Origin of the sequence: Aquabacterium sp. A7-Y (genome assembly GCF_026153205.1) — a bacterium.
Taxonomy (GTDB): domain Bacteria; phylum Pseudomonadota; class Gammaproteobacteria; order Burkholderiales; family Burkholderiaceae_C; genus Caldimonas.
On sequence record NZ_JAPFBW010000027.1, the window covers coordinates 1 to 98,616 of the forward strand.

The window sequence follows — 98,616 nt, forward strand, 5'->3', positions numbered from 1 at the left end:
GAAGCGCCCGTGAGGGGGGAGGGAGGCAGCCCGCTCCCATGTTTCAATCCACGCCCGCCATCACTGACGGGCGAAGCGCAGGTTGTTGCTCTCCGTGCCAGGCAGGGAGAGGTTTCAATCCACGCCCGCCATCACTGACGGGCGAAGCACGGACGAATAGCTGTAGGTGGCAGCGCTCTGCAGTTTCAATCCACGCCCGCCATCACTGACGGGCGAAGCCACCCCCGGCGACGCCAGCCGCGACGGGTTGATCTTGTTTCAATCCACGCCCGCCATCACTGACGGGCGAAGCTGGCACAGCACCAAGGCGGCGAAGCGCCAGGAAGTGTTTCAATCCACGCCCGCCATCACTGACGGGCGAAGCATCAGCGACACGCCAGTGCCGCCGCGCGACATGTGGTTTCAATCCACGCCCGCCATCACTGACGGGCGAAGCCCGGCGTGCCAAGAACAGATTGCCGCCTTCGAGCAGTTTCAATCCACGCCCGCCATCACTGACGGGCGAAGCCCTTCCTTTGCAGCTGCTGATGCCCCTAGGAGATTTATCGCGTTTTGCGCGAACCCCTTCACCAGGAAAGCAGTGCACCGGTGGGTGGTATCGATTCAAGCGAAATTAACCTTCTAAATCAACACCTTACTCGACGCGCGAACCGCACAGGGGCAAGGCAGTCACTAGAGGTTCGCGTGATCCCGCAATGGTACCGGCACGGGAGGCACTCATCACACGACGAGCGGCCCTTCAAAGTCGGTCGATTTGAACGTCCCGTATTCGCGGACCGCATATCCGCGCGTCTCGGGCAGGCGATACAAACGCAGGCAGTCCTGCGCCGCGTCAATCTCGGCAAGCAGCGCTCGTTCCAGCGCTTCGAACTCTGCCAAGTCCACCTGACATTCGAACACTGACTTCTGAACACGCTGACCCACACCCTCGCAGACCCGGGCGACTCGCCTCAACCGGCGGCGTCCGGCCTTTGCTTCAGTGCTGACGTCGTAGCAGACGATGACGAGCATTGGCGCACCCCCGTGTCACTTGAGGACGAAAGGTACATAGCCCGGATCCTCGCCTCGAATCGCACGGGCCATCAGGCGAGCTTGAACCAGGGGCAGCGCGCCCAGCGGGACAGTCTGGGCCAGGAGCGGGTGGGTCAACTCCTCCCGCTTGCGTTCCTGGTACGCCACCAACAGCGTCTTGCGACCGCCAGGCTCCAGCGAAACGCCTGCGCCTTCCCGGACGGCAAAGTCGCTGGCCTGAAGCTGGCCACGGTTGATGAGCGTCAATGCCATACGGTCGGCCAGCGGGCGGAACTCCTCCATCAGGTCCAGCGCCAATGCCGCCCTCCCCGGCCTTAACGCGTGCAGAAACCCGACCTGAGGATCGAGGCCGACGGTCTCCAAAGCGGATCGGCAGTCGTTCATCCACAGTGCATAGAGGAAGGACAGCAATGCATTCAACCGGTCGCGAGGAGGTCGGCGGCTACGGCCGTCCATCTGGAAGACTTGGCGGTGTTCTGCGCGAACGATGAGATTGAGTCCGACGAAGTACTGCCTCGCAGCTTCGCCTTCCAGTCCACGCAACACGTCGAGATCGCCCGCCGCGGGCAGGCCGCGCAACGTGGCAGCAAGGTCGTCCGCCAGCCTGCCGAGCCGTATCGACTCGTCGGCCGACTTGGCCTCGCGCGCGCCCCGCAGAAGCACCTGTCGTGCGTTCTTGACCTTGCCGGCGACGATGGAGCGCGCCGTCTCCAGAGCAAAGGTGCTGTCGCCAGCCTGACGGTACTGTGCCTGTCGAAGCAGCACGTTGCCGGAAACCGCGCCTTCGATCCGAGCTTTGAAGCGGCCGTTCTCGTTCAGCAACACCAGCGCGATACCTTCGTCGGCCAGCCTGTGCATCAAGGGAGTAGAAATCCCAATATGCCCATAGCACACGACGGCGTGAAGGTGATGCAGCGGCACTCTCAGTCGTGTCTCGCGTTCGACGTCCACGCGAAGCGTATCGTTGTCGAGCCGCAGGTAGCTCTCGGGGGTCGTCACGTAGAGCGTGTTGAGCAATTGCATCCCGGGCTCTCCCACGTCAAGCGTCCGGATCGAACAAGGCTTCCCTGGCGTCACGCCAACGAATGTCCGCGAGCTCAGGCTGGCACCGCTCGTGCAACGAGCAGTGCCGGCAGCGTTTGCTCCTCATGCCGGAGGGCAGCGCGGGGGGCAAGCGTCGCGAGCCGAGCATCTCGCGGACCGCCTGTGCCGTGGCCTCCACGGCAGCGCGCAGCGCAGCGGAGATGGTGACGGCGCGCCGGCGCCTGGAACTGGCGTAGTAGATCGCGCCCTCGCCGATCAGGTGACCCGTCATCTCTTCAAGGCACAGCGCCTGCGCGGCAAGCTGCAGCTCGTCGCACGCGGCAACGCCCGCCGCCTTGTCGCGGCTGCCATGCTTGTACTCGACCGGATAGGGTGCGCCGTCGGGGCCAAACTCCACCACATCGCACTTGCCGATCAAGCCTATGCGTTCACTCCACACGGGCAGGGCTCGCTCGACGCGCCTTCCCTTGACTGTCTCGACGCCAGGCTGATCGACCATGGTGTGCACGGCCTGACCACGCAGCGTGTGCACGTTGTCGTCGAACGCTTGCTCCAGGTGGATCAGCCCGCACTGTCGAGGGCAATAGCACCAATGCTGCAGGGCCGAGAGTGGGAGGAAGTCGGGCTCCTGCGGCATCCCGTCACCTCAACCTACACGCCGGATCAGCTCGACGCCCGGCGGGAGCTGCCCGGTCTCGATGTTTACCAGGTAGTCTCCGAAGGAGCGTGCCACGTCGACACCCTCTTTGCGCTGAGCGCTGACCCGCTCGAACAAGGCATGCGCATGAGCGTTGCCCAACTCGCTGTCGTGCTTGAACACATAGAGACCGCGGGTCGACATCTCGCCGCGGGCGGCAGAGCGGTCGTGCTCGAACATCTGTGCCAGCGCCGTGAAGAAGAGCTCGAGATCGTCCTCCGAGAAGCCGGTTTGCTTCGCCAAAAATGCCGAGATGAAGCCATGCACGCGATAGAGGCCGTAGGGCACGGTGTGCTTGCGGCCCATCGTGCGGTTGTCACCGTCCTGTTTCTCGGCTTCCGCTTCGGTCGCGACCGCCATGCGGGTGATGGAGTGCTCCGACGCGACGATCGGGTCGATGGACCGGGAAAACGTGAGTTGGACCGGCCCGCGGACCTGGCCGCAGTTCACGCCGGTGGACATCACGGCACCGAAGGTGCGCACATCGAAGAAGTTCCCGCAGATCCACTGGCGGGCCTTGTCGACGCTGTCGGCGCTGCCCTTGCGCTTTTTCTTTCCCTCCTTGCCGTCGTCTGCGAGCTCGTCCTCGGCGCCGATTGCACGGTAGGCAGCCCGATGGGTTTTTTCCAGGACCGCTTTCTCCTTGATATAGATGTCGTACGGCGGTTGAGCGCCCTTGACCAGCTGCACGAAGTTGCGCACCTTGCGCTTGAGCGAGACGTCCGTGACGAGCCCGTGGCCGGTCTCGGCGTCGACGCGCGGCAGGTTGCCGGCGTCGGGGTCACCGTTAGGGTTGCCGTCCCTCACGTCGAACAGCAAAACGAAGTCATAGCGGTGGGAAATCGGGGCGTTGCTGGACACGGTCAGTCCTCCTCGGTATCGGTGGCAGTTGGGTCGCGACCTTCTGCCTTGCGTGCATAAAAGGCCTGGCGCTGGTGGTAGTAGCCAAGCGCAAAACGCGCTTGGTCCTGGAGCGACAGCTGCCGGGGGAAGCCGGCCAGCGGGGCGAGAATCTCGCCGATCAGCCGCTCGAAATAGCTGACGGGCCCATCGTTGAGCTTCTTCAGGTGAGCATTCTTCAGACGCAGCAGCGTTGTGAACACGGCCACCGGCGTGGTGGAGGCGGCGCCGTAGTAGCGGTCGCGGATGGTGGAGTTGATACCGGGCTGTGCCGCTTCCTGCACGCGCTCCAACACGGCGAAAAGCCGTCCGAGTCGATAGGCCGGGTTGTCTTGCTCCATGTCGAGGCTCTCCTTGAAGAATGCATGGTCGTGCGCGAGGTGGGGATGCGAACGCCGGTACTCGCGGTTCAGCCAGGCCTTGATCACCGCGGCGCGCAGATAGGGCACGTTCTGCTCAGCCTTGCAGCGGGTCACCGCGGCGTTCAGCAGCGCCGAGGGGTAGGGCAGGCCTTCGAGAATGGCGCGCATCCATTCGCCGGCCAGGCGGGCAGGCACGTTGTCGAGCTTGCCCTGCAGGGCGAGCGATGACAGCAGGCGCAGCAGCGATGGCGCGGGCGGATCGCCGTCGTATCGGCGAACGACCCTCAGGTCACTGAAGTGCTGGAGGATGCGCGGGGCGAGGTCTTTCAGCGGTGCGCGCAGCCAGAAGCGGATGCTGATGCGGGCGGCGTTGGGTGCGAGCCCCAGCACAAAAAACTCGGTGTGGAGATCCTCGGCCGGCACTTGCCCGCTGCGCAGCGACTGGTACAGGGCCTGCACGGCGCGAGAGTTGCAGTCCGGATCGTCCTTGCGTGGCTCTCCGAAAAAATCGGCCAGCGTGAACTCCGAGTCGAAGCGCGAGGGGCCGTCGGCCCAGAAGACCGTTGACGAGTCGCCCACCTGCACCCGGTTGCGCGATCCCTTGTCGAGCAGATGGTTGAGTGCGGTCGTATAGGCGAACTCCGCGCGTTTGCCGATGGGCGCGTTAGCGCCTTGCGATTTGCCGTAGGAGTTGAACGCGTCGAGGTTGAACGAGACGATGTTGGCGCCTGAGCTCTGGGCACCCCACACGTTTTTGATGGCGGTGTGCAGGCGCTGGATCGGCGCTTCCTGGCCCTCGACAAGACAGAAGCCAGGGGTTTCCTCACCTGCCGCGGCGGGCTGGGCCGCCTCCACAATCGCCTGGCGCTGGCAGACGAGGCCGGTGTCACCAGCCAGTTGGAAGCTCATCACGGGGTTCGTCTCGACGATCTCCTTCCACACCGGGCTGCACTCCAAGGCCGTCAGATCGGGCGTTCCCCCGGGCCTGTCGTCCCCGATATGCAGAAAGGCCTTCACCGCACGCAACCCCTCATCGTCCTGGGCAGACGCGGGCAAAGCCGCCAGACGCGCCCGAAAATGCGCGTGCTGCTCTCCCACCCGCTCGGGATTGTGGCGGGTGTCCACGCCCAGCACATATTCCGCGCTGTCCCACAAAAGATTGGCGGCGATGGCGGAGGTTTTCTTGACCCCCTGAGGAACCAGAAAGGACCGCGCCCTCAGCTTCTTCCCGTCCGGCACGCGCGTGTCGTGCAGCTGCACGACACGGCCGTCCGGGCTGAGCTCGATGACGAAGGGAATCTGCTTGTCCTCCAGGCCGAACGAGGGCAGGCGCTGCGCGGCGTCGATGTCTGTGGTCTTGCGCTGGTAATACCGGACCAGTTCGCGCAGGATCATCGTGCGACCTCCCGGGCGTTCAGCCTCGGCACCTCAATGACGCCATCCGTCATCTGGGCCCGGAAGAAGTGCGGCTGCGGATCGGCGGGGTTGCCGAAGTCGAGGTCATGCAGCATCCAGCCGAGGTCCCGGGTTTCCCGGATGGGCGCCGGCTCGCCACTGAGCGTCTCGAGACGCCGCACACGGGCGGCAAACTCTCGGCATCCCAGGTAGGGCTGATTCACGCACTGCCCCTTGTCAGCACGCCGCTCGAACATCTCACGATATTTCATCGGCGGCATTGGGTCGCGCCGGTCATCGCGGACCTCCAGGTCGGCATGCACTCGATATGCGACATCACGCAGGAAGAGCCCCGCGCGCTGCTGGCGCTCGTCTTCGATGTACAGCGCCAAGTCGCCTTCGCCGGCCGTCATGGCCTGCTGCGCATTGCGGACCGAGACCACCGCCCCTACTTCGTTGCGCCTCAGGTTGATCCAGCGGATGGGCCGCAGCACCTCGATACGGCGCACGTGCCAGCGGATGGCGGGTTTCCAGAGAATGGTCTCGAACACGGCGCGGGCCGACGAGGGGGTGATGACGTCGTAGGAAACACGCTCGACCTTCATCTCCGGTCGGGTGAAACAGGCGAAGTCGCCCGAGATCTCGAGACAGTACGATTTCATGGGGTGGAGGTCTCCGAGATTCGTTTCATTGCACGAGGCTTTCTGCCGCCAGCGGGGCGCCTTTTGGCAGCAACCCGAATCGGCTGTCGTACAAGAGTTCGTTCATCAGCAGGAACAGCCCAGGCGACACCTCCTTCACGTCGCCTGCCTCCTGCCACTGCCGCACCAGTTGCAGTCGTGCCGAGACCGTGTAGCGCTGCACCGCGCGCAGCAGCCACCGGTCGGTTCGGCCGGCCTCCAGCGCCTCCAGCACCGGTTCAATCCCAAGCTGCGCGGTCGCGACGCGGTGGTAGGGGACGACCACGGTGGCCAGGTCCTGATCGTCGACAAGCCGGAACTTCTCGGCCGCGGTGCGGAAGTCGAACTGCAATCGGTGGGCCTCACGGTGCAGGTGATCGACGATGCCCCTGGCGTCCAGGCTCTGGAACTGGGCGTAGTAGTGGCGGAAGTACTCGGTGAACGTCTCGGGGGACAGCACGCTTCCGGCGTCAGTGCAGCACCCGAGCCCGGCAAGCACACTGCGTGCGGCCTGGGCGCCGAACTTCACCGAGCCCAAGGGCTGGGGGATGTCCCTGACGAAAACGACCACCTCGCCTCTGTCCAGTCGACCTTCGCGATTGCAGCGGCCGGCAGCCTGAGCGATGGAATCCAATCCACAGAACGCCCGGTAGACCACCGGGAAGTCGAGATCGACGCCAGCCTCTACCAGCTGAGTGCTGACCACGTGCAGTGGCACAGGCGCGCCGTCCTGGCGCGACTGAAGGCGCGCCCGGATCTGGTCGATGACGTCCTTCCGGTGCGCGCCGCACATGGCCGCCGATAGATGCAGGGTGTTGGGGTCGTGAGCCTGTAAGGCTTGCGTCAAAGCATGGGCGTCGCTACGCGTGTTGACGATCGCCAGCACAGAGTCTCGGCTCGCCAGCTCCGCCACGAGCGTCGACCATTTCGTCGGCGTGTCCCAGTCTTCGGGCCACCGGATGTTCACGCGCTGAAGCACGGCGAACAGCGCGGCCGGGTTGTCGATGATCTCGACAGGATCGGGAAGGCCGCGCAGGCTGCGACGGGCGTCGAATTCTGACCGGGAGGTCAATGCCGGCTGGGTGGCCGTGCACAGCAGCAGGGTGACGCCGTAGTCGGCGACGAGCACGTGCAAGGCATCCAGGATGGGCTGGAGAAACTCCGGAGGCAGTAGCTGCGCTTCGTCGAGGACGATCACACTGCCGGCAAGGTTGTGCAGCTTGCGACAGCGGCTGGGACGCGCCGCGAAGAGCGATTCGAACAACTGCACATTGGTGGTGACCACCAGCGGCGCGTCCCAGTTTTCACACGCGAGGCGGCTGTGGGCGGTTTCAGGCCGGGCGCCGGTGTCGGCCTGGCTGTGATGCTCGATCACGGCATCTTGGCCCAGCGCCGAGAAGACATTGCGGAACTCGTTGGCCGTTTGCTCGATGATGCTGGTGTAGGGAATGGCATAGACGACCCGGCGCTTGCCATGCGCCATTGCGTGCCGCAACGCGAAGGCCAGCGAGGACAGCGTCTTGCCCCCGCCGGTCGGCACGGTCAGCGAGAAGACGCCCGGCGGCAGCACGGCCTTCTCTCGGCACAGCTGCAGCACTCGGGCGCGTGCCTGCATGACCGGTTCTTGGCCGCGGCCGGCGCGAGCCACCGCGTCAACCTTCTCGGCCAGAAAAGCATCTAGCTGGGCAAGATAGTCGGCCAGCGGCCGGCTCTGCGGGCGCGCCGCTGCGTGCCGCTCATCCATGAACGCCTCGGTGTCGAGGAAGTCCGCGTCCACCAGCGTCGAGAACAGCATACGCACCCACAGCGATAGAGCCAGTGGCCGCGCTGACCGGATGCCGGGCACACGCGCGAGGGCCGCTTGCGGGTCAAACCCGGGGCTGGGGTTCAGCAGTTCGGGAGCGTTCCGGCTGCAGACAGCGAGAGCTTCTTCATACTCGGTCTCGCTATCCGGCCGTCCTATCCCCAGCAGGCGGGCGGCCAGTCCGTGGTGGATCCCGGGATGCCAGTCGGCCAAGCCTGCATGATGGCCAGCGATCACGTAGGCCAGCGGTCGGGCCGCGAATGCACCAGCGGCCCCCCACCGGCTCTCGAACAGGCGCAGCGCGTGCAAGGCGCCGGCCGCGGAGTGCGTCTTGCTGGCGCCCGCCACGCGGCCTTCAATGTGCGCGTCGGGATCCGCGCTCTCGCGGAGATAGGTCTGGAACCCCGGGCGGTATTTGCCGAGGTCATGCCACCGGCCTGCCAGTTCGGCCCAGCCGCTTGAATGCCAAGCGGCTGCGGCCTTGGATGCGATGTGCCCGACGGCCTGCAAATGGTCCGAGAGCAGGTGCCATGCAGCCGCTCCGTCCTCGCTCCTCTTGCAATGGGCAGCGGGAAGCTCGCCGACGCATGGCGGCGGGTGAGAGGAAACGCTCGCACAGGGCCCGATGGCCGGCTCTGCCGACGTCCCTGTCGCAGGCGTGCCGATCACTCTCCGATGGCTTGTGAGTTTTTGTTAGAGAACAGCTTACGAAATTTTGATTCCTTTGTCTCTATATGCACCCAGGGCTTCCCCGGCTCTCCGGACACCCTCCGCAAATACGATAGACGCGTTCAAGCTCCACTGACCTTGAAGAGCCGCTCGGCGTGTGACGAGTGTCTCCCGCGCGAGTACCATTCCGAAATCACGCGAACCTCCAGTGACTGGCTTGCTCCTGTGCGGTTCGCGCGTCGCGTAAGCCGTTGACTTCGAAGGCAAATTTCGCTTTGACCAATGCTGCCCCTCAATGCACCGCTTTCCTAGTGACGGGGTTCGCGCGAAACGCGATAAATCTCCTGGGGGCACCAGCGGTTGTAAAGGAAGGGCTTCGCCCGCTAGCGATGGCGGGCGTGGATTGAAACCAGATCGAGAGCCGGGCGCAGATGTCGATGCTCGCGCTTCGCCCGCTAGCGATGGCGGGCGTGGATTGAAACTCTGATTGCGTCTAGGCGGCAACGCCACCTGATCAACGAGGTACGCAAGCGGGCCCAGTCCGCGGATCACAAAGCAGCCGCCGCCGCCCAGTGTCTTGGAACGACGGATCGGGTGTGCAACGATGACGCCGAGGCGGTGCAGCTGTTCAACCTGGTCGTACAGACTGTTCGGATCCTCGTCAGGCAGGAACCGGTAGGGCGGAATTGGCCCCGGGGCGGCTTGCTGGGCTTCACGGATGGCGACAACGATGCGCCGGGCAAGTGCAAGATCAAGAAGTAATCGCCCCCTTCAGAAAATCGGCTACGTGGCTCTCTTCGAGACCTTGGACGACCAGAAGTTGGCCATCACGGCGGTACGCCACCAGCACCAGGACGATTTCCACAGAAGCGGCCGGCGGCGCCCCTCGCCTTGTCCGCGGCGTCGAAATTTGCTGGACAACGGCGCTCGGCTCTCCTGGCAGGTGGTGACACGTCGCTGCCAGTGGGCACTAACACGGTGCTTATACTCTGTAGTGCAGTAAAGACCCGTCCGAACGGGCGGCTCATCCAGCGCAACAGGGAGAAACAACAAATGAGTGGCATCGCCACCGTTTCACCGGTCGACATTGGGGACTCGGAGCTGATCTTCGACGATCTGGAGACCAAGCAAATTCTGAAGTTCTTCTGGCCGCACCGCGCCAGCCGGATCGATCTCATGGAAGTCTCGACCGAGGTCCGCCGCTTCGCACAGACCCTCCTCATTGCGGCGATCGACGCTTCCTATGCCATGGGCTATATCGAATCCCTCTTCCGAACGGTGGCGAAGCCGGCCGGCTTGGGCAAGATGGGGCTGAAACTAGCGCGCCGGTACGTCCGACACTGGTGGAAGCACGCGACCCTTAAAGATCTGCAGGACGTGCGCATCTACGAGAGCGTTCGGTCCCGCCTGGCCGTGAATTTCAAAACTGACATGGACATGTTGCTGACCGACCAGAGCCTGGCGCGGCGGCTCTCGCCGTTCCAGATGGCATCCACCGCCTCCCCCTTCGCCTGGAGCTGACCGATGGCATCGAGAGCGCTGAAGATCGGCCTGGTTGTCGTAGCCGTTGCCGTCGTCGCACCGGCCGCCTGGGTGGTCAGCAAGCTGAAAGCGAGCGATTCACTTTGGTTGCTGGCGTGCATTCAGTCCGAGAAGGCCCCGGTCGCATGGGTGTGTCGCCAAGGTCTCTACAGCTTCCATCCGTCGCCAGAGGAGGTCAAGTCGCTTTCCGCTGAGGCGGCCATGGTGCATGCAGCTTCGTTGAAGGACGAGGCGGAGGCCCGGCGCCTGGTTCTGCATTGGAAGGACGCCGGCGTCGACATCAATGCCACGGACGAGCGCACACCCGTGAAATGGACCGCCTTGCACTCTGCCGCGCTCGATTTGAACCCCAAGGCCGTGCGATTGCTGCTCGAAAACGGTGCCAAGGTCGACGCCCGCGACGCGAAAGGCCGGACGCCGGCCGACCTCGCACGGCTGACGAACGCGAAGTTCAAGGGCGAGGAAGCTCAGTTCGCAGAGGTGATCCGGCTGCTGGAGGCGACGCAGACGAGCTCGCGGTGATGCCCGCTGGGCCGCGGCGGCCTGGTGCTACCGATTGAAGCCGCTTGCTCTAGGCGAGCCTGCGTGTGCTCCACGCTTCGCCCGCTAGCGATGGCGGGCGTGGATTGAAACCACACATCCAGGCGCCGTTCCACCGGGCTGATGGCTTCGCTCGCCAGCGATGCGGGCGTGAATTGAAACAACTCGGTCATGAGCAGGCGCCCTGCCTGGCGTGCTTCGCCCGCCGGCGATGGCAGGTGTCCATTGAAAGCGCTCTGCTCGGTCGCGGCGCTCAAGAAGGCCGTGATCGAGCAGGCACTGGACCGCGTTCAGCGGCCCTGAACAAGCCCGGCAGCTTGACACGCATCGCTTCCGCAACGGCTGCAGCGGTGTCCAACGCAGGAGCGGTTTCCCCAACTCGATGAGACGGATGTCATTCCGGTGAAGATCAGCCGCCTCTGCCAGCTTCTCTTGAGCGAGCTGTCGGCACTTGCGCTCATCTCACATGACCCGGCCAAACGCCGTCATCAAATCCATACGCTTTGCAGCCAGGAACGGGTCGCGATCGCGTTGCGGCACTCGGCATCGAAGCGATCAAGCAGGGATTCACTTCACAGCCAAAGCAGGACCAGCGTGGCCATCGCCCGTCGTTCCGACGAAAGGCATTTGCAGGCGACGTGCGGTAGCGGCCGATCGGGCGGCCCGCTCGACAATCTCTGCAACCCCCTGTTTCGTTTGGCACGCCGGCACGGCGTGCCTGTCCGTCCCCGCTGAAGGAGGCACCCCATGGCCACTGCATTCGACGTCGCGCGCTACATCCTCGAACAGCGTGGCGCCATGCCGGCGATGAAGGTGCAGAAACTGGTTTATTACGCCCAGGCCTGGGCCCTCGTCTGGGACGGCGGGCCGCTGTTCGCCGAACCCATCGAAGCCTGGGCCAACGGTCCGGTCTGCCGGGAGCTCTACGAGGCCCACAAAGGCCGTGTCACGCTGAGCCCGATGGACTTCGCCGAGTGCCCGCGGGAGCGTCTCAGCGAAGGGCAGCGCGTCGCGATCGACGCGGTGCTGGCCGTCTATGGGGACAAGTCGGCGCAGTGGCTCAGCGAGCAGACCTTGGGCGAGACCCCGTGGCAGCATGCGCGCGCCCGCCTGATGCGGCGCGAAGGCCTGTCCGGCGAAATCAGCGTGAAGGCGATGGCCGACTACTACGCCTCCACCCTCAAGCAGATCGAAGCGGCCGAACCCACCCGGGAAACCGACTTCGTCGGCCTCTACGCCTACTGATGGCCGGCCGGCTGAGCGCCTGCCGTTTCAGCCCTTTGCCGCTGCGCCGCCCTTCAGCCGCTCGATCAGCGGCCCCAGGGTCGGCGCCTGCACCAGCAGGCTGAACAGCACCACGGCATAGGCCGCACTGATCAGCATCGAGCGTCCCTCCATCTGAGGCAGCGACAAGGCCAGCGCGATCGAGATGCCGCCGCGCAGCCCGCCCCAGGTCAGCACCTTCACCGCATGCGGCTCGCTGCCGCCCTCCACCCGCGACAGGCCCAGCGACACCACCACGCTCATCCAGCGCGCGAACAGCACCACCGGGATGGCGATCGCCGAGGCGACGATGTTCTCCAGTCCGAAGGACAGGGCCAGGATCATCATGCCGATGAGCCCGAACAGCACCAGGTTGAGGATCTCGTCGAGCAGGGTCCAGAAGGAAAACAGGTGCTCCCGCGTCGCCTCGCTCATCGGCCGCACGGCCCCCTTGTTGCCGACCATCAGGCCGGCCACCACCACGGTCAGCGGCGCCGACACGTGCAGTGCTTCGGCCAGCGCATAGCCGCCCACGGCCGCCGCCAGCGTCGCGAGGATTTCCACCAGGTAGCTGTGCACTTCGCGCAGCAGTGCGACCACCCCCCAGCCGATCACCAGCCCCAGCCCGATGCCGCCGGCCACTTCCTTGAGCAGCAGCATCGCCGTGCCGCCGACGGTCGGCGAGCCTTTGCCGCTCGCCAGCCCCAGCAGCAGCAGGAAGGCCACGACCGCGGTGCCGTCGTTGAACAGGCTCTCTCCGGTGATCTTCAGTTCCACGTTCTTGGGGGCGCCGGCCTTCTTCAGGATGCCCAGCACGGCGATCGGATCGGTCGGCGAGATCAGCGCGCCGAACACCAGGCAGTGCAGCAGCGGCACCTCCTGCCCCACCAGCCGCAGGCCGTAGTGCAGGCCATACCCCACCACCAGCGTGGACGACACGACCCCCAGGGTGGCGAGCAGGAAGATGGGAAGCAGCCGCGTCTTCAGCTCCGAGAAGTTGACATGCAGGCTGCCGGCGAACAGCAGCAAGCCCAGCAGGCCGTGGAAGACCACCTCCGAGAAGTCGATGTGCTGGACGAATTTCTGCGCCTGCGCCACCGCACCGGACTCGTTGAAGCCGAAGGCCAGCAGCACCAGCGAGGCAACCAGCCCGACGACAGTGGTGCCCAGGGTGTCCGGCAGCCGGATGAAACGGTGGTTGATGTAGCCGAACACAGCCACGGCGGTGAGCACCGCCCCCGACACCTGGAAAAGAGTCATTGTTCTACTGAAGTGGAAAGGTTCTTGTGACGTTCCCATCCCGCTGCGGCGAGCGCCCGAGTGTAGCGGCAGTGACACCGCCACGCCCTCGCCTCACCCGGGGCGTGTGCCTTCCCCGGTGCGCCGCCTCCCCCGCGCTTCAGCTTCCGGCGCGCCGGGCCGCGGCCTGGGCCACCACCTCACCGAGCTGAGCCACCTCCACCGGCTTGGTCAGGTGGGCGTCAAAGCCCAGCGCGGTGGTCTTCTCGCGGTCGCCCGGCTGCCCGTAGCCGGTCATCGCGGCGATGTAGAGCGGCGGCTGCGTCGGCCGCTCGCGCAGGCGCCGCACCACCGAGAAGCCGTTGCTGCCCGGCATGTTGAGGTCCAGCAGCACCACCTCGGGCTGGAACTCCGCCACCTGGCGCAGCGCCTCCTCGCCGTCGTAGGCGGCGCGCGCCACATGCCCGAGCAGGGTCAGCACGTGCACCATGGTGTCGGCGGAGTCGACGTTGTCGTCCACCACCAGCGCGCGCACCACCGGGCCGCCCAGCGTGCTTCCGGCTGCAGCCACCGGGCCCCGTTCGCCCTCGTCGGCGCGCTCGAGGCAAGGCAGCCGGACGGTGAAGGTGCTGCCCTGGCCGACGCCGCCGCTCTCGGCCGAGACCACCCCCCCATGCATCTCCACCAGTGTGCGGGCCAAGGTCAGGCCGATGCCCAGGCCGCTTTCGGCCGGCGCCGCGTCGTTGCCCTGGACAAACAGGTCGAACACCTTCTCCAGCGCGTTGGCCGCGATGCCGCGGCCGTTGTCCGACACCGTCGTCGTCACCGTGGCACCGTCCCGGCAGACCTGCAGCCGGATCGTGCCGCCGTCGTCGGTGTACTTCGCGGCATTGGTCAGCAGGTTCTGCACCACCTGCACCAGCCGGGTGGCATCGCCGATCAGGTCCACCGGCTCCGGCGGCAGTTCGACCGAAAGGCTGTGGCCGCGGCTTTCGACCAGCGGCAGCACGGTCTCGATGCTGCGCTCGACCACGTCGCGGTAGTCGATGCGCTCGCGCTTGAGGCTCATCTTGCCGGTCGCGATGCGTCCGACGTCGAGCAGGTCGTCGACCAGCCGCGTCAGGTAGGTGAGCTGACGGTCGATGATGTCGCGGCAGGTGCGCAGCCGGGGCGACTGCATGGCCTCCAGCTGCATGATGCTGACCGCATTGCGGATCGGGGCCAGCGGGTTGCGCAGCTCGTGCGCCAGCATCGCGAGGAACTCGCTCATGCGGCGGCTGGATTTCTCCAGGTCCTTGAGACGGCGCCGCTCGCTCATGTCGCGCGTCACCTGCGCAAAACCGCGCAGCCGGCCGTCGCTCTCGTAGACCGGCGTCGTGATCACGTGGGCCCAGAACACACCGCCGCCGCGCCGGATGCGCCAGCCCTCGTCCTCGGCCCGGCCCTGCTGCAGCGCGCGCGCCAGCTCCCGCACGGGCTTGGCCGCCTGGGTGTCCTGGGCGGTGTAGAACAGCGAGAAGTGGCGCCCCAGGATCTCCGCGCCGGAGTGGCCGGTGATGGCGGTCGCGCCGGCGTTCCAGCTTTCGATATGGCCCTGCGGGTCGAGCATCACGATGGCGTAGTCCTGCACGCCCTCGGCCAGCAAGCGGAAGCGCTCCTCGCTGCGTCGCAGCTCTTCCTCCTGCAGCCGGCGCGCAGTGAGGTCACGCGTCACCTTGGCGTAACCCCAGAGGTGGCCCCTCTCGTCGAACAGCGCGGTGATGATCACGCTGGCCCAGAAGCGGCTGCCGTCCTTGCGCACGCGCCAGCCCTCGTCCTCGAAGCGGCCGCGCTCGCGCGCCATGCGCAGCTCCTCGGTCGGCCAGCCGACTTCGATCGCCGCAGGCGGGTAGAACACCGTGAAAGGCCGGCCGATGATCTCCTCCTCGGCATAGCCCTTGATCTTGCGCGCCCCGGCGTTCCAGCTCCGCACCACCCCGTTTTCGTCGAGCATGAAGATGGCGTAGTCCTCGATGGCCGCCACCAGCGCCCGGTAGCGGGCCTCGCTCTGCAACGGTGTGGACTCGATCCCCGAGCCGGGCTCACTGTTGATCTGCACCGTGTTTTCCTTCCTGTTGCGCCGGCGTCGGCCCCTGCTTTTCTGCTGCGCAGCCCGGCCGGGTGGCCGCGCCGCGGCACTGCCGCTGTCCGAGGCGCCATTGTGTGTCGGCTTTCCGCCACGCAGCCCCGGGGGGCCCGGCGTCCGTCAAATCAACTTCAGATCGGCATGAATTCCGCACGATTCACTGGAAATCGACGCCAAGGCACATTGTTTGCTGCCGTCCTGTGGCCCCCCTCACTGCCACAACGCGGACACACGATGGGTGACACGGTCAGCGATTTTCTGCTCAAGCGGCTGCATGCCTGGGGCGTGCGCCGCATCTTCGGCTATCCGGGCGACGGGATCAACGGCATCGTCGGCGCCCTGGGGCGGGTGCAGAAACAAGGGCTGGACCTCGAGTTCGTGCAGTCCCGGCATGAAGAACTTTCCGCCTTCATGGCCTGTGCGCACGCCAAGTTTACCGGCGAGGTGGGCGTCTGCCTGGCCACCTCGGGCCCGGGCGCCATCCACCTGCTCAACGGGCTCTACGACGCCCGGCTCGACCACCAGCCGGTGCTGGCCATCGTCGGCCAGCAGGCCCGCTCGGCCCTGGGGGGAGACTATCAGCAGGAAGTGGATCTGGTCTCGCTTTTCAAGGATGTGGCACACGAATTCGTGCAGATGGCAACGACGCCGGCGCAGGTGCGCCACCTGGTCGACCGCGCGGTGCGCATCGCGCGCGAACAGCGCACGGTCACCTGCATCGTGCTGCCCAGCGACCTGCAGGAACTCGATGCGGTGCCGGTGCCGCCGCGCCGCCACGGCACGGTGCACAGCGGCATCGACCGGCCCTCGGGTCATGTGCTGCCCTCGCCTGCCGAGCTGGGGCGCGCCGCGGACGTGCTCAATGCCGGCGAGAAGGTCGCGATGCTGGTGGGCGCGGGCGCGCTGCACGCGACCGACGAGATCGTCGCGGTGGCCGAGACCCTGGGCGCCGGTGTCGCCAAGGCCTTGCTCGGCAAGGCGGCGGTGCCGGACGAGCTGCCTTTCGTGACCGGCGCGATCGGCCTGCTCGGCAGCGGCCCCAGCTGGCACCTGATGAACGAGTGCGACACCTTGCTGATGGTGGGCTCGGCCTTTCCCTATTCCGAGTTCCTGCCGGAGGAAGGCCAGGCGCGCGGGGTGCAGATCGACATCGACGGCCGCATGCTCAACCTGCGCTACCCGATGGAAGTCGGCCTGATCGGCGACAGCCGGGCCACCTTGCAGGCGCTGCTGCCGCTGCTGCAGCGCAAGACCGGGCGGCGCTGGCGCGAGCGGATCGAGCAGCAGGTCGAGCGTTGGTGGCGTGTGCTGGAGGCGCGCGCGATGGCCGAAGCCCACCCGGTGAACCCGCAGCGGGTGTTCTGGGAGTTGTCGCCGCGGCTGCCGGACCACTGCATCGTCTGCTGCGATTCGGGCTCCGCGACCCACTGGTACGCGCGCGACCTGAAGCTGCGACGCGGCATGATGGCCTCGCTGTCGGGCGGCCTGGCGACCATGGGCGCGGCCCTGCCCTACGCGATCGCGGCCAAGCTCGCCCACCCGGGCCGCCACGTGATCGCGCTGCTCGGCGACGGGGCGATGCAGATGAATGGCCTCAACGCGCTGATCACGCTGGCCCGCCTGTGGCGCGACTGGCCCGATGCGCGGCTGACCGTGATGGTGCTCAACAACCGCGACCTCAACCTGGTAAGCTGGGAGCAGCGCGCCACCGCCGGGGTGCCGAGGTACGAGCCGTCCCAGGCGCTGCCCGACTTCCCCTATGCCGAGTACGCGCGGCTGCTCGGGCTGGAGGGGGTGCGGGTGGAGCGGCCCGAGGACGTCGGCCCGGCCTGGGACACCGCCCTGTCGGCCAAGCTGCCGACGCTGCTGGAGATGGTGACCGACCCTGACGTGCCGCCGCTGCCGCCCCACCTGACCAGGGAGCAGGCCAAGGCCTACCTGTCGGCGCTGTGGCAGCGCGACCCGGACGGCCTGGCGACGGTCAAGGCCAGCGCCCGGCAGTGGTGGGCCAGCGTGTTCCCCGGAAGCAAGAGCTAGCTAGTCCACTGAACCAGGGAAATGGCCCCCTCGCCGGGAAGGCTCAGGCCGCGCAGGTCCTGTTTTTCCCCGTGCGCTTGGCCTCGTAGAGCGCCTCGTCGGCGCGGTCCAGGGTTTCCTCCAGACGCTCGCCCTCGCGGTAGAGCGTGACGCCGGCCGAGAAGGTGACGAAGACCTGCTTCTGCTCGTGCATGAAAAAGTTTGCCGTCAAGGTGCGCTGCAGGCGGGTCAGCACCACGCAGGCCTCCTCGGCGGTGGTCTCGGGCAGCAGCACGACGAACTCCTCGCCGCCGTAGCGTGCCACGGTGTCCATCGGCCGCAGCGCCTGCTTGACGTTCTGGGCCAGGAACTTGAGCGCCTGGTCGCCGGTCTGGTGGCCCAGGGTGTCGTTGAGCTTCTTGAAGTTGTCGATGTCCAGCAGGCCGACCGAGAGCTCGCGGCCGGAGCGCTGCATGCGCGCGTATTCGGTCTCGAAGGCCTGGATCAGGCCGCGCCGGTTGGCGATCTCGGTGAGCTGGTCGGTCGAGACCTCGGTCGACAGGCGCTGCAGCTCGGCTTCGAGCTCGCGCACGCGCTCCTGCAAGCCGGTTGCCTCGGCGTGCTCGGACTGCAAGCGCTGCTGGGTCTCGCCGACCCGGCTCTGCACCGACTTGGTCTCCTCGACCAGGTCCTTGACCACCCCGGCCAGGCTTTCCAGCGAGTCGGCCTGCTCGATCACCTCGGCATAGCGGCCCATGCTGTCGTGGAAGCGGCCGGTCTGAGCGCTCAGCTCGGCGATCTCCTGCAACATGCTGTTGATGACCTGCTTGAGGACGTCGCGGGCCTGGTTGCGCTGGTTCTTCAGGATGTGCTGCTGCATGCGCGAGGCGTGCAGCAGGTGGCTGACCGAGCGCACGGTGCGCGCCGTCAGGCCTTCCTGCAGCTTGGCCTGCATGGCCTGGCACTGGCCCTGCACCCAGCTGCCGTCCTCCGACAGCTCGGCCAGCCCGCCCGTCAGCTCGCCGCACAGACCGTGCAGTTGCTCCGCCAGGTGCTGGCGATGCTCCAGCAGGCGCTGGGCGTCTGCAGCCCATCCGCGCCAGTCCTCGGCCAGCTCCTCGTCGGCCTCGCTCTCGAGCGCCGGCAGCAGTTCCTCCAGGCGCGACTTGAGGCGCAGGCAGCGCGGGTCGTCGCTGGGCAGCGCCGGTGCGAAGGCGTTCGACAGCTCGCGCACCACCGCCTGCCAGCGCTCGGGCAGCGGCTCGTCGGCCAGCGCTTCGAGCACCCCGGCCGGCGCCACGGCTGCCGCGGGCAACACTGCAGCCACCGGCTGCGCGCTGGCGGCCGCTGCCGCCTCGGTCGCCTCCGCCGGGGTGTCCTGCACCGCCGCCTCGTCCAAGGTGTCGCTGTCCCAGCTGCTCGCCAGCTGGCCCAGGCGCTGCTGCAGGCGCTGTGCGTCGCTGCGGCTGCCGTCCAGCACCCGTTGCAGGCTGTCCTTCTTGCGGCCGCTGGTCCACTGGCGTCCGCCCCGTTCCACCCCCTTGACCAGGCGTCCGATCAGCGCCGCCCAGGCCTCGCCCTCGGCCGCCGCCTGGTCCTCGCGCACGCCCGACAGCATCTTCTCGGCCTGCTCCCAGCGGCCCTGCTGCACCGCTTCGAGCAGGCGCGGGGCCGCGGCGCCGGTCGCACCGGCGAGGCGCTCGAACAGGCGCAACGCTGCCGCAGGCGGTGCGGCCTCGGACAACGGCGGCTCGCCGGACTCGGCACGGTAGGCGCGCTGGTAGTTCTCGGGCGTCGGCTCCAAGCGCTCCTGCGCCAGGCGGCGCAGCGCCGCCTTGGCCAGCTGGGCGGGCGGGACGGCCGCGCCGCTCAGCGGCGCAGGCAGGGTGGCGCCGGCGGCACGGCCGGCAAGGGGGGAAGTCGCATCCATCGCTCAGGCTCTCGTGGGGGACGCTTTCACAACACGCTTCTGGCCCGTCCTGCCGGGCCCGGCGGGTCGGCCTCGGTAGCGCCGGGCGTGCCGGCCGCACTGATCAGCACCGGCTGGCGCAGCAGCTCCTCGATCTCGCCGGGCGGCAGCGGCTTGCTGAACAGGAAGCCCTGCATGATGGTGCAACCCAGCCGGTTCAGCACATCCATCTGCAGCTCGGTTTCCACGCCCTCGGCAATCACGCGCAGCCCCAGCGAGCGGGCCAGCGCGATGATCGCGGTGACCACCGCCGAGCTCTCGGGCTTGGCGCCCAGGTCGCGCACGAAGGAGCGGTCGATCTTCACCTCGCTGATCGGCAGGGTGGTCAGGTAGGCCAGCGAGGAATAGCCGGTGCCGAAGTCGTCGATCGAGATCGCCACGCCGATGCCGTTGAGCCGGGTCAGCGCGGGGATGACGTTCTGCAGGTCCTTCATCAGGCCGGTCTCGGTGATCTCCAGCTGCAGGCAGCGCGGGTCGACGTGCTGCTCCTGCACGCCGGCCTGGATGCGCTCGACGAGGTCGCTGCGCTGGAACATGCGGCTGGGCAGGTTGACGGCGATCGCGGCGTCGAAGCCGAAGGCGCGCTGCCACAGCCTCGCCTGGCGGGTGGCCTCGCGGATGGCCCAGTAACTCATCGGGATGATCAGGCCGGTTTCCTCGGCCAGCGGGATGAATTCGCCCGGCGGCACCAGCTGGCTGCCTCGCTTCCAGCGCATCAGCGCCTCGGCGCCGACATAACGCCCGGTGCGCACATCGATCTTGGGCTGGTAGTGCAGCACCAGCTCCTCGCGCTCCAGCGCCTTGTGCAGCGCGCTCTCCAGCTCCAGCTTCTCGCGCCCCTTGCCGGCCAGCTGCGGGGTGTAAGCCGAGGCGGCATTGCGACCCTGGGCCTTGGCCGAATACATCGCGACGTCGGAGTTGCGCAGCAGGTCGGCCACGGTCTGGCCGTCCCTCGGGTAGAGCGCGATGCCGACGCTGGCGGTCACGAAACACTCCTGCCCGCCCACCAGCACCGGCTCGCGCAGCGCTTCCAGGATGCGCGAGGCGACCCGCTCGGCGTCGCGTTCGTCGCCCACCTCGGACAGCAGCGCGACGAACTCGTCGCCGCCCAGCCGGCCGACCGCCTCCAGCGTGCGGTGGGCGCGCGAGGTCACGCTGTCGAAGGTGGCATCGATCACCTGGTCGGAGTGGCGCACGCAGCCGCGCAGGCGGCGCGCCACCTCGACCAGCAGCTCGTCGCCGGCGGCATGGCCCAGCGTGTCGTTGATGATCTTGAAGCGGTCCAGGTCGATCAGCAGCAGCCCGACCTGGTGGCCCAGGCTGCGGGCGTGGTCGATCGCGCGTTCGGCGCGCCAGATCAGCTGGCGGCGGTTGGGCAGCCCGGCCAGCGAATCGAAATTGGCGAGGTGCTTGATCTTGTCCTCGGCGATGCGCCGGTCGGTCACGTCCTGCACGATGCCGTTGTAGGCCAGCACGCCGCCGTGCTCGTCGAACTCGGGTTCGGCCTCCAGGTGCAGCACCCGGTGGCGCCCGTCGAGCAGGTGCACCGGCACGTCGGTGCACAGCACGGTGTAGTGGCGCAGCACCTCGCGCAGGATGGCGAAAAACGCCGCCCGCTCGTTTTTCGGGATCATGCGCAGCACGGTGTGCACGCTCAGGTGGTCCCCCGGGCCGAGGCCAAAGACACGCAGGCCTTCGGAGGAGAAGAGCAGCTCGTTGCAACCGGGCCGCCAGTCGAAGCTGCCCATGCGGGCCAGGTCCTGGGCGCGCGCCAGCTGGGCCTTGCTGCGCTCCAGCTCCTGCCGGGTGCGCGAGGAGCGCAGCAGGTAGCGCAAGCGCCCGGCCAGCAGGCTCCACTGGTTGGACTTGACGAAAAAGTCGGTCGCTCCGGCCTCGTAGGCCCGGTTGATCGAGGCCTCGTCGTCCAGGCCGGTCAGCATCAGCACCGGCGTCGAGTAGAAGCCGGCCATGTCGCGGATGCGCCGGCAGGTCGCGAAGCCGTCCAGGCCCGGCATGATGGCGTCGAGCACGATCATGTCCGGCGACCAGTCCCCCAGGATCTTCAGGGCCTCCTCGCCGCTGTGCGCCTCGGTGATCGAGAAGCCGCGCTCGCGCAGCGCGATCGAGGTCAGCAGCAGGTTCACCTCGTCGTCGTCGACGAGCAGCACGGTGGTCTGCCCGAGGTCGGCGTCGCGGATTGCGGAAACATTCATCAGTCGGTTCCCAGCAAGGCTTTGAGGCTGGCCAGCACACGCTCGGCCTCGCGCTGTACCGCGCTCACCTGCTCATCGAAGGGGCCGGCCTCGCCGCCCCGGATGCGGGCCTCGAGGTCGGCGCACAGGCTCGAGAGCTGGAGCGCACCGACGCTGGCGCTGGACGACTTCAGCGTGTGGGCCGCGAAGCGGATGGCGGCGCTGTCGTTGGCGTCGCGCGCCTCGCCCATCTGGGGCACCAGCTTGAGCAGGGAATTCTGGAAGGTGCGGAACAGGCGCTCCAGCAGCCGGCTCTGGCCTTGCGGATCGAGTTCCCGCAGTCGTGCCACGGCCTCGGCGTCGAATACCTGGGGGTCCGGTGTGAACATGGTCGGCTCCATCTGGGCGCGCAGCTCGCTCGGGCGGCTCTCATTGTCGTCTCCGGCATTCGGCGCGCCTGCCGGCGACCCGGGGTCGGCCTGCAGCCAGCGCGTGAGCACGGCGAGCAACTGGTTCTGGCGGAATGGCTTGGACAGATAGTCATCGAAACCCAGCGCGAGGAACCGCTCTTCATCCCCGCCGAGGGCGTTGGCGGTGACGGCCAGCACGGGCGTGTCGGGCGGCGTCTTGAAGTCGAAGCGCTCGCTGGGTCCGCGCCGGAACCAGCGCAGCGTCTCGACCCCGTCCATGCCCGGCATCTGGATATCCATCAACACCAAATCGAATCGATGTTCGCACAACGCGCCCAAGCCCTCCAGCCCGGAGTGCGCGATGCGGGTGCGGCAGCCCAGGCGGTTCAGCATCTGGTGCATCACTTCCTGGTTGACGCGGTTGTCCTCGATCACCAGCACCTCGCGGTCGAACACCGGAAGCGGCTGCTCACGCTCGCGCGCCGGCCCGATGCCCAGCCCCAGGATGGCCTGGCGCAACTCGACCTTGCGCACCGGCTTGGAGACGAAGCGGTGGAAGCCGGCGTCGTGCGCCACCCGCACGTCATCGGGGCTGGACACCGAAGACAGCAGCATCAGCTTCAGCGGCCCCAGCCCGGGCTCCTCACGCAGTGCCTGCGCAAACTGCACGCCGTTCATGCGCGGCATCGCCATGTCGACCAGGGCCAGATCGAAGCGCTGGCCCGCGTCGCGCTCCTGCCGCAGCAGCTCGAGCGCCTCCTGCCCGTCGGTCGCGAGCGCCACCCGCATGCCCCAGGCGCCCAGCAGGTTCTCCAGCACGGTGCGATTGGTCTCGTGGTCTTCCACCACCAGCACACGCAATGCCGGCATCTCCAGCGCGTCCAGCGCGCCGGTGTCGCTCGACGCGACGACCTCGCCCAGCGGCAGCCGCAGGCGGAACTGCGAGCCCAGCCCCGGTACGCTATGCACCGAAATAGTGCCACCCATCAGCTCGGCGAGCTGGCGCGAGATCGCCAGACCCAGCCCGGTGCCGCCGTAGCGCCGCGCCATGCCACCGTGCAGTTGCGTGAAGGCATGAAAGAGTTGCGGCAGCACTTCAGGGGCGATGCCGATGCCGGTGTCCTGCACCGTGAAGTCGACCCACTGCTTGCCGGGCAGCAGCTCGCCGTCGCCGCGCCGCACGTCGACCACCACCTCGCCGCGCTCGGTGAACTTGATCGCGTTGGCCACCAGGTTGGTGAGCACCTGGCGCAGCCGCAGCGGGTCGCCATGCATCAGGGCCGGCAGCCCCGGCTGCTCACGGAAGTTGATCTCCAGCGATTTTTCATGCGCACGCGGCGCCATCAGCTCCAGCGTGTCTTCGACCACGGCGCGCAGCGAAAAGTCAGTGGGCGCCAGCTCCAACTTGCCGGCTTCGATCTTGGAAAAATCGAGTATGTCGTTGATGATTTCAAGCAGGCTTTCCCCGGAACGGTAGACGGCGTGCGCGAAGCGTCGCTGCTTGTCGTTCAGGGTCGTGCCCAGCAGCAACTCCGTCATCCCGAGGATACCGTTCATCGGCGTGCGGATCTCGTGGCTCATGTTCGCCATGAACTGGCTCTTGGCCCGGCTCGCCGCCGCGGCCGCGTCGTGAGCGCGCTGCAGTTCCTGCTCGCGCTCGTGCTCGACGGTGATGTCGGTGCACAAGCCATAAACGCGGATCTCGCCCGAGGCCAGGCGCTGCGAGCGGGTGCGGGTGCGCAGCCAGCGCAGGCCGCGGGTCGGGTGCAGCAACCGGTGCACCCGGTCCACCGGCTGCAGCTGGCGCTCCAGCGCCTCGCGCTCCTGGATCAGACCGCGGTCCTCCACCGGCACGTTCTCCAGGTAGCGCTGCGGATCGCGGGCGTGCTCCTCGGGCGTCACGCCCCAGAAGTCGTACAGCCGGCGGCTCACATACAGGAAGCGGGTCCGCTCGGGGTTGGCGATGAACAGGTGGTCGTCGACCGCATCGGCGAACTCGTTGAAGCGGGCCTCGGACTCGACCAGCGCGCCCTCGGCCCGGCGGCGCTCGGTCAGATCGCGCGCCAGCACGATCAGCGCCCGCGGCGAGCCGTCGGGATGGCGCAGCGCCAGGTAGCGCATGTTGAGATACCGCTCGCCCAGACGGGTCGGCCAGAGGAATTCGTCCTCCACCGACTCCACCCCTTCCAGCGCCTTGCGCACCGAGGGCCCGACCAGCGCGCTGGCGTGGCGGCCGTAAGCCTGCAGCGGCGGGCGGCCGATCAGCTCCTCGCGCCGGACTTCGAACTCCTGCTCGGCGTGGCGGTTGACCGACAGCACATGCAGTTGGTGCGGGTCGACCACAAAAAGGCTGACCGGCAGATGCTCGATCAGCTGGTTCAGTCGCTCGCGCTCACGTTCCAGCTGCTCGGCGCGCTCCTGGCGCTCGGTGATGTCGCTCAGCACGCCCAGGAACACGAACCGGCTGCCCTGCTGGTCGTGCACGAAGGTGGCCTCGATCTCGGCCCAGTACAGCTCGTGGCCGCCGCCTGCGAGGCTGCGGCGGGCCTGGAACTCCAGGCGGAAACTTTCCTGCTCGTGGAGCGCCTCGCGCAATGCCGCCGCCGACCCCGGTGATGCGAAGGCCTCGTCCATCAGGTCCCGGCCGTCGCGTCCGAGCAGGCGCTCGCGGCTCAGGCCGGTGATGCGGCTGAAGGCCTCGTTGACCCACTCGATGTAGCCCTCGCGGTCGGCGATCACGACGCCGCTGGCGATGTGGTCGGCCACCATCGCCAGGCGCCTCGACCGCTCGCCGTTCTGCAGCATGCCGAAGTAGGCCGTCTCGCGCCGCGCCCGCAGCGACAGCTGCGCCATCGCGATCGACAGCAGGCGCCGGCCCTCGCCCTGCAGCACGCAGGACGGCGGGTCGTACCACTCGATCAGCGCGACCGGGGTTTCGTCGGCCCAGACCGGCAGGGCCAGCGCCGACCGGGTACCGCGCGGGCGCAGGCCCGCCGCGCTGCCGGCCAGCCGCGCAGCGTTCTCGCACATCACCAGCTGGTGGCTCGCCACGGCCTCGCCCGAGAGCCCGTCGTCGTGGTGCACGGTGTTCAGCAGGTCGAGGTCGACCCGGCCTTCGCGCCCCCCGTCGCGCTCGTCCCAGGGAAACACCAGGCCGGCCTGGCCGTCCCAGTCTTCCACCCGCAACACCGCCCAGCCGGAAGCACCGAGATGGTCGGCGAGGATACGACCCACCGCCTCCAGCGCGGCGCCAAGCTGGCGCGCCGACTGCACCGCCGTGACGACCGCTTCGATGGCGGCCAGCTGACGCTCCAGCGGCACCGCGTCCTCGCCGTGCGTCGACCCGGTCGCGGCCGGCTGTGCGGTGCCGCCCGCGCGCCCTCCGGCACGCCAGGCGAGCAGCAGCGCGGCCGCGCCCGGCACGAGCGAGGCGATGGCGCCGGCCGGCGCCGTGCTCAGCACGGCGCCGATCCAGCCCGCCAGGCCGAGCAGGGCGACGGCCGCCAGGCGTATCGTGGTGGTGCGATTCATCGAATGCTGTCCGCCCGCGCTCCGCGAGCCGGCTGGACGCCGGCTCCTCCTGGTCCCGCGGGATTCGTCATGCCTGTTTTCGACCGCAATGGCGGCGACTTGAGCGGCGCGCCCGGATCGAGCCCCTGGGCCCGCCCGACCGGCGCGCAAATGGCGGCACTGCGTGCGAATCGCACGATCGAAAGTGCAGGGACGCTCCTTACAATCGGCGCGATGGATCGATCCCTTGCCTCCGAGGAGACATCTCAAGGCAAACGCCTGCTGCTGGCCGCGGGCACCGGGGGCGGACTCACCCTGGCGTGGGTGGCATTGGGCCTTCCCGGCCTGTCCTGGCTCAACGAGGCCGGCAGCCCCCTGTCCGGCACCCCGGCGCTGTGGCTGGTCTGGATCTTTTTCGTCGGACTGGCACTGATGCTGGGCCTGGCCTGGTGGTTCGGCCGCCGTCTCGACGCGCTGTCCGAGGCCTGCCGTCAGGCCCAGGCCCACCGCGCCGCGCTGCAGCAGCTGCTGCCCGACTGGTATTGGGAAACCGACGCCGAGCACCGCCTCACGCTGCTGCGCCCGCCGCCCGGCGCACCGGCGCGCGACTGGCAGTTCGAAGCCCGCCTGGGCCGGCCGTTGTGGGACGACTTCGGCAGCGAGCCGGGGCTCTGGAGCGCACACCGCCAGATGCTGGAGGCCCGCGAACCCTTCACCGGCCTGCCGGCCCACCGCCGCGAGGGCAACGGCCATGCCGACCTGTGGCTGCTGCGCGGCGTGCCGCGCTTCGACGCGCAGGGCCGCTTCGCCGGCTACCGCGGCGCGGCACGCGACGTGTCGGCGCGCGCCGAGCTGCAGTTCGACCGCCAGATCGGCCTGCACCTGCTGGACACCGTGCCCGACGCGGTGCTGCTGGCCGAGGCGGTGCCGGGCGAGGCGGGCCAGCCCGACCGCTACGTGATCCGCCACTGCAATGAACCCGCGGCCCGCCACATCGGCGAGCCGGTCGCGCGCCTGAAGGGCCGCGAGGTGCTGGCCGAGCTGCGGCGCGCCCCCGGCTGGCCGCTCGCCCCGGTGCTGGCGCGCCTGGGCCTGCCGGCCGAGGAAGCGCCCGCGCGGGCCGCCGGCGCCGCCTGGAGCGCCCAGGTCGACCGTTTTGCTTTCGAGCACGGCGGCACCCGCCGCGACGCCCTGCTGCTGGTGTTCACACCCGCAGCGGCCGACAACGACGAGGCCGCGCAGCAGGAACGCGAGGCGGTGGAGCGTGAGCTGCAGTCCTTCAGCTACACGGTGTCGCACGACCTGCGCGCGCCGATCCGGGTGGTCGAAGGTTTCACCAAGATCCTCAAGGAAGACTACGGCCGCACGCTCGACCGCATCGGCAACGACCACCTCGACCGGGTGCTCGGCGCCGCCGCCCGCATGAACGGCATGATCGACGCACTGCTGGCGCTGTCGCAGCTCTCGGCCAAGCCGCTGCAGCAGCAGCCGGTCAACCTGACGCAGCTGGCCACCTACATCGTCGACGACCTGCGCCGCCAGTCGCCGGAGCGCAAGGTCGAGGTGCGCATCGAGCCCGGCATGACGGCCCAGGGCGACCCGACCCTGCTGCGGGTGGCGCTCGACAACCTGCTCGGCAACGCCTGGAAATACAGCGGCAAGCGCGACCAGGCGGTGATCGAGTTCGACAGCGTCGCCGAGGACGGCCGCACGGTCTACCGGGTGCGCGACAACGGTGCCGGCTTCGACATGCGCTTCGCCGACCGGCTGTTCGGGGTATTCCAGCGCCTGCACGGCGCGAGCGACTTCCAAGGCACCGGCGTGGGCTTGGCGACGGTACAGCGTATCGTGCGCCGCCACGGCGGGCAGATCTGGGCGGAGTCCGAAGTCGGTCAGGGCGCCAGCTTCTTTTTCACGCTGGGCGAGGGCAGGCGCCCGCGCTGAAGGAAACGCCCGCGCACCGGGCGCGGTGGTGTCACGGGCCTCAGCCCATGCCGCCCGGCCCGCTCAGCACTTCGAGGGCATCGACGAAACGCCGGCTCTGGGCCTCCAGGCTCAGGCCTTCCTGGCGCGCCAGCGCCTGCAGGCGCTGCAGGGCCTGGCGGCGCGACAGCGAAAAGCGGTGCATCGCGATGCCGACCGCGATCGCCACCACCTGCTGCAGCGCCGCCTCGTCTGCGGCAGCCGGCGGCGCGGCGGCTGCGGCCCCCTGCGCCTCGCGGCTGGCGAAGGCAGCGGCCACCGCCGGCACGATCTGCCGGATGTCGAGCGGCTTGACCAGGTAGGCGGTGGCGCCCAGCTCCTTGACCTTGGCGACGGTCTCGTCGTCGGAGAAGGCCGACAGGAACATGAAGGGAATCTGCAGGTGGTCGCGCAGGTAAGCGGCCACGTCGAAGCCGCTTTTGCCTTCCATGCGGATGTCCAGCAGCGCGAGCGCCGGGCGGTGTTCGCGCGCGAGCAGGATGGCGTCGTCGCCGTTGTCGGCGTCGACGACCTCGTAGCCGGCCTGCGACAGGCCGTGCGTCAGGGTCGCCAGCACCAGCCGGTCGTCGTCCACCACCAGGATCTTGCCGTTTCCAGACACGATGCTCGCTCGTCGTGATTGCCGTTGACTACGTCCTGATTGTGGCTGAAAACCCGCCCGCTTCCGCGGCGACCGGCCGGGCGGGCTCCTGCTTCGACGGGCGGTCGGTCAGCGCGCCGGCAGCCGCTGCACCCCGGGCGGCGTGAGCTGCACGCAGGCCACCACCTGATCGCCCTGGTTCTCCAGCGTCAGCCGGGCGCTGCGGCGCGGCAGCAGCGCCCGGACCAGCCCCAGCCCCGAGACCCCGCCCGGAAACCGTGCCAGGCTGAAGTCGGGAGCCAAGCGGCCGGGGTTGGCCACCTCGATGCGCACACCGTCCTCGGTGCAGTGCAGCCGGCACGCCACCTCGCCGGAGGCGGAATGCTTGAGCGCGTTCGTGAGCAGCTCGTTCAGGGTCAGCGCGATCGGGATCGACTCCGCCTCGGGCAGGCCCCAGGCCCCGGCCGACTCGCCCTCGACGCGCAGCACGATGGGCCGGTCGAAGGTCTTCTGCACCGAGCCCGTGATCGCGTCCACCACACGCTGCAGCGGCAGCGGCCCCACCGCGCCCACCTGCAGGCCGTAGACATGGGCGATGGCCTGCACCTGGCCTGCCACCTCGTGGATCGCGCCGGCCATCTCGGGCTTGCGCATCGCGATCTGCTGCAGCAGCCCGGCCACGCCCTGCAGGTTGTTCTTGATGCGGTGGTGGACTTCCTTGACCAGCAGGTCGCGCTGGGCGATGGCTGCCTCCAGTCGCGCCTCCTCGGCGGCCCGCTGCTCGGTGACGTTGGCGGCAACGAACAGCAGCTGGTCGGGCGCCTCGCCAGCCCGGGCCAGTGGCAGGTAGCGGGCGTCCCAGATGGAGTGCTCGCCATTGACGCAGATGCGGTAGTCGCGCTGCGTCACGCCGTGGCTGGTCAGCGCCGCTTCCATGTCGGCACGCACCGAGGCCGCCATCTCGGGGCCATGCACTTCCTCGACACTGCTGCCGATCAAGGTCTCGGGCGTGCGGCCGAACAGCCCGGCAGCGATCGGGTTGGCCTGCAGGATGCGCAGGCTGCGCGCGTCGCGCAGGGTGATGGCCAGCGGCGCCAGGTCGATCAGCCGGGTCAGCGAGGCTTGCGCCTCGGCGATGCGCTGCTCGGCCTGGCGGCGGCTGTCGATGTCCAGCAGCGCATAGGTGATCTCGCGTCCGCTGGAGCGGGTGCCGGTCAGCACGGCATTGCCGACCACCCAGAAGTGGCGCCCGTCGCGCGCCAGCACCCGGCATTCGAAGGTGTTGGACGGCCCCTCCTCGAGGCGCTCGGTGGAACGCCGGAAGGGGTGATCGGGGTCGTCCGAGGCCACCACGCTGATGGGCTGGCCGGCGAAGTCGGCCAGGTCTCCGGCGAACATGCGCCGGGCCGAGCGATTCATCCACTCGATGCCACGCGGCCCGACCGTGACGATGCCGACCAGCACCGAGTCGAGGATGGCGCGGGTGCGCTCCACCTGGTTGGCGAGCGCATGCTCGGCGCGCCGGCGGGCATCCACATTGACATAGGAGGCGATGATCGCGGTGTCCGGCTCCTCGCCCTCCACCAGTCGCTTGTGAACCTGTACCCAGCACAGCGAACCGTCCTTGCGACGCAGGCGCCGCTCGCCGGCCCAGCGCCCCTCGCGCTGCAGCGCTTCGCCGGCGCGCGCCTGCACGCCGCGGTACTCGGCCTCGTCCGGGAACAGCCAACGTTCGTCCATCGCCGCCAGCTCCTGCGGGCCGTAGCCGGTGAGGATGGAGAAGCCCTCGCTGGCGCGCTGCACCCGCCCGCCGCGAAAAAACACGATGCCGACGTCCGAGAGGCTGAACATCAGCTCGCGGTCGTGCGCCAGCGCCGCCAGCTCGGCCTGCTGGGCCTTGAGGCGAGTGATGTCGGACAGCACCGCGATCGACTCGATCTCGCCGCCACTGCTCTCCATGCGGCGCATCGACAGCGCACACCAGCGCGGCGGGCCGAGCCGCTGCGGGATCTCCAGCTCGGTCTCGTAGAGGCCGGCCTCGGCGAGCACCTCACGGGCTTCCCGCAGCGCCTGGCGCGCCGCCTCGGTGTCGGGAAACAGCTCCGGCAAGCTGCGGCCCTGGGCCGCCTCGGGCGCCAGCGCGAGCATGTGCTCGAACTGGCGGTTGTGGCGCAGCAGGGTGTCGCCGCGCAGGTAGGCAATGCCGGTCGAGGTGCTCTCCAGGATGGTGGTCAGCTCGTGCAGCAGGCGCTCGCTGCGCTGCTGGGCGAGGTGCTGGTCGGTGACGTCCAGGGTCAGCACCGAGGTGCTGCGCTTGCCTGAGCTGAGCGTGCGCGGCTCGACGCGCGTCTGCAGCCAGCGCAGCCCCAGTTCCGGATGCTCGATGGCATAACGCGCGTCGGCGCGCTCGCCGTGGCGCACCGCGCGCTGCACCAGGTCGAAGTCGGCCAGCGTCTCCGGGCGCACGAGTTCACGGCTGATGGCCTTGAGCTCGCTGGACATCAGGCCGCCGCCCTGCGGGGTCCCGCCGGCGAACTGGAAGCGGCCGGTGCCCTGGTCGAAGGTGGCGAGGCCGGCCTGTGCGGTCTCGGCCAGTGCGCCCAGCTGCGAACGCGCCATGTCCCGCTCGTCCTCGGCGGTGCGATCCTCGATCACCACCATGAAGCGGCGCTGTCCCTGGCGCTCCTCCAGGCAGCGCACCACGGCGTGCAGCGCACGCTCCTCGCCGTCGACGTCGACGCGGCCGTTGCGGTGCAGCGGCCTGTCGCCCGGCCGCAGCGCGTCGAGCGGCCCCCCCACATGCCAGCCCAGCAGGGATTGCAAGCTGGCCTGCGCGTTCACCAGCTGCTCCGGCACCGGGCCGATCAACTGGGGCAGCGCCGGGTTGCTTCGCACCACACGGCCGTCCGCGTCGAACAGCAGCATGCCGACGGTGGTCATGTCGAACCACTGGTCGAGCTCGTGCACCGAGCGGTCGGCCCGCTCGCGCGCGGTGTGCTCGGCGGTGCAGTCGTAGAGCACCGACAAGGCCAGGGGATGGCCCTCGCCGTCGAGCACGCGGCAGTGCGCGGCACGGTACCAGCGGGTGTGGCCGGCCGCATCCTTGAAGCGGCGCACGCTCATCGCCGCGGCCGCGTCGTGCTCGACGTCGTTGCGCAGATCGCCCCGCAAGCCCTGCTGGAAGGCCCGGTCGTCCGGGTGGAACAGCGCCATCGGGTCCAAACCGATCAACTGCTCGCGGCGGTAGCCGCAGTAGTCGAGGAAGGCGTGGTTGACGTCGATGATGCGGAACTCGGCGTCCTGGAGCACGACGGGAAAGGGCGACTCCCAGAACATGCGGCGCAGTTCGCGCAGCGCGCTGTCGTCCCGGCCTTCACGGACCGGCGCAGCGGCAGGCACGGGCGGAACCGGGCGGCGCGCGCCGGGCAGCGGATCCAGGCCGAGCACCCAGTGCCCGCTGTCTTCGGGCGCGAGCACCAGGCGTACCGGGCCTACGCCCGCCAGCAGCACGCGCGGCCCGGTCAGCAGCACCTCCGCCGCTGCCGGCTGGCGTGCCGCCTGGCGCAGCTGGCCCATCGCCCACTGCACCGCGGACAAGCCGAGTGCGGCGACCAGCGTCGAGAGCGTCGCGCCGGGCTCGGCCTTGAGCAGGGACCGCGCCACGCCGTTGACCGCCAGGATGCGCCCCGAGCCGTCGACCCGCAGGGCGGCTGCCTCCGGCGGGGCGGCCGAGTCGGCGCCGCGGGGATCGGCGGCACGGGATGAGCCTTGCTGCACGCTCATGGTCGGGAAGGTGGTGTTCGTCCGGATGCAGCGAGTGTAGGCCGACTCCGGTACGGCACGGCGAAGCGGCGCGCCGCCTGCCCCGGGGCCGCGCCTACTCCAGCTGGCTGGCGGTCGTCAGGGTGCCCAGCACGGCCCGGTTGGTCTCCTCCAGCGACATCAGCAGGTGCTCGGCGTGTTCGTTGATGACCGGGGCGGTCTCGGTTTCCACCGCCTTGGCGAGCTCCAGGTAGGGCTGGTAGGGACCGGTGTTGTCCGCCAGAGCCTGGTAGACCCGCTCGGGCACGGGGATGGTCTTGAGCAGCTCATCGAACGGCTTTTCGAACAGCTGGTCGAGCAGCGAGAAGACGCCGCAGATGAACACCTCGCTGCGCATCTCCTCGTCGCCCGAGTTGGCCACCAGCTGCTCCATGAAGATGCCGCGCCGTACCGAGGCGAACATCAGCGGGCGCATGTTGGCGTCCTTGCTGGCGGTCGCCAGCAGCAGCGCCAGCCAGCGCTTCAGGCGCTTGTAGCCGAGCAGCATGATGGCGTGGCGGAAGGAGCTGATCTCCACCGACAGGCCGAAGGCCGGCGAGTTGATGTAGCGCATCAGCTGGAAGGCCAGCGTCGGGTCGCGCTTGAGCACGGCTTCGAGCTTGTCGATGTCCTCGGCGGCGTCGACGCGGCGGATCAGCTCGACCAGCACCGCCATGTCGGGCTGGCCGGCCTTGGCGGTCGAGGTCGAGATCGCGTTCTCGATCGGCCAGCCCAGGATGGCCAGCGCACCGCGCGTGAAGCTGGCTTCCATCTCGGCCACCGTGCGCACGCCGCTCTGGATGAAGCCGATGTTGCGCACCACACCGGGCTCGAGCTGGCCGGCCGCCTCGTTCTTGCGACGGTCGTCCTGCAGGTCGATGATGGAGTACTTGAAGCAGGGCAGCAGCTCGGGCGGCAGGCTGGAGGCGGGCCGGCCATGCAGCAGCAGGGTATTGCCCTGCGCGCGCAGTTGCTGGATCACCGGGGCGTTCTCCGGGTCGCAGGCGATGAAGGAGGGCAGCTCGACCATCACGTTGGGCAGCGGCTTGGCCCGCATCAGGTCGTTCAGCAGGTTCTCGCTCATGATGTTGAGCGAGACGCGCGCGCCCCCCTCGGGCCACACCAGCGCGATCGCCTGCAACAGTTCGTCGGCCTTCAGGGCGCTGCCGGGGCGCAGCGCCGAGACCGTCAGGCGGGTTGCGACGACGGTCCGGTTGCGGTCCACCATCGGCGAATAACTGAGCGCGATGTGGCGTAGAACGTCGATATCCATGGAAAAAACCAGCAGTGAGTCGGCGCAGCCTCAGCGGATGTAGTCGAACAGCGACATGCGCTGTACCTTCGCGTAGGTCTGCAAGGCGGCATCGTAGCCGTTTTGCTTCTCCTGGAACTTGGAAATCGCCTCGACGAGGTCCAAATCTTCCGCATTAGTGCGATCTGTCTGCGCGTTCAGCTTCGACGCGGCCAGCCGGTCCTCGACCTTGTCGATGCGGTTGAGCGTGTCGCCCACCGAGCTGCGCACGCCCTGCATGCGCGAGAGCACCGAATCCAGGTCGCGCAGCCCGTTGCTGACGCCCTGCGGGACATTGCCGCCGCTCTTCAGCGCGGCGATGGCCGAGTCGAGCGCCTCGAAGACGCTCAGGGTGGGCTCGCTGGGCACGATCTCGAAACGGTCGCCGGCGGCAGGCGCCCCGTCGATCACGAAGGACATGCCGTCGATCTCGATCGGCTGGCCGGCCCGGAACTCGACGTTGGTCAAGCCGGTCGGCGCGCCGTTGCGCGTCACGGTGTATTGCGTCACGCCGCCGGCTACGCTGATGTCGATGGCGTAGTCCGCGCCAGTGAGCGCGGCCGGGTTGCGGATCTGGCCGGCGTCGATCCAGCCCTTGCCGGTATTGGCCGCCACGTCCCGTGTCTCGAACACGCCGTTGCCGGTCATCGCGGTCATCCAGGCGGTGTTGCCGTCGACGCTGACGGGCAGGCTTTCGCCCGAGGCCACCGCGACCTCGCCGGCGGTGCCGTTGTAGATCACCGTGGCGCCGCTTTCGAGGAAGGGCTTGGACGGCGAGCCCTGGCCGGCGAACAGGTAGGACCCGGCACCGTCGTCGCGGTTGGCGACCTGCAGCAGCTGCTGGCGGTACTGCTGCAGCTGCGTCACCAGGGTGTCCTGCTCGGACTGGGTGTAGGCGCTGTTGCCGGCGTTGACCAGGCTGTCGCGGGCCGACTGCAGTACGCCGACCGCGTCGCCCAGCGCGCTTTCGGACAGCCGCATCGCGTTGCGGCTGGCCTCGACCGCGCGCTGCGCGACGACCGCGCGCTCTTCCTGGGCCAGGGCGCGCTCGGCGCGGGCGGCCGAGGTCGGGTCGTCGCTGCCGCGCATCACCCGCTTGCCGCTGGTGAGGCGCACCTGGGCATCGGACAGGTCGCTCTGGCGCTGTTGCAGGTTGGCGACCGAGGCATCGTAGGTCTGGGCGGTGGAGACTCTCATCTAGGGACCTTCTCGGTGGGCATCAGCCGGCGGTCTGCAGCAGCGTGTCGAACACCGACTGCGCGATCTGCAGCACCTTGGCCGCGGCCTGGTAGCTCTGCTGGAACTGGATCAGCCGGGCGGCTTCCTCGTCGAGGTTGACGCCCGAGAGGTTGTTGCGTGCGGCCAGCGCGTCCTGCGCGATGGTGGCCGACATCTGGCTGGCCGCCTCGGCGCCCTGCACCCGCACCCCGATGTCACCGACCGCGTTGGCATAGGCGTCGGTGAAAGTGGTGCCCGCCACCATCTTCTCGTCGCGCAGCGCCAGCATCGCCAGCGCATTGCCGTTGTTGGTCGCGGGTGGCACCACCGGGCGGATCTCGATGATGTCGCCGGCCGCCGGCGCACCGGTCAGCCTCAGTTCCCAGCCGTTCATGCTGATGGGCTGACCGGGCACGATGGGCAGGCTGGTGACGCCGCCGTCGGTGCTGTAGGTGGTCGGCGACGGAAAGGTGATGGTGACGGCCGCACCCAGCGAGGGGTGGGCCTCCTTGGGGCTAAGGCTGCCAACGCCCATCGTGCCGCGGTTGCCGGTGCCCACCACGCCGACCACCCGCGAGGCCGCCGCGATGTCGCGCGGATCGGTGCTGGCGATCTTCACGTCGATGGCGGCCAGCCGGGTCGGCTGCAGCAGGAAGCGGTCGCCGGCATTGGCGCCGGCGCCGGGCACGAAGGTCAGGCCGTCGCGCTCGGTGCCCGGGGTGTAGGGCCAGCTGGCGCCGTCGCTCAGCCGGGTCATCTGCCAGGCCGCGCCGTCGTAGCGCATCTCGTAGTCGCTCGCCTGCAGCGCGGTCGCGTCGGTGATGTTGAGCGTGGGCGAGGCGCTGCCGGTATTGTTGGCATTGGGCAGCAGCCGCGAGCTGCCGGTCTCCAGCAGCGGCCCGCCGGCGCCGCCGAGCTGGTTGACACCCAAGGCCTGTTGCTCGTTGATGCGGGTCGCCAGAACGGTCGCCATGCGGCCGACCTCGTTGAAGGCCGCCGTCAGGTCCTTGCGCTGGTAGCGCAGCATGCCGGCAATCGAGCCGCCACTGAGCGCGTCCTCGGGGATGGGGCGCACGACACCCGCTTCCCTGATGCCCAGCGTGACGATGCTGCTGTCGAAGGCGTCGGGCGTCGCGTCGAGCTTGAGCGCGTCATTGCCGAGCACCAGGCGCTGACCGCCGCCGATGAACAGGCCGACGGTGCCGTCGTCGGCCGGGATCTGGGTCACGGCGACATATTTGCCCAGCTCGTTGATCAGTTGCTCGCGCTGGTCGAGCAGGTCGTTGGGCGCGTGGCCCAGGCCCTTGACGCGCGCCACCTGCTGGTTCAGGTCGGCGATGCGCTGGGCCAGCTCGTTGGCCGCCGTCACCTGGGTCTTGATGTCCTGCGTCACGCCGGTCTGCAGGCTGGCGAGCTGGCCGGCCACGGTGCGGAAGCGCGAAGCGAGCTCCTCGGTGTTGGACAGCACCACCTGGCGCGCCGAGGCGTCCGAGGGTGCGCTGGCGACGTCGGTGAAGGAGTTCAGCAGCTTGCCGGCCGAATAGCCGAGGCCGGCCTCGCCGAGCCTGAAGACATTCTCCAGCCGTTGCAGCTGCTCCAGCCGCGCGGCATCGGCCGACGCGGCGGCACCGGTGGTGGCGACCTCGGTGCTGAGGAACTCGTTGTGGGCCCGGCTGACCGTCGTCAGGTTGACGCCCTTGCCGAAAAATCCCGCGCCGGTGTACTGACCACCGGCGGTTTCCAGCTGCACCGTCTGGCGCGAATAGCCGGCGGTGTTCGCGTTGGAGATGTTGGCGGCGGTGGTGTTGAGCTGGGCCTGCGACGCGAACATCGCGCGAGTCCCGAGGCTGATCAGTCCGGACATCGCTCGCTCCTCAGGTCGCTGCGCGCTGCAGGCGCAGCGTCGTGTTGATGATGCGCGTCAGCTTGTCCGCGTACGCCGGGTCGGTGGCGTAGCCGGCCTTCTGCAGGCCTTGCGCGAAGCCTTGTGCCGTCTGGCCTTCACGCATCACGCCGGCATAGCGGTCGTTGTTCTTGAGCAGCCGGGCGTAGTCGCGGAAGGCGTCCTCGGCCGTGTCGTAGGCGCGGAACTTGGCGACCACCTTGCGCGGCTGGCCGTTGACGTATTCGGTGGTCGTGACCTCGGCGACCTTGCCCTTCCAGCTGCCGGTGGCCTTGATGCCGAACAGGTTGTGCGAGGGGCTGCCGTCGGCCATGCGGATGTCGCGCCTGCCCCAGCCCGACTCGTGCGCGGCCTGGGCCAGCACGAACTCGGCCGGGATGCCGGTCTCCTGCGAAGCGGCCTGGGCGGCGTTCCAGTTCTCGCGCAGGAAGTCGCCCTGGGCGCCGCTGGCCTTGGGGATGGCGACCGACTTGGGCAGGCCCTGCAGCGCGGCGGGCAGCCGCCGCTGGGTCACCTCGGCGCTGGTGGTGGCTTCGGGGCCGCCCATGTGGCGCGAGAGCTGGCGCGCGATCACGTCGGCCAGCCCGCCGGGCAGGCCGCTCATCTTCGTCGCGTACTGCGTGTCCAGCATCTCGGTGCCCATGTCCGAGCCTTCGTTGTCCAGCATGCCCGACTTCATCGTCGAGTCGCGCATGGTTTTCATCAACTGCTGCATGAAAACCGCCTCGAACTGCTTGGCGGCTTCCTTGATCGCCGCCTTGGGGTCCTTGGACGAGACGCTCTTCAGCGCGTCCAGCGAGCGGCTGTCGCTCGCCAGGCCCTGGGTCGGCACACGGACGGAATCGACGGACATGTCAGATGACCTCGAGTTCGGCCTGCAGCGCGCCGGCGGCCTTCATGGCCTGCAGGATGGCCAGCAGGTCCTGGGGGGTCGCGCCCAGCGAATTGAGCGCCTTGACCACGTCGGTGAGCTTGGTGCCGGCGGGCATGCTGACCAGCGAGCCTGCGCCCTGGCTGACCTGGATGTCGGCCTTCTCGCCGACCACCGTCTGGCCGCCGCTGAGCGGCCCCGGCTGGCTGACCACCGGGGTGGAGCTGATGCTGACCGAGAGGTTGCCGTGCGCCACCGCACAAGCACCCAGGGTGACCGCCTGGTTCATCACGATGGAGCCGGTGCGGGCGTTCAGTACCACCTTGGCCGAGGGGATCGCGACGTCGATCGGCAGGTTCTCGATGTCGGCCAGGAAGGCGACCCGCTCGCCGGCGGCCAGCGGCATGCGGACCCGCACCACGCGGCCGTCGAGCGCCTCCGCGGCGCCGGGGCCCTTGGCGCGGTTGATCGCGTCGGCGACCTGCCGGGCGGTGTTGAAGTCGGCGGCGTTGAGGTCGAGCTGCAGGAACTCGCCCTGGTGCAGCGAGGTGGCGACCGCGCGTTCGACCGAGGCGCCGCCCGGGATGCGGCCGGCGCTCAGGTGGTTGATCTGGACCTTGGAGCCGCCGGCGGCCGCGCCGGCGCCGCCGACGATCACATTGCCCTGGGCCAGCGCGTAGATCTGGCCGTCGGCGCCCTTGAGCGGCGTGGCGATCAGCGTGCCGCCACGCAGCGACTTGGCATTGCCCATCGACGAGACGTTGATGTCGATGGCCTGGCCGGGCTGGGCGAAGGCGGGCAGCTGGGCCGTCACCATCACCGCGGCGACGTTCTTGAGCTGCATGTTGGTGCCGGGCGGCACCGTCACGCCCATCTGCTGCAGCATCGCCAGCGTGCTCTGGGCGGTGAAGGGCGTCTGGGTGGTCTGGTCACCGGTGCCGTCGAGGCCCACCACCAGGCCGTAGCCGATCAGCTGGTTGCTGCGCACGCCCTGCACCGCGGCGACTTCCTTGATGCGCAGCGCCTCGGCCGACATCGGCAGCGCGAGCATCGCGGCGCCCGCGGCGCTCACCAGAAATTTGAGGATCGTGTTCATCGGCCATCTTCCCGCTTACTTGAGGGAAGTTTGGCCGACCTTACAGTGGCAGAACGTTCAAAAAGAACCGTCCCAGCCAGCCAATTCCCTGCGCTTCGGCCTGCTGGCCCCGGCCCTTGTACTGGAGACGGGCGTCGGCGATCTGCGAGGAGGCCACGCTGTTGCCGGACTGGATCGCACGCGGGTCGATGCGCCCCGAGAAGCGCATGATCTCGACGTTCTTGTTCAGGCCGATCTGCTTCTCGCCGGCGATCACCAGGTGGCCGTTGGGCAGCACCTCGATCACGGTGGCGGTGATGGTGCCCGTGAAATTGTTGGTGCTTTCGGTGCCGCCCTTGCCGGCGAAGGTGTTGCTGCCGCTGGCGTCGGCGCTGGCGCGGTTGAAGGAATTGGGGCTCAGGAAGGGCAAGGCGGTGATGCCGGCCTCGACGCTGCCCTGCTTGTCCACCGTGGTGGAGGACTTCTGGCTGGCCTGCACCCGCTCCACGATGTTGACCGTGATGCTGTCGCCCACCACGCGGGCGCGGTGGTCCTCGAACAGCGGACGGTAGCCGGCGGCCTGGAAGATCGAGCCGTTGGCGGGCGCGGGCGCGGCGGCGACCGCCACCGGCGCGGGCCGCGCGGTGGTCGGCTGGACCACCTCGACCTTGGGATCCATGCTGGCGCAGCCGGTCGCCAGCACGGCAACGGCCAGGGCGGCAGGGCGGAGGGCGGTGTACATCTTCATCACCTGCTTCACAGCTGCGTCAGGCGCTGCAACATCTGGTCCGAGGTCTGGATGGCCTTGGAGTTGAGCTCGTAGGCGCGCTGGGTCTGGATCATGCCGACCAGCTCCTCGACCACATTGACGTTGGAGGTCTCCAGGAAACCCTGCTGCAGCGTGCCCAGGCCGTCCATGCTGGGTGCGCCGGCCTGCGGGTTGCCCGAGGCGGCGGTCTCGACAAAAACGTTCTGGCCGCGCGGCTCCAGGCCGCCCGGGTTGACGAAGCTGGCCAGCTGCAGGTTGCCCAGCACGACCGGCTGGGCCGAGCCCTGCACGGTGGCGCTGACGGTGCCGTCCGGGGCCACCGTGATGGTCTGCGTGTTGGGCGGGATGGTGATGCCCGGCGCGACCGCGTAGCCGTTGTTGGTGACCAGCTGGCCGTTGGCGTCGGTCTTGAAGGAGCCGTCGCGGCTGTAGCCGGTGGTGCCGTCGGGCAGCTGGACCTGGAAGAAGCCATTGCCGTTGATCGCCACGTCCAGCGGATTGCCCGACTGCTGCAGGTTGCCCTGCGTGAAGCTGCGGGCGGTGGCGACCGCGCGGGTGCCGAGGCCGACCTGCAGGCCGGTGGGCAGCGTGGTCTGCTCGCTGGAGTTGGCCCCGCTCTGGCGCAGGTTCTGGTACATCAGGTCCTCGAACTGGGCCGAGGCGCGTTTGTAGCCGGTGGTCGCGACGTTGGCGAGATTGTGCGAGGTATGGTCCAGCTGGACCTGCTGGGCTTCCATGCCGGTCTTGGAGATCCACAGGGAACGCATCATGTCGGGTACCTCTTAACTTCCAATCAGCCGCCGGTGGCCGAGAGCAGCTTGGCGGCTGCCTGCTCGTCGCGCTCGGCGGTCTGCAACATCTTCATCTGGGCCTCGAACTGCCGCGCCGCGGCGATCATCGAAACCATGGTTTCGACCGCGCTGACGTTGGAGCCCTCCAGGGCCCCGTCCTGCAGCCGGGCGTTGGGGTCGGCCGGCAGCGGGTCGCCTTCGGCGCTGCGGAACAGTGCATCGGCGCCGCGTTGCAGCGGCGCCTCGGGCGTCACCATCTTGAGGCGGCCCAGCGGCGTGAGCGGGCCATTGCCCACCTTGGCGCCCACCGTGCCGTCGGGCGCGATCGACACCTGGGCGTTCTGCGGCACCTGGATCGGGCCGCCGTCGCCGAGGGCCGGCAGGCCGTTGTGCGTCATCAGCGTGCCGTCGGCGCTCACCGTCAGCGCGCCGTTGCGGGTGTAGGCCTCGGTGCCGTCCAGGGCCTGCACCGCGAGCCAGGCATTGCCTTGCATCGCGACGTCCAGCGGCCGGCCGGTGTTCTGCTGGCTGCCCGGCGCAGCGTCGTAGCCGGTGGTGGTCTCCAGTGCGTAGACCCGGGTGCTGGCGCCGTCGCCGCGCACCGGCACGGCCCGGAAGGCCTGCAGTTCGGCGCGGAAGCCGGTGGTGGACACGTTGGCCAGGTTGTTGGCCAGCGTCTCCTGCCTCTGCATCGTGGCCTTGGCCCCCGACATCGAGAGATAGATCATCCGGTCCATCGTGTCTCCTCAGGTCTCGCGGTCGCGTGCGGCATCAGCGCAGGCTGACCAGCGTCTGCAGCACCTGGTCCTGCGTCTTGATGGTCTGTGCATTGGCCTGGTAGGAGCGCTGGGCGGTGATCATGTTGACCAGCTCGGCCGTGAGGTCGACGTTGGACTCCTCCAGGGCGCCGGCCTGCAGCACACCCATGCTGCCCGAACCCGGCACGCTGAGCGTGGGGTCGCCCGAGGCGTAGGTGGCCGCCCAGGCGTTGCCGCCCAGCGGCTGCAGGCCTTGCGCATTGCGGAAGGTCGCCAGCTCGAGCTGCGCCGCCGGCTTGGACTGGCCGTTGGAGAAGCGCGCCATCACGATGCCGCTGTCGTCGATGGTCACGCCCACCAGCGCGCCGGCGGCGTAGCCGTTCTGCGTCAGGTTGGTGACGCCGAAGGCGGTGCCGTACTGGGTCGAGCTGCGCATGTCCAAGGTCAGGCCCGGGATCTCCAGAGTGGTGCTGCCGTCGGCCTTGGTGGTCGCGGGCACGGTCAGCGGGATCATGCCGTTGCCGGAGGTGCCGCCGCCGTTCATGAAGTACTGGATCGAGCCGGCCGGCGCCACCGGGTTGCCGCCGCTGTCGGGTGGGAAGGAGATGGTCGCGATGGGCTGCGGCGTCGTCGCGTCGCCGACCAGCGTGTTGCCGTTGGCGGTCGCGAAGACGTTCCAGGCGTCCGCCGCCGACTTCTGGAAGTAATAGGTCAGCGCAACGTCCTGGCCCTTGGCGTCGTAGACGGTCACCGAGGTGGCGTTGTTGTAGGTCAGCGGATCGGTGAAGTTGATGCTGCCCAGCACCGGGGCGGTGACACCGGCACGCGAGTCCAGGTTGAACTCGAGGTTGATGTTGTTGGTGGCCTGCGGGTCGATGCCGGCGGTCGGCAGCTGCAGCGGCCGGGCCTGCTGCGGCGCGATCAGGCCGTTGTTGTCGGCCATGTAGCCCAGCAGGGCCTGGTTCTGGTTGTTGACGATGTAGCCGGCGCGGTCCAGCTTGAACTGGCCGTTGCGCGAGTACATCGGAGGGCTGGCGACGGTGGGCGGCGCGGTCGGCGGGGCGTTGGGGTCGCGGTAGATGTCGGCCACCTGGAAGAAGCCGGCGCCGTTGATCGCCAGATCGAGCGAGTTTTCCGTGGTGGTGATGTTGCCCTGCGTGAACTGCTGCGCCACCGAGGCCAGGTTCACGCCGATGCCGATGCTGTTGGCGCCCGCGCCGTTCATCGCGCTGGCGTACATGTCGGCGAATTCCGCCCGCGCCGACTTGGCGCCGTAGGTGCCCGCATTGGCGACGTTGTTGCCGATGACGTCGAGGTTTTTGCTCGACGCGTTCAGGCCGGAGAGACCCTGTTGAAAGCCCATGGTGGTGTTCCTTGTCTGGACGGATGCGGGGACGGAATCAGTGGCTGACGACGCCGGCGACCTTGCCGTAGGCCACCGTCGTGCCATTCGTGAGGTCGAGCTCGACCCCTTGCGCGGTGGTGCTCACCGCGCCGACGGTCTCGCGGCTGTAGGAGGTGGCGGGCACGGCGCTGCCGCCGGAGCTGGCGCTGACCTTGAAACGGACCGCGGTCTGGTCGGTGCCGTCCTCGGGCGCCCACAGGAAGTGGTGCCGGCCGGCGTTCATCGCGCCCAGTTCTACCGTGTCGATCACCTGGCCGGCGGCGTCGGTGACCTCCACCGTCACGCGGCTGGCCTTGCCCGCGAGCTCGAAGGCGGCGCGGCCCTCGTCGTCGGCGATCGCCATCGTGTTGCCCTCGATCAAGACGTCGCGGCCGATCAGCGAGGCGGCCTGCATGGCCTGGCCTTGCGTGAAGGAGGCGCCCATGGTGGCGAGGCTGCTGTTGAGCTTCTCGATGCCGCTGACGGTCTGGATCTGCGCCATCTGGCTGGTCACCTGGGCGTTGTCCATCGGGTTCAGCGGGTCCTGGTTCTGCATCTGCGTGACCAGCAGCTTGAGAAAACGGTCCTGCGCCGAGGGGTCCTGGGCCGGCGTGCTCGTGCTGCCGTAGAGGCTGTTCGCGTTGGTGGTCGTGTTGCTGACGGAGCTGGTCATGGCGGCCTACTTCTGCAAAGGATTACTGGCCCAGCTGCAGCGTCTTCTGCAGCAGCGACTTGGCCGTGTTCATGACTTCGACGTTGTTCTGGTAGGAGCGCGAGGCCGAGATCATGTTGACCATCTCTTCCACCGCATTGACGTTGCTGTAGGTCACATACCCCTGGGCATCGGCTTGCGGGTGCTTGGGATCGTGCACGCGGCGCCCGGGGGTCTGGTCCTCGGTCACCTGGTTGACCTTGACGCCGGCCGCGCCGGTCTCGCCCATCAGCACCGTCTGGAACACCACCTGGCGCGCCTTGTAGGCCTGGCCGTCGGGGCCGGCCACCGTGTCGGCGTTGGCAAGGTTGCTGGCCACCACGTTGAGCCGCTGCGACTGCGAGCTGACCGCGCTGCCGGAAATATTGAAGACCTTGAACATCGACATGGCGACTTCCTTCTAGGGGCCGGGTCGCGGCCTCACTGGCCGGTGATGGCGGACAACATGGTTTTCACGCTGCCGTTGATGAAGCGCAGCGTCGCTTCGTAGCGCACCGAGTTGTCGGCGAAGTTGGCGCGCTCGCGGTCCATGTCGACGGTGTTGCTGTCGAGATTGGTCTGCGAAGCCAGCGCGTAGTTCAGCTCCACCGGGGCACGGCCGTTGACGGTATTGCCGATGTGCCCGGCCGAGGTGGTGGCCACCACCTTCGCGCTGGCGACCGCGCCGCCCGCGCTTTGCGCCCGGGTGGCCGCCTGCAGCTGCTTGGCGAAATCCATGTCCCGCGCGACATAGCCCGGCGTATCCGCATTGGCGATGTTGCTCGCGATCAGACGCTGCCGCTCGGAGCGCAGCACCAGGGCTTCGGCCTGGAAGTTGAGCGTGCTGGTGAGTCGGTCGAGCATGGGGACCCCTTGTAGTGCTTGCCGGCCTGCCGCTGTCCTGCGACTTCGGGGCGCGGCTGTCGATGTGAGGCATTGTCTGGATCCGCCCGAAGAACATGAGCCCGAATAGCAGGCAAAAAGCGATTCAATTCGCCGCCTGGCGCAGCCGGCACCTTCTCTACAGTGACGATCCGTCACACGCTGTTGCTCCCACTGCATGGAACCCTCCGCCTTCCGTACCGCCTGCCGCCTCGGCCTCGTGCCGGCGCTGCTGGGCGCGGCACTGGCGGGGGCCCGGGCAGACGAGGGAGCAAGGGATATCGGGGCCGCGCTGCGCGAGTTGGCGCAAGCTCATGCCCGAGAAAAGACAACGGCCGCAGCGGGATCTCCCGCGCCGCGTTTCACCCGAGTCGAGGTGAACGTGGGCGAGCTGGACAGCCGGCTCAAGCTGGCTCCCTGCACCCGCATGGAGCCCTATCTGCCGGCTGGCCTCAGGCCCTGGGGCCGCACCCGCATCGGGGTGCGCTGCCTGGAGGGGCCGACGCGCTGGAACGTGTTCCTGCCGGTAACGGTGCGCGTCTTCGCCGAGGCCTGGGTGGCCCGCAGCCCGCTGGCGGCGGGCGCCATCCTCCAGCCCGACGACCTGCAGCGGGGCGAAGCCGACCTCGCCGCGTCCTTGTCCCCGACGGTGACCGATGCGGCTGCCGTCGTCGGCCGTGCCCTGGCCCGCCCCCTGAATGAGGGGGAGGCCCTCAAGCTCAGCGATTTACGGCCGAAACTCTGGTTTGCCCCCGGAGACACCGTGAAGGTGGTGGCTATCGGCGCCGGCTTCACGGTACATGGTGAAGGCCGCGCGATGTCACCCGGTCTCGAGGGCCAGCCCGTTCGCATCCGCACTGACAGCGGCCGTATCATCACGGGCTTTGCGAGCGCCGAGCGCACGGTCGAGGTCCCCCTGTGACAGAAAAAAATCAGGGTCAGGCCTAAAGTCCGGCGCGTCGTTGACGAAATACCGTCCATGGAGGACGCGAGATCGTCCCCCCCGGTCAAGGAGAAGGTCATGAAAATCGGCAACCACACTGAAACGCCCTCGGTCGCGCTGTCAACCGGCACGGGCCCGCGCGCAACAGGCGTGGACGCTGCTGCCACCGCAGCCGCGGCCGTCAAGGCCTCGGCGGCCCAGCCCGCAGAGGCCAGTGAAAGCGCCACGGTGAAGCTGTCCAGCACCGCCACCAGCCTGATGTCCAGCAGCGCCGAGTTCGACGCCGAAAAGGTCGCGGCGATGAAGGCCGCGATTGCCAACGGCACCTTCCGGGTCAATCCGGAAGCCATTGCCGACAAGCTGATCGCCAACGCTCGCGAAGTGCTCGACCGCACCTCGCACTGAACCCCCGGCTGCCCGACAGCCGGCCCCGCCCCGACTCCCTGACCCTCGACCTGCGTCATGTTGGCCCCCCAAGCGACTGATCGTGAGCTGGAACCTGTCGTCCAGGCCGTGGAGGCACGCCTCCACGCGCTCGGGCTCGCCCTGCTGGCGCGCGACAGCGCCGCGGTGGAGCAGAGCGCCTCGGAATTGCACCGGGCCCTGACGCATGCCGTCGACACCTTCCGGCTTGCGGCACGTAACGGCGCCATCCCGCCGGCGCTGCGCCAGCGCCTGGTCAGTGCCACCGGCCAGGTGGCGGCCCAGCGCGAAAGCCTGGCCCGTGCGACCGCCGCGCTCGACCGCGCGATGGACGTCCTGATGCCGCGCCCGCAAGAGGTCGTCTACGGCGGCCAGCCCGGCAGCTCGACCTACGGCAGCGGCCCGCGCGGCCGCGCCATCAGCGCCTGAATCGGCACTTCCGCAAGCGGCCGAGCCCGCGCCCGACGCTGCCGCCGCCTCCCGCCCCTGCCCCTGCCCTCTTCAACCGGACATGAAAACGGCCGCTTCGAGCGGCCGTTCTGTCTTGGAGCGAAGGAGCTTGGCGCTGATCAACCCGCTTCGGCGGGGCGCCGGCGCCGTGCCTGCCAGCCCAGCACCGCGATGCCGGCCAGGAACAGCGCGACGGTTTCGGGTTCGGGGGCGGGCGACAGCAGCAGGGTGTGGCCATCGGTCGAGAAGGCCAGGATCAGGCCCTGGTCGTTGATCGCCCGGGCGGTCTGCAGTTCAAAGCGGTCGTCCAGCAGGAGGCCGTTGATGAAGGTCTTCTCGCCGTTCTCCCACAGGAAGGCGCCCTTGCCCACCGTCAGGCCGACCACCTGGCCCAGGTTGTTGATGCCCTCGCCATAACTGGTCGCGGCGGCGTTCCCGGCATCGAGGTCGATCAGGCCGCGCTCCTTGTTCCAGATGAAGGCGTGGGCGATGTCCTCCATTTCGCAGCCCACCGGAGTGCAAACCTCGCGCTGCTCGGCGATGGCGCCGGTGCCGACCACCCAGCCCTGGCTGTTGATGCCGGCCGGGCCCGACCAGCGGCCGCCCGGCGTGCCGAGTTCGACCTTGGTGCCGTCGGCCTGGTGCACGAAGGCGCCCGGGGGCACCGAGTCGCTGTTGTAGCCGGCAATGGAGCCGCCATCGTTGATCGCGATCGGGGTGTAACCCTGGCTGCCCGGCGTGCCTTGCAGCACCGGCTTCAGCCCGCCCTGCTCGGTCCAGGTGTAGGTGCTGTTGGCAATGCCTTTAACGTCGGAGAACCCGAGCTGCAGCAGCACCGTGCCGTTGTTGTTGACGCCCACCGCCTTGCCGTAGAGGGCCGAGGCCGGCAGGTCGATCTGCCGCATGCCGCCGCTCTGGCTCCAGACGAAGGGGGTTTCGCGGCTGTCAGAGCCGGCCACCGTGCCGTAGGAATAGCCCACCACCAGACCCTTGCCCGAGATCGCCGAGGCGACCGTATCGCGGCCGGCCCCGGTGCTGATCTCCTGGAAGCCACGCGTGGCGTCCCAGACGAATCCACGGCGGCCCTCACCGGCGACATCACGCACACCCACCACCTGGCCTGCGTTGTTGAGCCCGGCCCCGGACAGCTCGCCGAGGTCGATGACCTTGTAGTGGTGGGTTTCCGCCGACCAGCTCGACGCGGCCGACAGCGCCGTGGCCGCAGCCAGCGTCAATGCGCGGGCCAGGACGAGGCCGTTTTGCGCCGGAATGAAAGATGCCTTCATCGATGCCTCCCTGTGGATCCGGTGGAGCAGCAGGCGCGTCTGAACGCCTTCACAGCAACACTACACCTTGTTGCAGATTGTCTCGCACATAAGCGAGCGCACACAACGAATGATCGGCGATCGCTTCTCGGGAGGGGAGGTCATTTCTAACAACTTCGGCCCCGATGCAACGCTCCTCCCCCCGTTCGGGGGTAGCGCCAACAAGACCACTGCCTGACGGTACACCGATTGCTATCGGGGACCGCAACGGTGTGAGGCGGTTCACGAGACACGCCGGTTTCATCGCTCGACGGCGGCCCCGATCGGACGAGTGGCTCAAGCCATCCCGGGGACGCCGGCGAAGCGGGCCGGTCCTGGCCGCCTCATGTGAAACGGGCGGCCACGCTGGGCCGCCCGTCGGGGTCTTTCAGGCTGGCGGGGGCCTCGCTGTCCGGGCCCCGGCCGCGCTCACCACTCGCGCAGCTTCACGCGCAGACGGGCGATGGACTGGCTGTGCAGCTGGCAGACACGCGACTCAGTCACGCCGAGCACGGCGGCGATTTCCTTGAGGTTCATGTCCTGCTCGTAATACATGCTCATCACGAACTGCTCGCGCTCGGGCAGCGTCTTGATGGCCTCGACCAGCGCGCCGCGCAGGCGGTAGTCGTTGAGCTGGCGCAGCGGGTCGGCGTCCTTGTCGCTGACATGGCGGTCGAGGTAGTCGTCGTCGCTGCTCTCGCTGCTCATGTCCTCGAGATAGACCAGCTGGGTGCCGCGCACCTTGTTCAGCATGTCCTGGTAATCGCTCAGGGTGACGCCCAGCTCCTGGGCGATCTCGCTTTCCTGCGGCGCGCGGCCGAGCTTCTGCTCCAGGCGGTGCACGGCCGCCTCGATGGTGCGCTGCTGCTTGCGGGTGCCGCGGCTCATCCAGTCCGCCCCGCGCAGCTCGTCCAGCATGGCGCCCCGGATGCGCTGGGTGGCGAAGGTCTCGAACTGCACGCCCTGGCCGGCGTCGAAGCGGCTCAAGGCGTCGTTCAGGCCGATCATGCCGACCTGGATCAGGTCGTCGATCTCCACATTGGCCGGCAGCTTGGCGATCATCTGGTGAGCGAGGCGGCGCACCAACGGGCTGTACTGCTTCAGCATGGCGTTGTTGTCGAGGCGGCCTTTGGCGGTGTACATGAGAGAGCGCTCCGGGTATCAGTTGAACGCGTGGATCGCAGAAACAGTGGCAGACCCTGGGACGGCGGCAGACGCGCCTCCCCAGCCCGCCGCCTCGCCGTCCTGCAGCGAGAACGGCAGGGCGTAGTGCAGCAGGTTCATCGAGAGCTGGTGCAGCGACTGCGCCAGCACATGTTCGTTGTCGTTGGCGGTGCTGGTCACCGCCACCAGGTGGGCTTCGCCGCCCAGGAAGTCGCTGACGCAGCGCACCAGGCGCAGCGCCGCCGGCGGCACGCCGATGGCCTGGGCGCCCGCGTCCATCACCACCGCGTGCTGGTGCAAGCCGCCGAACTGCGCCAGGATCTTCATCGAGGCATAGGCATGGGTCAGGCTCTGCGCGTCGTCGCCGGTGAAGATCAAGGGGCGCACCCGCTTGCCGCCGAACAGCGCGCTCAGCACGCTCGCCCCGGCATGGATGATGATGACGTCGGCCGTCGGTGCGGCCTCGCGCAGCGCCTCGAACAGCAGCGCGGCGCCGCCCTCGGTTTCGGCGAAGCAGCTCAGCGAGTCACCGGCCGCCAGCACCGAGGTGCGGGCGTCGAAGTCGTCGATCCACTGGCCCAGGTCGAGGTCACGCGCGATCGCGGTGGCGACGTCGACACCGCGCGTCTGCGGGCCGGGCACGGCATCCACCACCAGCGTGTGCAGCCCTTGCGCCGCGAGTCCCTGGCACAGCCCCTCCAGCAGCACCAGGCTGCTGGCGTTATGGGGGTTGGCGGCCACCGGCAGCAGGTGCACGGTGTGGTGGGCGAACAGCCGGCGCAGGCCGTGGGCCTGGTCGAAGCCGCGCTCAAGCATGGGCACCCCCGGCATGGGCAGCGCCGCGCTGCGGCGGCGCAGTGAAGACGAGGTTGACGTCGTCGCTGTCGAGGCGATAGGCGGAGCTGCCGCCACCGCGCAGCGCGCGGTGCACCAGGGCGCTGGCGGACATGCGGTGCCAGTCTTCCGGCACCCGCTGGCCGTTGGCGACGCCCAGCACCTTGAGCTTGTGGCGGATCATCGCGTCCAGCGCCGGGCCCAGCTTGACGGCTTCGTCGAGCTTGGACAGCACCACACCCTTGCACTGTTGGGCGCGGTAGGCCAGCAGCACGTCCTCGATGGTTTCGCCCTGGGCGGCGGAGTTGACGACCAGCAGGCGCTGGATGCTGCGGTGGCCCACCATCTCCAGCAGCTCCTGGGTGCGGCTGTCACGCTGGGCGATGCCGGCGGTATCGATCAGGACCATCTTCTTGGCCGACAGCAGGTCCAGCAGGTCTTCCAGCGCCGGGCGGTCGTGGGCGGTGTGTACCGCCACGCCGATGATGCGGCCATAGGCGCGCAGCTGCTCGTGGGCGGCCACGCGGTAGGCATCCAGCGTGATCAGGCCGAGGTTGGAGGCGCCATACTTGGCCGCGAAGGCGGCGGCCAGCTTGGCCGTCGTGGTGGTTTTGCCGACGCCGGTGGAGCCGACCATCGCGTAGACGCCGCCCTGATCTTCCAGGGCCGCCTCGGCTTCGCCGGTCAGCAGGTTGCGTTGCAGCACGCTCGCGACCCAGGCGTCCAGGTCGCCGACCTCGGCCGGGGTGCCGGCCGCCAGCTTGCGGATCAGCGCCGGCGAAAAGCCGCAATCCAGCAGCTTCTGCGTCAGCTTGGCCTGGTGCGGGTTGCGCTGCAGCTTCTCCATGAAGGCCAGGGCGCCAAAGCGCTCCTCGATCAGGCCCTTCATCTGGCGCAGCTCGTTGAGCATGCTGCGCTGCTCGTGGTCGATCGCCGGGGCCATCGCCGGCATCGCGGGAACGCTCGGGGCCGCAGCGGCCCACATCGGCTCGTCGTGCAGCGAGGGCGCCGGCAGCGGCGCGGTGTCGTAGCGGGTCTCGGCTTGGGGCTGGTGGCGCGGCTGGACCGGCTCCGCCTCGGCGGCCAGGCGCTCGGCCTTGCGCAACGCGGCGCGCTCGGCCAGGCGCTGCTCCAGCGGCAGTGCCGCGGCCGGGGCGGCAGCACGCGGCTGCGCCAGCGCGGCGGCCGCCGAGGCCTCGGCGGCCTGACCTTGCAGGGCCGCCTGGCGGCGCTTGAGCATGCGCTCGCGCACATAGTCCTGGAAAGACAGCGTGCTCATCGCCAGCTTCTCGACGTCGCCGTCGACCGCGGCCGGGGCGGCCGGCGCGGCGGCACGCGGGCCGGCTGCACGCGGCGCCGGGGCGGCCGGGGCGGGACGGGCCGGAGCCGCGGCGCTGCGGGCGTCGAACTTCTCGATCGCGGCCACGCTGTCGGGTGCCATCGCGAGCACTTCGACCCCTTCGCTGCAGGGACGGGTCGACAGGATCACGGCGTCCTCGCCGAAGGCCTGGCGGACCTGCACCAGCGCGTCCCGCGAGGTGCGGGCGACAAAACGCTTGACGTTCATGCGTTGGCTCCGATGATCGAACCGATCCGGATCGTGTGGGTTTCAGGGATTTCGCTGTGGCCGAGCACGCTGAGGCGGGGCGCGGCGCGCTTGAGCAGGCGCGCCATCGGGGCGCGGATCAGGTCGGGCACCAGCAGGCAGGCGGGCACGCCCAGGTCTTCCTGCTTCTTGGAGGCCTGGGCCGCCGAGCGGGTCAGGGTCTCGGCGACGCCGGGGTCCAGCGCCGCGCCGTGCGGCGACAGCAGGGCCTGGGTCACCAGGCGCTCCAGCTCGGGCTCCATCGCGATGACGTCGAGTTCCTTGGCCGGGCCATAGATCTGCTGGACGATGGCCGGCGCCAGGCTGATGCGGATGCGCTTGGCCAGCTCGGCCGGGTCGGTGAGGGTCGCGCCGTGCTCGGCCAGCGATTCGACGATGGTGCGCATGTCGCGGATGTGGACCGATTCTTCGAGCAGCAGCTGCAGCACGCGCTGGAAGACGGCGATGCCGACCATCTTGGGCACGACGTCTTCCATCAGTTGAGGGGCCAGCTTCGTCACGTGTTCCACCAGTTGCTGCGTCTCGCTGCGGCCCAACAACTTGGCCGCGTGAACTTGCATCAAGTGTGAAAGATGGGTGGCCACCACGGTCGAGGAATCAACAACCGTAAATCCGGCCATTTGCGCGCTTTCTTTCTGGCGCTCCTCAATCCAGACGGCCGGCAGGCCGAAGGCCGGATCGGTGGTCTGGGTGCCGATCAGCGGGGTGTTGGCATGGCCCGGATTGATCGCCAGGAACATGCCGGGGAAGCACTCACCTTCGCCGATGACCGCGCCGCGCAGCGTGATGCGGTACACGCTGGGCTTGAGCTCCAGGTTGTCGCGGATGTGCACGGCCGGCGGCAGGAAACCGACGTCCTGGGCGAACTTGCGCCGTACCCCCTTGATGCGCGCCAGCAGGTCACCCTGGCGCTCCTTGTCGACCAGCTGGATCAGGCGGTAACCCACTTCCAGGCCCAGCACGTCCACCGGCTGCAGGTCGTCCCAGCTCGCCTCGGCGTTGGGATTGTTGGCCGCCGACGAGGGCGGCGGCGCGAGCGCGGCCTCGGCCTTGGCCTTCTCGGCGCGCTTGTTCATCCACCAGGCGCCATAGCCGAAGCCGGCCGCGATCGCGAGGAAGGTCAGGTGGGGCATGCCGGGGATCACGCCCAGGAAGCCGATGATGCCGCCGGTCAGGCCCAGCGCACGCGGCGTGTTGAACAGCTGCCGCATGATCTGGCTGCCGATGTCCTGCTCCTTGCCGACGCGCGAGACCACCATGGCCGAGGCGATCGAGATCAGCAGGCCGGGGATCTGCGCCACCAGCGCGTCGCCGACGGCCAGCAGGATGTAGCTGTCGGCCGCCTGCCCGATCGACAGGCCGTGCTGCACCATGCCGATGATCAGCCCGCCGACGATGTTGATGACCAGGATCATGATGCCGGCCACCGCGTCGCCGCGCACGAACTTGGAGGCACCGTCCATGGAGCCGAAGAACTCCGCCTCGTCGCCCACCTCGGCGCGCCGGCGCTTGGCTTCCTTCTCGTCGATCAGGCCGGCGTTGAGATCGGCGTCGATCGCCATCTGCTTGCCGGGCATCGCGTCCAGCGTGAAGCGCGCGCTCACCTCGGCGATGCGCTCGGCACCCTTGGTGACGACCACGAAGTTGATCACCACCAGGATCGCGAACACGATCAGGCCGACCGCGAAGTTGCCGCCGATGAGGAAGTGGCCGAAGGACTCGATCACCCGGCCGGCCGCGCCGGTGCCGGTGTGGCCTTCGAGCAGCACCACCCGGGTCGACGCGACGTTGAGCGACAGGCGCAGCATGGTGGTCAGCAGCAGCACCGCCGGGAAGGCCGCGAAGTCCAGCGGGCGCACCATGTAGGCCGAGACCATCATCACCATCAGCGCGACGGCGATGTTGAAGGTGAACAGCATGTCCAGCGCGAAGGGCGGCAGCGGCAGCACCATCATCGCCAGGATCAGCACCACCACCAGCGGCGCGGCGAGCGCCTTGAGCGGCAGCCCGCCGAGGACGGACTGGAGTTGGCGCAAGGTCGGGTTCATCGGTCGGACTCCTCGGTCTCGTCGTCAACGACGGTCTTGCCGTGGTGCGGGTCGAGCTCGACCGGCACGTTGAGCTCGGGCAGTGCGCCGGGCATGGTGCCCCGGCCGCTCATCGCGGCGCGCAGCTGGTAGACATAGGCCAGCACCTGGGCCACGGCGCTGTAGAGCGCCATCGGGATCTCGCCGTCCACTTCGGCATGGGCATAGAGGGCACGCGCCAGCATGGGGGCCTGCAGCACCGGCACCTTGTGGTCGCGCGCCAGGTCGCGGATCTGCATCGCGAGCAGGTCGGCGCCCTTGGCGACGACGCGCGGGGCGGCCATCTTGCCTTCCTCGTACTTGAGGGCGACGGCATAGTGGGTCGGGTTCATCACGACCAGGTCGGCGCGCGGCACCGCGGCCATCATGCGGCGGCGGGTCATCTCGCGCATGCGCGCCTTCATCTTGGCCTTGACTTCCTGGTTGCCCTCGGCCTCCTTGAACTCCTGCTTGGCTTCCTGGTGCGACATCTTCAGCTGCTTCATCAGCTTGTGACGCTGGATGGGGATGTCGATGGCGGCCACCACACCCAGCACCAGCAACATCAGCCCCAGGCCCTTGAACAGGATGCCGGCGAGGCTGGCGACGGCGGCGGGCAGCGCCATGCCGAGGGCGGCCTGGAAGGTGTCGATCTGGGAGCGCAGGTAGAACGCGCCCACGGTGCCGATCAGCAGCGCCAGGCCGCAGGCCTTGAGCGCTTCCATCAGCTGGTCCTTGCCGACCATGCGCATCAGGCCGCTGAGCGGGTTGAGCTTGGAGAACTTGGGCGCGATGGGTTTGAGGGTCCAGTTCCAGCCGCCGGAGGCGAGGTTGCCAACAATGGCGACCAGACTCATCACGGCGCCCACCGGCAGCACCACCCAGAGGTATTTCAAGGTCGCCTCGCCGAGGCGTTCGCCCATCTGGGCGCCGGAGGACACGTCCTGGAGGCCGAAACTCAGGCCGCTGGCCAGCAGCGCCTGCATCCAGCGGGCCATCCAGGGAGCGGCGACCGTCAGCACGGCGACGCCGGCACCGACGATCAGGAAATGGCCCAGCATGCGCGATCGCGCAACCTGGCCTTCCTCTCGGGCCTTGCGGATCTTTCGTTCCGAGGCTGGGAGGTTGCGGTCCTGTTGGTCTTGGTCGGCCATGGCTGGGGGTTATCGGGGTCCCGCCATTGTCGAAAAGCAGGACGATTTCTTGAGGGGGAATAGAGGGGGGAAAAGGGGGCTGTTCTACGCGGTGTCGGCAGGCTGTCCAGCCCGGGGCGGAGTCGCTGCTTCCTTCCATCGTGCAACGATGGGCGGCCGCAAAACTGTTACGCTGACACACAATCCTCCACGTCCCGGTCCCTCAACTGCACCGTAGAAAGAAACGACCATGCCCAAAGGCCAGCAACGCAGCAACAAGGAAGCCAAGAAGCCGAAAAAGGACGACTCGAAGTCCAAGCCCTTGTCATCGGCTGCCGTGATGCCTTCCATCACGACCGTGGTACCTGACCGCAGCAAGAAGAAAAAATGAGGTGGCCGGGCCAGTTCGACGGGCCCCGGCTGATCCCTTGCGCGCGAGGTATTCCCGAACCAGGCGGGTGGTCTCCCTGTCCGCTTCCGCCCTCCCAAAAAAAAAACGGGCTCTCACAAGGAGAGCCCGTAGAACGCAGCAGAACTGCGGCTTCTCAGGAGGAACTACACAACAAGCAACAACAACAATTTCCCAACGTCGTCAACGAAAAACGGCAGCGTTTCAGTGATCAATCTGCAGGCCGCCAGCGGCCTTGCCCTTGCCGGCGCGGGCCGGCGGGTTGCACATGCCGCACACGAAGTGCTTGGCAATCTCGTGCGGGTACGTGACGAAGTGGCCGCCGCACTTGGAGCACTTGGTCAAGGTCAGCATGCCGTTGTCGATGAACTTCACCAGGCGCCAGGCCCGTGTCACCGACAGCAGCGGCTCCAGCCCCTGCGCCTGGGTCTGCTCCAGGTACAGCCGGTAGGCCTTGATGATGGTGTCGACCTCGTCGATCTCCGCCACCTTGTTCAGGTACTCGTGGATGTTCAGGAACAGCGAGGCATGGATGTTCGGCTGCCAGGTCATGAACCAGTCGGTGGAGAACGGCAGCTGGCCCTTCGACGGCGACTTGCCCGACACCTCCTTGTACAGGCGCAGCAGGCGCTCGTAGGACATGTCGGTCTCGGACTCCAGCACCTGCAGGCGGGCACCCAGCTGGATCAGCGTGACGGCACGTTCGATCTGCTTGGCTTCGGTCAGGATGCTCTTGCTACGCATGGGCGGGGTCCGTATCTGGATAAAAAGGGCCAACAGGAACTGGATCGAATCAGGCGCGGGACTCAGGCCGCTTCCTGGTGCCGGCCGGCCAGCACGATGGCGGCATGCAGGCGCGAGGTGGCGTCGTTCGCGGCCGCCTTGCCGTGGTTGCTCAAGAGGCCCCAGACCAGTTCGTCATCGAACCGGAAGCGACACAGCAAGGTGTTGCCCGAGGCGATCTTCATCATCTGCGCGGGGCTCAGCACCGCCAGCAGGTCGGCGGTGTCTTCCGACACGCCCAGGCGGTAGAGGGCCTGTTCGCGGTCGCTACGGATCAGGTTCTGCGCCAGCATCAGGTAGGACAGGTTGGCTTCGCGGATCTCGCTGAGGATCTGGTCGGTGGTGGTGGTCATCGTGAACTCCTCGTCGTCTGTCCTGAACTGCTGGAACTGGGGTGCAAACCGGGGCTTGCTCGATGGAATGAATTCTGGCGGCCGCACCTCGAGCGAAACATCAGGCCGCTTCTGTGTGCCGCGTCGCCCCGCCCCATCCCCGCTGTCAGGCGACTTCCTACACGGCGGCGGCAAGCACCCCGCTTTTCCGCCTCAGGTCGGCCCGCCCGGTGCCGGGGCCAACCCCCCTGGAGACGGCCACCTGCGCCAATTCGGGGGCAAAAGCGGCGCTGATCGGCGCTTCACCGCAGCCGACGCTTTCGATAATCGGCGTCAACACCCTCCCCAAGGCCCGCCCCGATGAACCGCCCCCTCGTCAGCTTCTGCGTCCCCACCTACAACCGCAGCCGGTATCTCGAATCGCTGCTGGACATGCTGGTGACCCAGCTGGCGGAATTCCCCTATTCGTATGAGGTGTTCGTCTCCGACAATGCCTCGACCGACACCACGCCCGAAGTGGTCGAGTCGTTCCGCGAACGCTTGCCGATCCGCTACACCCGCCACGACGAGAACCGTGGCGGCCCCGCCAACTGGCAACACGTGATGTCGCAGGCACGCGGCACCTACCTGATCTATCTGGCCGACGACGATGCGCTGCTCGGTGACCGGGTCGCGGACGTCATCGCGCGCCTGGAGCAAAACCCCGACGTCGGCATCGCCTATGCGCCGTGGATGCTCTACGACCTCGTTGCCGGCGAGCCCAAAGGGCAGTTCTACCGTCAGGACCGCGACTTGCGCATCGAGCGCGGCGACCAGCGGGCACTGCTCGACGCTTTGCTGCGCCACGCCGTGTTCCCCGAGATCTACGTGTGTCGCCGCGAGCTGCTGGCCCAGGTGAAGCCGCGCATCCATGAGCAGGCTTTCTATGCCTTCGTGCATGCGTCCGAGTTCCTCGAACGCGCCGGCGTGCTGCTACTGAAAGACCCGTTCTACGTCTCGATCACGCGCTACTTCGCCGACACGCCGCAACGCACCCAAGCCGGCGGCGAGGAAGCGGAATACGCCTGGGACCGCTACCGTGGCGGCCTCGAATACATCCTGTCGCGCGCCTGTGCGACCACCACGGCGATGGGCGACGCCGAACGCATCGGTTTTTCGCTGCGCATCCAGGACCTGATCGCGCAGCGCATCTCGGTCGCCGTGCGGCTGCGGCACCGCGGCGGCCGCAATGCGGTGGAAACCTACTACCTGGCCTCACGGCTGCGCGCCTTGGGCGCCCAGAAGCTGCTGCCGGTGCCGATGGAAACGCTGCGCGCCCGCGCCGCGATGGACTTCCTGCTGCACGACCCCGAACTCAATCGTGGCGTCGGGGCGCTCGCCTTTGCCGGCGAGGTCGAGCCGGCGCTGCGCGAGTATGTCGAGGCCCATGCGACGCGGCCGCTGCACTTCCTGGGCCGCGGGGCCCCCTTGGGCGAACTGCGCGACACGCTGGTGCTGGCGCGCGGCAGCTACACGCCCGACCTGAGCGCCGACGCCTTGCAGGCGGCGAACGTGCGGGTCGTCGCCGAAGCGGAACTGATGCAGAAGTTCCCCGGCTGACCCCAGCCCTCAGCGCACCCGCTTCAAATAGCCATCCGGCGCCACCGTGACCAGCAGTTTGGCCTGCAGGTCGGCGTCGATCTCAAAATGCGGGTCGCGTTTCAGGTACTCCCACACGGCGGTCTTCGGGTTGTTGCCGACGTCCCACGGGCGGTTCGGGTACAAGGCCGGCGGCAGGTCCTCCACCACCGTGTCGTACACCACGCAATAGCTGCCCACGCTCACCAAGCCGGCATACGCGTCCAGCTCGGCCAACACATGGTCGTGCGTGTGGTTGGAGTCGAGCACCACCATCACGCTGCGCGCGCCCTCGGCCTCGCGCTTGACCTGCGCGACGGTCTCGGGCGCAATGCTCGACCCCTCGATCAGCGTGATGCGTTTTTTCATCGGATGGGCTTCGAGCGCAGCCCGGTTGTGCGGGCGGATCTCGATGTCGATGCCCAGCACCCGGCCCTTGCCGATCAGCTCCAGCAGCGACGCGTAGTACACCAGCGAGCCGCCGTGGGCGATGCCGGTCTCGATGATCAGGTCGGGCTGCACCGACCAGATCAGCTCCTGCATCGCCATCATGTCCTGCGGGTACTGGATGATGGGCCGGCCCATCCAGCTGAAGTTGTACGAGTAGCGGTGCTTCAGCGTGTCGCGCAGCCAGATGCGCGACAGGTCCTGCATGTCGCGGTCCTGCTTCAGGCCCTCGATGTTGCGCTGCACCTCCTGACGGAACTGCTCAATGGGGTCGTCCATGTCCTGGCTTCCTTTCTTCAGAGATCGCTTTCCTCGCCAGCGGGCGGGCCGGGGAGCCGACCACCGTCGCGCCGGCCGGCACGTCGCGCGTGACGACCGCGCCAGCACCGACCACCGCGTCGGGACCGATGCGCAGGCGCGGCAAGACCACCGCGCCGGTGCCGATGAACACGCGGTCGCCCACCGTGATCTCACCGGCCAGCCGGGCGCCGGGGCCGATGTGCACGCCGTCGCCGATCTGGCAGTCATGGTCGACCGAGGCCGCGGTGTTGACGATCACGCCGCGCCCCAGCTTCGCATGGCTGCAGACGCTGGCCTGCGCCAGCACCTGGCAGCCTTGGCCGACCCAGGCATCGACCGCGACGAAGGCGGTCCGGTGCACGATGGTCGCGGCACGCAAACCAAGGTTGAGCAGCAGGTCCATCAGCGCGATGCGGTCGGCGCCATGGCCACCTCCCACGGCGACCGCGAACCACAGCGGCAGCCGCGGGCCGCGTGCCTGCAGCCATTGCTTCAGGCCGCCCTCGCCCAGCAGCACCGGCACGCCCGGCAGCGGCGGCGGCACCGGGCGGTTGTCGACCAGCGCCACCAGGCGCAGCGGCGTGCCGTGCAAGGCCTCGTCGAGCACCTTGGCCTGGCCGGTGGCGCCCCAGAACAGGATGTCCTGCTTCATCATCTCTGGTTCAGGCCCGGACATGCCGCTCCACCACCGCGCACACACGCTCGATCTCCGCCTCGCTCAGGTCGTGGTAGCTGGGCAGGTTGCACGCCCGCCCATACAGTCCGTAGCTCACGGTGTGGGCCGGGCACGGCTCGAACATCGGCAGCATGCTCAAGGGCCAGAAGAACACGCGCCCGTCGATGTGGTGCGCCTTGAAGTCGGCCAGTAAAGCCTCGCGGTCGAAGTCCACGCCTGCGTCGACGACGATGCTCGGCATCCAATAGCCGTTGACGGTGCCGTCGGGCTGCGGGTTCATCGTCAAGGGCAGCTGCGACAGCCGTTCAGCGTACGCGTGGAAGACCGCCCGCTTGGCCGCGATCAGCTCGTCGAGGCGCTCGACCTGGGCGCACCCCACGGCCGCCTGCAGATTGCTCATCTTGTACTTGAAGCCCAGCACATCGGGCCAGAACTGGCGCGGCTGCTTCGGCGAGCGGCCGTGGTTGCTGAGGCACAGCACGCGCTCGTGGAGCGCTTCGTCGTGGGTCACGAACATGCCGCCTTCGCCGGTCGTCATGGTCTTGGTGCCATGGAACGAGAAGGTGCCGAACGCGCCCATCGAGCCGGCGCAGCGCGTCAGCCAGCGCGAGCCGATCGCTTCGGCGGCGTCTTCGATGATCGGGATACCGTGCCGCTGGCCGATCGCGAGCAGCGCCGTCATGTCGCACAGGTTGCCGTACAGGTGGGTCGCGATGATGGCCTTGGTGCGTGGCGTGATCGCCGCCTCCGCCTGGACCGGGTCGATGCACCAGGTGTCGGGCAGCACGTCGACCAGCACCGGCGTGGCGCCGAGGTGGCGCACCGGCGCCACCGTCGCGATCCAGTTGATGTCGGCCAGGATCACCTCGTCGCCGGCGCCGATGCCCAGCGCCGCCAGGCCCATGTGCATCGCGCCGGTGCAGCTCGAGGTCGCGATCGCGTGCGGCACGCCCAGGTGGGCTTTGAATCCGGCTTCGAAGCGGTGGATGTACTCGTAGCAGCGCTCGCCCCAGCCGTTGCGGGCCGCATCGGTGACGTATGCGACCTCCAGCTCGGTGATCGACGGCTTGGTGTAGTGGATGCGGTTCATGTCAGCTGCAGTCGCGGCACGGCGGTCGCGACGCGACCGCCCCAGGCGCGGAGGTAGTCGAGCTGGGCGACGATTTCGGCGCGCAGATTCCAGGGCAGGATCAGCACCACGTCGGGCCGGTGCTCGCGCAAATGCGACTCGTCCACCACCGGGATGCGCGAGCCCGGCAGAAAGCGGCCCTGCTTGTGCGGCGACGCATCGACCACGTAAGGCAGCAGGTCCGGCCGCACGCCGGCGTAGTTGAGCAAGGTATTGCCCTTCGCGGCGGCGCCGTAGGCGGCGACGCGGCGCCCGGCCCGTTTCTGCTCGATCAGGAAGGCGAGCAGGTCGTTCTTGATGCGGTCGGCCTCGGCCTGCAGGCCTTGGTAGAACCCCGGCTGCATCATGCCGGCGTCGCTTTCGCACTGCAGCATCGCCGCCACCGAGGCCTCGGCCGGTCGCGCGTGGCCGCTGTGCTGGGCCCACACGCGCAGCGAGCCGCCGTGCGTGGACAGCGTCTCGACGTCCCAGACAGTGAGGCCGTGGGCCGCAAAGATGCGCTGGACGGTGTGGAAGGACAAGTACGAAAAATGCTCGTGATAGATCGTGTCGAACTGACACTGTTGCACGAGTTGCAGCAGATGTGGGAATTCGACGGTGACGCTGCCGTGCGGCGCCAACACCTCGCGCAGCCCGGCGACGAAATCGTTGATGTCGGGCACATGGGCGAGCACATTGTTGCCCAGCACCAGGTCGGCGCGTCGGCGCTCGGCGGCGAAGCGCCGCGCGAAGCTCACACCGAAAAACTCGCCTATCGTCTCGATGCCCCGGGCCCGCGCCACATCGGCGGTGCCGGCGGTGGGCTCGACCCCGACGCAAGGGATGCCGCGCTCCTGCACGTATTGCAGCAAATATCCGTCGTTCGACGCGACTTCCATCACCAGCGACTGCGGGCCCAGGCCGAGCCGCTGCGTCGCCTGCTCGACATAGGCGCGGGCGTGGGCGAGCCAGCTGCGCGAGTACGACGAGAAATAGACATAGTCGTCGGAGAACAAGGCGTCGTGGCGCTGCACCTCGTCCACCTGCACCAGGTGGCACATCGCGCAGGTGTACACCTTGAGCGGGAAGTGCAGTTCCGGCCGCACCAGGTCTTCCGGGCGCAGAAAGGCATTCGAGGGCGGCGCCGCGCCGAGGTCGATGAAGACGTCGCGCAGCGGGGCCTGGCAATGGCGGCACTTCAAGACACAGCTCCTGCATGCAACGGCCGCGACCATTCGGCGAACGACGGCAGTGCGGCATCGCGCGGCGATACCAGTGTCACCGGCAGCGGCCAGGCGATCGCGAGATCGGGGTCGTCATGGCGCACACCGGCTTCGCTGCCGCTGACGTGCGCTGCCGTGTGCTGATAGAGCAACTGCGCGTCGTCCTCCATCGCCTGGAAGCCGTGGGCGCAGCCTTCGGGAATGAACACCTGCACGCCGTTGTGCTCGGACATCTCCACCGCGTGCCAACGTCCATAGGTGGGCGAATCGGGCCGCAGGTCGACGGCGACGTCGTAGACCCGGCCGCGCAGGCAGCGGATCAACTTGGCCTCGGCGTGCGGGGCGCGCTGCAGATGCAGGCCGCGCACGGTACCGCGGCGCGCGGTGACGGAGTGGTTCACCTGGACGAAACGCAGGTCGGGCCGGATCGCCGCGCAGGCCTCGGCGCAGAACACGCGCGAGAAGCTGCCGCGCTCGTCGCGGCGCGCCAAGGTGTGCGCCACCCACATGCCGGGCAGCGGCGCCGGCCTCAGGTCCATCGTCATCGGCTCGCCCACTCCAGGCCGGCGCGGCGGGCGTCGGCCACGTACTGCTGAATATCGCGGCGGGTCGCGACCCGCCCGGTCTCGTGCCAGCCGCGGTACCACGCGGCGGTACGCGCAAGCATCGTGCCGGCCTCCCACACGGGGCGCCAGCCCAGCTGGTGTTGCGCCTTGCGGCAGTCCAGGTGCAGCAGGGCCGCCTCGTGCGGCTGCGGCCCGGTGTCGAGCCGGTGCCGCACAGCGGGCCACTCGTCTGCAAAGCGGGCCACGATCTCGCCGACACTCAAATGCCCCTGCGCCTCGGGCCCGAAGTTCCAGGCCTCGGCACAGGCGGCGGGGTCGGCCCACAGGCGCTGGCCGAGCAGCAGGTAGCCGGACAGCGGCTCCAACACATGCTGCCAGGGACGGGTGGCGCCCGGGTGGCGGATGTCGGTGATGCGGCCTTGCATCGCGGCGCGCACGAGGTCGGGGATCAGCCTGTCCTCGGACCAGTCGCCGCCGCCGATCACGTTGCCGGCGCGTGCGGTGGCCAGCGCCACCGGGTGGCCGCGGCCGTCGTCGTGGGCGAGGAAGCTGGCCCGGTAGCTCGCCGAGACGATCTCGGCGCAGGCTTTCGAGGCGCTGTAGGGGTCGTGGCCGCCCAAGGCGTCGGTCTCGCGGTAGGCCCGCCCGGTGTCGAGGTTCTGGTAGCACTTGTCGGTCGTCGCGTTCACGACGACACGCACGCTGGGCATCGCCCTCACGGCCTCGAGCAGGTTCACCAGCCCCATCACGTTGGTGTCGAAGGTCGCGTGGGGCTCGCGGTAGCTGCGCCGCACCAGCGGCTGGGCGGCCAGGTGGAACACCACTTCGGGCTCGAAGCGGCGCAACGCGTCGGCGACCGCCGGCCCGTTGCGCAGATCGACCAGCGCTTCTTCGAACTGCAGGCCCAGGAGCGGCAGATGGGCCGGCTCGGCGTCGGGGGGCAAGGCCAGCCCGAACACGCGTGCGCCCATCGAATGGAGCCAACAGGCCAGCCAGGAGCCCTTGAAGCCGGTGTGTCCGGTGACCAGCACGCGGCGGCCGGCATAGACGTCGCCGAACAATCCGCCCAGCCAGGAAGTGCTCATCGGGTGACCTCCGTTCTGCGCCCGGCGGTGCCAGCGGCTTCGCAGCGCCGTGCTCCGCTCATGCCCACACCTTCCAAGGGGCGGCGTCGTTTTGCCACAGGTCTTCGAGCTTGAGCTTGTCGCGCAGCGTGTCCATCGGCTGCCAGAAGCCGCGGTGCGTGTAGGCGGCCAGCTGGCCGTCGCGGGCCAGGCGCTCGAGCGGTTCGCGCTCCCACACCGTGCGGTCGCCATCGACATGGTCGACCGCTTCGGGCTGCAGCACGAAAAAGCCGCCATTGATCCAGCTGCCGTCGCCCTGCGGTTTTTCCTCGAAGCGGGTGATGCGCTGGTCCTGGATGTCCAGCGCGCCGAAGCGGCCCGGGGGCTGCACCGCGGTGACCGTGGCGACGCGTCCTTGTTCCTTGTGGAAGGCGACCAGCTCGCCGATGTTGACGTCCGACAGGCCGTCGCCGTAGGTGAAGCAGAACGGCTGATCGTCGTCGAGGTAGTCCTTGACGCGCCGCAGCCGCCCGCCCGTCTGCGTCTGCTCGCCGGTGTCCACCAGCGTCACGCGCCACGGCTCGCAGTGGCGGTGGCACACCTCCATGCGGTTGTTGGCGAGGTCGAAGGTGACGTCTGACATGTGCAGGAAGTAGTTCGCGAAGTATTCCTTCACGACGTAGCCTTTGTAGCCCAGGCAGACGATGAAGTCATTGATGCCGTAGTGCGAGTACAGCTTGAGGATGTGCCACAGCACCGGGCGACCGCCCACCTCGACCATCGGTTTCGGTCGCACCGAGGTTTCTTCGGCCAACCGGGTGCCGAGGCCGCCTGCAAGGATGACTGCTTTCATGGGTCGGTGGTGCTTGATGGGGGATGGGGCTACAACATCAGGGCGGCGGCCGGGTTTCAGCCGGCGGCGGGCAGCGCTTGCGGCGGCAGGCCGCGGCGCTCCAGATCGATCATGCGCAGGTACAGCTGTTCGAGGTCCGCCGCGAAGCGGCCGCCGTCGAACAGCGGGAAGCTGGCGCGGCCGGCGTCGAGGCGCTGGCGCAGCGCCTGCAGGCGCGGCCGGTCGTTGAGCAGCTCGATCACCAGGGCCTCGTAGTGCTCGACGCTGGTGCACACCAGTTCGCCCAGGCCCACGGCATGCAGCAGGCTGGCGGCCACGCGCGAGGCGAAGCTGTCGCCCATCAGCGTCACCAGCGGCACGCCCATCCACAAGGCGTCGCTCGCCGTCGTGTGGGCATTGCAGGGCCAGTTGTCGAGCATCAGGTCGGCCACCGGCAGGCGCGCCAGGTGCGCCTCGACGCCGGCGCGCGGGGCGAACACCAGGCGTGCCGGGTCGAGGCCGCGGGCTTCGGCCTCGCGCTGCAGGTTGCGCGTGGCCTGCGGGTTGTCGGCCAGCAGCCACAGCACGCTGTTCGGCACCGCCTTCAGGATGCGGACCCAGGCGTCGAAGGTGTCGGGCGAGAGCTTGAAGCTCTGGTTGAAGTTGCCGAGCACCAGGGCGTCCTCGGCGAGGCCCCAGCGGGCCCGGCTGTCGGCCGCGGGGCGGGGGCGGCGGCCGTCGTTGGGCTGGTAGCTGTGCGGCAGCTGCGCAATCTTCTCGCTGTACCAGTCGGCGTGTTCGAGCGGCGTGACCACCCGGTCGCCGACGATGTAGTCGATATAGTCGGCGCCGCAGGTGCCGGGGAAGCCGAGGAAGGCCACCTGCACCGGCGCGGGCCGGTAAGCGAACAAGCGCATCCGGTTGCCGTAGGTGTGTCCCTTCAGGTCGACCAGGATGTCGATCCCGTCGGCGTGGATGCGCCGCGCCATCTGCTCTTCCGACATGCCGGTCATGTCGACGAAGTGTTCGCAGGCGCCGCGCACCCGCCGCAGCACCACGCTGCCGTCGTCCTTGCCGTGCGAGTACAGCGTCACCTCGAAGCGCTCGGTGTCGCGCCGTTCGAGCGCCTCGACCATCAGCAAGGTGGTGGCATGGCTGTGGAAGTCGGACGAGACATAAGCGACGCGGATGCGGCGTGCTTCGCCCTCGGCCGGCACGCGACGGCGCGGCAGCGGCACGACGCCCGCGGCACACTTCACGGCCACCTGTTCGGTGGCCTTCCTGAACAGTGCGGGCGGCGTTTCGATGGCGGTCAGCGACCACACGGCCCCTTCGCCCTGGGTGCCGCCGGCGCGCACGTCCATCTCCGTGAGCGATTTCACGATGTCCTGGCGGGCGGCCTCGAAGCCGTCCCACACGCAGGCGTACTGCCGCATGTGCAGCACCATCAGCTGCGCGGCAAAGCGTTTCGGGTCGAGCACATGGGCCGTGAGAAAACTCTCGGCCGACTGCTCATACATCTTGAGCGACTTGAAGGCCAGGCCCAGCCGCATGTGGATGGCCGGGTCGGCCGGCTGCAGCACCACCGCTTCCAGGTAGGCCTGCACGGCTTCGGCCGGGCGGCCGAGCTGGGCCAGCGTGATGCCGTGGTTGGTGACGAAGTGGTAGTGCTCGCGCGCCGGGCCGCTGGCATGGCGCTGGAAATAGGGCAAAGCTTCGGCGAAGCGGTGCTGCTGGATCAGGGCCATCGTCAGCAGGTGGGCGGCCTTGAAATCGTCGGGCTCGAGTTCGAGCGCACGGCGCGCCGCCTGGGCCATCTCTTCGAACTGCCCGAGGCGGTAGCGCGCGGTGGCCAGCGTGGTCCAGTCCTTGAGGCCGAAGCGCCGGTCGTGGGCCAGGCCGGCCAGCGCCGACTCGGCCTGCTGCCAGGCACCGGACAGCACCGATTGGTAGGCGCGCCGGCGCGACTGCTCGTAGTGCTTCGCGGCGGCCGCGGTGGAAGGGCTGCTCGGGCTCGGGGGCATCTCGGGGCGTCCTGCATCGTGAGGGTAACGCCTGAAATCTATCTGCGGGGCCACCCGGGCGATGCGTGAATAAGGTCGCTTGTTCCCCTGCATTTCGCGCAACCGGATCCACCGGGCGCGCACTTTTTGTTGTACGGCCTGCGCAAATAGCTCTCAAGTTCGTTCTGCAGCGGCCCGATATTGCTTGCAACGGGACATGAACCCCACGTCTCGTGGTCCGGAACAGCGACAGAGAACCGACACAACCGAAATCTCGGGTTCCCTGATGACTGCCGCCGGGCGCAGCTGGTCTTGAGGACCGGCGCGGCTGCCGGGAGCGATCCCGACAGCCGAGGCAAAGCCGGCGTCCTCGCCGGGAGTTCATCAAACGACTAGGAGTTACACCATGGCAATGACCATCAACACCAATGTGGCGTCGCTCACCGCCCAGCGCAACCTGAATGCCTCCCAAGGCACGCTGGGGCACCGCCATGCAGCGCCTGTCTTCCGGCCTGCGTGTCAACAGCGCCAAGGACGATGCCGCCGGCCTGGCCATCGCCGAGCGCATGAACGCTCAGACCCGTGGCCTGAACGTGGCGGCCCGCAACGCCAACGACGGCATCTCGCTGGCTCAGACCGCCGAAGGCGCGCTGGGCAAGGTCAGCGACATGCTGCAGCGGATGCGCGAACTGGCCGTGCAATCGGCCAACGCGACCAACAGCGCCGACGACCGCAAGGCGCTGCAGGCCGAAGTCGGCCAGCTGCGCGATGAAATCGACCGCGTCGCCAAGAACACGACCTTCAACGGCAAGAAGCTGCTCGACGGTTCCTTCTCTGCCGCGAACTTCCAGGTCGGCTCCAACTCCGGCGAAAACATCACGATTTCGGCCGTGACCGACTCGTCGGCGGAAGGCCTGTCCAAGGTGGTCTACGGTTCCGCCAGCGAAACCGACATCGACGCTGCCGGCATCACCGACCTGGCCGAGATCACCGACGGTTCGCTGGCAATCACGGTCGACGGCACCGCCTACACCCTGGGCGACCTGAAAGTGGCTCGCACCGGTGAAGAGCGCCTGGGCCAAGTGGTCGAAGCGCTCAACCGCCGCACCGCCGACACCGGCGTGACGGCCTTCCTGAAGGAAGAGGACGACGGCGAATACACGATCGAGCTGCGTTCGTCCAAGCTGGACGCCGACGGCAGCGCCGTGGCCGTGTCGCTGACCGGCTTCGCCGCGACGACCACCGGCATGACAACCTCTGCTTCGATCACCAACGACGACAGCACCTCGTCGGCGGGTATCGACGAGCTGTCGATCGAGACGGTGGAAGACGCCTGGCTGGCGATGAAGCAGATCGACGATTCGCTGAAGCAGATCAACGATGCCCGTGCCTCGCTGGGTGCCGTGCAGAGCCGCTTCGAGAACGCCGTCTCCAACATCCAGATCCAGACCGAGAACACCTCGGCGGCCCGCGGCCGGATCGTGGATGCCGACTTCGCCCAGGAAACCGCCAACATGTCGAAGGCGCAGATCCTGCAGCAAGCCGGCACGGCGATGGTGGCCCAGGCCAACCAGCTGCCCCAGCAAGTGCTGTCGCTGCTGCGCTGATCGGCGCACTGCCTGGCGCTCGCCCCTGGCGGGTGGGCGCTTTGGGACCACGCCCGGCTTTGCCGGGCGTTTTTCATTGTCGGGTCAAAACAAGCCCCTTTCTCCCCACCTTTTCCACCTTTCACCCACCCCCCACCTCCCCAAAAATGGCGGTACCGAAAGCGGTAGTCCCGGCGCCCAGAGCCGGATCTTGATCCTGGTTCTCAAGGAGAGCTGCCATGCCTCAAACGATCAACACGAACATTGCTTCGCTGACCGCTCAGCGAAACCTGAACTCGTCGCAGAGTTCCTTGTCCACCTCGATGCAGCGCCTGTCCTCGGGCCTGCGGGTCAACAGCGCCAAGGACGACGCTGCCGGCCTGGCGATCGCCGAGCGCATGAGCACCCAGGTGCGCGGCCTCACCGTCGCCGCCCGCAACGCCAACGACGGCATCTCGCTGGCCCAGGTCGCCGAAGGGTCGCTGGGCAAGGTCAGCGACATGCTGCAGCGCATGCGCGAGCTCGCGGTGCAGTCGTCCAATGCGACCAACAGCGAGGACGACCGCAAGGCGTTGCAGGCCGAAGTCGGCCAGCTGCGCGATGAAATCAACCGCGTCGCCAAGCAGACCGCCTTCAACGGCCAGAAACTGCTCGACGGGTCGTTCTCGGCCGCCACCTTCCAGGTCGGCGCCAACTCCGGCGAAACCATCACGATTGCCGCTTTGACCGACGCCTCCGCCGAAGGTTTGTCCAAGGTGGTCTACGGCGAGGCCAGCGAAGGCGACATCGACGCCTCGGCCATCACCGACCTGACCGCCATCACCGACGGCTCGCTCGCGATCACGGTCGGGACCGAGACCTTCACGCTGGGAGACCTCGCCGTCGCCCGCACCGGCGCCGAGCGCATGGGCCAGGTGGTCGAAGCGATCAACCGCCGCACCTCCGACACCGGCGTCGTCGCCTTCCTGAAGCAGGAAGACGACGGCCAGTACACGGTCGAGCTGCGGTCGTCCAACCTGGACGCCGACGGCAGCGCCGTGGCGGTCACGCTGGCCGGCTTCGCGACCGCCACCACCGGCTTGACCACCACGCCTGCGATCACCAACAGCGACGCCACCTCCAGCGCCGGCATCGACGAACTGTCGATCGAGACGGTCGAGGACGCCTGGCTGGCCCTCAAGCAGATCGACGACGCGCTGGGCCAGATCAACGGCGCGCGCGCCACGCTGGGTGCCGTGCAGAGCCGCTTCGAGAACGCCGTCTCCAACATCCAGATCCAGTCGGAGAACACCTCCGCCGCCCGTGGCCGCATCATGGACGCCGACTTCGCCTCGGAAACGGCGAACCTGTCGCGCGCCCAGATCCTGCAGCAGGCCGGCAACGCGATGGTGGCCCAGGCCAACCAGCTGCCCCAGCAAGTGCTCAAGCTGCTGCAGGGCTGATCGTCGGGGCGCCTCGGCGCAGCTACCCGCCTTCGTCGGCCCACCCGGGGAAACCCTGGTGGGCTGTTCGTGTTCGGGGCCTCAAGTTCCGCGGCGACCGGCCGATACGCACCTATGAGGGTCTGCCGACCCCACCCATTCAAGGAGCCCACCCATGGCCATCTCGTCTCCCGGCATCGGTAGCGGCCTCGACGTCAGCAGCATCGTCGAGCAGCTGGTGACGCTCGAACGCCGGCCCATCGAGCAGCTCACCGCACAGAAGACGACCCTGCAGTCCAAGCTCTCGGCCTTCGGCCTGATGCAGAGCTACACGGTCAATGTGCAGGACGCCGTGAACAAGCTCACCAGCGCCAGCCTGTGGACGCAGACCAAAGCCCTGACCACCGATACCAGCGTGAGCGCGACGTCGACGGCCACGGCGGTGAGCGCCACCTACAGCGTGGACGTCACCCAGCTGGCGCAGGCGCAGACCCTGGCCTCGGGCCCCTACGCCAGCACCACCACGGCCCTGGGCGCGGGCACGCTCACGATCACCGCCGCCAAGGTAGGTAGCACCGGCGTCGACGTCGTGATCGACGCGGACGACACCCTGGAAGACGTGCGCACCAAGATCAACGCCGCCGACGCAGGAGTGAGCGCCTCCATCGTCAAGGACGGCGCCGGCTCGCGTCTGGTGCTGCGCAGCACCGCCACCGGCGAGGACAACGCGGTGAGCATCGCAGCCACTGGCGATCCCGCACTGCAGCAGCTCAGCTACGACCCCAACCTCACCACCGGCCAGATGAGCCAGGTGCAGGCGGCGAAAAACGCCAAGATCAAGATCGACGGACTGGAGGTGGTCTCGGCCACCAACACCTTCGACGGCTCGGTCGAGGGCCTGAAACTGACGGTCAGCAAGACCACCACCAGCCCGGTGCAGGTCAAGGTCGGCACCGACACCGAGGCGATGCGCAAGGCCGTCGACGACTTCGTCAAGGCCTACAACGACATCAACAAGTACATCAGCGACCAGACCAAGTACAACGAGGACACCAAGGTCGCCGGCACCCTGCAGGGCGACCGCTCCACCTTGTCGCTGCAGAGCCAGCTGCGTGCCGTGCTGACGCAGAGCAGCGCGGCCTCCACGGCGTTCCCGCGCCTGTCGGACCTGGGGCTGGAGATCCAGCGCGACGGCTCGCTCAAGGTCAACAACACCAAGCTGAACGCGGCGATGAACAACAACCTCGAACAGCTGGGCAAGGCCTTCTCGAACAACGACACCGCCCAGCCGGCCAACAACGGCTTCGCGGTGCGCATCAAGGCGCTCACCTCGGCCCTGCTGAAGACCGACGGGCTGGTCTCCACCCGCACTCAGGGGCTGCGCGACAGCATCGAGCGCAACGAGGACCAGGTCGCCAAGATGGAAGACCGGGTGGCCGCGGTGCAGGCGCGCCTGCTGCGCCAGTACAGCGCAATGGACAGCAGCATCAGCAAGCTCAACGGCCTCAACAGCTACGTCACCCAGCAACTCGCCGCACTGGCCAAGAACTACGGCAAGTGAGCCTTGCCGCGCCCCGCGTCGCGCGGTGGTGCGGCCCCCGGACCGCCTTTTTCGGGGCTTGTGACGGGCGGAAACGGCAGAAAATCCGTTCAAGTTGCACAACCCGGACGCCGATAACTCTTCTGACAGGTTCAACAAAAGAGTCCTCACCATGTTTGCACCGTTCAGAAGCCAGGCCAGTGCTTACGGCCGCGTCCAGGTCGAAACCACCGTTTCCGGCGCCGATCCCCACACCCTGGTGGTCATGCTGTTCGACGGCGCCCTGAGCTCGATCGCCGCCGCCCGCGGCGCGCTGCAGCGACAGGACGTGGAAGCCAAGGGCAAGAACATCGGTCGCGCGGTGCGCATCGTCGAGGAAGGCCTGCGCGGCGGGCTGAACCGCCCTGCCGGCGGCGAACTGGCCGAGAACCTCAACAGCCTCTACAGCTACATCAACGCCCGCCTGACGCACGCCAACCTGAAGAACGACGAAGCCGCCCTGCAGGAGTGCCACGACCTGCTGACCGGCCTGCGCGACGCCTGGACGCAGATGCAAGCTCCCCAAAAGAACGCAGCCTGAAAGACCGATCGATGAGCACCGAAGTGACGACCGCCTCCCCTCTGAAGCTGGAGATCGCGATGGAAGACAAGGCACTGCTCGGCTACTACGAAGCCATCGAGCAAGCCAGCGAGGACATGCTGCAGGCTGCCCGCGACGGCGACTGGGACCGTGTCGTCAAGCTCGAAGGCGCTTGCGCGGTACTGATCTCCCAGCTCAAGCACGCCGCCGCCAGCCGCGACCTGGACGCCGAGGAAGCGCGCCGCAAGAGCAAGATCATGCAGCGCATCCTGCGCAACGACGCCCAGATCCGCAACCTGGCCGAGCCCTGGCTGGAAGACCTGGACCGGCTGCTGGCGGGCTCGCCGAAGCTGGTCCACTGAACCGGCCGGAAGCCGCCACGACGGTCCGTAGCGCCCACCGATGGACACCACGCCGCCCCCGCACAGACGCCGCCTCAGCCCGAGGCCAGGCTGGACGACTTCCGGGTCGCCGAGCCCTTCGAGATCGAGGCGCTGCTGCAGCAAATGGTGAGCGAACGCGTGCTGGTGACCATCGCCACGCCCGGCGGTGCCTGCTACACCACCAACGTCTGGGAAGTCGATCGCGCCAAGGGTGTGGTCCGCTTCACCGCCGACCGCCTGGACCCGCAGCTCTCGCGCGTGCTCGACGCCGAGGATGCGGTGGCGGTGGCCTACCTCGACAGCATCAAGATCCAGTTCGACGTGCACGGCCTGGTGCAGGTGCATTCCGGCACCCGCAGCAGCGCGCTGAACTGCAGCTTCCCGCCCGAGGCCTTCCGCTTCCAGCGCCGCGCCAGCTATCGGGTACGGCCGCTGGTCAACATGCCCCCGACCGCCACCTTCCGCCATCCCGCGATCCCGGAGATGGCCCTGGAGCTGCGGGTGCTGGACATCAGCATCGGCGGCGTGGCGCTGCTGATCCCCGAGAACGTGCCGGTGGTGGAGCCGGGCGTGCTGGTCTCGCGGGTGCAGATCGACCTCGACGCCGAGACCCGGCTGCAAGCCGCCGTGCGTGTGGCCCACGTGACCTCGATGCTGGACAACAGCAAGGGCGTGCGCATCGGCTGCGAGCTGGAGAACCTGAACGGCGAGTCGCTGCGCTTGCTGCAGCGTTTCATCGACCAGACTCAGAAGCGGCGCCGCATGATGGCGCTGGACGGCTCCTGAACCCGCCCGCACCCCGTTCGCTGGCTTGCCGAGGCGCCCCGAAGGGCGCCTTGCTGTTGGTGCGCCAGAAAGGCGGCCAAAGCCGGACGACAACGGGGCGATTTGCCTGCCTATTCACGGCTTATCGGCACCCCGGCCTCCCTCAAGTCGTCCGACGCCCCGCCGATAAACCAGTGAACACCGGTTCGGGCGCGTCAGCGTCTCCGCACTTCTCTCGGAAAGAACGTAGAACATGTTCGTCATCATCGGCTACGTCGTTGCGCTCGGCTGCATCTTCGGCGGCTTCATCATCCACGGCGGCAACATGGGCGTGATCCTGAGCGCCCTGCCCACCGAGATGATGGTGATCGGCGGCGGCGCGGCCGGCGCCTTCATCGTCAACAACCAGCCCAAGATCCTCAAGGCCACGCTGGGCGCGATCCCCAAGCTGATGAAGGGCTCGAAATACAGCAAGGCGCGCTACCTGGAGCTGATGGCCCTGCTCTACGAGATCCTGCAGAAGGCCCGCAAGGAAGGCCTGATGTCGATCGAGAAGGACGTCGACGCTCCCCACGAGTCGCCGCTGTTCAAGAAGTACCCCACCGTCGGCAGCGACCACCATGTGGTCGAGTTCATCACCGACTACCTGCGCATGATGGTCTCGGGCAACCTCAACGCCCACGAGATCGAGGCGCTGATGGACAGCGAGATCGAGACCCACCACCACGAGGCCCATCAGCCGGCCGCCGCCCTGACCCGCGTCGCCGGCGGCCTGCCGGCCTTCGGCATCGTCGCGGCGGTGCTGGGTGTGGTCAACACCATGGGTTCGGTGGGCCAGCCCCCGCCGGTGCTGGGCGCCATGATCGGCTCGGCGCTGGTCGGCACCTTCCTGGGCATCCTGCTGGCCTACGGCATCGTCGAGCCGCTGGCGGGCCTGCTGGAGCAGAAGAACGACGAGGGCAGCAAGGAGCTGCAGTGCATCAAGACCACGCTGCTGGCGAGCATGCAGGGTTACGCCCCCCAGGTGGCGGTCGAGTTCGGCCGCAAGGTGCTGTTCTCGACCGAGCGGCCGAGCTTCTCGGAGCTCGAAGGCCACGTGAAGGGCAAGAAGTAAGTCCGGGCCCAGGTCCGTCAGCAGAAAGACCCCCATGGCAGGCGACTCGAAAAAGCTCCAGCCCATCATCGTCAAGCGCATCAAGAAGGGTGGCCACGCCCACCACGGCGGCGCCTGGAAGATCGCGTATGCCGACTTCGTGACGGCGATGATGGCCTTTTTCCTGCTGATGTGGCTGCTGGGCTCGACCACCGAGGGCGACCGCAAGGGCATCGCCGACTATTTCAACTCGCCGCTGAAGGTCGCCCTGCTGGGCGGCGGCAGCGGCTCGGGCGACTCCTCGCACGTGATCAAGGGCGGTGGCACCGACCTCTCGCGCACCAACGGCCAGGTCAAGGGCGGCGACATCGAGGCCGAGCGCAAGACCGTCAACCTGCAGGCCCTGAAGGATGCCGCCAAGCGCGCCGAGGCGGCACGCCTGGAAGGGCTCAAGCAGCGCATCGAGACGGCGCTGAGCAACAACCCGCGGCTGGATCCGTTCCGTTCACAGATCCGGCTCGACATCACCCGCGACGGACTGCGCATCCAGATCGTCGACGAGAAGAACCGGCCCATGTTCGACTCGGGCAGCGCGCTGGTGAAAGACTACATGCGCGAGATCCTGCGCGAGATCGGCAAGGTGCTGGCCGAGACCAACAACCGCATCACGCTGGCCGGGCACACCGATGCCACCCCCTACAGCAGCGGCGAACGCGGCTACAGCAACTGGGAGCTGTCCTCCGACCGCGCCAATGCCTCACGCCGCGAACTGGTGGCCGGCGGCCTGAGCGAGGGCCAGGTGGTCCAGGTGCTGGGCCTGTCGTCGAGCTCGCTGCTGAACCGCGACCAGCCCACCGATCCGATGAACCGGCGCATCAGCATCATCGTGATGAACCGCGAGGCCGAGGACCGCTTCGAGCGCGAAGGTGAGGTCGAAGCCGGCACGGCACCCGCGGTCGAGCATTCGTTGCATACGGCACAACCGGCCTCCGGTCAAGCCTCAAGTTCGCACCTGGGCGCCCGATAAGCCTCAGGAACGCACCATCTCCTCAAGGACACAACTCATGAGCACCGCTGCCGACATGAAATTTCTCATCGTCGACGACTTCTCGACCATGCGCCGCATCGTGCGGGGTCTGCTGAAGGAAATCGGCTACAACAACGCCGAAGAGGCCGAAGACGGCGCGGTGGCGCTGAACATGCTCAAGAACGGCAAGTACGACTTTGTCGTCAGCGACATCAACATGCCGAACATGAACGGCTTCGACCTGCTCGCGGCCATCAAGCAGGACGAGAGCCTGAAGCACCTGCCGGTGCTGATGGTGACGGCCGAGGCGCGCAAGGAAGACATCGTGCGTGCGGCGCAGGACGGGGCGGCCGGCTACATCGTCAAGCCCTTCACCAAGGCGACCCTCGAGGAGAAGGTCGTCAAGATCATGCAGAAGCTCGGCAAGTAAGGGAGGCCGGTCATGACGACGAACAACAAGGTGCCGACGGGCTCGACCACCTCCCCGGAAGTGTTCCAGCAACTGGGCGAGATGACGCGGCAGCTGCACGACACGCTGGCGCAGCTCGGCTTCATGCCCAAGCTGGGCGAGATCACCGACAGCCTGCCCGATGCGCGCAGCCGGCTCACCTACATCGCCGAGAAGACCGGCGAGGCGGCCGAGAAGGTGCTGAACCTGGTCGACAAGGCCAAGAGCGAGCAATCCAACATCGCCTCGGAGACGCGCCGCATTGCCCAGGCCATCGTGGCCGATCCGGTGAAGGCCGTGGCGCGCGGCGACGTGCTGAATTTCGTCAGCGACGTGGAGTCGGCGACGGCGCGGGTGGACCAGCACCTGACCGACATCATGATGGCGCAGGACTTCCACGACCTGACCGGCCAGGTGGTGGCCAAGGTCGTGAAGCTGGCCGCCGACATCGAGGACCAACTGGTGAAGCTGCTGCTGCAGACGGCGCCGCAGGACCAGGTGCACAAGGTCGAGCAGACCTTCCTGAACGGTCCGGTGGTCAACCCGGAAGGCCGCACCGACGTGGTCGCCAACCAAGAGCAGGTCGACGACCTGCTAGCCAGTCTCGGATTCTGACCCGACGAGGTCAGGCGGAGGGGGAGCGCCCTGCGGGTCACTGCAGGGCGCTTTTTTATTGGCTGTTGGCTGTTGGCTGTTGGCTGTTGGCGCGGCGAAGTTGGTGTTCGTGGCGTGGAAGCCCGCTTTCGCGGGCGCGCCCCTGCGGGGCGGTTGCCGGGATGTGCGCCCGGCAGCGCACCTACTTCTCTTGTCTCGCCAAGAGAAGTAGGCAAGAGAAGGCGACCCCGAGTGGGGCGCCCTCCTCGCTGCGCGAGGAGGGTGCTCTGCGGTGCTCGCGACTGGAAGGCGGCTGCGCAACTCGCCCTTTTTTGAGGGTGCCTGCGCACCCTCAAAACGGAGCTCAGACAGTGCTCGCCGACCCCGCCCTGCGGGCGGGGCAACCTTCCAGTCGCTGCGCTCCTCGACGCCCCACACGGGGCCCCACCCCCAACCCCAACCCCACTCGGCTCGCGGCGCATCGCCTCGAGGCCTGCTTCTCCTGCGGAGAAGGTCGGCAAGGCTTGTCAAATCACCCCCGAACCGGTCGCGTAGCGACAGGCAGCCAGCGCACGGCGATGCGCAGCGAGCCGAGTGGTATTTGGGGGCCCCCGTGTGGGGCGGCGAGGAGCGCAGGGGTCGGGAGGTTGCCCCGCCCGCAGGGCGGGGTCGGCGAGCACTGTCCGAGCACCGTTTGAAGGGGGCGCAGCCCCCTTCAAAAAGGGCGAGTTGCGCAGCCGCCTCCCGACCCCGAGCACCGCAGCGGACCCTCCTCGCGCAGCGAGGAGGACGCCCTGCTCGGGGTCGCCTTCTCTTGCCTACTTCTCTTGGCGAGACAAGAGAAGTAGGTGCGCTGCCGGGCGCACATCCCGGCAACCGCCCCGCAGGGGCGCGCCCGCGACAGCGGGCTTCCACGCCACGAACACCAACAACACTGCGCCAACAACCAAAACCAAAACCAAAACCAAAACCAAAGCCAGCAACCGAGACCTTGGACACTGTGCAGCTCAATGCACCAGATCCCGCCTCACCATGATGCAATCCGCCTCCACCAGCCGCGGAAAGTGCCCCGCATTGTTCGGCACCAGCGCGCTCAGCTCGAAGCCGCAGGATTGGTAGAAGGTCAGCGCCTCGCGGAAATCGACCGAGCTCTCGTAGAGCCGCTTCACCGCCAGCTCGCTCTGCAACCCCACAAACTGCTGCAACACCTCCCCCGCACTGCGCACGATCGCCACATCGAACCCCTGCGTGTCCAGCTTCAGGAACGGCCGCCGGAAGCCGTGCCGCGCCTGCAGGCGTCGGTAGGCCGTCGCGAGCGTCTCGGTCTGCACCGTGACCACCTCGCGCACCGCATTGCAGCTGCGGAAGATCGGCGCCTCGTCGTGCCGAGGTGAACTCAGCGAGCTGAACTGCGTGCCCCGCATGATGTTGAGGGGCATCTCACCGTCGCGGTCGGACAGCGCCAGCTCCTCGATGTGCCAGAACGCATCCCCCGCCGCCTTGCGCCGCAGCACCTGCGCCGCCAGCGGTTGCGGCTCGAAGGACAGCACCAGCCCCCGGTAACCGCTCTTGCGCAGCACGTCCACGTACTCGCCGTGGTGCGCGCCGACGTCGTACACGCAGTCGACCTCGAGGTCGGCCAGCAAGCGCCGCAGATGCGACCGCTCCCAGTAGGTGTAGAGGGTGCGCTGGTCGAAGAAACGCAAGTTCTTCACGTAGGAAACGTTGCGCCGCGCCGTCCGGAGCGCTTGGGTGAGCAGTTTCATCGGTCCTCCCTGATCGAAAGGGCGGGGTGACGCACTGTGCCCAAACGGCAAGGCCCGGGCTACTGCCAGCAGAGACAGGCACGGTGTCGAAACCGAAAAAACAAACACCTTGTTTCTTTTTGCGATCCGAATATCTTCATTTGGTATTTAAATTTCAATACCACTATGGGATCAATATGCGTACTGGTCTTGCTACCAGATGCCTCGCAAATGACACAGCCGGGCACACAACAGGCGACGACCGACCCGAGACCAGAACACCAAGGAGACAGGCCATGCATGCACGCAACGCAGACACACACCGCCACCGCGGTGCCGCGGCCCCCTTCCCATCCCTGGCGTCCCGAAGCGCCGAACCTGCGCCGCTCGCCTTGCCACCGCGTCCTCCCGAACAACGCCCTGCCGATGCATGCGCCCCCCCGGGCCGTCCACTTCGGCGGCGACAGCCCCGCTCCCGCCCACGAGGCCGGTGATGGCGCCAGCGGCGTCCCGGTCATCAGCCGGCGGCACCGCTGACGCCCTTTCCCGACCCACCGATGCTGCCCGCCCCTTGCAGGCGGGCAGCCTGCACAGCCCTTTTCAGTGGAGACCTCGATGACAACCCCTGTCCGACTCATCGCCCTGGCGGCCGTCGCGCTGTCCGGCGGCGCCCATGCCTACGACTGCAGCTCAGTGCCCGCCTGGACCGCCTCGGCGGTCTACACAGGCGGCAACCTGGCACAACTGAACCAGCAGGCCTACCAGGCCAAGTGGTGGACGCAGAACCAGAGCCCCGCGACCCATTCCAGCGAGTGGGATGTGTGGAAGCCGATGGGCGCCTGCGACGGCGGTGGTGGCGGCGGCGACGACACCACGCCGCCGTCGGTGCCCTCCGGGCTCTCGGCCGGCAACGTCGGCACCGACAGCATCACGCTGCGCTGGAACGCGTCGAGCGACGCCGGCAGCGGCGTGGCCGGCTACGACGTCTACCGCGGCGGCAGCCTGGTGGCCTCCCCCACCGGCACCAGCCACACCGACACCGGCCTGAGGCCCGGCACCAGCTATAGCTACACGGTGCGAGCCAGGGACAAGGCCGGCAACGCGTCCGCCCAAAGCCCGGCCCTGCTGACCAGCACCGCGAGCGGCCCCTGCGCCGCGCCACCGGCGACGCCCACCGGCCTCAAGTCGCCCGCGCACACCAGCGACAGCGTGAGCCTGGCGTGGAACGCCGTGGCCGCCGGCGCCAACTGCACCGTGCAATACCGGGTGCTGCAGGGCAGCAGCACGGCAGCGGAAGTCGCCACCACCACCGCGAAGGTCGGTTCCCTGCGTCCGGACACCCCCTACACCTTCACGGTCCAGGCGTTCAACCAAAAGGGTGCATCCCAGCCTTCCAGCCCGGTGACCGTGCGCACCGACAAGGTCGATCAGACCGGCGGCAAGAACGTGCTGGGCTACTTCGCGCAGTGGGGCATCTACGGCCGCGGCTACCAGGTCAAACACATCGACACCAGCGGCTCGGCGCCGCTGCTGACCCATATCAACTACGCCTTCGGCAACGTGCGCGAGAACAAGTGCGAGGTCGGCGTCACGATGCCGTCGAACCCCGACACCGGAGTCGGCGGCGATGCCTTCGCCGACTACACCAAGTCCTTCGGGGCCGACCAGAGCGTGGACGGCGTGGGCGACACCTGGGACCAGAAGCTGCGCGGCAACTGGAACCAGCTGAAGAAGCTGAAGGCGAAATATCCGAAACTGAAGGTGTTGATCTCGCTCGGCGGCTGGACCTATTCGCGCGGGTTCTCCAGCGCGGCGCGCCCGGAGAACCGCGTCGCCTTCGTCAAGAGCTGCGTCGATGCCTACATCAAGGGCGATCTGCCCCTGGTCGAGAACGCCGGCGGCCCCGGTGCGCTGGCGGGCGTGTTCGACGGCATCGACATCGACTGGGAATACCCCGTCGCGTGTGGACTGGCCTGCGGCAGGCCCGAGGACAAGGAGAACTTCACCGCCTTGCTGGCCGAGTTCCGCAAGCAGCTCGACGCGGTGCGACCGGGCCTGCTGCTGACGATCGCGGCCCCGGCGGGCGTGGACAAGATCCGGGTGATCGAGCCGGACAAGTTCCACCCCTACCTCGACTTCATCAACGTGATGACCTACGACTTCCACGGCGCCTGGGAAACGCCGACCAACTTCCACAGCCCGCTGTACGGCTCCAGCGCCGACCCGTCCACCGGCGATGCCAAGTCCTACAACACCAACGACGCGTTGAAGGCCTTCCTCGACAAGGGCGTGCCGGCCCGCAAGCTGCACCTGGGCATCGGCTTCTACGGTCGCGGCTGGACCAATGTGCCGAACGTGAACAACGGGCTCTACCAGACCGGGGTGGCCGCTCCGGGCCGCTACGAGGCGGGGATCGAGGACTACAAGGTTCTCAAGACGCTCAACTACCCGAGCTTCGTCGACCCGCAGAGCCGCGCGCAGTGGATCTACAACGGCACCACCTTCTGGAGCTTCGACACGCCGGTGCAGATCAAAGAGAAGATGGACTACGCCAAGTCCAAGGGACTGGGTGGCGCCTTCTTCTGGGAGTTCACCGGTGACGACAGCGAGGCCAGCCTGCTGAAGGCCATCAGCAACGGGCTCCGCTGAGCCGGGCGGGGCCCGCGGGCCCCGCTGCCCCACCCCCATGCAGGTGCGCGCTCACACCTGCATGTTCATGATGTCGGAATAAGCCTGGACCAGGCGGTTGCGCACATGCAGCGTGGCCTGGAAACCGATCTGGGCCTTCTGCATCGCCACCATCGTTTCCTCCAGCGAGACCGTCGGGTTGTCCAGCTGCACCTGGCGCTGCATCTCGCTCGCGTTCTCCTGCGCCTGGCTGACGCCCTTGAGCGCCTGGTTCAAGGCCTGCGAGAAGCCGACCTCGTTGGACGTGCCGGCCACCTTGCCCGCTGCAGCGCGCTGCGACGGCAGCACCACGCCGCTCCTGGCCAAGGCCTGCTCGAAGTTGAAGGGTTTGAGGCGGACGTCCATGGTGGTGGTCTGGGTTCCGAGGGGCACCGCCCCTGTTTGACGTGGTGCCATCTTAGGTGCGCAGGGCGGGCCCGGATGCGCCGAACTGGCCGCCCTTTGCCCGCTTCTTCCAGCCATTCGGCGCTCCCCCCTTCCGAATAATCGCTTCCCAAGACGCGATGGGTGTGCCGCTGCCCGCGGCCCCCCTGATCTGCCAAAAACTCCCGGAATTCGACACGATGGACAACGCCGTCGCCCTGCAGCCGAACCTGACGCCCGCCGCCCCCGCCGTCCCGACGGTCGATGCGCCGACCGGCTTCGGCGCCCGCGTGGCGGCTTTGCCGGCCAAGAGCAAGATCGGCGCGGGCATCGGCATCGCCGCGCTGCTGGCCATCATCGTGGCGCTGTCGCTGTGGTCCTCGCGGCCCGACTACAAGGTGCTCTACGCCAACCTGTCGGACAAGGACGGCGGCGCCATCATCGCCCAGCTGTCGCAGATGAACGTGCCCTACCAGCACGCCGAAGGCGGCGGCGCCATCCTGGTGCCGGGCGACAAGGTGCACGACCTGCGCCTGAAGCTGGCGTCCCAGGGCCTGCCCAAGGGCTCGACGGTCGGCTTCGAGCTGATGGACAACGCCAAGTTCGGCATCACCCAGTTCCAGGAGCGCCTGACCTTCCAGCGCGGCCTCGAAGGCGAGCTGACCCGCTCGATCGGCGCCATGTCGGCGGTGCAGAGCGCCCGGGTGCACCTGGCCCTGCCCAACCAGAACGGCTTTTTCCGCGAGCAGCAGAAACCCTCGGCCTCGGTGCTGCTGAGCCTCTACCCCGGCCGCACGCTGGACCGTGCCCAGCTGGCCGGCATCGTGCACCTGGTGTCCTCCAGCGTGCCCGAGCTGGCGCCCAAGGCGGTGAGCGTGATCGACCAGAACGGCACCCTGCTGACCGAGAACCCCGACGGCTCCAGCGCCAACAGCCTGGACGCCAAGCAGCTGCAGTACGTCAACCAGATCGAGTCGTCCTACACCCGCCGCATCATGGACCTGCTGGAGCCGGTGGTCGGCCGCGACAACCTGCGCGCCCAGGTCACCGCCGAGATCGACTTCTCGCAGAGCGAGTCCACCTCGGAGCAGTTCCGCCCCAACCAGGGCAACGAGCCGGCCGCGGTGCGCAGCCAGCAGACCTCCGAATCGACCCAGCCCGGCGCGCCGGTGCCCACCGGCGTGCCCGGCGCCGCGACCAACCAGCCGCCGGTGCCCGCCACCGCGCCGATCAACGGCACCGCGCAGCAGCTGCAGGCCGCCGGCAACGTCGCGCCCGGCAGCAACGGCGGCGCCAAGCGCGACGCCATCACCAATTACGAAGTCGACAAGACCGTGCGCGTGACCCGCAACGCCACCGGCTCGATCAAGCGCATCAACGCGGCCGTGGTCATCAACCACCGCAGCAGCACCAACGCCAACGGCAAGACCACCACGGTGCCGCTAAGCGAGGAAGAGCTGCAGAAGCTGACCACCCTGGTGCAGGAAACCGTGGGCTACAGCGCCGAGCGCGGCGATTCGGTCAAGGTCGTCAACGCGCCCTTCCAGACCGAGAAGGTCGACACCAACGAGCTGCCGCTGTGGAAGGACCCGCAGACGCTGGAGCTGCTGCGCGGTGCCGCCGTCCCGGCCGCCCTCACCTTGCTGGCGCTGATCATCGTCTTCGGGGTCATCCGGCCCGCGCTCAAGGCCGCGACGCCGCCCGAGCCGGCCCGCCCGGCCCTGGATGCGGTGGTCGCCGACACCGAGGTGCTGCCCGCGCTGGAGGCCGCCCCGGCGCTGAACGCCCCGCTGGCCAGCGAGCGGCTGGACTCGGCACGCCAGCTGGCGCGCGACAACCCGGCCGCGGTCGCCAACATCGTGCGCAACTGGGTCAGCAAGGAAACCGCGTCGTGAGCCGCTTCCCGATGACCCTGAACCCGACCCACTACATCGAGCCCCACCATGGATGAAGCCGGCCTGCAGGACGCCGCGATTCTGTTGATGTCCCTCGGCGAGGAAGAGGCCGCCGAGGTCTTCAAGCACCTCTCGCCCAAGGAGGTGCAGCGGCTGGGCGAGACCATCGCCAAGATGAAGGTGATCTCGCGCGAGAAGGTCGATGAGGTGCTGGTGCGCTTCAGTGGCGACGCCTCGGACCAGAGCATGCTGGTCAGCGACACCGACGAATACGTCAAGAGCGTGCTGCGCAAGGCGCTGGGCGAGGACAAGGCCAACCTGCTGATCGACCGCATCCTGCAGGGCAGCGACGTCACCGGCATCGAGAGCCTGAAGTGGATGGACGGCGGCTCGGTGGCCGAGCTGCTGCGCAACGAACATCCGCAGATCGTCGCCGCCATCCTGGTGCACCTGGACTACGACCAGTGCTCGCAGGTGCTGCGCGCCTTCACCGAGCGCCAGCGCAACGAGGTGCTGATCCGCATCGCCACGCTCGACGGCATCCAGCCCTCGGCGCTGAAGGACCTCAACGAGGTGCTCTCCAAGGTACTGGCCGGCGGCGACAAGCTGCGCAAGGCGACCCTGGGCGGCGCCAAGACCGCCGCCGAGATCATCAACATGCTCGGCTCCTCGGTCGAGAGCTCGGTGCTGGACTACATCCGCCAGAACGACGGCGACCTGGCGCAGAGGATCATGGACAACATGTTCACCTTCGACGACCTGATCAAGGTGGACGACCGCGGCATCCAGATGCTGCTCAAGGAAGTGCAGACCGAGTCGCTGGTCATCGCGCTCAAGGGTGCCTCGCCCGAGATGCGCGAGAAGGTGTTCACCAACATGTCGGCGCGCGCCGCCGAAACCCTGCGCGAGGACCTCGAGTCGCGCGGCCCGGTACGCCTGTCCGAGGTGGAAGCCGAGCAGAAGGAAATGCTGAAGACCGTCCGCCGCCTGGCCGACGAGGGTCAAATCGTGCTGAGTACGGGCGGCGATGACAGCTTCGTCTAACAACGGCGGCAACAACGGCGGCAAGGTCCCGCCGCGCACCGTGCAGAGCCGCTTCATCCCGCGCGAGGAGCTGACCTCCTTCTCGGCCTGGAGCCTGGGTTCGCTGGCGCACGGCGAAAGCGGCCCGGTCCACCCGGCCGCCCCCGAGCCGGCGCCCGAGCCCGATCCCGAACCCGCCGGCCCGACGCCGGAGGAAATCCTGGCCGAGCTCAACGAGGCCCGCCAGTCCGGCTACAAGGACGGCTACCGCGACGGCCTGTCGGCACTGGAGAACTTCAAACAGAGCTACGCCGCCCAGATCACCGCCCAGGTGGGGCAGATCGCTGCCAGCTACCAGGCCCAGCTCGACGCGCTGGAGCAGCAGCTGGCGCTCTCGCTGGCGCAGGTGGCGAGCGACATCGCCCGCCAGGTGGTGCGCACCGAACTCTCGACCCAGCCCGAGCTGATCGAGGCGGTGGCGCAGGAGGCGCTCTCGACCCTGGTGCACTCGGCCCGCCACGTGCGGGTGCTGGTGCACCCGAACGACCACCAGCTGCTCACCGAGCGCGGCCAGCTCGACCTCGAATCCCGCCACGCCCGCCTGCTGTCCGACGCCGGCGTCACGCCCGGCGGCTGCGTGGTGGAGGCGGACATCGGCGTCGTCGACGCCGCCATCGAGACACGCTGGCGCCAGGTCACCGCGGCGCTGGGCCAGCGCAGCGAATGGACCGACACCCCGGACGGCGAGGAGGCTCTGTGATGAGCGCAAGCGCCCACCCCGCCAAGCTGCAGGCCTGGCACCAGTACATGAAGGACCTGAGTGCCTTCGCGACCGCGCCGCTGGAGCTGGAGACCCAGGGCACGCTGGTCAAGGTGGCCGGCCTGGTGCTGGAAGCGGCCGGCATCCGCGTGCCGGTCGGCTCGGTCTGCGAAGTGCGCATGGACGGCCAGCCGCCGGTGCAGGCCGAGGTGGTCGGCTTCGCCGGCGACCGCGCCTACCTGATGCCCACCGGCGAGGTGCACGGCCTGGCCAGCGGCGCCCGCGTGGTGCCGATGTCCACCCCCAGCACGCCGCCCCGGCTCGGCCAGGTCAGCCACCCGTGGCGGCGCAGCGAGGACCGCAGTCTGCACCTGCCGATGGGCGATGGCCTGCTCGGCCGGGTGGTCGATTCGCACGGCCGGCCCATGGACCGGCGCGGCCCGCTGCAGACGGTGCACAACGAGCCGCTGGTGCGCCGCCCCATCAACGCGATGGACCGCGACCCGGTGCGCCTGCCGCTGGACACCGGCGTGCGCGCGATCAATGCGATGCTGACCGTGGGCCGCGGCCAGCGCATCGGCCTGTTCGCCGGCTCCGGCGTCGGCAAGTCGGTGCTGCTGGGCATGATGGCGCGCTACACCCAGGCCGACGTCATCGTTGTCGGCCTGATCGGCGAGCGCGGCCGCGAAGTCAAGGAATTCATCGAGGACATCCTGGGCGAGGAAGGGCTGGCACGCTCTGTGGTGGTCGCCGCGCCGGCTGACGCCCCGCCGCTGATGCGCATGCAAGGCGCCAGCTACGCCACTGCGATCGCCGAGCACTTCCGCGACCGCGGCCAGCACGTGCTGCTCCTGATGGACTCGCTGACCCGCTACGCGATGGCCCAGCGCGAGATCGCCCTGGCCATCGGCGAGCCGCCCGCGACCAAGGGATATCCGCCGAGCTGCTTCGCCAAGCTGCCGCAGCTGGTCGAGCGCAGCGGCAACGGCCTCAACGGCGTCGGCTCGATCACGGCCTTCTACACCGTGCTGAGCGAAGGCGACGACCAGCAGGACCCGATCGCCGACGCGGCGCGCGCCATCCTGGACGGCCACATCGTGCTGACGCGCGAGCTGGCCGAGAGCGGCCACTACCCCGCGATCGACGTCGAGAAGTCGGCCTCGCGGGTGATGCACAACGTCGCCTCGCCGGACCACCTCGAGGCGGCGCGCAAGTTCCGCCAGATGTACGCCCGCTACAACCGCAGCCGCGACCTGCTGCAGATCGGCGCCTACAGCGCCGGCCAGGACCCCGAGCTCGACGCCGCCGTGCGCGCCTTCCCGGCGATGCGTGCGCTGCTGCAGCAGGACATGCGCACCGGCGCCACCCTGCGCGACAGCTTGAACCAGATGAAAACAACGGTGGGCGCGGCCTGAGCCCGCCCGGCCTGCCAGCACCGATCCGACCTGAGACAAGGACACCGACATGAGCCGCCACCACGCCCTGGCCCTGGCCCTCGAACATGCCGAGAAGGAGCGCGACGCCGCGCTGTCGATCAGCCAGCGGGCCGCTGCCCAGCTCGAAAACGCCGAGCGGCAGGCGCAGCAGCTCGAGGACTACCGACGCGAGTACCAGGCGCGCTGGAGCGAGCAGTTCAAGCGCCAGGGCACGATGGACATCCTGCGCTGCTACCAGGATTTCATGGGCCGCATCAACCAGGCCATCGAGCAACAGGCCAACGCGGTGGCGCAGGGCCGCCGCCAGCTCGAATGGGCGCGCGGGGTGGTGCTGGAGCGCGAAACGCGGGCGGCGTCGATCCGCAAACTGATCGAGCGGCGCGAGGCGGAGCAGGCCCTGCAGCAGCAGCGCCGTGACCAGAAGGCCACCGATGAGCAGGCCGCCCGCGCGGCCTGGAACCAGCGCGCCGGCGACACGACCACCGGCCTGGCGGTGGTGTGAAGCCCCGCCGACGCTCCAGCACGAACCCGACTTCCGAAAGCCACCGATGCTCGCCGCCTCGCCCCTGCTGAATCTTCTCAACGGGAACGCCGCCTCTTCCGGTGTCGGCGCCACCCCGGCCGCACGCACCGCACCGCCGCCCCCGGGCGGCGCGGCCGCTCCCGGCTTTTCCAACCTGCTGCAGCAGGCGCGCGAGCACAACCAGCGCCAGGCCGAGCGGGCCCGCCCCGCTGAAGCCCGCCCCACACCCAGCCAGGCGCCGGCGCCGCGCCCCGCTGCCGAGGTGCAGAGCGAACCCGCGCCGCAAGCTCCGGCGCCTGCCACGCCGCCGGCAACGGCGCCCGCCAACGAAACAACGCCCACGCCGGCCGACAGCCAGCGCGCGGAGGAACGGAAGGACGCCCGCGAACCCGCCGAGGCGCGGGCCGCCACCGAAGCCACCGGCCTGCCGTGGCTGCAGGCGGCGCCCGAGCTGGCTGCGGCCGCCGAGTTGCTGGCCGAGGCTGAAGGGGCTGCCGGGGACCACCGTGAAGCCGGTCTCGAAGGCTTGAAGCGGCGCGGCGGCGACGCGATCGAGCCGGCCGGCCGCGCCGTCGAGCCGCGCCTGGACACCGCCGCCGGTGTCGAAACTGCAGGCGGCGAGGCCGGGCCGAGCTTTGGTGAACAACTCGAAGCCTTGCTCGGCGACACCACCGCCAACTCGGCCGGGCCCCTCGAAGGTCCGGCCGGCGTGGCGCCTCATGAGCCGCATGCCGGCGCGCTGGCCGGCCCGGTGCACGTCAGCGCCGAGGCTCGCGCCGAGACGGTCGCCGACACCCAGGGCACGGTCGCGGTGCCGGTCGAGTCCCCCGAATTCCCCGAGGCCCTGGCCTCGCAAGTGACGTATCTGGTGCGCGACGGCGTGCAGCAGGCCAAGCTGATGCTCAACCCGGTGGACATGGGGCCGCTGACCGTGCAGATTGCCCTGCAGGGCCAGCAGGCACAGGTCGATTTCGCCGCGTCGAACGCCGCCACCCGCGCCGCGCTGGAAGCCAGCCTCGCCAATCTGGCGGCGGCACTGCAGGGCGCCGGTTTCACGCTGACCGGCGGCGGCGTCTCGCAGCAGGCTTCGCCGGGGCAGCAGGGTTCGCGTGATGACCACGCTGCCACACCGGGAGGCCGCGAGGGCGGGCTGTCAGCACCGAGCCAGGCAGCCGGCGACACCGGCCGGGCGCGTCGCGTCACGCAGGGCGCGCTCGACCTCTACGCCTGAGGCGCCGCGCCTCCCGGAACGGCAGCACGGCGGGAGGCGGCTTGCCGGCCTTTCAGGTCGAGGCGAATTCAACGATCCGGTGGTCGGCCGCTTCGTTCACCGTCTGCACATCCAAGCTCGCCAAGGCATGGCAAATTTCCTCGAACGCGGCGCGGCGCTTGATGTCGGTCTCCGGGGGACCGGCTACCGCAAACAACACTTCTGCAGGTAGCAAGTCCTTGCGACGCAGACGCCGAACCTTGTTCACCCAGGCGTCACCGTGGTCGAAGATGCCGTTGGGCTCGTCCTGAGTCAGGTTGAGGGGCTTGATGACCTTGCGGAAGTCGTCGCCCCACCGCTGCACCAGCGGAAAGCGCGCGTGTACCTCGTCATCACCGATCTTCGCGGGACGGAACGGCTGAGGCAGATTCAAACTTCCGAGAAGCGCCATCAAGCGCTTCGTCATGGTTTGCTCGATGTACTCCGGTGTGGCGAAGGCGCGGTCGACATAGTCGTCGAACAAGCGCTTCAACTCGGCTTCCGGCGAATCGGTGAGTACCGCGCGCACGCCGCCAAAGCGGACGATGGCCTCACGGGGGTGCACTAAAGCGGTAAACACCTCGCGTACATAGTCGGCGCGGCGCGAAACCGGTGCCTGTGCCGCAAGAACGCAAACGCGCTGGAGCTCACCCTGGATCGTCTGTAAGGCGGTGCGATAAACGTTCGGCGACAGTTCGTCAAAAAACCCCGTCACGCGGGCGTACTTGCGAGTTTGCAGCCGAAAATCGAAGTAACCGGTAGCGGGGCAGGTCAGTACCACCCCGACGTTCACGAACTCGCCCGTCTCGCTGTACGGCATGAACTGCACCACGGCGTAGCGACACGCGAACTTGTTCATACCGTCCTCCATAGCTCAGGGGTTGCACCGCGGGCCAGCAAGGCCAAGACCTTGTCGAGGTCGAAGTCGGCGGGCACATCCATTTCGGCATTGGCCCACTGCCACTCCGCTGGCGCATTATCGCAAGCCCACCGCGCCCTCGGGAGCGCGTCGGACATGCGGCGCAGCAACTCGTCCTGCAGCACAAGATCGCCACAAAGCACCGGCCACTGCGCAGCGAAGACGTGATGCTCGCGGAACATGGCCACGTCGAAGTACGGATCGAAGGCGAGATTGTGATCGATCATCACCAGTTGCTTTTGGTCCGCGTCCCACAGCAGGTTGGTGTTGCCGGTGAGGCGGTCCATGTTCCTGATCCACCAGTCGAAAGCAAGCACATCCTGTTGAAGGGGCAGCGGCACTTGCTGAACAAGGCTGGCTTCGAACCAGGCAGTCGAGGATCGATGGCGCGAGCCGAACGCGGGCGTACACCCTATGTGCTGCCACTCCCGAGGCAGTTCCTGGCGCAAAGCTTCGTCGACCTGAACCAGTGAGAACGGTGGAATCGGAAGGCCGAGGGCCACGGCCAGGTGTGCGGAAATCCACTCGCACCAAAGACTTGCACGGTTCGTTTGCTGCCCCTTCACGTAGTACAGCGCCCCATCCTCGGCGCGGCACTTGAAGGGGATGGACTTGCCCTGTTCGCTGGGGCCCAGGACCTCAACAATCTGGAGAATGCGTGGTGCGGCTTCCGGCATGGTTCCTCTCAGATCTGGTCGGCCAGAGCCAAGGTCCAGACGCGAGTTTGGCCAAACTGTACCGGACAGCGAGCAGCACCTCAGCATTGCAGCCCTCGCAACAGCGTCGCGCGAGGGCGCTGCTCAGGGTTGTGGCGCGACCATGGCCTCGCCGCTTCCCTCAGGCCAGCTGCGCGCGCAGCCGGTCGGCCCGCTCCTTGGGAGCCGGATGGGTCGACAGCCAGTCGGTCTTGGCACCGCCGCCGAACATCTTGTCCAGCTTCTCGAGCGCCTGGACCGCCGCCATGCGGTCGTACTTGTAGCGCTTCATGAAGTCGAGCGCGTAGTCGTCGGCTTCCTTCTCGTTGCCCTGGGAGTGCTGGGCGCGCACCACCTGGGTCATCAGCGAACCGAGCTCCGACTGCGCGATCGTGGCGACCTTGCCGCCCGAGGACACCGCCGCCTGCTGCGTCGCGCTGGTCGCCAGCGCCGTCTGCATGCGCTTGCGGCTGTGGCCGCGCTGCACGTGGCCGATCTCGTGGCCGATGACGTAGCGGACCTCGTCGTCGGTCATGGCCTCCATCAGGCCGCTGAAGACGCGGATGGTGCCGTCGGCCATCGCGAAGGCGTTGACTTCCTCCGTCAGGTAGACCTTGTAGTTCAGCTTGAGGCCTTTTTCATCGCCGATGCCGCTGGTCAGGGCAGCGAGCCGCTTGGCGTATTTGTCGCTCGGCGGCGCCACGCGGTTCTCGGCGTCCGAGAGCACCGCCATCTGGGCCGCATAGGCACGCACTTCCTCGTCGCTCAGGGTGGCCGCCTTGGCGGCGTCCTTGGCGGCACCCAGCATGCCGTCGAGCTTGAAGCCGAAGGCGTGCGGCGCGGCGCTGGACAGGATCAGGCCGGGGATGGCGAGCAGGGTCTTGCGACGGTTCATCGAGGTTTCCTCCCGTGAGTAATGTTGTGATGTGAAGCGAAAAATTCTAAGGGCCGGCCGGGAGCAATTGGCGTGCCCTGGCCCCCCCAAAACGGGGGAGAGGCGAGTCGCGGGCAGCGCCGGGCGGCGCCGCCCGGCGGCGAATAGGCCCGGTTTCCGCCGCTTATCCAGGCTTCCGACCGGGGCCGCGGCTCGAATAATCCCTGCACAGCCAGTTCTCAGGAAACCCCATGTCCGCCGCCGCAACCGCCGACGCCAGCGCCCCTAAAAAGAGCCCCAAGAAGCTGATCCTCGGCATCGTCGCCGGCGTGGTCGTGCTGCTGGTGGCCGCCGCGGTGGCGCTGATGATGATGAAAAAGAGCGGCGCCGAAGAGGACGCCGAGGAAGACACCCACGCCGAGCAGGAGCACAAGCCGAAAAAGGCCAGCGGCCCGCCCGTGTTCCTGCCGCTGGACCCCTTCACGGTGAACCTGGCCGACAAGGACAGCGAACGGTATGCCCAGGTCGGCATCACCCTGGAAGTCGACTCGCCCGAGTCGGCCGAGGAACTGAAGGGCTACATGCCTGCCATCCGCAACAACGTGCTGATGGTGCTGTCGCACAAGACCGCCGAGGAACTGCTGGATCGCAGCGGCAAGGAAAAGCTGGCGGCCGAGATCATGCGCGAGGCGGTGCGCCCGATGGGGATCGAGCTCGACGACGAGAACGCCGAGGCCGACGAAGAGGACACGCCCAAACCCAAGAAGAAGAAAAAGAAGAAGAAGACGGTCCACAACCCGGTGCACCAGGTGCTTTTCTCGAACTTCATCATCCAGTGAGCCCCACGGCCTGAACTCCGTCGGGAAACAGCACGATGAACCAGCAGATCCTCTCGCAAGACGAAGTCGATGCCCTCCTGCAGGGCATCACCGGCGAAAGCCAGAAGCTCGAGCAGGAAGAAGTCCAGGTCGGCGGCATCCGCAACTACGACATCGCGAGCCAGGAACGTATCGTTCGCGGCCGCATGCCGACGATGGAGATCATCAATGAGCGCTTCGCCCGCAACATCCGCGTCGGCCTGTTCAACCTGATCCGCAAGAGCCCCGAGATCTCGGTCGGCGCCATCAAGGTGCAGAAGTACAGCGCCTTCCTGCGCGAGATCGTCGTGCCGACCAACTTCAACATCGTCTCGGTGCGCCCGCTGCGCGGCTCGGGGCTGATCGTCTGCGACCCGACCCTGGTATTCGCCGTGATCGACGCGCTGTTCGGGGGCAACGGCAAGTTCCACACCCGCATCGAAGGGCGTGACTTTTCACCGACCGAGCAGCGCATCATCAACCGCCTGGTCGAGGTCATCAGCGAGGAATACAAAAAGGCCTGGCGCGGCATCTACCCGCTGGAACTGGAATACCAGCGCTCGGAGATGCAGCCGCAGTTCGCCAACGTCGCCACGCCCAGCGAGATCGTGGTCGCCACGTCCTTCACGCTGGAGATCGGCGAAGCCTCCGGCACCATCCATTTCTGCGTGCCCTACGCGACCTACGAGCCGATCCGCGACGTGCTGTATTCCACGGTCCAGGGCGACTCGGTGGGCTCCGACCGCCGCTGGGTCAAGCTGCTGACCAAGGAAATCCAGGCCGCCGAGGTGGAGCTGGTGGCCGAGCTGGGCCATGCGCCGGCCACGGTGGAGGAACTGCTCGCGCTGAAGGCCGGCGACTTCATCGAGCTGGACCTGGAGCAGATCATCGAAGCCAAGATCGACGGCGTGCCGGTGTTCGACTGCCACTACGGCACGTCCAACGGCAAGTACGCCATCAAGATCGACCAAATGTTGACCGGCCAGGACTTCGGCTGGTTGGGAGAATCTCATGCCTCTTGAATCCCAAGACCCGTCGACCGACGAACAAGATGCCATGGCCGCCGAGTGGGAGGCGGCGCTCGCCCAGCAGAGTTCGTCCTCCAGCCAGCCGCAGGTGATCGATGCCCCCGCCGAGCAGGTGGCGCCGGCCTCCTTCACCAACTTCTCGCCGACCGGGCCGTCCACGGCGGGCAACGACATCAACATGATCCTGGACATCCCGGTGCAGCTCACCGTGGAGCTGGGACGCACCCGGATTCCGATCAAGCACATCCTGCAGCTGGCCCAGGGCTCGGTGATCGAGCTCGACGCGCTGGCCGGCGAGCCGATGGACGTGCTGGTCAACGGCTACCTGATCGCACAGGGCGAGGTGGTGGTGGTGAACGACAAGTTCGGTATCCGCCTGACCGACATCGTGACGCCCTCGGAGCGCATGCGCCGCCTCAGCCGCGGCATGTGACGCAGATCACGGCGCGTTCGGCGTGAGCAGCAACAAGGGGGCCTTTGGCCCCCTTGTTCGTGGCATCGCCGAAGCCGGGGATCCGCACAATCCTCTTCAGTTCTGAGGCTTCGTGCCGAGCCCCCTTTCCGCCACTTCCGACCTGCTCCATCGCCTGCCATGCCGTCTGCCGGAACCTCCGCTCTCTGGTTTCTCCTCATCATCGCGATGATCCCCGCCGCACTGTGGCTGCTCAAGCGCTCCCAGGCCGCCGGCCTGGGCGGCCTCGGCCATCAGCAGCTGACGCGGGTGCTGTCGATCACGGGGCTCGGCCCGCAGCAGCGGGTGGTGACCGTCGAGGTGGGCCAGGGCGACGAGCGCCGCTGGCTGGTGCTGGGCGTCACGGCCCAGTCCATCACCACGCTGCACACGATGGCGGCGCAGGAGCTGCCGCCCCCGGCAGCGCTGCAGATGCCCAAGTTGCCGCCGTCCTTTGCGGCCCTGCTGAACAAGGCCCGGGGAGACAAGTGATGAAACGCCCCGGTTTTTCCTGGCGCCAGGCGGCGCTGTTCGTCGGCGGCGCCGCGGCCACCCTGCTGTTGTGCCTGCCCGACCTGGCCTCCGCCCAGGCCGGGGCCCCGGCCCTGCCCGGCGCTCCGGGCGGCGGCGCCTCGCTGCCCCTGCTGGTCGGCCAGGGTGCCGGCGGCAACAGCTACTCGGTGCCGATCCAGACCCTGCTGTTCTTCACGGCACTCAGCTTCATCCCGGCGGTGCTGCTCCTGATGACCGGCTTCACACGCATCGTCATCGTGCTGTCGCTGCTGCGCCAGGCGCTGGGCACCCAGTCGGCCCCGCCGACCCAGGTGGTGATCGGCCTGTCGCTGTTCCTGACACTGTTCGTGATGGGGCCCACCATCGACCGCGTCTACACCGACGCCTACAAGCCCTACAGCGAGCAGCAGATCCCCTTCGACGAGGCGCTCAAGCGCGCCGAGGTGCCGGTGCGCGGCTTCATGCTGAAGCAGACCCGCGAGTCCGACTTCGCGCTGTTCGCCAAGCTGGCCAAGCTGGACCCCTCGGTCAAGGCCGAGACCGCGCCCTTCCGCGTGATCGTGCCGGCCTTCGTGACCAGCGAGCTGAAAAGCGCCTTTCAGATCGGCTTCATGATCTTCATCCCCTTCCTGATCATTGACATGATCGTCGCCAGCGTCCTGATGAGCCTGGGGATGATGATGTTGTCGCCGGTGCTGGTCGCCCTGCCCTTCAAGCTGATGCTGTTCGTGCTGGCCGACGGCTGGAACCTGCTGCTCGGCTCGCTGGCCGCCAGCTTCGCGACCTGAGGCGAGCGCCGCCTCCCGAGCCCAGACCCCACCCGAGGAGCCGACCATGAACGCTCAGGAAGTCTTCAGCTTCACGCAGCAGGGCATGTACCTGCTGCTGACCCTCTGCGCCCCGGTGCTGCTGACCGTGCTGGCCGTCGGCCTGATCGTCAGCATCATCCAGGCCGCCACCCAGATCCAGGAGCAGACCCTGGCCTTCGTGCCCAAGATGGTCGCCGCCGTCGCGGTGCTGGTGATCGCCGGCCCCTGGATGCTGACCACCCTGGTCGAGTTCATCCAGCGCACCATCACGTCGATCCCGTCCATGGTGCTGTGAGCCCGAGAGACGGAGCGATCACTGACTCGACGCCGAACCAGACCCCGGGACTGCCGTGCTGACCTTCAACGAAGCGCAGTTGATGGCGTGGATCACGCCCATCCTGTGGCCCTTCCTGCGCACCCTGGCGCTGTTCATGACGGCGCCGGTGCTGTCGATGCGGGCGACCCCGGCACGCGTCAAGGTCGGCCTGGCCTTTTTCATCGCGCTGGCGTCGCAGGTGTCCCTGCCCGCAGCGCCTGCGATCTCGCTGAATTCGGCCGAGCTGTTCGGCGCCATCGTCCAGCAGGTGCTGATCGGCCTGACCATCGGTTTTGCCGTGCGCATCGTCTTCGCCGGCATCGAATTCGCCGGCGAGCTCATCGGTCTGCAGATGGGCCTCGGCTTCGCGTCCTTCTTCGACCCGACCAGCGGCGGCCAGAGCAACGGCGTGAGCCGCATCTTCGGCACCACCGTCTCGTTGCTGTTCATCGTGATCAACGGCCATCTGGTGCTGATCTCGGCGGTGATCCAGAGCTTCCGGGCCTTTCCGGTCTCGGCCCACCCGATGGCCTTCATCCAGGCGGTGCAGGTTCACACCTGGGGCATCGAGATCTTCAAGCTGGCCCTGTGGATCGCCCTGCCCATCGTCGCGATGCTGCTGTTCGTCAACCTGGTGCTGGGCGTGATCTCGCGCGTGGCACAGCAGATGAACATCTTCGCGATCGGCTTCCCCGTCACGCTGAGCGTCGGCCTGATCGGCGTGGTCGTGACCCTGCCGCTGCTGGAACAGCCCTTCACCTTTGCGCTGGAGCGCATGCTGACGCACTTCCAGTAGCCGCCGGCGCCCCGCGGCCGGCTCAGACCAGGCCGTTGCGGATCGCGTAGACGGTGAGCTCGGAGTTGTTCGACAACCCCAGCTTCTCGAGCACCCGTGCCCGGTAGACCGAGACGGTCTTGGGGCTCAGGGTCAGCTCCTCGGCAATGTCCGAGAGCCGCTTGCCGGAGGCGATCATCACCAGGGTCTGCAGCTCGCGGTCGGACAGCCGCTCGTGAGCCGCCTCGGTGGTCGGCGCGGTCAGGCTCTCGACCAGCATCTGGGCCATGTCCGGCGTGACGTATTTGCGCCCCTGCGAGACCATGCGCACCGCGGCGACCAGCTGGGCCGGGTCGCCGCCCTTGTTGACATAGCCGTAGGCGCCGGCCTTCAGCGCCCGGATCGCGTACTGGTCCTCCGGATACATGGACACCACCAGCACCTTGACCGGCGAGCCCTCGTCCTTGAGCACATGCAGCACGTCCAGGCCGCTGCGGCCCGGCAGGTTGATGTCCAGCACCAGCACGTCGCATGCCTGCGTGCGCAGCAGGCTGCGCAATTCCCCGTAGTCGCCGGCTTCGCCCACTACATCGATGTCGGGCACGTCCGCGAGAGTGTCGCGGATGCCGCGCCGGATCAGGGCGTGGTCGTCGCACAGGATGACTTTGATCATAGATCTCCCCAGAACGTCGGGTCCTCGCCCGAGCGCGCCTCGGCATTGCCCGCATCATCGCCCGGCTCCCCGCTCTCGGTCAACGGCACCAGCAGGATCAGCGTCGTGCCCGAGGGCCCGCTGCTGAGGTCGACCCAGCCGCCCACCGTGCTGGCGCGCTCGTGCAGGCCACGGATGCCGAAGGAGCGGGCCTTGGCGAGGTCCTCGCTGCTGAGGCCGCGGCCGTTGTCGCTGACCTCCAGCGACAGCACGCCGCCGGCCAGGGTCAGGTCGACCTTGACCTGGGTGGCGTGGGCGTGCTTGGAGACGTTCGTCAGCGCCTCCTGGGCGGTGCGGTAGGCCACCAGCGGCACCCCGGCGGGCAGTTGCATCTGCTCGTGGCTGGAGTGGAAGGTGGTGGCGATGCCACTGCGTTTCTCGAAGGCGCCGGTCATCCACTGCAGCGCGGCCACCAGGCCCTGCTCCAGGATGGCCGGGCGCAGGTTGTGCATGATGCGCTTGCTGGCGTCCAGCGCGTGGCTGACCAGCTCCAGCGCGGAGTTGGCGCGCTGGAGCACCGCCTCGTCCCGGGAATGGCGGGCGATCCAGGCGATATCGAACTTCAGCGCGGTCAGCGAGCCGCCGACGTCGTCGTGCACCTCGCGGGCGATGGCCGCGCGCTCGGCCTCGACGCTGGTCTGCAGGTGCTGGGCCAGCTCGCGCAGGCGCTCCTTCGACTGCGCCAGCGCCGCGTCGGCCTGCTGCTTGGCACGCACCGCCTCCTGCGCCTCGATGGCGTGCAGGGTGGCCGGCGCCAGGCGGGCCAGGTTGTTCTTGAGCAGGTAATCGCTCGCGCCGTTGCGCATCGCCTCGACCGCGACGTCTTCGCCGATCTCGCCCGAGACGATGATGAAGGGGATCAGCCGGCCGCTGGCGCGCAGCATGTCCAGCGCCATCAGCCCGGAAAAGCCCGGCAGGTTGTAGTCCGACAGGATCACGTCCCAGGGCCGGCCCTCCAGCCCGCTGCGCAGCGCCGAGTCGAAATCGGCCGCGGTTTCGACCCGCACGGCCCGGATGTTGAGCCCGGCGCGCATCAGCTGGGTGATCATCAGCTCGTGATCCAGCTCGGAATCTTCGATGTGCAGAACCCGCAGTTCGCGGCTGAGGGAAGCAGGGTTCATGAGGCGCTTTCGCTGATTGGACGGCCGTTCTGCGCAAAAAGTCCTACAGACCGGGGCGGTGCGTGCCGAAGATGTGTGCGAATCCTTGCCCTTTTCGAGTCGATGGCGACCACCAAGTGTGCCCAAAATTCTACTGGGATAGCCACACAGGAGTCCTCATCGTGGAGACCCGTTTTGATGAACGAGACCACCCCGCCTGACGAAGCCAGCCCGATCCCGCTGCTGATGGCCGCCGACCTGCAGGACCACCTGATGACGGCCACCAACGACCTGGAACGGCTGCAGACGCTGCTCGCCGACGCTTGCGACGGGCTGATGCTGCGCTTTTCCACGGCGGTGGAACAGATGCAGGCCCTGATGGCGGCCGCCACCGACCATCGCATCGAGACCACCGAACTGACGCCGGTGATGCTGAACCTCGGGGCGGCCGTGACCTCGCTGCAGTTCCAGGACATGGCATCGCAGCTGATCGTGCACACCAACAAGCGCCTGCGCAACTGCGCCGACCAGATCGCGCGTGAAGCGATGGGCGAAGACGAGGACGGAGCCCCGGTGGTGGAGAGCGCCCCTCTCAACCCCAACCCAGTCACCCAGGCAGAGATGGACGCCGGCTCCATCGAGCTGTTCTAAAGATTTTCCGGCAACGTCCGAAATAGGCCAAAACGGAGATAGCTATGCATTCAATCCTTGCCGTAGACGACTCGGCATCGATGCGCCAGATGGTGTCCTTCACGCTGAAGAGCGCCGGCTACAACGTGGTCGAGGCGGTCGACGGTCAGGACGCCTTCGAGAAGGCGGGCAGCCGCGGCTTCGACCTCGTGCTGACCGACCAGAACATGCCCCGCATGGACGGCATCAGCCTGACCAAGAAGCTGCGTGAAAACCCGCAGTTCAAGGCCACGCCCATCCTGATCCTGACCACCGAGTCCAGCGACCAGATGAAGCAGGCCGGACGGGCTGCCGGCGCCACCGGCTGGCTGGTCAAGCCCTTCGACCCCAGCAAGCTGATCGAAGTCATCCAGAAAGTGATCCGCTGAGCCCGGCGGATCGACACGGACCCACGCATTAGGAGCACGCCATGGGCGAAATGACGTCCGAAGGCTCTCAACTGAGCGCCGGCATCGACCTGAGCCAGTTTTACCAGGTCTTTTTCGAAGAAGCCGGCGAGAACCTCGACCGCATGGAGCAGTTGCTGCTCGAACTCGACATCGAGGCCCCGGACGACGAGGAGCTCAACGCGATCTTCCGCTGCGCCCACTCGATCAAAGGGGGAGCGGCGACCTTCGGATTCTCCGACGTGGCCGAGCTGACGCACCAGATGGAGACGCTGCTGGACAAGCTGCGCCGCCATGAGCTGCAGCTGACCGCCCCGATGGTGGACGTGCTGCTGGCCTCCGGCGACTCGCTCAAGGCCCAGCTGGCGCGCCATCAGACCGGCGCCGGCGACGAGGTCGACACCACCGAGCTGCTGTTCAACATCCGCGCCATGGTGGCCGGTGAGGCGCCCCCGAAGGCCGCGCCCGCCCCCGTGGCCGCGCCGGCTGTGCAAGCGCCCGCTCCCGCCCCGGCGCCTGCCGCCGCGCCGACCGGACCGCGCACGCTGGAGCTGATCGTCGGCCCGCTGGCCGACCCGGCCCAGGCCAACAACCTGCTGGACCTGTTCAAGGAAATCGTCGACCTCGGCAGCATCGAGGCACTCGACGGTGGTGTGGCCGTCGAGGGCGTGCGCCGCTTCAAGGTCGTGACCAGCAGCAGCGAAAACGACCTGCTGGACCTGTTCACCTTCCACGTCTCACGCGAGCACGTGCGTTTCGCGCCCCTGGCCGATGCCGCACCGGCCGCCGCGAACAGCGCCGCCGCTGCCGCCGAGGATCCCGGCTACGGATTTTTCGACGACGCCCCTGGCGCCCCGGTGGTCCAGTCCAAGGACGCCGACCCCGGCTACGGCTTCTTCGAGAACTCGCCCGGCGCCCCTGCCAGCCACGTCACCTCCACCGACGGGTCCGCCACGTCGCAGCCCGTCAAGCCGGCGGCCAAGGCCGCCGCGAAGACCGAGGCCAAGGCCGGCGCCGCACTCGAGGCCGCGACCATCCGCGTGTCGGTCGAGAAGGTGGACCAGCTGATCAACCTGGTCGGCGAGCTCGTCATCACCCAGGCCATGCTGGCACAGAACAGCCGCGGCCTGGACCCGGTCGTGCACCAGCAGATGCTGGCCGGCCTGACCGACCTGGATCGCAACACTCGCGACCTTCAGGAAGCGGTGATGTCGATCCGCATGATCCCGATGGCGACGGTCTTCAACCGCTTCCCGCGCATGCTGCGCGACCTGGCGGCCAAGCTCGGCAAGAAGGTCGAGCTGGTAACCCAGGGCGAGGCGACCGAGCTGGACAAGGGCCTGGTCGAGAAGATCACCGACCCGCTGACCCACCTGGTGCGCAACTCCTGCGACCACGGCATCGAGCTCCCCGAGGAGCGCCTGGCCAAGGGCAAGCCCGAGGTCGGCACCATCACGCTGGCGGCCTCCCACCAGGGCGGCTCCATCGTGATCGAGGTACGCGACGACGGCCGCGGCCTGTCGCGCGAGAAGCTGCTGAAGAAGGCCCGCGAACGCGGCCTGCACGCACCCGACAGTCTGAGCGATCAGGAAGTCTGGGGCTTGATCTTCGAGCCGGGCTTCTCGACGGCCGACCAGGTCACCGACGTGTCCGGCCGAGGTGTCGGCATGGACGTGGTCAAGAAAAACATCGCGGCCCTCAACGGCACGGTCGAGATCGACTCGGCCGAGGGCTACGGCATGCGCGTCGCGGTGCGCCTGCCGCTGACGCTGGCCATCATGGACGGCATGAGCGTGGGCGTGGGCGAAGAGGTCTACATCCTGCCGTTGTCCTCGGTGGTCGAGAGCTTCCAGGTCGAGCCGGGCATGGTCAAGAGCATCGGCAACAGCGGCCGCGTGGTCGAGGTGCGCCAGGAGTACATGCCGGTCGTGGAGCTGGAGCAGGTCTTCCAGGTGCCCCGCTTCGACTTCGAGCACGTCAGCTCCATCATGGTGGTGGTCGAGGCCGAAGGCGGCCGGGTCGCCCTGCTGGTGGACGAGTTGCTGGGCCAGCAGCAGGTGGTGGTCAAGAACCTCGAGGCCAACTACCGCAAGGTCACGGACGTCTCGGGCGCCACCATCATGGGGACGGCCGCGTCGCTCTGATCCTGGACACCGGCAGCCTGGTGCGTCGCTCGCGCCACTGAAACTTCTAGCGAAGGAAACCACATGGCCACGATGGAACGCGCCGGCAGCAGCGCCGCAGGCGCCGCGCGCGAGTACCTGACCTTCCGCCTCGGCAACGAGGAGTACGGCATCGACATCCTCAAGGTGCAGGAGATCCGCGGCTACGAGGCGCCCACGCGCATCGCCAATGCCCCGGCCTTCATCAAGGGGGTGGTGAACCTGCGCGGCGTGATCGCGCCCATCGTCGACCTGCGCATGCGCTTCGGCTGCGCGAACGTCGACTACGGCGCGGTGACCGTGACGATCATCCTGAACGTGCGCAACCGCGTCGTCGGCGCGGTGGTCGATTCGGTCAGCGACGTGCTGGAGATCCCGGCGCAGGCCATCAAGCCGGCGCCCGAGATCCAGTCGGCGGTCGACGCGAGCTACATCCTCGGCCTGGGCCAGGTGGGCGAGCGCATGCTGATCCTGCTCGACATCGAGAGCCTGATCGCCTAGCCCGGAGCTGGGCCTGATCGAGACCCGACGACGTCGGCCT

87 protein-coding genes, 2 pseudogenes and 1 CRISPR repeat array are annotated in these 98,616 nt (G+C 68.1%); of the genes and pseudogenes, 40 read left to right on the top strand and 49 right to left on the bottom strand.

The window, feature by feature from the left end; all coding sequences use genetic code 11:
* Window positions 1–40 precede the first annotated feature (40 nt).
* Window positions 41–508: direct repeats of the CRISPR family, unit length 37 nt; unit sequence GTTTCAATCCACGCCCGCCATCACTGACGGGCGAAGC.
* Between the two features lie 212 nt (window positions 509–720).
* Genes cas2 through cas3 form a run of 7 tightly spaced genes read right to left on the bottom strand, consistent with a single transcriptional unit; the run spans window position 721 to window position 8,424 of the window.
* On the bottom strand, window positions 721–1,011 hold the full coding sequence (cas2, locus tag OOT46_RS21910) for a CRISPR-associated endonuclease Cas2 (protein ID WP_265405754.1): 291 nt from the start codon (window positions 1,009–1,011) through the stop codon (window positions 721–723).
* Between the two features lie 15 nt (window positions 1,012–1,026).
* Window positions 1,027–2,055 carry a type I-C CRISPR-associated endonuclease Cas1c gene (gene cas1c / locus OOT46_RS21915; RefSeq protein WP_265405755.1) on the bottom strand — a complete coding sequence of 343 codons (1,029 nt, stop codon included), beginning with the start codon at window positions 2,053–2,055 and terminating at the stop codon, window positions 1,027–1,029.
* 16 nt (window positions 2,056–2,071) lie between these two features.
* Window positions 2,072–2,713, bottom strand: a complete 642-nt coding sequence (gene cas4 / locus OOT46_RS21920; protein ID WP_265405756.1) for a CRISPR-associated protein Cas4 — start codon at window positions 2,711–2,713, stop codon at window positions 2,072–2,074.
* A 9-nt stretch (window positions 2,714–2,722) separates the two neighbouring features.
* Window positions 2,723–3,634, bottom strand: coding sequence for a type I-C CRISPR-associated protein Cas7/Csd2 (gene cas7c, locus OOT46_RS21925; protein WP_265405757.1), 912 nt, complete (start codon window positions 3,632–3,634; stop codon window positions 2,723–2,725).
* A 2-nt stretch (window positions 3,635–3,636) separates the two neighbouring features.
* Complete coding sequence (gene cas8c, locus OOT46_RS21930) at window positions 3,637–5,430, bottom strand: type I-C CRISPR-associated protein Cas8c/Csd1 (protein WP_265405758.1); 1,794 nt, start codon at window positions 5,428–5,430, stop codon at window positions 3,637–3,639.
* Window positions 5,427–6,092, bottom strand: coding sequence for a type I-C CRISPR-associated protein Cas5c (gene cas5c / locus OOT46_RS21935; protein WP_265405759.1), 666 nt, complete (start codon window positions 6,090–6,092; stop codon window positions 5,427–5,429). The genes cas8c and cas5c overlap by 4 nt, the downstream gene beginning before the upstream one ends.
* Window positions 6,093–6,117: 25 nt before the next feature.
* Window positions 6,118–8,424 carry a CRISPR-associated helicase Cas3' gene (gene cas3 / locus OOT46_RS21940; RefSeq protein ID WP_265405760.1) on the bottom strand — a complete coding sequence of 769 codons (2,307 nt, stop codon included), beginning with the start codon at window positions 8,422–8,424 and terminating at the stop codon, window positions 6,118–6,120.
* 1,212 nt (window positions 8,425–9,636) lie between these two features.
* On the opposite strand from cas3, the gene OOT46_RS21945 reads away from it, so the two are divergent.
* From OOT46_RS21945 to OOT46_RS21960, 4 genes are all read left to right on the top strand, one after another.
* Entirely contained in the window at window positions 9,637–10,104 is a 468-nt protein-coding gene (locus tag OOT46_RS21945) for a hypothetical protein (protein ID WP_265405761.1), read from the top strand.
* 3 nt (window positions 10,105–10,107) lie between these two features.
* Window positions 10,108–10,647, top strand: coding sequence for an ankyrin repeat domain-containing protein (locus OOT46_RS21950; RefSeq protein WP_265405762.1), 540 nt, complete (start codon window positions 10,108–10,110; stop codon window positions 10,645–10,647).
* Window positions 10,648–10,836: 189 nt separating this feature from the next.
* Complete coding sequence (locus tag OOT46_RS21955; protein WP_265405763.1) at window positions 10,837–10,968, top strand: hypothetical protein; 132 nt, start codon at window positions 10,837–10,839, stop codon at window positions 10,966–10,968.
* 444 nt (window positions 10,969–11,412) lie between these two features.
* Window positions 11,413–11,910 (top strand): Panacea domain-containing protein, encoded by a 498-nt coding sequence (locus OOT46_RS21960; protein ID WP_265405764.1) that lies wholly within the window; start codon window positions 11,413–11,415, stop codon window positions 11,908–11,910.
* Window positions 11,911–11,937: 27 nt separating this feature from the next.
* On the opposite strand, the gene OOT46_RS21965 is transcribed toward OOT46_RS21960, so the two are convergent.
* Together OOT46_RS21965 and OOT46_RS21970 are read right to left on the bottom strand one after the other, a co-directional pair.
* Window positions 11,938–13,188, bottom strand: a complete 1,251-nt coding sequence (locus OOT46_RS21965) for a cation:proton antiporter (protein WP_265405765.1) — start codon at window positions 13,186–13,188, stop codon at window positions 11,938–11,940.
* A 139-nt stretch (window positions 13,189–13,327) separates the two neighbouring features.
* On the bottom strand, window positions 13,328–15,259 hold the full coding sequence (locus OOT46_RS21970; protein WP_416136241.1) for a PAS domain S-box protein: 1,932 nt from the start codon (window positions 15,257–15,259) through the stop codon (window positions 13,328–13,330).
* A gap of 267 nt (window positions 15,260–15,526) precedes the next feature.
* On the opposite strand from OOT46_RS21970, the gene OOT46_RS21975 reads away from it, so the two are divergent.
* Window positions 15,527–17,329, top strand: a complete 1,803-nt coding sequence (locus tag OOT46_RS21975; protein ID WP_265405767.1) for a thiamine pyrophosphate-requiring protein — start codon at window positions 15,527–15,529, stop codon at window positions 17,327–17,329.
* A 43-nt stretch (window positions 17,330–17,372) separates the two neighbouring features.
* Here OOT46_RS21975 and OOT46_RS21980 read toward each other — a convergent pair whose 3' ends face one another.
* The 3 genes from OOT46_RS21980 to OOT46_RS21990 are packed head-to-tail and all read right to left on the bottom strand — an operon-like array spanning window position 17,373 to window position 25,410.
* Complete coding sequence (locus OOT46_RS21980) at window positions 17,373–19,238, bottom strand: sensor domain-containing diguanylate cyclase (RefSeq protein ID WP_265405768.1); 1,866 nt, start codon at window positions 19,236–19,238, stop codon at window positions 17,373–17,375.
* A 26-nt stretch (window positions 19,239–19,264) separates the two neighbouring features.
* Entirely contained in the window at window positions 19,265–21,490 is a 2,226-nt protein-coding gene (locus OOT46_RS21985) for a putative bifunctional diguanylate cyclase/phosphodiesterase (RefSeq protein WP_265405769.1), read from the bottom strand.
* Window positions 21,490–25,410 (bottom strand): response regulator, encoded by a 3,921-nt coding sequence (locus tag OOT46_RS21990; protein WP_265405770.1) that lies wholly within the window; start codon window positions 25,408–25,410, stop codon window positions 21,490–21,492. The genes OOT46_RS21985 and OOT46_RS21990 overlap by 1 nt, the downstream gene beginning before the upstream one ends.
* A gap of 213 nt (window positions 25,411–25,623) precedes the next feature.
* Here OOT46_RS21990 and OOT46_RS21995 point away from each other — a divergent pair, with 213 nt between their 5' ends.
* The gene (locus tag OOT46_RS21995) at window positions 25,624–27,333 is read left to right on the top strand and encodes a sensor histidine kinase (RefSeq protein WP_265405771.1); all 1,710 of its coding nucleotides are present in this window, start codon (window positions 25,624–25,626) and stop codon (window positions 27,331–27,333) included.
* 40 nt (window positions 27,334–27,373) lie between these two features.
* Here the strand turns inward: OOT46_RS21995 and OOT46_RS22000 are convergent, their stop codons facing one another.
* The 14 genes from OOT46_RS22000 to flgB all read right to left on the bottom strand — a co-directional run bounded on the left by OOT46_RS22000 (window position 27,374) and on the right by flgB (window position 43,368).
* Complete coding sequence (locus tag OOT46_RS22000; RefSeq protein ID WP_265405772.1) at window positions 27,374–27,973, bottom strand: response regulator; 600 nt, start codon at window positions 27,971–27,973, stop codon at window positions 27,374–27,376.
* Window positions 27,974–28,081: 108 nt separating this feature from the next.
* Complete coding sequence (locus OOT46_RS22005) at window positions 28,082–31,735, bottom strand: PAS domain S-box protein (protein WP_265405773.1); 3,654 nt, start codon at window positions 31,733–31,735, stop codon at window positions 28,082–28,084.
* A 94-nt stretch (window positions 31,736–31,829) separates the two neighbouring features.
* The gene (locus OOT46_RS22010) at window positions 31,830–33,026 is read right to left on the bottom strand and encodes an EAL and HDOD domain-containing protein (protein ID WP_265405774.1); all 1,197 of its coding nucleotides are present in this window, start codon (window positions 33,024–33,026) and stop codon (window positions 31,830–31,832) included.
* Between the two features lie 30 nt (window positions 33,027–33,056).
* Window positions 33,057–34,241 (bottom strand): flagellar hook-associated protein FlgL, encoded by a 1,185-nt coding sequence (flgL, locus tag OOT46_RS22015; protein ID WP_265405775.1) that lies wholly within the window; start codon window positions 34,239–34,241, stop codon window positions 33,057–33,059.
* Window positions 34,242–34,263: 22 nt separating this feature from the next.
* The gene (gene flgK / locus OOT46_RS22020; protein ID WP_265405776.1) at window positions 34,264–36,126 is read right to left on the bottom strand and encodes a flagellar hook-associated protein FlgK; all 1,863 of its coding nucleotides are present in this window, start codon (window positions 36,124–36,126) and stop codon (window positions 34,264–34,266) included.
* Between the two features lie 10 nt (window positions 36,127–36,136).
* On the bottom strand, window positions 36,137–37,018 hold the full coding sequence (gene flgJ / locus OOT46_RS22025; protein ID WP_265405777.1) for a flagellar assembly peptidoglycan hydrolase FlgJ: 882 nt from the start codon (window positions 37,016–37,018) through the stop codon (window positions 36,137–36,139).
* A gap of 1 nt (window position 37,019) precedes the next feature.
* Window positions 37,020–38,132, bottom strand: coding sequence for a flagellar basal body P-ring protein FlgI (locus OOT46_RS22030; protein ID WP_322114278.1), 1,113 nt, complete (start codon window positions 38,130–38,132; stop codon window positions 37,020–37,022).
* Window positions 38,133–38,172: 40 nt separating this feature from the next.
* Complete coding sequence (locus OOT46_RS22035; RefSeq protein WP_265405778.1) at window positions 38,173–38,853, bottom strand: flagellar basal body L-ring protein FlgH; 681 nt, start codon at window positions 38,851–38,853, stop codon at window positions 38,173–38,175.
* A gap of 14 nt (window positions 38,854–38,867) precedes the next feature.
* Window positions 38,868–39,650 carry a flagellar basal-body rod protein FlgG gene (gene flgG / locus OOT46_RS22040; RefSeq protein ID WP_265405779.1) on the bottom strand — a complete coding sequence of 261 codons (783 nt, stop codon included), beginning with the start codon at window positions 39,648–39,650 and terminating at the stop codon, window positions 38,868–38,870.
* Window positions 39,651–39,673: 23 nt separating this feature from the next.
* Window positions 39,674–40,408 carry a flagellar basal-body rod protein FlgF gene (gene flgF, locus OOT46_RS22045; RefSeq protein ID WP_265405780.1) on the bottom strand — a complete coding sequence of 245 codons (735 nt, stop codon included), beginning with the start codon at window positions 40,406–40,408 and terminating at the stop codon, window positions 39,674–39,676.
* A gap of 34 nt (window positions 40,409–40,442) precedes the next feature.
* The gene (gene flgE / locus OOT46_RS22050) at window positions 40,443–41,792 is read right to left on the bottom strand and encodes a flagellar hook protein FlgE (protein WP_265405781.1); all 1,350 of its coding nucleotides are present in this window, start codon (window positions 41,790–41,792) and stop codon (window positions 40,443–40,445) included.
* Window positions 41,793–41,829: 37 nt separating this feature from the next.
* Window positions 41,830–42,486, bottom strand: coding sequence for a flagellar hook assembly protein FlgD (locus OOT46_RS22055; protein WP_265405782.1), 657 nt, complete (start codon window positions 42,484–42,486; stop codon window positions 41,830–41,832).
* 22 nt (window positions 42,487–42,508) lie between these two features.
* Window positions 42,509–42,913 (bottom strand): flagellar basal body rod protein FlgC, encoded by a 405-nt coding sequence (flgC, locus tag OOT46_RS22060; protein WP_265405783.1) that lies wholly within the window; start codon window positions 42,911–42,913, stop codon window positions 42,509–42,511.
* 32 nt (window positions 42,914–42,945) lie between these two features.
* Window positions 42,946–43,368, bottom strand: a complete 423-nt coding sequence (flgB, locus tag OOT46_RS22065; RefSeq protein ID WP_265405784.1) for a flagellar basal body rod protein FlgB — start codon at window positions 43,366–43,368, stop codon at window positions 42,946–42,948.
* A 196-nt stretch (window positions 43,369–43,564) separates the two neighbouring features.
* On the opposite strand from flgB, the gene flgA reads away from it, so the two are divergent.
* From flgA to OOT46_RS22080, 3 genes are all read left to right on the top strand, one after another.
* Window positions 43,565–44,308: a flagellar basal body P-ring formation chaperone FlgA gene (gene flgA / locus OOT46_RS22070; protein WP_265405785.1), complete on the top strand. Its 744-nt coding sequence runs from the start codon at window positions 43,565–43,567 to the stop codon at window positions 44,306–44,308.
* 99 nt (window positions 44,309–44,407) lie between these two features.
* A complete protein-coding gene (gene flgM / locus OOT46_RS22075) occupies window positions 44,408–44,734 on the top strand; it encodes a flagellar biosynthesis anti-sigma factor FlgM (protein ID WP_265405786.1) in 327 nt (108 codons plus the stop codon).
* Between the two features lie 57 nt (window positions 44,735–44,791).
* On the top strand, window positions 44,792–45,181 hold the full coding sequence (locus OOT46_RS22080) for a hypothetical protein (RefSeq protein WP_265405787.1): 390 nt from the start codon (window positions 44,792–44,794) through the stop codon (window positions 45,179–45,181).
* A 140-nt stretch (window positions 45,182–45,321) separates the two neighbouring features.
* Here OOT46_RS22080 and OOT46_RS22085 read toward each other — a convergent pair whose 3' ends face one another.
* The 6 genes from OOT46_RS22085 to flhB form a co-directional block, all read right to left on the bottom strand.
* Window positions 45,322–46,488 (bottom strand): PEP-CTERM sorting domain-containing protein, encoded by a 1,167-nt coding sequence (locus tag OOT46_RS22085; protein ID WP_265405788.1) that lies wholly within the window; start codon window positions 46,486–46,488, stop codon window positions 45,322–45,324.
* Window positions 46,489–46,935: 447 nt separating this feature from the next.
* Complete coding sequence (locus tag OOT46_RS22090) at window positions 46,936–47,649, bottom strand: RNA polymerase sigma factor FliA (protein ID WP_265405789.1); 714 nt, start codon at window positions 47,647–47,649, stop codon at window positions 46,936–46,938.
* Between the two features lie 18 nt (window positions 47,650–47,667).
* Window positions 47,668–48,486, bottom strand: coding sequence for a MinD/ParA family ATP-binding protein (locus tag OOT46_RS22095; RefSeq protein WP_265405790.1), 819 nt, complete (start codon window positions 48,484–48,486; stop codon window positions 47,668–47,670).
* Window positions 48,479–50,071: a flagellar biosynthesis protein FlhF gene (gene flhF / locus OOT46_RS22100; RefSeq protein ID WP_265405791.1), complete on the bottom strand. Its 1,593-nt coding sequence runs from the start codon at window positions 50,069–50,071 to the stop codon at window positions 48,479–48,481. The genes OOT46_RS22095 and flhF overlap by 8 nt, the downstream gene beginning before the upstream one ends.
* Window positions 50,068–52,158 carry a flagellar biosynthesis protein FlhA gene (flhA, locus tag OOT46_RS22105; protein WP_265405792.1) on the bottom strand — a complete coding sequence of 697 codons (2,091 nt, stop codon included), beginning with the start codon at window positions 52,156–52,158 and terminating at the stop codon, window positions 50,068–50,070. Before flhA ends, flhF begins: the two co-directional genes overlap by 4 nt.
* The gene (gene flhB / locus OOT46_RS22110; protein WP_265405793.1) at window positions 52,155–53,330 is read right to left on the bottom strand and encodes a flagellar biosynthesis protein FlhB; all 1,176 of its coding nucleotides are present in this window, start codon (window positions 53,328–53,330) and stop codon (window positions 52,155–52,157) included. Before flhB ends, flhA begins: the two co-directional genes overlap by 4 nt.
* Before the next feature lie 229 nt (window positions 53,331–53,559).
* Here flhB and OOT46_RS22115 point away from each other — a divergent pair, with 229 nt between their 5' ends.
* Window positions 53,560–53,700 carry a hypothetical protein gene (locus OOT46_RS22115; RefSeq protein ID WP_265405794.1) on the top strand — a complete coding sequence of 47 codons (141 nt, stop codon included), beginning with the start codon at window positions 53,560–53,562 and terminating at the stop codon, window positions 53,698–53,700.
* 222 nt (window positions 53,701–53,922) lie between these two features.
* Here the strand turns inward: OOT46_RS22115 and flhC are convergent, their stop codons facing one another.
* Together flhC and flhD are read right to left on the bottom strand one after the other, a co-directional pair.
* Entirely contained in the window at window positions 53,923–54,462 is a 540-nt protein-coding gene (gene flhC / locus OOT46_RS22120) for a flagellar transcriptional regulator FlhC (protein WP_265405795.1), read from the bottom strand.
* A gap of 62 nt (window positions 54,463–54,524) precedes the next feature.
* A complete protein-coding gene (flhD, locus tag OOT46_RS22125) occupies window positions 54,525–54,854 on the bottom strand; it encodes a flagellar transcriptional regulator FlhD (protein ID WP_265405796.1) in 330 nt (109 codons plus the stop codon).
* A gap of 339 nt (window positions 54,855–55,193) precedes the next feature.
* On the opposite strand from flhD, the gene OOT46_RS22130 reads away from it, so the two are divergent.
* Window positions 55,194–56,432 carry a glycosyltransferase family 2 protein gene (locus OOT46_RS22130; RefSeq protein WP_265405797.1) on the top strand — a complete coding sequence of 413 codons (1,239 nt, stop codon included), beginning with the start codon at window positions 55,194–55,196 and terminating at the stop codon, window positions 56,430–56,432.
* A 9-nt stretch (window positions 56,433–56,441) separates the two neighbouring features.
* Here OOT46_RS22130 and OOT46_RS22135 read toward each other — a convergent pair whose 3' ends face one another.
* Genes OOT46_RS22135 through OOT46_RS22170 form a run of 8 tightly spaced genes read right to left on the bottom strand, consistent with a single transcriptional unit; the run spans window position 56,442 to window position 64,690 of the window.
* A complete protein-coding gene (locus OOT46_RS22135; protein ID WP_265405798.1) occupies window positions 56,442–57,176 on the bottom strand; it encodes a cephalosporin hydroxylase family protein in 735 nt (244 codons plus the stop codon).
* Complete coding sequence (locus tag OOT46_RS22140) at window positions 57,160–57,849, bottom strand: acetyltransferase (protein ID WP_265405799.1); 690 nt, start codon at window positions 57,847–57,849, stop codon at window positions 57,160–57,162. Before OOT46_RS22140 ends, OOT46_RS22135 begins: the two co-directional genes overlap by 17 nt.
* Window positions 57,850–57,859: 10 nt before the next feature.
* Window positions 57,860–58,963, bottom strand: coding sequence for a DegT/DnrJ/EryC1/StrS family aminotransferase (locus OOT46_RS22145; RefSeq protein WP_265405800.1), 1,104 nt, complete (start codon window positions 58,961–58,963; stop codon window positions 57,860–57,862).
* Complete coding sequence (locus tag OOT46_RS22150; RefSeq protein WP_265405801.1) at window positions 58,960–60,183, bottom strand: class I SAM-dependent methyltransferase; 1,224 nt, start codon at window positions 60,181–60,183, stop codon at window positions 58,960–58,962. Before OOT46_RS22150 ends, OOT46_RS22145 begins: the two co-directional genes overlap by 4 nt.
* Window positions 60,180–60,749, bottom strand: a complete 570-nt coding sequence (gene rfbC, locus OOT46_RS22155) for a dTDP-4-dehydrorhamnose 3,5-epimerase (RefSeq protein ID WP_322114279.1) — start codon at window positions 60,747–60,749, stop codon at window positions 60,180–60,182. The genes OOT46_RS22150 and rfbC overlap by 4 nt, the downstream gene beginning before the upstream one ends.
* Window positions 60,746–61,855, bottom strand: coding sequence for a CDP-glucose 4,6-dehydratase (gene rfbG, locus OOT46_RS22160; RefSeq protein WP_265405802.1), 1,110 nt, complete (start codon window positions 61,853–61,855; stop codon window positions 60,746–60,748). Before rfbG ends, rfbC begins: the two co-directional genes overlap by 4 nt.
* Window positions 61,856–61,913: 58 nt before the next feature.
* Window positions 61,914–62,687, bottom strand: a complete 774-nt coding sequence (rfbF, locus tag OOT46_RS22165; RefSeq protein WP_265405803.1) for a glucose-1-phosphate cytidylyltransferase — start codon at window positions 62,685–62,687, stop codon at window positions 61,914–61,916.
* Between the two features lie 56 nt (window positions 62,688–62,743).
* Window positions 62,744–64,690 (bottom strand): tetratricopeptide repeat protein, encoded by a 1,947-nt coding sequence (locus tag OOT46_RS22170; protein WP_265405804.1) that lies wholly within the window; start codon window positions 64,688–64,690, stop codon window positions 62,744–62,746.
* 385 nt (window positions 64,691–65,075) lie between these two features.
* Between OOT46_RS22170 and OOT46_RS22175 the strand changes: the two are divergent.
* From OOT46_RS22175 to OOT46_RS22220, 10 genes and pseudogenes are all read left to right on the top strand, one after another.
* Window positions 65,076–66,276, top strand: a pseudogene (locus OOT46_RS22175) (flagellin).
* 218 nt (window positions 66,277–66,494) lie between these two features.
* A complete protein-coding gene (locus tag OOT46_RS22180; RefSeq protein WP_265405805.1) occupies window positions 66,495–67,697 on the top strand; it encodes a flagellin in 1,203 nt (400 codons plus the stop codon).
* Window positions 67,698–67,851: 154 nt separating this feature from the next.
* A complete protein-coding gene (gene fliD / locus OOT46_RS22185) occupies window positions 67,852–69,237 on the top strand; it encodes a flagellar filament capping protein FliD (RefSeq protein WP_265405806.1) in 1,386 nt (461 codons plus the stop codon).
* Between the two features lie 151 nt (window positions 69,238–69,388).
* Window positions 69,389–69,796 carry a flagellar export chaperone FliS gene (fliS, locus tag OOT46_RS22190; protein ID WP_265405807.1) on the top strand — a complete coding sequence of 136 codons (408 nt, stop codon included), beginning with the start codon at window positions 69,389–69,391 and terminating at the stop codon, window positions 69,794–69,796.
* 59 nt (window positions 69,797–69,855) lie between these two features.
* A complete protein-coding gene (locus tag OOT46_RS22195) occupies window positions 69,856–70,158 on the top strand; it encodes a flagellar protein FliT (RefSeq protein WP_265405839.1) in 303 nt (100 codons plus the stop codon).
* Between the two features lie 144 nt (window positions 70,159–70,302).
* A complete protein-coding gene (locus tag OOT46_RS22200) occupies window positions 70,303–70,965 on the top strand; it encodes a flagellar brake protein (RefSeq protein WP_265405808.1) in 663 nt (220 codons plus the stop codon).
* A gap of 232 nt (window positions 70,966–71,197) precedes the next feature.
* Complete coding sequence (motA, locus tag OOT46_RS22205) at window positions 71,198–72,058, top strand: flagellar motor stator protein MotA (protein ID WP_265405809.1); 861 nt, start codon at window positions 71,198–71,200, stop codon at window positions 72,056–72,058.
* A gap of 34 nt (window positions 72,059–72,092) precedes the next feature.
* Window positions 72,093–73,064 (top strand): flagellar motor protein MotB, encoded by a 972-nt coding sequence (motB, locus tag OOT46_RS22210; protein WP_265405810.1) that lies wholly within the window; start codon window positions 72,093–72,095, stop codon window positions 73,062–73,064.
* A gap of 37 nt (window positions 73,065–73,101) precedes the next feature.
* Entirely contained in the window at window positions 73,102–73,494 is a 393-nt protein-coding gene (cheY, locus tag OOT46_RS22215; RefSeq protein ID WP_265405811.1) for a chemotaxis response regulator CheY, read from the top strand.
* Window positions 73,495–73,506: 12 nt separating this feature from the next.
* On the top strand, window positions 73,507–74,127 hold the full coding sequence (locus tag OOT46_RS22220) for a protein phosphatase CheZ (RefSeq protein WP_265405812.1): 621 nt from the start codon (window positions 73,507–73,509) through the stop codon (window positions 74,125–74,127).
* Window positions 74,128–75,113: 986 nt separating this feature from the next.
* On the opposite strand, the gene OOT46_RS22225 is transcribed toward OOT46_RS22220, so the two are convergent.
* Complete coding sequence (locus tag OOT46_RS22225; RefSeq protein WP_265405813.1) at window positions 75,114–75,872, bottom strand: FkbM family methyltransferase; 759 nt, start codon at window positions 75,870–75,872, stop codon at window positions 75,114–75,116.
* Window positions 75,873–76,151: 279 nt separating this feature from the next.
* Here OOT46_RS22225 and OOT46_RS22230 point away from each other — a divergent pair, with 279 nt between their 5' ends.
* Both OOT46_RS22230 and OOT46_RS22235 read left to right on the top strand, forming a co-directional pair.
* Entirely contained in the window at window positions 76,152–76,388 is a 237-nt protein-coding gene (locus tag OOT46_RS22230; RefSeq protein ID WP_265405814.1) for a hypothetical protein, read from the top strand.
* A gap of 78 nt (window positions 76,389–76,466) precedes the next feature.
* Window positions 76,467–78,500, top strand: coding sequence for a glycosyl hydrolase family 18 protein (locus tag OOT46_RS22235; RefSeq protein WP_265405815.1), 2,034 nt, complete (start codon window positions 76,467–76,469; stop codon window positions 78,498–78,500).
* Between the two features lie 51 nt (window positions 78,501–78,551).
* Here the strand turns inward: OOT46_RS22235 and fliE are convergent, their stop codons facing one another.
* Window positions 78,552–78,884, bottom strand: a complete 333-nt coding sequence (gene fliE / locus OOT46_RS22240; protein WP_265405816.1) for a flagellar hook-basal body complex protein FliE — start codon at window positions 78,882–78,884, stop codon at window positions 78,552–78,554.
* Window positions 78,885–79,102: 218 nt separating this feature from the next.
* Between fliE and fliF the strand changes: the two genes are divergently transcribed.
* From fliF to OOT46_RS22270, 6 genes are read left to right on the top strand one after another with little or no spacing between them, the layout of a single operon-like run.
* Window positions 79,103–80,797: a flagellar basal-body MS-ring/collar protein FliF gene (gene fliF, locus OOT46_RS22245; protein WP_265405817.1), complete on the top strand. Its 1,695-nt coding sequence runs from the start codon at window positions 79,103–79,105 to the stop codon at window positions 80,795–80,797.
* 48 nt (window positions 80,798–80,845) lie between these two features.
* Window positions 80,846–81,841, top strand: a complete 996-nt coding sequence (fliG, locus tag OOT46_RS22250) for a flagellar motor switch protein FliG (protein ID WP_265405818.1) — start codon at window positions 80,846–80,848, stop codon at window positions 81,839–81,841.
* Entirely contained in the window at window positions 81,825–82,580 is a 756-nt protein-coding gene (locus tag OOT46_RS22255; protein ID WP_265405819.1) for a FliH/SctL family protein, read from the top strand. Before fliG ends, OOT46_RS22255 begins: the two co-directional genes overlap by 17 nt.
* The gene (gene fliI, locus OOT46_RS22260) at window positions 82,580–83,995 is read left to right on the top strand and encodes a flagellar protein export ATPase FliI (protein WP_416136240.1); all 1,416 of its coding nucleotides are present in this window, start codon (window positions 82,580–82,582) and stop codon (window positions 83,993–83,995) included. The genes OOT46_RS22255 and fliI overlap by 1 nt, the downstream gene beginning before the upstream one ends.
* A gap of 49 nt (window positions 83,996–84,044) precedes the next feature.
* Complete coding sequence (gene fliJ, locus OOT46_RS22265) at window positions 84,045–84,518, top strand: flagellar export protein FliJ (protein ID WP_265405820.1); 474 nt, start codon at window positions 84,045–84,047, stop codon at window positions 84,516–84,518.
* Between the two features lie 46 nt (window positions 84,519–84,564).
* Window positions 84,565–85,770, top strand: a complete 1,206-nt coding sequence (locus OOT46_RS22270; RefSeq protein WP_265405821.1) for a flagellar hook-length control protein FliK — start codon at window positions 84,565–84,567, stop codon at window positions 85,768–85,770.
* A gap of 52 nt (window positions 85,771–85,822) precedes the next feature.
* Here the strand turns inward: OOT46_RS22270 and OOT46_RS22275 are convergent, their stop codons facing one another.
* The 3 genes from OOT46_RS22275 to OOT46_RS22285 all read right to left on the bottom strand — a co-directional run bounded on the left by OOT46_RS22275 (window position 85,823) and on the right by OOT46_RS22285 (window position 88,297).
* Window positions 85,823–86,647: a DUF3037 domain-containing protein gene (locus OOT46_RS22275; RefSeq protein ID WP_265405822.1), complete on the bottom strand. Its 825-nt coding sequence runs from the start codon at window positions 86,645–86,647 to the stop codon at window positions 85,823–85,825.
* The gene (locus OOT46_RS22280; RefSeq protein ID WP_265405823.1) at window positions 86,644–87,384 is read right to left on the bottom strand and encodes a HipA family kinase; all 741 of its coding nucleotides are present in this window, start codon (window positions 87,382–87,384) and stop codon (window positions 86,644–86,646) included. The genes OOT46_RS22275 and OOT46_RS22280 overlap by 4 nt, the downstream gene beginning before the upstream one ends.
* A 160-nt stretch (window positions 87,385–87,544) precedes the next feature.
* Complete coding sequence (locus OOT46_RS22285) at window positions 87,545–88,297, bottom strand: M48 family metallopeptidase (protein ID WP_265405824.1); 753 nt, start codon at window positions 88,295–88,297, stop codon at window positions 87,545–87,547.
* Between the two features lie 230 nt (window positions 88,298–88,527).
* On the opposite strand from OOT46_RS22285, the gene OOT46_RS22290 reads away from it, so the two are divergent.
* From OOT46_RS22290 to fliR, 7 genes are all read left to right on the top strand, one after another.
* Complete coding sequence (locus OOT46_RS22290; RefSeq protein WP_265405825.1) at window positions 88,528–89,115, top strand: flagellar basal body-associated FliL family protein; 588 nt, start codon at window positions 88,528–88,530, stop codon at window positions 89,113–89,115.
* A gap of 35 nt (window positions 89,116–89,150) precedes the next feature.
* Window positions 89,151–90,155: a flagellar motor switch protein FliM gene (fliM, locus tag OOT46_RS22295; RefSeq protein WP_265405826.1), complete on the top strand. Its 1,005-nt coding sequence runs from the start codon at window positions 89,151–89,153 to the stop codon at window positions 90,153–90,155.
* A complete protein-coding gene (fliN, locus tag OOT46_RS22300; protein WP_265405827.1) occupies window positions 90,145–90,594 on the top strand; it encodes a flagellar motor switch protein FliN in 450 nt (149 codons plus the stop codon). Before fliM ends, fliN begins: the two co-directional genes overlap by 11 nt.
* Before the next feature lie 159 nt (window positions 90,595–90,753).
* Window positions 90,754–91,104, top strand: coding sequence for a FliO/MopB family protein (locus tag OOT46_RS22305; RefSeq protein ID WP_265405828.1), 351 nt, complete (start codon window positions 90,754–90,756; stop codon window positions 91,102–91,104).
* On the top strand, window positions 91,104–91,913 hold the full coding sequence (fliP, locus tag OOT46_RS22310; protein ID WP_265405829.1) for a flagellar type III secretion system pore protein FliP: 810 nt from the start codon (window positions 91,104–91,106) through the stop codon (window positions 91,911–91,913). Before OOT46_RS22305 ends, fliP begins: the two co-directional genes overlap by 1 nt.
* A gap of 46 nt (window positions 91,914–91,959) precedes the next feature.
* Window positions 91,960–92,229 carry a flagellar biosynthesis protein FliQ gene (fliQ, locus tag OOT46_RS22315; RefSeq protein WP_265405830.1) on the top strand — a complete coding sequence of 90 codons (270 nt, stop codon included), beginning with the start codon at window positions 91,960–91,962 and terminating at the stop codon, window positions 92,227–92,229.
* A 55-nt stretch (window positions 92,230–92,284) separates the two neighbouring features.
* The gene (fliR, locus tag OOT46_RS22320; RefSeq protein ID WP_265405831.1) at window positions 92,285–93,046 is read left to right on the top strand and encodes a flagellar biosynthetic protein FliR; all 762 of its coding nucleotides are present in this window, start codon (window positions 92,285–92,287) and stop codon (window positions 93,044–93,046) included.
* A gap of 22 nt (window positions 93,047–93,068) precedes the next feature.
* Here the strand turns inward: fliR and OOT46_RS22325 are convergent, their stop codons facing one another.
* The gene (locus OOT46_RS22325; RefSeq protein ID WP_265405832.1) at window positions 93,069–93,698 is read right to left on the bottom strand and encodes a response regulator transcription factor; all 630 of its coding nucleotides are present in this window, start codon (window positions 93,696–93,698) and stop codon (window positions 93,069–93,071) included.
* Window positions 93,695–94,858, bottom strand: a complete 1,164-nt coding sequence (locus OOT46_RS22330; protein WP_265405833.1) for a response regulator — start codon at window positions 94,856–94,858, stop codon at window positions 93,695–93,697. Before OOT46_RS22330 ends, OOT46_RS22325 begins: the two co-directional genes overlap by 4 nt.
* A gap of 177 nt (window positions 94,859–95,035) precedes the next feature.
* On the opposite strand from OOT46_RS22330, the gene OOT46_RS22335 reads away from it, so the two are divergent.
* The 4 genes and pseudogenes from OOT46_RS22335 to OOT46_RS22350 all read left to right on the top strand — a co-directional run bounded on the left by OOT46_RS22335 (window position 95,036) and on the right by OOT46_RS22350 (window position 98,576).
* Window positions 95,036–95,488: a hypothetical protein gene (locus OOT46_RS22335; RefSeq protein ID WP_265405834.1), complete on the top strand. Its 453-nt coding sequence runs from the start codon at window positions 95,036–95,038 to the stop codon at window positions 95,486–95,488.
* Window positions 95,489–95,532: 44 nt separating this feature from the next.
* The gene (locus tag OOT46_RS22340; RefSeq protein WP_265405835.1) at window positions 95,533–95,895 is read left to right on the top strand and encodes a response regulator; all 363 of its coding nucleotides are present in this window, start codon (window positions 95,533–95,535) and stop codon (window positions 95,893–95,895) included.
* A gap of 41 nt (window positions 95,896–95,936) precedes the next feature.
* A pseudogene (locus OOT46_RS22345) lies at window positions 95,937–98,098 on the top strand (chemotaxis protein CheA).
* A gap of 22 nt (window positions 98,099–98,120) precedes the next feature.
* The gene (locus tag OOT46_RS22350) at window positions 98,121–98,576 is read left to right on the top strand and encodes a chemotaxis protein CheW (protein WP_265405836.1); all 456 of its coding nucleotides are present in this window, start codon (window positions 98,121–98,123) and stop codon (window positions 98,574–98,576) included.
* Window positions 98,577–98,616: the final 40 nt, after the last annotated feature.

Bases quoted from the DNA above. Each gene is read 5' to 3' on its own strand.
- flhD (WP_265405796.1), bottom strand. From the start codon at position 54,854: ATGACCACCACCACCGACCAGATCCTCAGCGAGATCCGCGAAGCCAAC.
- flgL (WP_265405775.1), bottom strand. From the start codon at position 34,241: ATGAGAGTCTCCACCGCCCAGACCTACGATGCCTCGGTCGCCAACCTG.
- OOT46_RS22145 (WP_265405800.1), bottom strand. From the start codon at position 58,963: ATGAACCGCATCCACTACACCAAGCCGTCGATCACCGAGCTGGAGGTC.
- OOT46_RS21985 (WP_265405769.1), bottom strand. From the start codon at position 21,490: ATGAATGTTTCCGCAATCCGCGACGCCGACCTCGGGCAGACCACCGTG.
- fliP (WP_265405829.1), top strand. From the start codon at position 91,104: ATGAAACGCCCCGGTTTTTCCTGGCGCCAGGCGGCGCTGTTCGTCGGC.
- motA (WP_265405809.1), top strand. From the start codon at position 71,198: ATGTTCGTCATCATCGGCTACGTCGTTGCGCTCGGCTGCATCTTCGGC.
- OOT46_RS22340 (WP_265405835.1), top strand. From the start codon at position 95,533: ATGCATTCAATCCTTGCCGTAGACGACTCGGCATCGATGCGCCAGATG.
- flgG (WP_265405779.1), bottom strand. From the start codon at position 39,650: ATGATGCGTTCCCTGTGGATCTCCAAGACCGGCATGGAAGCCCAGCAG.
- OOT46_RS22285 (WP_265405824.1), bottom strand. From the start codon at position 88,297: ATGAACCGTCGCAAGACCCTGCTCGCCATCCCCGGCCTGATCCTGTCC.
- fliM (WP_265405826.1), top strand. From the start codon at position 89,151: ATGAACCAGCAGATCCTCTCGCAAGACGAAGTCGATGCCCTCCTGCAG.
- rfbF (WP_265405803.1), bottom strand. From the start codon at position 62,687: ATGAAAGCAGTCATCCTTGCAGGCGGCCTCGGCACCCGGTTGGCCGAA.
- fliI (WP_416136240.1), top strand. From the start codon at position 82,580: ATGAGCGCAAGCGCCCACCCCGCCAAGCTGCAGGCCTGGCACCAGTAC.
- fliE (WP_265405816.1), bottom strand. From the start codon at position 78,884: ATGGACGTCCGCCTCAAACCCTTCAACTTCGAGCAGGCCTTGGCCAGG.
- OOT46_RS21945 (WP_265405761.1), top strand. From the start codon at position 9,637: ATGAGTGGCATCGCCACCGTTTCACCGGTCGACATTGGGGACTCGGAG.
- fliQ (WP_265405830.1), top strand. From the start codon at position 91,960: ATGAACGCTCAGGAAGTCTTCAGCTTCACGCAGCAGGGCATGTACCTG.
- OOT46_RS21960 (WP_265405764.1), top strand. From the start codon at position 11,413: ATGGCCACTGCATTCGACGTCGCGCGCTACATCCTCGAACAGCGTGGC.
- OOT46_RS22255 (WP_265405819.1), top strand. From the start codon at position 81,825: ATGACAGCTTCGTCTAACAACGGCGGCAACAACGGCGGCAAGGTCCCG.
- OOT46_RS22335 (WP_265405834.1), top strand. From the start codon at position 95,036: ATGAACGAGACCACCCCGCCTGACGAAGCCAGCCCGATCCCGCTGCTG.
- OOT46_RS22080 (WP_265405787.1), top strand. From the start codon at position 44,792: ATGTTGGCCCCCCAAGCGACTGATCGTGAGCTGGAACCTGTCGTCCAG.
- flhF (WP_265405791.1), bottom strand. From the start codon at position 50,071: ATGAACGTCAAGCGTTTTGTCGCCCGCACCTCGCGGGACGCGCTGGTG.
- OOT46_RS21995 (WP_265405771.1), top strand. From the start codon at position 25,624: ATGGATCGATCCCTTGCCTCCGAGGAGACATCTCAAGGCAAACGCCTG.
- cas4 (WP_265405756.1), bottom strand. From the start codon at position 2,713: ATGCCGCAGGAGCCCGACTTCCTCCCACTCTCGGCCCTGCAGCATTGG.
- flgJ (WP_265405777.1), bottom strand. From the start codon at position 37,018: ATGTCCGTCGATTCCGTCCGTGTGCCGACCCAGGGCCTGGCGAGCGAC.
- OOT46_RS22270 (WP_265405821.1), top strand. From the start codon at position 84,565: ATGCTCGCCGCCTCGCCCCTGCTGAATCTTCTCAACGGGAACGCCGCC.
- OOT46_RS21965 (WP_265405765.1), bottom strand. From the start codon at position 13,188: ATGACTCTTTTCCAGGTGTCGGGGGCGGTGCTCACCGCCGTGGCTGTG.
- OOT46_RS22220 (WP_265405812.1), top strand. From the start codon at position 73,507: ATGACGACGAACAACAAGGTGCCGACGGGCTCGACCACCTCCCCGGAA.
- OOT46_RS22170 (WP_265405804.1), bottom strand. From the start codon at position 64,690: ATGCCCCCGAGCCCGAGCAGCCCTTCCACCGCGGCCGCCGCGAAGCAC.
- OOT46_RS22035 (WP_265405778.1), bottom strand. From the start codon at position 38,853: ATGTACACCGCCCTCCGCCCTGCCGCCCTGGCCGTTGCCGTGCTGGCG.
- flgK (WP_265405776.1), bottom strand. From the start codon at position 36,126: ATGTCCGGACTGATCAGCCTCGGGACTCGCGCGATGTTCGCGTCGCAG.
- flgA (WP_265405785.1), top strand. From the start codon at position 43,565: ATGGAACCCTCCGCCTTCCGTACCGCCTGCCGCCTCGGCCTCGTGCCG.
- OOT46_RS22130 (WP_265405797.1), top strand. From the start codon at position 55,194: ATGAACCGCCCCCTCGTCAGCTTCTGCGTCCCCACCTACAACCGCAGC.
- OOT46_RS22235 (WP_265405815.1), top strand. From the start codon at position 76,467: ATGACAACCCCTGTCCGACTCATCGCCCTGGCGGCCGTCGCGCTGTCC.
- OOT46_RS22230 (WP_265405814.1), top strand. From the start codon at position 76,152: ATGCACGCAACGCAGACACACACCGCCACCGCGGTGCCGCGGCCCCCT.
- OOT46_RS22225 (WP_265405813.1), bottom strand. From the start codon at position 75,872: ATGAAACTGCTCACCCAAGCGCTCCGGACGGCGCGGCGCAACGTTTCC.
- OOT46_RS22030 (WP_322114278.1), bottom strand. From the start codon at position 38,132: ATGAACACGATCCTCAAATTTCTGGTGAGCGCCGCGGGCGCCGCGATG.
- OOT46_RS22135 (WP_265405798.1), bottom strand. From the start codon at position 57,176: ATGGACGACCCCATTGAGCAGTTCCGTCAGGAGGTGCAGCGCAACATC.
- OOT46_RS21955 (WP_265405763.1), top strand. From the start codon at position 10,837: ATGAGCAGGCGCCCTGCCTGGCGTGCTTCGCCCGCCGGCGATGGCAGG.
- flgM (WP_265405786.1), top strand. From the start codon at position 44,408: ATGAAAATCGGCAACCACACTGAAACGCCCTCGGTCGCGCTGTCAACC.
- OOT46_RS21975 (WP_265405767.1), top strand. From the start codon at position 15,527: ATGGGTGACACGGTCAGCGATTTTCTGCTCAAGCGGCTGCATGCCTGG.
- OOT46_RS21950 (WP_265405762.1), top strand. From the start codon at position 10,108: ATGGCATCGAGAGCGCTGAAGATCGGCCTGGTTGTCGTAGCCGTTGCC.
- rfbG (WP_265405802.1), bottom strand. From the start codon at position 61,855: ATGAGCACTTCCTGGCTGGGCGGATTGTTCGGCGACGTCTATGCCGGC.
- fliF (WP_265405817.1), top strand. From the start codon at position 79,103: ATGGACAACGCCGTCGCCCTGCAGCCGAACCTGACGCCCGCCGCCCCC.
- cas8c (WP_265405758.1), bottom strand. From the start codon at position 5,430: ATGATCCTGCGCGAACTGGTCCGGTATTACCAGCGCAAGACCACAGAC.
- OOT46_RS22200 (WP_265405808.1), top strand. From the start codon at position 70,303: ATGGTGAGCGAACGCGTGCTGGTGACCATCGCCACGCCCGGCGGTGCC.
- fliJ (WP_265405820.1), top strand. From the start codon at position 84,045: ATGAGCCGCCACCACGCCCTGGCCCTGGCCCTCGAACATGCCGAGAAG.
- motB (WP_265405810.1), top strand. From the start codon at position 72,093: ATGGCAGGCGACTCGAAAAAGCTCCAGCCCATCATCGTCAAGCGCATC.
- OOT46_RS22195 (WP_265405839.1), top strand. From the start codon at position 69,856: ATGGAAGACAAGGCACTGCTCGGCTACTACGAAGCCATCGAGCAAGCC.
- OOT46_RS22005 (WP_265405773.1), bottom strand. From the start codon at position 31,735: ATGAGCGTGCAGCAAGGCTCATCCCGTGCCGCCGATCCCCGCGGCGCC.
- rfbC (WP_322114279.1), bottom strand. From the start codon at position 60,749: ATGACGATGGACCTGAGGCCGGCGCCGCTGCCCGGCATGTGGGTGGCG.
- flhB (WP_265405793.1), bottom strand. From the start codon at position 53,330: ATGGCCGACCAAGACCAACAGGACCGCAACCTCCCAGCCTCGGAACGA.
- cas5c (WP_265405759.1), bottom strand. From the start codon at position 6,092: ATGAAATCGTACTGTCTCGAGATCTCGGGCGACTTCGCCTGTTTCACC.
- OOT46_RS22090 (WP_265405789.1), bottom strand. From the start codon at position 47,649: ATGTACACCGCCAAAGGCCGCCTCGACAACAACGCCATGCTGAAGCAG.
- OOT46_RS22010 (WP_265405774.1), bottom strand. From the start codon at position 33,026: ATGGATATCGACGTTCTACGCCACATCGCGCTCAGTTATTCGCCGATG.
- flhA (WP_265405792.1), bottom strand. From the start codon at position 52,158: ATGAACCCGACCTTGCGCCAACTCCAGTCCGTCCTCGGCGGGCTGCCG.
- flhC (WP_265405795.1), bottom strand. From the start codon at position 54,462: ATGCGTAGCAAGAGCATCCTGACCGAAGCCAAGCAGATCGAACGTGCC.
- fliG (WP_265405818.1), top strand. From the start codon at position 80,846: ATGGATGAAGCCGGCCTGCAGGACGCCGCGATTCTGTTGATGTCCCTC.
- OOT46_RS22350 (WP_265405836.1), top strand. From the start codon at position 98,121: ATGGCCACGATGGAACGCGCCGGCAGCAGCGCCGCAGGCGCCGCGCGC.
- cheY (WP_265405811.1), top strand. From the start codon at position 73,102: ATGAGCACCGCTGCCGACATGAAATTTCTCATCGTCGACGACTTCTCG.
- OOT46_RS22085 (WP_265405788.1), bottom strand. From the start codon at position 46,488: ATGAAGGCATCTTTCATTCCGGCGCAAAACGGCCTCGTCCTGGCCCGC.
- fliN (WP_265405827.1), top strand. From the start codon at position 90,145: ATGCCTCTTGAATCCCAAGACCCGTCGACCGACGAACAAGATGCCATG.
- fliS (WP_265405807.1), top strand. From the start codon at position 69,389: ATGTTTGCACCGTTCAGAAGCCAGGCCAGTGCTTACGGCCGCGTCCAG.
- OOT46_RS22095 (WP_265405790.1), bottom strand. From the start codon at position 48,486: ATGCTTGAGCGCGGCTTCGACCAGGCCCACGGCCTGCGCCGGCTGTTC.
- OOT46_RS22330 (WP_265405833.1), bottom strand. From the start codon at position 94,858: ATGAACCCTGCTTCCCTCAGCCGCGAACTGCGGGTTCTGCACATCGAA.
- cas1c (WP_265405755.1), bottom strand. From the start codon at position 2,055: ATGCAATTGCTCAACACGCTCTACGTGACGACCCCCGAGAGCTACCTG.
- OOT46_RS22140 (WP_265405799.1), bottom strand. From the start codon at position 57,849: ATGAAGCAGGACATCCTGTTCTGGGGCGCCACCGGCCAGGCCAAGGTG.
- flgF (WP_265405780.1), bottom strand. From the start codon at position 40,408: ATGGACCGGATGATCTATCTCTCGATGTCGGGGGCCAAGGCCACGATG.
- flgB (WP_265405784.1), bottom strand. From the start codon at position 43,368: ATGCTCGACCGACTCACCAGCACGCTCAACTTCCAGGCCGAAGCCCTG.
- OOT46_RS22325 (WP_265405832.1), bottom strand. From the start codon at position 93,698: ATGATCAAAGTCATCCTGTGCGACGACCACGCCCTGATCCGGCGCGGC.
- OOT46_RS22180 (WP_265405805.1), top strand. From the start codon at position 66,495: ATGCCTCAAACGATCAACACGAACATTGCTTCGCTGACCGCTCAGCGA.
- OOT46_RS22290 (WP_265405825.1), top strand. From the start codon at position 88,528: ATGTCCGCCGCCGCAACCGCCGACGCCAGCGCCCCTAAAAAGAGCCCC.
- OOT46_RS22280 (WP_265405823.1), bottom strand. From the start codon at position 87,384: ATGCCGGAAGCCGCACCACGCATTCTCCAGATTGTTGAGGTCCTGGGC.
- cas2 (WP_265405754.1), bottom strand. From the start codon at position 1,011: ATGCTCGTCATCGTCTGCTACGACGTCAGCACTGAAGCAAAGGCCGGA.
- flgE (WP_265405781.1), bottom strand. From the start codon at position 41,792: ATGGGCTTTCAACAGGGTCTCTCCGGCCTGAACGCGTCGAGCAAAAAC.
- OOT46_RS22115 (WP_265405794.1), top strand. From the start codon at position 53,560: ATGCCCAAAGGCCAGCAACGCAGCAACAAGGAAGCCAAGAAGCCGAAA.
- OOT46_RS22305 (WP_265405828.1), top strand. From the start codon at position 90,754: ATGCCGTCTGCCGGAACCTCCGCTCTCTGGTTTCTCCTCATCATCGCG.
- OOT46_RS22275 (WP_265405822.1), bottom strand. From the start codon at position 86,647: ATGAACAAGTTCGCGTGTCGCTACGCCGTGGTGCAGTTCATGCCGTAC.
- OOT46_RS22055 (WP_265405782.1), bottom strand. From the start codon at position 42,486: ATGACCAGCTCCGTCAGCAACACGACCACCAACGCGAACAGCCTCTAC.
- OOT46_RS21980 (WP_265405768.1), bottom strand. From the start codon at position 19,238: ATGGATGCGACTTCCCCCCTTGCCGGCCGTGCCGCCGGCGCCACCCTG.
- flgC (WP_265405783.1), bottom strand. From the start codon at position 42,913: ATGTCGATGTTCAAGGTCTTCAATATTTCCGGCAGCGCGGTCAGCTCG.
- fliD (WP_265405806.1), top strand. From the start codon at position 67,852: ATGGCCATCTCGTCTCCCGGCATCGGTAGCGGCCTCGACGTCAGCAGC.
- OOT46_RS21990 (WP_265405770.1), bottom strand. From the start codon at position 25,410: ATGAATCGCACCACCACGATACGCCTGGCGGCCGTCGCCCTGCTCGGC.